General features: G+C 39.1%; 95 protein-coding genes, 3 tRNA genes and 3 rRNA genes (2 of these 101 running past the window's edge). 63 read left to right on the top strand and 38 right to left on the bottom strand.

Annotated elements, in window-relative coordinates; genetic code table 11:
- From mnmE to queF, 15 genes are all read left to right on the top strand, one after another.
- A protein-coding gene (gene mnmE / locus BS34_RS0111420) for a tRNA uridine-5-carboxymethylaminomethyl(34) synthesis GTPase MnmE (protein WP_029408637.1) crosses the window boundary here: on the top strand, window positions 1-363 show its final stretch. 999 nt of this gene lie to the left of the window's left edge; only the last 363 of its 1,362 coding nucleotides appear in the window; the start codon falls outside the window, past its left edge; it ends in the stop codon at window positions 361-363.
- A gap of 168 nt (window positions 364-531) precedes the next feature.
- Complete coding sequence (locus BS34_RS0111415; protein WP_038126723.1) at window positions 532-1,659, top strand: efflux RND transporter periplasmic adaptor subunit; 1,128 nt, start codon at window positions 532-534, stop codon at window positions 1,657-1,659.
- Window positions 1,656-4,733, top strand: coding sequence for an efflux RND transporter permease subunit (locus tag BS34_RS0111410; RefSeq protein WP_029408635.1), 3,078 nt, complete (start codon window positions 1,656-1,658; stop codon window positions 4,731-4,733). Before BS34_RS0111415 ends, BS34_RS0111410 begins: the two co-directional genes overlap by 4 nt.
- 168 nt (window positions 4,734-4,901) lie before the next feature.
- A complete protein-coding gene (locus BS34_RS0111405) occupies window positions 4,902-5,498 on the top strand; it encodes a YigZ family protein (RefSeq protein WP_029408634.1) in 597 nt (198 codons plus the stop codon).
- Window positions 5,499-5,897: 399 nt separating this feature from the next.
- On the top strand, window positions 5,898-6,203 hold the full coding sequence (locus BS34_RS13015; protein ID WP_158661016.1) for a hypothetical protein: 306 nt from the start codon (window positions 5,898-5,900) through the stop codon (window positions 6,201-6,203).
- A gap of 238 nt (window positions 6,204-6,441) precedes the next feature.
- A complete protein-coding gene (locus tag BS34_RS0111400; RefSeq protein WP_038126722.1) occupies window positions 6,442-7,725 on the top strand; it encodes an efflux RND transporter periplasmic adaptor subunit in 1,284 nt (427 codons plus the stop codon).
- A 12-nt stretch (window positions 7,726-7,737) separates the two neighbouring features.
- Window positions 7,738-10,914 carry an efflux RND transporter permease subunit gene (locus BS34_RS0111395; protein WP_051640876.1) on the top strand — a complete coding sequence of 1,059 codons (3,177 nt, stop codon included), beginning with the start codon at window positions 7,738-7,740 and terminating at the stop codon, window positions 10,912-10,914.
- The gene (locus BS34_RS0111390) at window positions 10,907-12,205 is read left to right on the top strand and encodes a TolC family protein (protein WP_029408631.1); all 1,299 of its coding nucleotides are present in this window, start codon (window positions 10,907-10,909) and stop codon (window positions 12,203-12,205) included. The genes BS34_RS0111395 and BS34_RS0111390 overlap by 8 nt, the downstream gene beginning before the upstream one ends.
- Before the next feature lie 676 nt (window positions 12,206-12,881).
- Window positions 12,882-14,425, top strand: a 16S ribosomal RNA gene (locus BS34_RS0111385).
- A 72-nt stretch (window positions 14,426-14,497) separates the two neighbouring features.
- Window positions 14,498-14,573, top strand: a tRNA-Ala gene (locus BS34_RS0111380).
- Between the two features lie 38 nt (window positions 14,574-14,611).
- Window positions 14,612-14,688, top strand: a tRNA-Ile gene (locus tag BS34_RS0111375).
- Between the two features lie 586 nt (window positions 14,689-15,274).
- Window positions 15,275-18,306, top strand: a 23S ribosomal RNA gene (locus BS34_RS0111370).
- A gap of 223 nt (window positions 18,307-18,529) precedes the next feature.
- Window positions 18,530-18,644, top strand: a 5S ribosomal RNA gene (gene rrf, locus BS34_RS0111365).
- The 16S, 23S and 5S rRNA genes sit together here with 2 tRNA genes alongside, the layout of an rRNA operon.
- A gap of 162 nt (window positions 18,645-18,806) precedes the next feature.
- Complete coding sequence (locus BS34_RS0111360; protein WP_029408630.1) at window positions 18,807-19,205, top strand: hypothetical protein; 399 nt, start codon at window positions 18,807-18,809, stop codon at window positions 19,203-19,205.
- A 3-nt stretch (window positions 19,206-19,208) separates the two neighbouring features.
- A complete protein-coding gene (gene queF, locus BS34_RS0111355) occupies window positions 19,209-20,048 on the top strand; it encodes an NADPH-dependent 7-cyano-7-deazaguanine reductase QueF (RefSeq protein WP_029408629.1) in 840 nt (279 codons plus the stop codon).
- 62 nt (window positions 20,049-20,110) lie between these two features.
- On the opposite strand, the gene proX is transcribed toward queF, so the two are convergent.
- Genes proX through BS34_RS0111335 form a run of 4 tightly spaced genes read right to left on the bottom strand, consistent with a single transcriptional unit; the run spans window position 20,111 to window position 24,430 of the window.
- The gene (gene proX / locus BS34_RS0111350; RefSeq protein WP_029408628.1) at window positions 20,111-21,091 is read right to left on the bottom strand and encodes a glycine betaine/L-proline ABC transporter substrate-binding protein ProX; all 981 of its coding nucleotides are present in this window, start codon (window positions 21,089-21,091) and stop codon (window positions 20,111-20,113) included.
- 4 nt (window positions 21,092-21,095) lie between these two features.
- Window positions 21,096-22,196, bottom strand: a complete 1,101-nt coding sequence (gene proW, locus BS34_RS0111345) for a glycine betaine/L-proline ABC transporter permease ProW (RefSeq protein ID WP_029408627.1) — start codon at window positions 22,194-22,196, stop codon at window positions 21,096-21,098.
- A gap of 8 nt (window positions 22,197-22,204) precedes the next feature.
- A complete protein-coding gene (gene proV / locus BS34_RS0111340; RefSeq protein ID WP_029408626.1) occupies window positions 22,205-23,392 on the bottom strand; it encodes a glycine betaine/L-proline ABC transporter ATP-binding protein ProV in 1,188 nt (395 codons plus the stop codon).
- Between the two features lie 12 nt (window positions 23,393-23,404).
- Window positions 23,405-24,430: a porin gene (locus BS34_RS0111335; protein WP_029408625.1), complete on the bottom strand. Its 1,026-nt coding sequence runs from the start codon at window positions 24,428-24,430 to the stop codon at window positions 23,405-23,407.
- Between the two features lie 561 nt (window positions 24,431-24,991).
- Between BS34_RS0111335 and BS34_RS0111330 the strand changes: the two genes are divergently transcribed.
- A complete protein-coding gene (locus tag BS34_RS0111330; RefSeq protein WP_029408624.1) occupies window positions 24,992-25,297 on the top strand; it encodes a hypothetical protein in 306 nt (101 codons plus the stop codon).
- A gap of 34 nt (window positions 25,298-25,331) precedes the next feature.
- On the opposite strand, the gene BS34_RS0111325 is transcribed toward BS34_RS0111330, so the two are convergent.
- Window positions 25,332-25,958 (bottom strand): hypothetical protein, encoded by a 627-nt coding sequence (locus BS34_RS0111325; protein ID WP_029408623.1) that lies wholly within the window; start codon window positions 25,956-25,958, stop codon window positions 25,332-25,334.
- Between the two features lie 202 nt (window positions 25,959-26,160).
- Between BS34_RS0111325 and mnmG the strand changes: the two genes are divergently transcribed.
- The 17 genes from mnmG to ubiA all read left to right on the top strand — a co-directional run bounded on the left by mnmG (window position 26,161) and on the right by ubiA (window position 40,988).
- Window positions 26,161-28,059 (top strand): tRNA uridine-5-carboxymethylaminomethyl(34) synthesis enzyme MnmG, encoded by a 1,899-nt coding sequence (gene mnmG, locus BS34_RS0111320; protein WP_029408622.1) that lies wholly within the window; start codon window positions 26,161-26,163, stop codon window positions 28,057-28,059.
- Window positions 28,060-28,067: 8 nt separating this feature from the next.
- On the top strand, window positions 28,068-28,697 hold the full coding sequence (rsmG, locus tag BS34_RS0111315; protein WP_029408621.1) for a 16S rRNA (guanine(527)-N(7))-methyltransferase RsmG: 630 nt from the start codon (window positions 28,068-28,070) through the stop codon (window positions 28,695-28,697).
- Window positions 28,698-28,737: 40 nt separating this feature from the next.
- Entirely contained in the window at window positions 28,738-29,505 is a 768-nt protein-coding gene (locus tag BS34_RS0111310) for a ParA family protein (protein WP_029408620.1), read from the top strand.
- Window positions 29,506-29,752: 247 nt separating this feature from the next.
- The gene (locus tag BS34_RS0111305) at window positions 29,753-30,622 is read left to right on the top strand and encodes a ParB/RepB/Spo0J family partition protein (protein WP_029408619.1); all 870 of its coding nucleotides are present in this window, start codon (window positions 29,753-29,755) and stop codon (window positions 30,620-30,622) included.
- A 251-nt stretch (window positions 30,623-30,873) separates the two neighbouring features.
- A complete protein-coding gene (locus BS34_RS0111300; RefSeq protein WP_029408618.1) occupies window positions 30,874-31,161 on the top strand; it encodes an AtpZ/AtpI family protein in 288 nt (95 codons plus the stop codon).
- On the top strand, window positions 31,154-31,519 hold the full coding sequence (locus BS34_RS0111295; RefSeq protein WP_029408617.1) for an ATP synthase subunit I: 366 nt from the start codon (window positions 31,154-31,156) through the stop codon (window positions 31,517-31,519). The genes BS34_RS0111300 and BS34_RS0111295 overlap by 8 nt, the downstream gene beginning before the upstream one ends.
- Before the next feature lie 11 nt (window positions 31,520-31,530).
- Window positions 31,531-32,397 (top strand): F0F1 ATP synthase subunit A, encoded by an 867-nt coding sequence (gene atpB / locus BS34_RS0111290; RefSeq protein ID WP_029408616.1) that lies wholly within the window; start codon window positions 31,531-31,533, stop codon window positions 32,395-32,397.
- 151 nt (window positions 32,398-32,548) lie between these two features.
- A complete protein-coding gene (atpE, locus tag BS34_RS0111285) occupies window positions 32,549-32,839 on the top strand; it encodes a F0F1 ATP synthase subunit C (RefSeq protein ID WP_029408615.1) in 291 nt (96 codons plus the stop codon).
- 60 nt (window positions 32,840-32,899) lie between these two features.
- A complete protein-coding gene (locus BS34_RS0111280; protein WP_029408614.1) occupies window positions 32,900-33,370 on the top strand; it encodes a F0F1 ATP synthase subunit B in 471 nt (156 codons plus the stop codon).
- 9 nt (window positions 33,371-33,379) lie between these two features.
- Window positions 33,380-33,916: a F0F1 ATP synthase subunit delta gene (locus BS34_RS0111275; RefSeq protein ID WP_029408613.1), complete on the top strand. Its 537-nt coding sequence runs from the start codon at window positions 33,380-33,382 to the stop codon at window positions 33,914-33,916.
- Window positions 33,917-33,931: 15 nt separating this feature from the next.
- The gene (gene atpA, locus BS34_RS0111270) at window positions 33,932-35,473 is read left to right on the top strand and encodes a F0F1 ATP synthase subunit alpha (RefSeq protein ID WP_029408612.1); all 1,542 of its coding nucleotides are present in this window, start codon (window positions 33,932-33,934) and stop codon (window positions 35,471-35,473) included.
- A 14-nt stretch (window positions 35,474-35,487) separates the two neighbouring features.
- Window positions 35,488-36,351 carry a F0F1 ATP synthase subunit gamma gene (atpG, locus tag BS34_RS0111265; protein ID WP_029408611.1) on the top strand — a complete coding sequence of 288 codons (864 nt, stop codon included), beginning with the start codon at window positions 35,488-35,490 and terminating at the stop codon, window positions 36,349-36,351.
- 29 nt (window positions 36,352-36,380) lie between these two features.
- Window positions 36,381-37,763: a F0F1 ATP synthase subunit beta gene (gene atpD, locus BS34_RS0111260; protein ID WP_029408610.1), complete on the top strand. Its 1,383-nt coding sequence runs from the start codon at window positions 36,381-36,383 to the stop codon at window positions 37,761-37,763.
- 6 nt (window positions 37,764-37,769) lie between these two features.
- Window positions 37,770-38,204, top strand: coding sequence for a F0F1 ATP synthase subunit epsilon (locus BS34_RS0111255; protein ID WP_029408609.1), 435 nt, complete (start codon window positions 37,770-37,772; stop codon window positions 38,202-38,204).
- Window positions 38,205-38,445: 241 nt separating this feature from the next.
- The gene (gene glmU / locus BS34_RS0111250; RefSeq protein WP_029408608.1) at window positions 38,446-39,810 is read left to right on the top strand and encodes a bifunctional UDP-N-acetylglucosamine diphosphorylase/glucosamine-1-phosphate N-acetyltransferase GlmU; all 1,365 of its coding nucleotides are present in this window, start codon (window positions 38,446-38,448) and stop codon (window positions 39,808-39,810) included.
- A 40-nt stretch (window positions 39,811-39,850) separates the two neighbouring features.
- Window positions 39,851-40,105 (top strand): hypothetical protein, encoded by a 255-nt coding sequence (locus tag BS34_RS0111245; RefSeq protein WP_029408607.1) that lies wholly within the window; start codon window positions 39,851-39,853, stop codon window positions 40,103-40,105.
- A gap of 31 nt (window positions 40,106-40,136) precedes the next feature.
- Window positions 40,137-40,988 (top strand): 4-hydroxybenzoate octaprenyltransferase, encoded by an 852-nt coding sequence (gene ubiA, locus BS34_RS0111240; protein ID WP_029408606.1) that lies wholly within the window; start codon window positions 40,137-40,139, stop codon window positions 40,986-40,988.
- A gap of 449 nt (window positions 40,989-41,437) precedes the next feature.
- Here ubiA and BS34_RS0111230 read toward each other — a convergent pair whose 3' ends face one another.
- Window positions 41,438-41,953: a GNAT family N-acetyltransferase gene (locus BS34_RS0111230; RefSeq protein WP_029408605.1), complete on the bottom strand. Its 516-nt coding sequence runs from the start codon at window positions 41,951-41,953 to the stop codon at window positions 41,438-41,440.
- Window positions 41,941-42,207: a type II toxin-antitoxin system TacA family antitoxin gene (locus tag BS34_RS0111225; RefSeq protein ID WP_029408604.1), complete on the bottom strand. Its 267-nt coding sequence runs from the start codon at window positions 42,205-42,207 to the stop codon at window positions 41,941-41,943. The genes BS34_RS0111230 and BS34_RS0111225 overlap by 13 nt, the downstream gene beginning before the upstream one ends.
- A gap of 221 nt (window positions 42,208-42,428) precedes the next feature.
- Here BS34_RS0111225 and BS34_RS0111220 point away from each other — a divergent pair, with 221 nt between their 5' ends.
- The 13 genes from BS34_RS0111220 (at window position 42,429) to BS34_RS0111160 (ending at window position 55,302) form a co-directional block, all read left to right on the top strand.
- Window positions 42,429-42,803, top strand: coding sequence for an IS30 family transposase (locus BS34_RS0111220; protein ID WP_038126719.1), 375 nt, complete (start codon window positions 42,429-42,431; stop codon window positions 42,801-42,803).
- 560 nt (window positions 42,804-43,363) lie between these two features.
- Window positions 43,364-44,182, top strand: a complete 819-nt coding sequence (gspC, locus tag BS34_RS0111215) for a type II secretion system protein GspC (protein ID WP_029408602.1) — start codon at window positions 43,364-43,366, stop codon at window positions 44,180-44,182.
- On the top strand, window positions 44,183-46,333 hold the full coding sequence (gene gspD / locus BS34_RS0111210; RefSeq protein WP_233993210.1) for a type II secretion system secretin GspD: 2,151 nt from the start codon (window positions 44,183-44,185) through the stop codon (window positions 46,331-46,333). It begins immediately after the preceding gene.
- A gap of 33 nt (window positions 46,334-46,366) precedes the next feature.
- Window positions 46,367-47,818, top strand: a complete 1,452-nt coding sequence (gene gspE / locus BS34_RS0111205) for a type II secretion system ATPase GspE (RefSeq protein ID WP_029408600.1) — start codon at window positions 46,367-46,369, stop codon at window positions 47,816-47,818.
- A gap of 85 nt (window positions 47,819-47,903) precedes the next feature.
- On the top strand, window positions 47,904-49,127 hold the full coding sequence (gspF, locus tag BS34_RS0111200; RefSeq protein ID WP_029408599.1) for a type II secretion system inner membrane protein GspF: 1,224 nt from the start codon (window positions 47,904-47,906) through the stop codon (window positions 49,125-49,127).
- Window positions 49,128-49,214: 87 nt separating this feature from the next.
- Window positions 49,215-49,685, top strand: a complete 471-nt coding sequence (gene gspG, locus BS34_RS0111195; RefSeq protein ID WP_051640875.1) for a type II secretion system major pseudopilin GspG — start codon at window positions 49,215-49,217, stop codon at window positions 49,683-49,685.
- Window positions 49,686-49,987: 302 nt separating this feature from the next.
- Window positions 49,988-50,494, top strand: a complete 507-nt coding sequence (locus BS34_RS12390; RefSeq protein WP_038126718.1) for a prepilin-type N-terminal cleavage/methylation domain-containing protein — start codon at window positions 49,988-49,990, stop codon at window positions 50,492-50,494.
- 19 nt (window positions 50,495-50,513) lie between these two features.
- Window positions 50,514-50,960 carry a type II secretion system minor pseudopilin GspI gene (gene gspI / locus BS34_RS12760; RefSeq protein WP_051640874.1) on the top strand — a complete coding sequence of 149 codons (447 nt, stop codon included), beginning with the start codon at window positions 50,514-50,516 and terminating at the stop codon, window positions 50,958-50,960.
- Window positions 50,957-51,562, top strand: coding sequence for a type II secretion system minor pseudopilin GspJ (gene gspJ, locus BS34_RS0111180; protein WP_029408596.1), 606 nt, complete (start codon window positions 50,957-50,959; stop codon window positions 51,560-51,562). The genes gspI and gspJ overlap by 4 nt, the downstream gene beginning before the upstream one ends.
- On the top strand, window positions 51,562-52,572 hold the full coding sequence (gspK, locus tag BS34_RS0111175; RefSeq protein WP_029408595.1) for a type II secretion system minor pseudopilin GspK: 1,011 nt from the start codon (window positions 51,562-51,564) through the stop codon (window positions 52,570-52,572). The genes gspJ and gspK overlap by 1 nt, the downstream gene beginning before the upstream one ends.
- Window positions 52,562-53,860, top strand: a complete 1,299-nt coding sequence (gene gspL / locus BS34_RS0111170) for a type II secretion system protein GspL (protein WP_029408594.1) — start codon at window positions 52,562-52,564, stop codon at window positions 53,858-53,860. Before gspK ends, gspL begins: the two co-directional genes overlap by 11 nt.
- On the top strand, window positions 53,844-54,338 hold the full coding sequence (gspM, locus tag BS34_RS0111165) for a type II secretion system protein GspM (RefSeq protein WP_029408593.1): 495 nt from the start codon (window positions 53,844-53,846) through the stop codon (window positions 54,336-54,338). Before gspL ends, gspM begins: the two co-directional genes overlap by 17 nt.
- 61 nt (window positions 54,339-54,399) lie before the next feature.
- Complete coding sequence (locus BS34_RS0111160) at window positions 54,400-55,302, top strand: type II secretion system protein N (RefSeq protein ID WP_029408592.1); 903 nt, start codon at window positions 54,400-54,402, stop codon at window positions 55,300-55,302.
- A gap of 84 nt (window positions 55,303-55,386) precedes the next feature.
- On the opposite strand, the gene BS34_RS0111155 is transcribed toward BS34_RS0111160, so the two are convergent.
- The 3 genes from BS34_RS0111155 to BS34_RS12755 are packed head-to-tail and all read right to left on the bottom strand — an operon-like array spanning window position 55,387 to window position 65,670.
- Window positions 55,387-58,851: a hypothetical protein gene (locus tag BS34_RS0111155; protein ID WP_029408591.1), complete on the bottom strand. Its 3,465-nt coding sequence runs from the start codon at window positions 58,849-58,851 to the stop codon at window positions 55,387-55,389.
- Between the two features lie 54 nt (window positions 58,852-58,905).
- Window positions 58,906-61,950, bottom strand: a complete 3,045-nt coding sequence (locus BS34_RS0111150; protein ID WP_158661015.1) for a glycoside hydrolase family 2 TIM barrel-domain containing protein — start codon at window positions 61,948-61,950, stop codon at window positions 58,906-58,908.
- Window positions 61,951-62,001: 51 nt separating this feature from the next.
- Window positions 62,002-65,670 carry a family 16 glycosylhydrolase gene (locus tag BS34_RS12755; RefSeq protein ID WP_051640873.1) on the bottom strand — a complete coding sequence of 1,223 codons (3,669 nt, stop codon included), beginning with the start codon at window positions 65,668-65,670 and terminating at the stop codon, window positions 62,002-62,004.
- A gap of 450 nt (window positions 65,671-66,120) precedes the next feature.
- Between BS34_RS12755 and BS34_RS0111140 the strand changes: the two genes are divergently transcribed.
- A complete protein-coding gene (locus BS34_RS0111140) occupies window positions 66,121-67,173 on the top strand; it encodes a substrate-binding domain-containing protein (protein WP_029408588.1) in 1,053 nt (350 codons plus the stop codon).
- A gap of 301 nt (window positions 67,174-67,474) precedes the next feature.
- On the top strand, window positions 67,475-68,470 hold the full coding sequence (locus BS34_RS0111135) for a glycosyl hydrolase family 17 protein (RefSeq protein WP_051640872.1): 996 nt from the start codon (window positions 67,475-67,477) through the stop codon (window positions 68,468-68,470).
- Between the two features lie 203 nt (window positions 68,471-68,673).
- Here the strand turns inward: BS34_RS0111135 and BS34_RS0111130 are convergent, their stop codons facing one another.
- Together BS34_RS0111130 and BS34_RS0111125 are read right to left on the bottom strand one after the other, a co-directional pair.
- Window positions 68,674-70,089 carry an MFS transporter gene (locus BS34_RS0111130; RefSeq protein ID WP_029408586.1) on the bottom strand — a complete coding sequence of 472 codons (1,416 nt, stop codon included), beginning with the start codon at window positions 70,087-70,089 and terminating at the stop codon, window positions 68,674-68,676.
- 543 nt (window positions 70,090-70,632) lie between these two features.
- Window positions 70,633-71,142: a hypothetical protein gene (locus tag BS34_RS0111125; RefSeq protein WP_029408585.1), complete on the bottom strand. Its 510-nt coding sequence runs from the start codon at window positions 71,140-71,142 to the stop codon at window positions 70,633-70,635.
- Between the two features lie 43 nt (window positions 71,143-71,185).
- Here BS34_RS0111125 and BS34_RS0111120 point away from each other — a divergent pair, with 43 nt between their 5' ends.
- Window positions 71,186-72,265, top strand: a complete 1,080-nt coding sequence (locus BS34_RS0111120; protein ID WP_029408584.1) for a hypothetical protein — start codon at window positions 71,186-71,188, stop codon at window positions 72,263-72,265.
- Between the two features lie 275 nt (window positions 72,266-72,540).
- Here BS34_RS0111120 and BS34_RS0111115 read toward each other — a convergent pair whose 3' ends face one another.
- From BS34_RS0111115 to BS34_RS12750, 5 genes are all read right to left on the bottom strand, one after another.
- Entirely contained in the window at window positions 72,541-73,584 is a 1,044-nt protein-coding gene (locus tag BS34_RS0111115) for a COX15/CtaA family protein (protein ID WP_051640871.1), read from the bottom strand.
- On the bottom strand, window positions 73,559-74,665 hold the full coding sequence (locus tag BS34_RS0111110) for a PepSY-associated TM helix domain-containing protein (protein ID WP_029408582.1): 1,107 nt from the start codon (window positions 74,663-74,665) through the stop codon (window positions 73,559-73,561). Before BS34_RS0111110 ends, BS34_RS0111115 begins: the two co-directional genes overlap by 26 nt.
- A gap of 10 nt (window positions 74,666-74,675) precedes the next feature.
- On the bottom strand, window positions 74,676-75,776 hold the full coding sequence (gene cyoE, locus BS34_RS0111105) for a heme o synthase (protein ID WP_233993209.1): 1,101 nt from the start codon (window positions 75,774-75,776) through the stop codon (window positions 74,676-74,678).
- 284 nt (window positions 75,777-76,060) lie between these two features.
- Window positions 76,061-77,407 (bottom strand): NAD(P)/FAD-dependent oxidoreductase, encoded by a 1,347-nt coding sequence (locus tag BS34_RS0111100; RefSeq protein ID WP_029408580.1) that lies wholly within the window; start codon window positions 77,405-77,407, stop codon window positions 76,061-76,063.
- 5 nt (window positions 77,408-77,412) lie between these two features.
- Window positions 77,413-77,865 carry a c-type cytochrome gene (locus tag BS34_RS12750; RefSeq protein WP_051640870.1) on the bottom strand — a complete coding sequence of 151 codons (453 nt, stop codon included), beginning with the start codon at window positions 77,863-77,865 and terminating at the stop codon, window positions 77,413-77,415.
- A 678-nt stretch (window positions 77,866-78,543) separates the two neighbouring features.
- Between BS34_RS12750 and BS34_RS13060 the strand changes: the two genes are divergently transcribed.
- From BS34_RS13060 to BS34_RS0111055, 8 genes are all read left to right on the top strand, one after another.
- Window positions 78,544-78,696, top strand: coding sequence for a hypothetical protein (locus BS34_RS13060; protein ID WP_029408578.1), 153 nt, complete (start codon window positions 78,544-78,546; stop codon window positions 78,694-78,696).
- Window positions 78,697-78,720: 24 nt separating this feature from the next.
- Window positions 78,721-79,251, top strand: coding sequence for a cupredoxin domain-containing protein (locus BS34_RS0111085; protein ID WP_051640869.1), 531 nt, complete (start codon window positions 78,721-78,723; stop codon window positions 79,249-79,251).
- 2 nt (window positions 79,252-79,253) lie between these two features.
- Entirely contained in the window at window positions 79,254-80,930 is a 1,677-nt protein-coding gene (locus BS34_RS0111080; RefSeq protein WP_051640868.1) for a cbb3-type cytochrome c oxidase subunit I, read from the top strand.
- A gap of 4 nt (window positions 80,931-80,934) precedes the next feature.
- Window positions 80,935-81,666: a c-type cytochrome gene (locus BS34_RS0111075; protein ID WP_038126717.1), complete on the top strand. Its 732-nt coding sequence runs from the start codon at window positions 80,935-80,937 to the stop codon at window positions 81,664-81,666.
- A 136-nt stretch (window positions 81,667-81,802) separates the two neighbouring features.
- Window positions 81,803-84,469 (top strand): heavy metal translocating P-type ATPase, encoded by a 2,667-nt coding sequence (locus BS34_RS0111070; RefSeq protein WP_051640867.1) that lies wholly within the window; start codon window positions 81,803-81,805, stop codon window positions 84,467-84,469.
- The gene (locus BS34_RS0111065; RefSeq protein ID WP_029408573.1) at window positions 84,459-85,151 is read left to right on the top strand and encodes an SCO family protein; all 693 of its coding nucleotides are present in this window, start codon (window positions 84,459-84,461) and stop codon (window positions 85,149-85,151) included. Before BS34_RS0111070 ends, BS34_RS0111065 begins: the two co-directional genes overlap by 11 nt.
- A gap of 53 nt (window positions 85,152-85,204) precedes the next feature.
- The gene (locus BS34_RS0111060) at window positions 85,205-85,660 is read left to right on the top strand and encodes a copper chaperone PCu(A)C (RefSeq protein ID WP_051640866.1); all 456 of its coding nucleotides are present in this window, start codon (window positions 85,205-85,207) and stop codon (window positions 85,658-85,660) included.
- A gap of 41 nt (window positions 85,661-85,701) precedes the next feature.
- Window positions 85,702-86,211, top strand: a complete 510-nt coding sequence (locus BS34_RS0111055; RefSeq protein WP_158661014.1) for a hypothetical protein — start codon at window positions 85,702-85,704, stop codon at window positions 86,209-86,211.
- A 73-nt stretch (window positions 86,212-86,284) separates the two neighbouring features.
- On the opposite strand, the gene BS34_RS0111050 is transcribed toward BS34_RS0111055, so the two are convergent.
- The 14 genes from BS34_RS0111050 to gmk form a co-directional block, all read right to left on the bottom strand.
- Window positions 86,285-86,923 (bottom strand): chorismate--pyruvate lyase family protein, encoded by a 639-nt coding sequence (locus tag BS34_RS0111050; protein WP_029408570.1) that lies wholly within the window; start codon window positions 86,921-86,923, stop codon window positions 86,285-86,287.
- Window positions 86,924-86,952: 29 nt separating this feature from the next.
- Window positions 86,953-89,025, bottom strand: coding sequence for an ATP-dependent DNA helicase RecG (recG, locus tag BS34_RS0111045; RefSeq protein ID WP_029408569.1), 2,073 nt, complete (start codon window positions 89,023-89,025; stop codon window positions 86,953-86,955).
- Window positions 89,026-89,167: 142 nt separating this feature from the next.
- Entirely contained in the window at window positions 89,168-90,193 is a 1,026-nt protein-coding gene (locus BS34_RS12745; RefSeq protein WP_051640865.1) for an HD-GYP domain-containing protein, read from the bottom strand.
- Window positions 90,193-90,690, bottom strand: a complete 498-nt coding sequence (locus BS34_RS0111035) for a Rab family GTPase (RefSeq protein ID WP_029408567.1) — start codon at window positions 90,688-90,690, stop codon at window positions 90,193-90,195. Before BS34_RS0111035 ends, BS34_RS12745 begins: the two co-directional genes overlap by 1 nt.
- Entirely contained in the window at window positions 90,687-92,630 is a 1,944-nt protein-coding gene (locus BS34_RS0111030) for an OmpA family protein (protein ID WP_038126715.1), read from the bottom strand. The genes BS34_RS0111035 and BS34_RS0111030 overlap by 4 nt, the downstream gene beginning before the upstream one ends.
- Before the next feature lies 1 nt (window position 92,631).
- Window positions 92,632-93,153, bottom strand: coding sequence for a hypothetical protein (locus BS34_RS0111025; protein WP_158661013.1), 522 nt, complete (start codon window positions 93,151-93,153; stop codon window positions 92,632-92,634).
- Window positions 93,154-93,359: 206 nt separating this feature from the next.
- Window positions 93,360-93,746, bottom strand: a complete 387-nt coding sequence (locus tag BS34_RS0111020; RefSeq protein ID WP_029408564.1) for a RidA family protein — start codon at window positions 93,744-93,746, stop codon at window positions 93,360-93,362.
- Between the two features lie 67 nt (window positions 93,747-93,813).
- A complete protein-coding gene (locus BS34_RS0111015; protein ID WP_029408563.1) occupies window positions 93,814-95,955 on the bottom strand; it encodes a RelA/SpoT family protein in 2,142 nt (713 codons plus the stop codon).
- Window positions 95,956-96,126: 171 nt separating this feature from the next.
- Entirely contained in the window at window positions 96,127-96,351 is a 225-nt protein-coding gene (gene rpoZ, locus BS34_RS0111010) for a DNA-directed RNA polymerase subunit omega (protein WP_029408562.1), read from the bottom strand.
- A gap of 106 nt (window positions 96,352-96,457) precedes the next feature.
- Window positions 96,458-97,678 carry a 3-deoxy-D-manno-octulosonic acid transferase gene (locus BS34_RS0111005; protein ID WP_029408561.1) on the bottom strand — a complete coding sequence of 407 codons (1,221 nt, stop codon included), beginning with the start codon at window positions 97,676-97,678 and terminating at the stop codon, window positions 96,458-96,460.
- Window positions 97,679-97,738: 60 nt separating this feature from the next.
- The gene (gene kdsB, locus BS34_RS0111000) at window positions 97,739-98,485 is read right to left on the bottom strand and encodes a 3-deoxy-manno-octulosonate cytidylyltransferase (protein WP_029408560.1); all 747 of its coding nucleotides are present in this window, start codon (window positions 98,483-98,485) and stop codon (window positions 97,739-97,741) included.
- 145 nt (window positions 98,486-98,630) lie between these two features.
- Window positions 98,631-99,716, bottom strand: a complete 1,086-nt coding sequence (locus tag BS34_RS0110995) for an iron-containing alcohol dehydrogenase family protein (RefSeq protein WP_029408559.1) — start codon at window positions 99,714-99,716, stop codon at window positions 98,631-98,633.
- A gap of 61 nt (window positions 99,717-99,777) precedes the next feature.
- Window positions 99,778-100,965 carry a DegT/DnrJ/EryC1/StrS family aminotransferase gene (locus tag BS34_RS0110990; RefSeq protein WP_029408558.1) on the bottom strand — a complete coding sequence of 396 codons (1,188 nt, stop codon included), beginning with the start codon at window positions 100,963-100,965 and terminating at the stop codon, window positions 99,778-99,780.
- A 140-nt stretch (window positions 100,966-101,105) separates the two neighbouring features.
- Window positions 101,106-101,720: a guanylate kinase gene (gene gmk / locus BS34_RS0110985; protein ID WP_029408557.1), complete on the bottom strand. Its 615-nt coding sequence runs from the start codon at window positions 101,718-101,720 to the stop codon at window positions 101,106-101,108.
- A gap of 196 nt (window positions 101,721-101,916) precedes the next feature.
- On the opposite strand from gmk, the gene aroK reads away from it, so the two are divergent.
- The 5 genes from aroK to BS34_RS0110960 all read left to right on the top strand — a co-directional run bounded on the left by aroK (window position 101,917) and on the right by BS34_RS0110960 (window position 105,538).
- A complete protein-coding gene (gene aroK / locus BS34_RS0110980) occupies window positions 101,917-102,441 on the top strand; it encodes a shikimate kinase AroK (protein WP_029408556.1) in 525 nt (174 codons plus the stop codon).
- A gap of 83 nt (window positions 102,442-102,524) precedes the next feature.
- Window positions 102,525-103,607 carry a 3-dehydroquinate synthase gene (aroB, locus tag BS34_RS0110975; RefSeq protein ID WP_029408555.1) on the top strand — a complete coding sequence of 361 codons (1,083 nt, stop codon included), beginning with the start codon at window positions 102,525-102,527 and terminating at the stop codon, window positions 103,605-103,607.
- 106 nt (window positions 103,608-103,713) lie between these two features.
- Window positions 103,714-104,604: a D-hexose-6-phosphate mutarotase gene (locus BS34_RS0110970; RefSeq protein WP_029408554.1), complete on the top strand. Its 891-nt coding sequence runs from the start codon at window positions 103,714-103,716 to the stop codon at window positions 104,602-104,604.
- A gap of 215 nt (window positions 104,605-104,819) precedes the next feature.
- On the top strand, window positions 104,820-105,359 hold the full coding sequence (locus BS34_RS0110965) for a hypothetical protein (RefSeq protein ID WP_029408553.1): 540 nt from the start codon (window positions 104,820-104,822) through the stop codon (window positions 105,357-105,359).
- Between the two features lie 103 nt (window positions 105,360-105,462).
- Window positions 105,463-105,538, top strand: a tRNA-Arg gene (locus tag BS34_RS0110960).
- A gap of 3 nt (window positions 105,539-105,541) precedes the next feature.
- Here the strand turns inward: BS34_RS0110960 and BS34_RS0110955 are convergent.
- The 7 genes from BS34_RS0110955 to purT form a co-directional block, all read right to left on the bottom strand.
- Window positions 105,542-106,816 carry a PatB family C-S lyase gene (locus BS34_RS0110955; protein WP_233993208.1) on the bottom strand — a complete coding sequence of 425 codons (1,275 nt, stop codon included), beginning with the start codon at window positions 106,814-106,816 and terminating at the stop codon, window positions 105,542-105,544.
- Between the two features lie 5 nt (window positions 106,817-106,821).
- Entirely contained in the window at window positions 106,822-107,763 is a 942-nt protein-coding gene (locus tag BS34_RS0110950) for an amidoligase family protein (protein WP_029408551.1), read from the bottom strand.
- 70 nt (window positions 107,764-107,833) lie between these two features.
- Window positions 107,834-109,984, bottom strand: a complete 2,151-nt coding sequence (gene ovoA, locus BS34_RS0110945; RefSeq protein WP_029408550.1) for a 5-histidylcysteine sulfoxide synthase — start codon at window positions 109,982-109,984, stop codon at window positions 107,834-107,836.
- A 100-nt stretch (window positions 109,985-110,084) separates the two neighbouring features.
- The gene (locus BS34_RS0110940; RefSeq protein WP_029408549.1) at window positions 110,085-110,768 is read right to left on the bottom strand and encodes a YoaK family protein; all 684 of its coding nucleotides are present in this window, start codon (window positions 110,766-110,768) and stop codon (window positions 110,085-110,087) included.
- 111 nt (window positions 110,769-110,879) lie between these two features.
- Window positions 110,880-111,764: an RNA polymerase sigma factor RpoH gene (rpoH, locus tag BS34_RS0110935; RefSeq protein WP_038126713.1), complete on the bottom strand. Its 885-nt coding sequence runs from the start codon at window positions 111,762-111,764 to the stop codon at window positions 110,880-110,882.
- Between the two features lie 182 nt (window positions 111,765-111,946).
- Window positions 111,947-112,387 (bottom strand): flagellar export chaperone FliS, encoded by a 441-nt coding sequence (gene fliS, locus BS34_RS0110930; RefSeq protein WP_029408547.1) that lies wholly within the window; start codon window positions 112,385-112,387, stop codon window positions 111,947-111,949.
- Window positions 112,388-112,839: 452 nt separating this feature from the next.
- Window positions 112,840-114,030, bottom strand: a complete 1,191-nt coding sequence (gene purT / locus BS34_RS0110925) for a formate-dependent phosphoribosylglycinamide formyltransferase (protein WP_029408546.1) — start codon at window positions 114,028-114,030, stop codon at window positions 112,840-112,842.
- 175 nt (window positions 114,031-114,205) lie between these two features.
- On the opposite strand from purT, the gene BS34_RS0110920 reads away from it, so the two are divergent.
- Window positions 114,206-115,343, top strand: partial view of a putative bifunctional diguanylate cyclase/phosphodiesterase gene (locus tag BS34_RS0110920; RefSeq protein ID WP_029408545.1) — the 5' portion only. Its footprint extends 401 nt past the window's final position; only the first 1,138 of its 1,539 coding nucleotides appear in the window; the start codon lies at window positions 114,206-114,208; the stop codon falls past the right edge of the window.

The following is a 115,343-nucleotide window of genomic DNA, read 5'->3' as shown; positions in this document are numbered from 1 at the left end:
ATTGACTTAATCAACCATGAGCCAATGGTAGAAGTAGAAGCCGAAACAGGTAGAATGGTAATCTGGCTTTCAGCTAAACATAAGTTAGGGTTAGATTCTTTGCAAGAGCATCTCAAAACTGAGATGGGTTATGCACAAACTGAAGAAGGGGTATTTATGGCAAGAAAACGCCATTTAGATGCCTTACAAACCGCCCTTGATTGGACCTTAAATGGCCAAAATCAATTAGAACAGTTTGCAGCAGGTGAGCTATTAGCAGAAGACTTACGTCTTGCTCAAGAAGCTTTGTCTGAAATTACTGGGCGATTCACCTCAGACGATTTATTGGGTAGGATTTTTACCTCATTTTGTATTGGTAAATAGTCACCCGAACAGACTTTTTAGAATAACCAGGCCTGGTAGCTATGTATAATATGAGCTAAAGTAACCTTAACAATGTAAACCAAACAATTCATTTTCTCTGAGAGCATCGCATAAGTGATGGCTCTCATTACCTATTTACACAATGAGTATTCAATGTGGGAGAGCATAGTGTCATTAAATTCAATCACGTCAGCAAAGTTAGCAACCAATACCATAACCAGTAAATTAACCTTAGGGTTAGTAGTCACGGGTTTGGTAACAGGTTTATTAAGCGGCTGTAATAATGAAGCTGAACAGCCTGAAAAAGTTGTTCCAGTTGTTAAAACCATTACCATTGATTCGGCTTCCACCCAACCAACTTGGTCATTAGTAGGAACGGTCTCTGCGCGTTATCAATCTAACTTAGCTTTTAGAGTCAGTGGCAAAATAGAAAAACGCCTTGTGAATGTGGGGGATACGGTAAAACCTGGCCAAGTGCTTTATAAATTAGACTCAACAGACTATCAATTAGCGGTGAATATTGCTTTGGCCAATGTAAACGCAACGCAATCAGAAATTAACAATGCTAAAACCGAATTAGCACGCTATGAAAGTCTGTTTAAACGTAAACTGAGTTCGCAGCAAGTGATTGACCAGGCACAAACCCAATTGACCGTTTTACAAGAGCAATTAAAAGCACAAAAATTACAAGAAAAACAAGCCCGAAATCAATTGCAATACACCACATTAAAATCACCAGGCCTGGGTAAAATTTTGGCGGTGATGGCTGAAGAAGATGAGGTAGTTAGTGCTGGCAAGCCTGTAGCCTCTTTAGCTTTAAATGGTTCAAGAGAAGTCAGCGTTTCTATTCCTGAAACTCGTTTACCAGGCCTGCCTAAAATCGCTCAAGCTCAAATTTATGGTGACAAGCATCTTTATCCTGTTAAGTTGCGTCAAATTTCGGGTCAATCTGATCCTGCGAGCCGAACTTGGAAAGCCAACTATGCCTTTGAATTAGGCGATAAGAGCTCACAAAAAGAGTTGGATGCCCTTAACTTAGGGCAAACAGCAAAATTGATTTTTGCCATGGATCACTCTTTAATCAAAGTACCTAATACCGCACTCTATGAACAAGCTGATTTTTCTTCAGTTTGGCAAGTTAAAGAGGGCAAAGTTCATCGTATTAAAGTTAAAGTTAAAAGTTTATCTGACCGTTGGGCTTGGGTTGAAGGAGATTTCTCTGAGGTTAAAACGATTGTTGCCTTAGGGGCTCACCTTCTTAATGAAGGTGAAGCTGTCAGGGAGTCTGCTGAATGAACCGTTTTAATGTTTCCGCTTACGGGATTAAACAGCAATCCTTAACGCTCTACTTTATTTTGATGGTTGCCATTGCGGGTATCTATGCATTTTTACACATGGGTCGTGCTGAAGATCCAAATTTTAGTGTAAATACTATGGTTGTGTCTGCCATTTGGCCTGGAGCAACCGCTAAAGAAATACAAAATCAAGTCGCTGATCCGTTAGAAAAACAGATTGAACAAATTAAGTATTTTTACAAAGTAGAAACCAAGTCTCGTGCAGGACGAGTAGATATGTTAGTAACCTTTGCGGATAATACTCCGCATGGGATTTCTGAAGAACTTTATTATCAAGTCCGTAAACGTTTGGGGGATCAATCCATTCATTTACCTGCTGGTGTACAAGGCCCATTTTTTAATGATGATTTTGGTGATGTTTATTTCACTTTATACAGCTTTACAGGAAAAGACTGGCCTCAAGAAAAGTTAGTTCAAGAAGCCGATAAAATGCAAGTTGCATTAGGTAGGGTTGAAGGTGTTAAAAAAGTTAATATCATCGGTGAGCGTAATCAACGTATATTTATTGATATTAATGAAGAGCGTGTCGCTCAGCTTGGTTTAAGTTTGGCCTCATTAAAAGGGGCGATTAATGGCCAATTATCGGTTACTGATTCTGGTTTTATAGAAACTAACGGGCCAAGACTATACATAAGAACGGGTCAGGGTTTAAGTTCAAAAAAAGATGCAGTTGAACAAATCAAACACTTGCCTTTAGTTATTGGTGGTAAACAGGTTTTAGTACAAGACGTGGCAAAAGTCAGCCGTGGTTATGAATCACCGCCAACGTATTTAGTAAGAGCTAAAGGTCAAGATGCCGTTTTGCTTGGTGTGGTGATGTCAGCTTCAACAGACGGTTTAGTATTAGAAAAAAACCTTAAAAACTTTGAAGCACAATATAATAAAAATTTACCACTTGGTATAAAGGTTGATAAATTAACTAACCAAGCTGATGCTATTCATCAAGCTGTTAGCACCTTTCAGATAAAGTTTGTTACTGCTCTGTTAGTAGTATTAATTGTTAGTCTGATTGCACTAGGTTTTAGAGCTGGATTAATTGTTGCTTTGGCTGTGCCCTTAACCTTAACCATGACCTTTTTATTTATGTTTATTGATGGTCTTAATTTTGACAGAATAACCTTAGGTGCATTGATTCTTTCACTGGGATTACTGGTAGACGATGCCATTATTTCGATTGAAATGATGTTGGTTAAAATGGAAGAAGGCATGGATAAAGCCAAAGCCGCCGCCCATTCTTGGACTGTAACTGCTGCACCTATGATTGTAGGTACTTTGGTCACTGTAGCAGGGTTCTTGCCCGTTGGTTTAGCTCAGTCTCGTGTTGGTGAATATGCTGGTAATATCTTTACGGTTCTTGGAATCTCTCTTATTGCTTCTTGGATTGTTGCGGTTTACTTTACGCCATACCTTGGCTATAAACTATTGCCAGAAAAAATTAAGCATGAATCGCTTAAAAAAGATCCTTACGATACACGTTTTTATCGTGCTTTAAGAGGGCTAATTACCTTTTGTGTTCGCAGAAAGTTTTTAATAATTATACTTACCGTTTTGTTGTTTATCTTGTCTGTAATAGGCATGAACAAACTGGTTCTAAAACAGTTCTTTCCCAGTTCAGATAGGCCTGAATTGATGGTCGACATTTCTCTGCCAGAAGGCACGGGAATTAATGTCACCAATGAAGTGACTAAAAAAGTAGAAGAAGTCATTAATCAGTATGATGAAGTGAAGTCCTTATCGTCTTATATTGGTCGTGGTGCTCCACGTTTCTTTTTAGCATTAAACCCAGAACTTACAAACCCTGCATTTGCAAAAATTGTAGTAGTTACACGTGGTAAAGAAGAGCGTGAAGCATTACAAGCTAAGTTACGTAAACTGGTTAATGAAGGTAAATTTCCAGAAGCTAGAGTACGAGTACACCCTCTTTTATTTGGACCTCCTGTTACCTGGCCGGTTAGTTTTAGAGTGGTTGGACCAGACCCAATAGAATTAAGAAAAATTGCCAATGAGCTAAGAGACCTTATTGAAAAGCAAAGCTTTGCGGTTGATCCACATCTTGAATGGGGTGCACGAGTTCCTACTCTTCATCTTGATATGAATAAGATACGTTTAGCCCAGCTAGGCTTAACCAGTCAAGATGTTGCCGAACAGCTTAAAGCTCAGTTACAAGGTATTACGGTTGCTCAGGTTAGAGAAGATTTTAGAACCATTAATGTACTTATCCGAGCGAAGAAAACCGAAAAAATTGATGTGTCTGAACTCGGCAGTTTAATGATTAAAACGGCTAAAGGCACAACCTTACCCGTTGATCAATTGGGTAATATTGATATTCAGTATGAAGATCCGTTGCTAGAACGAAGAAATAGAGAATTGTATTTATCGGTTAATAGCGAACTGAATCCAGGTATTCAGCCACCTGTTGCTACAGGTATTATTCAAAAACAGATGCAGCCAATCATTGATAAGTTACCTTTTGGTTATCGAATTGATGTTGGGGGTTCTGTTGAAGAATCTGCTAAAGCTCAAGCTTCTATTAAAGTATTAGTGCCATTAATGTTATTAGCAATGACATTGTTAATTATGTTATTAGTTAAATCATTTGGTACCTTGTTTATGGTTTTGATAACCGCTCCTTTAGGATTAATTGGGGCAGTAGTTGCTTTAGTATTGTTTAATCAACCGTTTGGTTTTGTGGCGAATTTAGGGTTATTAGGTTTAGCGGGTATTTTAATGCGTAACACACTTATTTTGACTGGGCAGATTGAAGAGCATCTTCAAGAAGGATATTCAAAACAAGAGGCTGTTATTGAAGCGACTGTTCGCCGTTCAAGACCTGTGCTGTTAACAGCTATTGCCGCAATGTTGGCATTTATTCCCCTGACCCATTCCACTTTCTGGGGGCCAATGGCGTTTGTATTGATTGGTGGTATTGGCTTTGGAACCTTATTAACCATTCTGTTTTTGCCAGCACTATATTCTGTAATGAACAAAATTAAACTTCAAGAGACCTTTGCATGAGTCGGGGATGTAGGAAAAAAGTGAAATAATTCTTTAGATTTAGTCTAAAAAAACCGCATAATATGAGCTTTTGGGCGGATTTTTTAAGCTGAAGATAGAGAATTATAGCCTTTTTTAACCATTCATCGACTCGTGTTTATGCCCATGGGTGCAAAGGTCTCTCCAATAATGTCCTATTCTATTCCTACTCAAGAAGCTACCGCAGAGATAGAAATTAAAAAAAGCCGCTTTATTGCCTACGCCAAAGGTATTCAAGATAGAGCAGAGGGAATGATTTGGCTTGAACAGATAAAAGCACAGTACCCAGATGCTAGGCATCACTGCTGGGCGTACTTAATTGGTAATCCAAACTGTGCCGCTAATGCTGGGATGGGAGATGATGGAGAACCTTCGGGTACTGCAGGTAAACCCATCTTAAATGTCCTTAACCATAAAGGCGTTGGTGATGTAATGATAATTGTTGTTCGTTACTTCGGTGGAGTTAAACTCGGTGCTGGAGGCTTAACCCGTGCTTATGGTCAAGCGGCACAAGCGGTTATGGAAGTGCTATCAACTGAACAGCAAGTTGATATGCTTACCTATATGGTCAAATGTGATTTTGCTTTGGAAAAACAAATACGTCATTGGGTAGAGGCTTTGCAAGGCTTGATTGTAGAGGTTGAGTATGTTGAGCAGGTACATATCACATTAAAAATCCCGTTAGTATCTAGCGATACTTTACAGCAAAAGTTAGATGCCTATGGCTGCCAATACAAAAATGATTAAAGTCAAATAGAATCAATTCAACACCTTGATTTTGCTAAAAATCTAATAAAGAGACCTTGGCACGAGAGTATGCACGAGTAAAAATGGTTCTAGGTGCCCCTTGAGGGTAAAAATTCACCTGATTTTTGTTGTACCCCAAGGGCACTTCCGTTGGGCGACACCTTGCGAATAGCTAGCTATTCCCTGCGTTTTCCGCCGCAATCAGGCAAATTTTTTACCCTCAAGAGGTACTCACGCCTATTTTTCTTTCGCACCTATCTCGTGCAAAGGTCTCATAATGTTAAATTTAAGAATTTAATTGCAATCCATTATTAAACTTATATAATCGAATTTATGAAACATTATTTAATGATATTCGTAGTTCTTTTTTCTACCCTCTCTCCGCAGTGGGCAGGTGCGATGTCGTTTGAAAATAATGTTTCTAGCGAACCGCACCATCACTCCGCCACAATGGCAGAGCACGATTGTTGTGATTCAATGAAGATGGCCTCTAATTCCGATCAAGATCATTCTTATTGTCCATATTGTGCAGGTGACTGTCATTGTGACAGTGGGCAGTTTTGTCATCACGTTTCTCCTGTAACCAGTGTTATTGAAAATGATTTTCAGCATTTACTTTTGACGCAAGCGTTTACCCCATCGACATCTTCTCCTTTCCCTGTTTTATTCATATCACAAGAACTTAGACCCCCACAGTTTTCATAAAGAGAGCTTTGCTCGAGTTGATGAATATAAAAAGGCTGTGATTGGTAATTTTAGCCTAAATTTAAAGCATTCCATCTCGTCATTGTTGCATTGATGATTCGTGCAAAGCCCTCATAAAGCAATTCTCAATTATTTAATTTTGTTATTCGGCCCTAGCTTGTTAACTTTACTTGTTAACTTTATTTGTCAACTTTACATGTTTATGGCCGCGTAAATCTGCTTTAAAAAAGGGTTTAACATGAAACACTTGGTTTCGATATTGTTCTTATTTTTATCTACTACTTTCTTCTTAAACAACGCTGATGCTGAAGACGGTTCTACTCATAGTGCAGCATCTCATTCTGATAGTGCTTCTAGTCTGCCAACTTTGGATGATGATCCAACTGCTTTGTTTAAGTATGTGTGTCCTATGCATCCGCAAATTGTTAGAGATCACGAGGGTTCGTGTCCTATTTGTGGAATGGATTTGGTCAAACAGGCATTTGAACAGACGCAATCTGCACCAAAAATTTCTGCTGGAGCATCGTCTGATGATGGTGTAAAGCAAGGTTTCGCCATCAGAACAAATGAGGTAAAAGAAACCACTCTTTGGAAGTACATACCCACTTTTGGAAAAGTGGTTGCGGATGAAACTAAAGTGGTGCATATCCATCCAAGAGCATCTGGATGGATTAGTGATTTAAGTGTTAGAAGTAATGGTGAATCGGTTAAAAAAGGCAGTTTGCTTTACCGTTTGTATTCACCAGAGATAGTTTCTGCACAGCAAGATTTGTTGCTTGCTCGTCAAAACCAAAAAAGAATGGGTAAAGCGGCTAATTCCTTGTTGGCTTCTGCCAAGATTCGCCTGAAGTTGTTAGGGGTGAGAAATGATGTCATCAAGATCATTTTGAGGAAAAATAAAACCATTAATGAAATTCCCATTTATGCTCCTCAAGATGGGATTGCAACCAACCTGGTTGTTCAAGATGGCATGTTTGTACAACCTAAAACACGTTTAATGAGTGTCTCTGACCTAACTTCTGTGTGGGTTGAAGCGGAAATATTACCTTTACAGCAAGCTTGGATTAAAAGTAGATTAACCGCAAATATCACCTCTGATGCCTTCCCTGAAAAGCGTTGGGAAAGTGATATTGAGTACATCTACCCGGTTGCAGATGCTAAAACGCAAGCGTTAAAAGTACGTTTACCAGTAATAAATACGGGGTTGTTTTTAAAGCCCAATATGTTTATGAATGTTGAAATTTACGGTGGTCCTAAACATGATGTATTAGCGATTCCATTGGGGGCAGTGATTGATGATGGTTTAACAAAACGAGTGGTTTTACAGTTGGACGATGGTCGATTTGAAGTGGTTAAAGTGCAAACGGGTATGGAAAGCTTGGGTGTGGTTGAAATTGTAAGTGGATTAAAAAAAGGCGACAAGATTGTCACTTCTGGGCAGTTTTTGATTGATTCAGAAAGTCAGATTCAGACCAATTTAAGGCGCTTAATCTCATCTGATAATACATCGTCGTCTAAATAATGGAGGGTTAAGATGATTAATCACATAATTTCATACTCCATTCGCAACCGAGTCTTAGTGTTGTTAGTCAGTATCGCCATCGCCGTTTGGGGTTGGATGGCGTTGCAAAAAACGCCTTTGGATGCCATTCCAGATTTATCTGATGTGCAGGTAATTATTAAAACGCCTTTTGCAGGCCAAACTCCGCAAGTCATTGAAGATCAGGTGACCTATCCTATTTCTAATTTAATGATGTCAGTACCAAAAGCAAAAGCGGTAAGGGGTTATTCGTTTTTTGGTGATTCTTATGTGTATGTACTTTTTGAAGATGGAACTGATCCCTATTGGGCCAGGTCTCGTGTTTTAGAGTATTTAAACCAAGTTAAAGGCAATTTGCCTTCAAATGTACAGCCTGCTTTAGGGCCTGATGCTTCTGGAGTCGGTTGGGTATATGAATATGCGTTGGTTGATAAAAGTCACAGACATGATTTAGCAGAGCTGAGAAGTTTACAGGATTGGTTTTTAAAGTTTGAATTGCAATCTGTTCCAGGTGTATCAGAAGTCGCCTCGGTTGGCGGTATGGTGAAACAATATCAAGTTGTTGTTAATCCCAATAAGTTACGAGCTTACAAACTGACGTTAAAGAAAGTTCAAGAGAGTATTAAAAACAGTACGGTTGAAATGGGGGCGTCGGTTATAGAGCAAGCCGAAGCGGAATATATGGTGGCTGTAAAGGGATATGTTTCAAAAATATCGGATTTAGAGCAAATTCCCATAGGATTAACCTCTAAAAACAATACTCCAGTTTTACTTAAAGATATTGCCAGTATTAAGCTCGGTACAGAACCTCGCCGTGGAATTGCAGAATTGAACGGTAAAGGCGAAGTGGTAGGAGGCATTATCGTGATGCGTTCTGGTGAAAATGCGTCTAAAGTCATTGAGCGGGTTAAAAATAAAATAGAACAACTCAAACCAGGGTTACCAAAAGGGGTTGAACTCGTTGAAGTTTATAACCGCGGTAGCTTAATTCAGCGTGCGATAGACACCTTAAGCAATAAATTATTAGAAGAGATGTTGGTGGTTGCTCTAATTTCTTTGTTGTTTCTCATGCATTTACGCTCTGCTTTGGTCGCCATTATCTCTTTACCGTTAGGGATTTTAGGGGCATTTATTATTATGGAGCGTTTAGGGGTTTCTGCCAATATTATGAGCTTGGGCGGCATTGCCATTGCTATTGGAGCGATGGTGGATGCTACCATCGTTATGATTGAAAATGCACATAAACATTTAGAAGCACATTTTGTTAAAACGGGTCAACATCCTAAAGGCGAGGCACATTGGGCGATTGTATTGACTTCGGCAAAAGAAGTGGGTGTGCCGCTGTTTTTATCATTGTTAATTATTGCACTAAGTTTTATTCCCATTTTTGCCTTACAAGAGCAAGCTGGACGGTTGTTCACTCCACTGGCTTTAACAAAAACCTTGGCAATGGCGGTTGCGGCTGGAATAGCAATTAGCTTAGTTCCTGTTCTTATAGGTTATTTTGTACGTGGTAAATTACCTAAAGAAGCTAAAAACCCAATTAATCGTGTATTAGTGGCATTGTATCGACCTATATTAAGTCGGTTACTCGATTGGCCAAAAATGGTCATTGTCGTCGCGATTATTTTATTAACTTCTATTCTCTATCCTTGGCAGCTGTTAGGCTCTGAGTTTATGCCTGAGTTAGAAGAGGGCGATTTACTTTATATGCCTACCACATTGCCTGGTCTTTCTATTGGTCAAGCGCAATCGTTATTGCAACAAACAGACAGCATGATTAAGTCTTTTCCTGAAGTTAAAAGTGTTTTTGGAAAAATAGGTCGGGCAGATACCGCAACTGATCCAGCACCTTTAACCATGATAGAAACCACAATTCAATTGCATGATAAAAACAAATGGCGAGCAGGGATGACTTTAGATAAGTTAATTTCTGAGTTAAATGAAAAGGTTAAGTTTCCTGGCGTCACTAATTCCTGGGTTCAGCCAATTAAAACGCGTATTGATATGCTTTCTACAGGTATTAAAACCCCAATCGGTATTAAAGTTTCGGGGGACGACTTAGCGGTTATTGAAAAAATTGGTGAGAATATAGAAGGTGTATTGAAAGGATTTCCAGGGACGTTATCAGTCTATTCAGATAGAGCTCAAGGTGGTCGTTACATTGATATTTTACCCAACCGAACACAGATGGCATTGTATGGTTTAAATATGGCAGAGCTGTCGGACATTATTTCAACAGCGGTGGGTGGTAAAAAACTGCAAACGACTTTGGAAGGTCGTGAGCGCTATTCAATGAATTTGCGTTATCCTCAAGTTTGGCGTGATTCTGTGCAGAAATTGCAACAATTACCTATTGTCACCTCCTCTGGTCAGCAGTTACAACTAGGACAAGTTGCCGATGTGAGTATTCGATTAGGCCCTCCCATGATTAAATCTGAAAATGCACGGTTAAACGGTTTGACCTTTGTAGATTTAGCTAAAGGGACAGATTTAGCTGATTATGTGCAAAAAGCACAAAAATTAGTGGCCGATAAAGTGAATTTACCCGCGGGTTACAGTATTAGTTGGACTGGACAATATGAATACTTAATAAAGGCACAAAAAACCTTGCAAACCATTGTGCCGTTTACTTTGTTGATTATCTTTGTTTTGCTGTACTTAATCTTTAAAAATGTAACCGAAGCGTTAATGATTTTATTGGTTGTGCCTTTTGCTTTATTAGGTTCTGTTTGGACCATTTGGTGGCTAGGGTATGATTATTCGATTGCCATAGCGGTAGGTATGATTGCTTTGGCAGGAGTCGCCGCAGAGTTTGGCGTCATTATGCTGTTATACCTTAAGCAAGCTATTAAAGAAGCCGAAGACAAAAATCTTCTTAATAATCAATCTGAATTGATTCAAGCCATTATGCGTGGAGCAGTTCAACGAGTACGCCCTAAAGCAATGACCGTTATTGTGGTAGTTGTAGGCTTACTACCGATTATGTACGGAAGTGGAACAGGCTCTGAAGTGATGCAACGCATAGCAGCTCCCATGATTGGCGGCATGATTTCTGCACCAATGGTTTCTATGTTTCTTATTCCAATATTGACCTTTTTGCTGTACCGAAATCGACTGTTTTCAAACAAAAGACAGGAATTAAATATGAAAGGAGAATTAAATGATTAATCGTCTTTTATTAGTCTGTATAGGTTGGATATTTACTCAATCGGTATGGGCATTACCTGCTACACCTGAGCCTGGTTTTACACAAAATGCACAATTAAAAGCCCTGTTTAGCAAAGCGTTACAAAATAATCCGTCACTTGCTTTGGTAAGAGCTCAGGAAAGAGTGGCTTATCGTAACCAACAAAAAATGGACAGTTTGGCTAAACCACAAGTTGATTTCAAATCCGAGCTCAGTTATGCATGGATGAAGAAAAATGACTTTGCTCGAACTGCGAGCCAAATAAGTGCTAAATATCCTTTATATCAACCAGATGACACGAATTTAATTAATATCGCAGACAATCAGCATGATGCCGCTCTTTATCAAGAAAAGGCTCAAGAGCAACAGCTCTTACTCAAAATAGCCCAGCAATATTTTAATTATTGGGCACTAAAAGTTGAGTTTGAATTTTTGGAAAAGGAGCAGAATTCGATTACAGAAATTCTTCGCCAGGTGAATCAGCGATTTCAAATTGGTTACCAAGACTTAAACGATATTACTGAGGTACAAGCTAGGTTAGACACTAATCGTGCTGATTTGTTTAAAGCCCAGCAAAGAATGCAAATTACCCAAGCCGAATTAGAAGAGTTAGTGGGTGGTACCGTTGATTTAAGCAGTTTTCAACCGCCTAAAAATTTGCCTCCCCTAATTGCTCTTAAACAATCTAGTGCAATTGAAAGCATTTGGTCAAAATGGGTGGAATCGAACCCTGAGTTACAAGCCATGATGTTAGAGCAGTCTGCTGCAACAGAACAGGTGGAATATGAAAAAAATAGAGATGGTATCCAGGTTGAAGCCTTCAGTGCTTTAGTCTATAACGACAGTGACGGAAATTTCTATGATGACATGCAAGGCTTAAAAGCAGGCGTCCAAGTGAATATTCCTCTATATACTGGCGGTAAGACGGATGCTTTAATTGCAAAGGCAAGGGCAGCAAAAACAGCGGTGGGTGCAAAAATTAAGCAAAAAAGACTCGCTCTTGAAGGGCAAGCTAAAAGAGCTTATATAAGTTATAACGCTCAACTTACCACTTTAACAGCTCTAAAAGCTGCGCTTAGCTCAAATCAACAAGCAAAAAAAGCAACTGAAAATGGATTGAGTACTGGAACACGAAACATTCTAGATTTATTAACCGCTCAAAGGAATTTACACAGAGCTGAAAGGGATGTTCCTAAAACTGTCTCACAAATATGGACTAACTGGTATCTATATTATTGGAGTGCAGGTTTATTAAAGCATTCTGAAAATTAAGATGGATAGAGTTCAACTCATGCAAAACTCTTTATATATACAAGAAGTAATAAGAATTGCCAGGCCTGGTAAATTTAAAATGATTATTAGGTTGTCAGATTAGGTAAAAACAAACTTCAATTTCTTAAAATGTGAATAACCCTGTGGATAAGTAGTGAGTAAAGTGGGGTTAACTCTCAAAATGTCATAAAAGCGTAAAAAAGTATAAAAAAGGTGAATAAAGGGGTTGCGTTGTTGGTGGAAATGACTAGAATACGCACCTGTTCCAACGCAGACACCCAAAACAAGCAACTTAGTTGCGAGTAAGCGTGGTTGAGAACACCGCTTAAAGCCTACGGGTTTTACAGGTTGATTAAAAAATGAGTTGAAAATAATTTAAAATAAATTGTTGACAACGAATTCTAAATCAGCTTACAATAAGCGGCTTACCGAGAAGGAAAAGCAATCGAATTTAATTCGACTCTTCATCTTCTCGAAGAGACCTAAGTTCTTTAAAAATCAGGTAATTCAGAGATAATTTATGTGGAAACTCCTTAAGTGAGTAACCAAATAAAAAATCTCGATTTTTGACAAAAATGTATTTGGTAATAAATAATTTATTATTTTTATCATGTTTCACTTTGTCAATTCCGAGTGTTTATTTCCTGAGAAGGAATTGAAATATATCAGCAAGATTAAACTGAAGAGTTTGATCCTGGCTCAGAATGAACGCTGGCGGTAGGCTTAACACATGCAAGTCGGACGGAAACGATGAAAAGCTTGCTTTTCAGGCGTCGAGTGGCGGACGGGTGAGTAACGCGTGGGAATCTACCCTATAGTTGGGGACAACATATGGAAACGTATGCTAATACCGAATATGCTCTACGGAGTAAAGGTGCCCTCTCCTTGGAAGGTATCGCTATAGGATGAGCCCGCGTGAGATTAGTTAGTTGGTAAGGTAATGGCTTACCAAGGCAACGATCTCTAGCTGGTTTGAGAGGATGATCAGCCACACTGGGACTGAGACACGGCCCAGACTCCTACGGGAGGCAGCAGTGGGGAATATTGCACAATGAGCGAAAGCTTGATGCAGCCATACCGCGTGTGTGAAGAAGGCCCGAGGGTTGTAAAGCACTTTCAATTGTGAGGAAGATAGTGTCGTTAATATCGGCATTGTTTGACGTTAACTTTAGAAGAAGCACCGGCTAACTCTGTGCCAGCAGCCGCGGTAATACAGAGGGTGCAAGCGTTATTCGGAATTACTGGGCGTAAAGCGCGCGTAGGCGGATTATTAAGTCAGTTGTGAAAGCCCTGGGCTCAACCTGGGAACTGCATCTGATACTGGTAGTCTAGAGTTTAAGAGAGGGAAGTGGAATTCCAGGTGTAGCAGTGAAATGCGTAGATATCTGGAGGAACATCAGTGGCGAAGGCGACTTCCTGGCTTAAAACTGACGCTGAGGTGCGAAAGCGTGGGTAGCGAACGGGATTAGATACCCCGGTAGTCCACGCCGTAAACGATGTCAACTAGTTGTTGGTCTTATTAAAAAGATTAGTAACGCAGCTAACGCGATAAGTTGACCGCCTGGGGAGTACGGTCGCAAGATTAAAACTCAAAGGAATTGACGGGGGCCCGCACAAGCGGTGGAGCATGTGGTTTAATTCGATGCAACGCGAAGAACCTTACCATCCCTTGACATGTAGAGAACTTTCTAGAGATAGATTGGTGCCTTCGGGAACTCTAACACAGGTGCTGCATGGCTGTCGTCAGCTCGTGTCGTGAGATGTTGGGTTAAGTCCCGCAACGAGCGCAACCCTTATCATTAGTTGCTACCATTTAGTTGAGAACTCTAATGAGACTGCCGGTGATAAACCGGAGGAAGGCGGGGACGACGTCAAGTCATCATGGCCCTTATGGGATGGGCTACACACGTGCTACAATGGGGGGTACAAAGAGCAGCCAACTGGCAACAGTGCGCGAATCTCAAAAAACCCTTCGTAGTCCGGATTGGAGTCTGCAACTCGACTCCATGAAGTCGGAATCGCTAGTAATCGCGGATCAGAATGCCGCGGTGAATACGTTCCCGGGCCTTGTACACACCGCCCGTCACACCATGGGAGTGGATTGCAAAAGAAGTAGGTAGCTTAACCTTCGGGAGAGCGCTTACCACTTTGTGGTTCATGACTGGGGTGAAGTCGTAACAAGGTAGCCCTAGCGGAAGCTGGGGCTGGATCACCTCCTTTAAGATAAAAATGGTTGCGAGCTTAAGTGAGTTTTCACATAAATTGTCTCTGAATTACATGAAAGTACAAACTGGGGCTATAGCTCAGCTGGGAGAGCGCCTGCCTTGCACGCAGGAGGTCTGCGGTTCGATCCCGCATAGCTCCACCAAATTCAATTTGGGGAGCCTGCTCCCCAAATAAATATTTGGGTCTGTAGCTCAGTTGGTTAGAGCGCACCCCTGATAAGGGTGAGGTCGGTGGTTCAAATCCACCCAGACCCACCAATTTTTAGTTGATCTTGAATCTTTTTACTTGCTCATTTGCTTATCGCAAACTTCGCAAATAAAAATATCCAACCTCAAGCAAAAATGGTACGTTTTAACAAAGATGCATTTCACTATCAATACGTTTTAAAGTAAAAAAGCTTTAGAATTTATTTACAGTGGAAAACACTGAAAGTTCTTTAAAAATTTGGAATAGATCTCTCGATTGAGGTTTTAAATGCAAACTTTACTTATTGATTTATCAATAGGCACTGTAGTTGGTTTAAGACTCAATCAATGAGAAGCCCAACGCTCAGCCGACATTTGAGCGTTGGGTGTGGTAAGTCTCCCTTCCAGGGGCTTACCACGCAAAACTGGATAGTTTTTAAGCATTGCTTAGAAATTATCAAGTATAGGTAAAATATATAATTGAGAATACTCAAGCGTATATCATGACAGCGAAAACAGACAATTCATGTTGTTTGTTTTAAAACTTTTAGTTGCATACTCTCATCAGACCTTATAAACAGAAGCTTAATGATTAAATGGTATAGCTACCAAATTAAGTGGAGTTAACAAAAGGCATAAGGTTATTTTTGAGTTGTATAGTTAAGTGACTAAGCGTATACGGTGGATGCCTAGGCAGAAGAAGGCGATGAAGGACGTAGTAACTTGCGATAAGCCACGGGGAGCCAGTAAACATGCTTTGATCCGTGGATTTCCGAATGGGAAAACCCATCCAATATGGATATCCTGCTTGCAGGAGGCTAACCCGGGGAACTGAAACATCTAAGTACCCGGAGGAAAAGAAATCAACCGAGATTCCCTAAGTAGCGGCGAGCGAACGGGGACCAGCCCTTAAGCATTTATAAGATTAGTAAAATAGTCTGGAAAGTCTAACGATACAAGGTGATAGTCCTGTATACGAAAATCTTTTAAGTGTGAAATCGAGTAAGACGGGACACGAGAAATCCTGTTTGAAGATGGGGGGACCACCCTCCAAGGCTAAATACTCTCTTCTGACCGATAGTGAACCAGTACCGTGAGGGAAAGGCGAAAAGAACCCCTGAAGGGGAGTGAAATAGAACCTGAAACCGTGTACGTACAAGCAGTAGGAGCCCCTCATTAAAGGGTCTTTATCCGAGCGATAAAATGCTCAAAAGCGAAGCAGTGTTTGAACAAGGTCGTTATTTTAGATGAGAACCGTAGCGCAGTGTAGCCAAAGCTACATGAGCAACGGAAGTGAATCAAAATGGCGAGATTGTCAAACAATGCAAGCGGAAGATTTTTTAATGAGGGGTGACTGCGTACCTTTTGTATAATGGGTCAGCGACTTACATTATGTAGCGAGATTAACCGAATAGGGGAGTCGTAGGGAAACCGAGTCTTAAATGGGCGACTAGTTGCATGGTGTAGACCCGAAACCGGGCGATCTATCCATGGCCAGGTTGAAGGTGCCGTAACAGGTACTGGAGGACCGAACCCACGTATGTTGAAAAATGCGGGGATGAGCTGTGGATCGGAGTGAAAGGCTAATCAAGCCCGGAGATAGCTGGTTCTCCTCGAAAACTATTTAGGTAGTGCCTCATGTATCACTGTTGGGGGTAGAGCACTGTTATGGTCTAGCGGTCCGTCAAGGATTAGCAGCCCATTGCAAACTCCGAATACCAACAAGTGCAATCATGGGAGACAGACTGCGGGTGCTAACGTCCGTAGTCAAGAGGGAAACAACCCAGACCGCCATCTAAGGTCCCTAAATATTACTAAGTGGGAAAGGATGTGGGAAGGCTCAGACAGTCAGGAGGTTGGCTTAGAAGCAGCCACCCTTTAAAGAAAGCGTAATAGCTCACTGATCGAGTCGGCCTGCGCCGAAGATTTAACGGGGCTAAGTAATATACCGAAGATGCGGATGCCGTAAGGCATGGTAGAGGAGCGTTCTGTAAGCCTGCGAAGGGGCATTGTAAAGTGTCCTGGAGGTATCAGAAGTGCGAATGCTGACATGAGTAGCGATAAAGGGAGTGAAAAGCTCCCTCGCCGAAAGACCAAGGTTTCCTACGCAACGTTAATCGACGTAGGGTTAGTCGACCCCTAAGACGAGGCCGAGAGGCGTAGTCGATGGGAAGCAGGTTAATATTCCTGCACTAGTTATTACTGCGATGGAGGGACGGAGTAGGCTAAATCAGCCTGGCGATGGTTGTCCAGGTTTAAGGATGTAGGCAGATATCTTAGGTAAATCCGGGATATTAATGCTGAGATCTGATGACGAGTCCTCTTTTGGACGAAGTGATTGATGCCATGCTTCCAAGAAAAGCTTCTAAGCTTCAGGTAATAACTAATCGTACCCCAAACCAACACAGGTGGTCAGGATGAGAATTCTAAGGCGCTTGAGAGAACTCGGGTGAAGGAACTAGGCAAAATGGTACCGTAACTTCGGGAGAAGGTACGCCCTCTTAAGTGAAAGACTTGCTCTGTAAGCTCTAGAGGGTTGCAATAAAATGGTGGCTGCAACTGTTTACTAAAAACATAGCACTGTGCAAAATCGAAAGATGACGTATACGGTGTGACGCCTGCCCGGTGCCGGAAGGTTAATTGATGGGGTTAGCTTAGGCGAAGCTCTTGATCGAAGCCCCGGTAAACGGCGGCCGTAACTATAACGGTCCTAAGGTAGCGAAATTCCTTGTCGGGTAAGTTCCGACCTGCACGAATGGCGTAATGATGGCCACACTGTCTCCACCCGAGACTCAGCGAAATTGAAATCGCAGTTAAGATGCTGCGTACCCGCGGCTAGACGGAAAGACCCCGTGAACCTTTACTACAGCTTTGCACTGGACTTTGATACTATCTGTGTAGGATAGGTGGGAGGCTTTGAAACCGAGACGCTAGTCCCGGTGGAGCCAATCTTGAAATACCACCCTGATATTATTGAGGTTCTAACCTCGACCAGTGAATCCTGGTCAGGGACAGTGTATGGTGGGTAGTTTGACTGGGGCGGTCTCCTCCTAAAGAGTAACGGAGGAGCGCGAAGGTACCCTCAGCACGGTCGGACATCGTGCAATGAGCGCAAGAGTAAAAGGGTGCTTGACTGCGAGACTGACACGTCGAGCAGGTGCGAAAGCAGGTTCTAGTGATCCGGTGGTTCTGTGTGGAAGGGCCATCGCTCAACGGATAAAAGGTACTCCGGGGATAACAGGCTGATACCGCCCAAGAGTTCATATCGACGGCGGTGTTTGGCACCTCGATGTCGGCTCATCACATCCTGGGGCTGAAGTCGGTCCCAAGGGTATGGCTGTTCGCCATTTAAAGTGGTACGCGAGCTGGGTTTAGAACGTCGTGAGACAGTTCGGTCCCTATCTGCCGTGGGCGTTGGAAATTTGAGGGAGGCTGCTCCTAGTACGAGAGGACCGGAGTGGACGAACCGCTGGTGTTCGGGTTGTTATGCCAATAGCATTGCCCGGTAGCTACGTTCGGAAAGGATAACCGCTGAAAGCATCTAAGCGGGAAACCTGTCCCAAGATAAGATTTCCCTAGACTTTAAGTCTTCTGAAGGGCCGTTAGAGACTATGACGTTGATAGGCAAGGTGTGGAAGAGCAGTAATGTTTGAAGCTAACTTGTACTAATTACCCGTGAGGCTTAACTATACAACTCAAAAGTGACTTGTGATGATGAGACATTATCAAATTGACATTATCAAATGATAAGACATCAATGCCAAGCGATGTTGTGATATACCTTGACTATTATCGATTATATATGACATAAAAACCTAATTAATGTTGCATTGAGTGATCAGTGTGATGAATAGACGATCTATTCCAAAGAATTTTACGTGGTTGACTAATCTCAGCCCGTAACACCAAATTGCTTGGTGACAATAGCAAGATGGAACCACCTGATCCCATTCCGAACTCAGAAGTGAAACGTCTTAGCGCCGATGGTAGTGTGGGAGGTCCCATGTGAGAGTAGGTCATTGCCAAGCTTATATTCTAAAAACCCGTTATATCTCTGATATAGCGGGTTTTTTTTTGCCTTAATTTTTTCTAAATGTTGTTATCATATTCTTTATTATTTCAAGGTACCTTATTAATGATTTTAGTTTTAGTTGTTATTAAGTACAGGCTATTAAATTCAAGGAGCAGTTATGTCTCAGGTTACAGTCAAATCAAATACAGTAATGACACTAGTCAATAAGGTGCCATGGATGCTCTTTATTATTGGCTTTTTAATCGTAGCTGAATATATGCACATCAGCTTACAGGGTTCAGTTGGTTATGCATTTATTACTATTGCTGTGATTGTTTTATTTATTGAAATGTTTAAATCTGGTGATGTTAGTGCCTTTGCCTTTTTATTAGATCAATTTTGGGCTGTCATTACATTGATATTAGCCTCTGGCTTATTGACTTATTTGTGGTTTGTAGAGGGTACGGAACCTTCTTTTTTTCATTGGATAGGTTTTGCTATCATTGTTGCTGATTCCCTCTTAAATCCGTTCAATTCTTATAGAACTGCACTTCGTAATTTTGATGTGGCTGGTTAATTGATGATTATTAAAACTAACGGTACTGCTGACCAAAGTCTATTAGGAAAATCTTCGCCTTATTGTGGAATCTATAACCCTGATCTATTGTTTCCAATTCCTCGTCAGGAGAAGCGTGATGAATTGGGTATGGCATTAAACAACCTACCCTTTGTGGGTTTAGATATATGGACGGCCTTTGAGGTATCCTGGTTGAATCTTAAAGGGAAACCTGTAGTGGCAATTGCTGAATTTGCTTTTCCTGCTGACAGTGAGTATTTGATTGAATCAAAATCTTTTAAACTCTACTTAAATTCATTTAATGGAACACGTTTTAATAGCACCGAAGATGTTATTAGTACATGGATTAAAGATTTATCGAATGCATGTGGTGAAGCCGTTTCGATTGATTTAAGGAGTTTAGATTATGATGAGAGTCTGATTGCTAATTTACCAGGTATGAATTTGGACAACCTTGATATAGAGATAACTGATTATCAGCTAAATAAACAGTTACTTAAAATTGATAAAAGCAAAGAGATTGTTTCTGAAACCCTTAATAGTCATCTTTTAAAATCTAACTGCTTAGTCACTGGGCAGCCTGATTGGGGTTCTGTTGTGATTCGTTATGAGGGGCCTCTAATCAATCATGAGGCACTTTTACGTTATTTAATCTCTTTTAGAGAGCATAATGAATTTCATGAACAGTGTGTAGAGCGTATTTTTACTGATATTATGAATATCTGCTCACCAGAAAAGTTAACGGTATATGCTAGATATGTCAGACGAGGAGGGTTGGATATAAATCCTTACCGCTCAAATTTTGAAGAAGAATTTGATATATCTAGAACAATAAGACAGTAATAAGGAATTTTGAACAAAAAAAAGCGCAACCAAGTTGCGCTTTAAATAGGCATTGCAGTGATTTATTTAGCGGCTTTCGCTACTTTAATCCATTCATCGAATGTTGCCTGATGAGCATGAATCCATGCATCAACATGACGACTAATATCAGCTGGCTTATTCTGGCCATCTTTAATTAACTGGTTTTCTGCAGAAACATCATTGACTGAAACATTCATAATAGAGAATAGTTTAGCGGCATCAGGATGATTTTTTACTACCGATTTGTTGGCAACGATACGCATCGAGTTGACATTAAAACCATAGTTAGCACCGTTACTCAATGCGGTATCTTTAGTAACAGGATGTGCTGAATGAGTTACTTGTAACCAAACACTATCTTTACCAGGCTTCATGATTCCTGAGACCCAATATGGCGTCCATGTATAGTAAAGAACTGGCTTACCTTGTTTAAAGTTTGCAATCGTCTCTGCAATAATTGCAGAATACTGCCCTTGATTATGTTCAACGGTATCACGTAAACCGTAGGCATCCAGTTGATATTCGATTACTTTTTCACAACCCCAACCAGGGTTACAACCTGCTAAATCCGCTTTTCCATCACCATTGTTATCGAATAACTTAGCAAGTTTAGGGTCTTTTAGGTCGTTAATATATTTAATGTGATATTTATCAGCCGTTTTCTTGTCTATGAGATAACCTTGTGCACAACCTTCGATGTAGTCTCCTTTTCGGTAAAACTTATCATCTCCACCCGCTTTTTTGAACATGTTGTCATGAAGAGGGGCCCAGTTTACAGCCATAAAACTAATATCATCTGACTTTGCTTCTTGGGCAATTTGTTCATAAGCAACGGCATAATCTACTTCTTTGATAGAGTCGATTTCATAACCCAGTTTAGCAAGTGCACGGTTTACAAGTTCAGTTTGAAAAGTTTCCTCAGCAATTGAACTTTGAAAGGGAGTTACTTTTGCAGCAAATACCGCACTACTTGTCATAGATGCTATTAGCGCTGTTGATAGTACTAAAGATGTTTTCTTCATTGATTTAACCTTTATTTTTTTGCGAAGGAATTAATTTAAGAACCCAGCATACCGGTTCTCGGTGATACCACTTTGAATTGGCATCTTTGGGAGAGTTTCCCATTGATTGAGTGATACGATCTAAAATAATCGCTAAAAGTACAATAGAGATACCCCCTATGGCTGCTAAACCCATGTCTAGTCGTCCAATACCACGTAATACCATTTGACCTAAGCCTCCTACGGCAATCATAGAAGCGATAACGACCATTGAAAGTGATAGCATTAGGTTTTGGTTAATGCCGGCCATAATCGTTGGCTTAGCAACGGGTAGTTCAATTTTGAAAAGCATTTGCATTGAGCTTGCACCGTAAGCATGACCAGCTTCAATTAAATCAGCCGGGACTTGTCTTATTCCAAGGCTGGTTAAGCGAACTAATGGTGGCAAGGCAAAAATAATAGTGACTACCACACCCGGTACGTTCCCAATACCAAACAGCATCACTATAGGGATTAGATAGACAAAAGCCGGGGTTGTTTGCATCGCATCAAGAACCGGCATAAAGACGGCTCTCATGCGATCGGATTTAGCCATCCATATACCAAGAGGTATGCCTATTAGCATACTGAACAGAACCGCAGTAAAGACCAGGGACAATGTCACCATTGTCTCTGTCCAAGCGCCTAGGAAACCAATAAAAATTAAGGAAATTAAACTTAAAACGCCCAGCCTTCTTCCTCCTACTTGCCAGGCAAATAGAGTGAAAAAAACCACGACTACCCATGGATTTAAGCTTTGTAAAAAAGCTTCAAGAGAGGTTAAAGTTAAATCAACAGGAATTCTGATTGCCTGAAATACCTCTCTAAAATTATTGACTAAAGAATCTAGGCCTTTCTCAACCCAGGTATCAAACGGAATCAATTTTTGAGCAAAAGGATCTGCCCAAGAGAAATCTGTTTGAGTGGTATCAACTTGGCTCGCTTGGTTTAACCAATCACTTTGTGAATCTTGAGGTTGTGGCTGACTTGTCCCCCATGCATTAGCAGGGTCAGCCGTTTCAGTCGCAGTATTACTTGTTGTGGTTTTACTTGGCTCAGCAGCAGCCCAAGGATTTGTATCAGACATTCAAGTTCCTAGTTTGGGTCAAGAGCTTTAAGAAGTTTAGATCGAGTTATAATGCCAATGATTTGATTAGCATCATTGACGACCGGAAGAGGGCAAGGCGCTTCTGCCATCATGCCGATGATGTCATTCAATGGCGTTTCTCCTGCAATAGTCGTTACACCCTTAATATAAGCATCTTCAACTTGGTCGGTGGTTTTTCTAGCGTCTTGCATGGTTTCTATCGTAGCGACGCCTATAAACTCTTTATTGCTATTTGTGATATAGGCGTAATCATAATCAGAATCTTCTAGAAGTCGGCTAAGCGTTTTTAAGCCCTGGCTCTCTTTTTTAGAAATCGTGAAGTATTTACGATTAATAATATTTTGAGCAGTGAGAACCCCACTCATTGAAACGCCCTTAAAGAAAGATTCCACATATTCCGTTTCTGGATTACGAAGAATTTCTTCAGGAGTGCCAATTTGCACAATATTACCTTGTTCCATGATGGCAATTCGATCACCAATTCGCATGGCTTCATCTAAATCATGCGAGATAAAAATAATCGTACGCTGATTTTTCTCTTGAAGCTTAATGAGTTCATCTTGCATTTCGGTACGAATCAATGGATCAAGCGCTGAGAAGGCTTCATCCATTAACATGATTTCAGAACCAGTCGCCAGTGCACGGGCAATACCCACACGCTGTTGCATACCACCAGAGAGTTCAGACGGATATACATGAGAATAGGTTTCAAGGCCGACTTGCTCTAAGGCAAGCATGGCTTTAGCTTGTGCTTTCGCTTTGCTACAACCGTCTAAGGTTAACCCAAAGGCGGTATTATCAACTACCGACATATGTGGTAGAAGAGCGAAAGATTGGAAGACCATCGAAATTTTTTCACGTCGAGTCTGGCGTAATGCTTTATCAGACATCTTGGTAATATTGATACCATCTACAAAAATTTCACCTGCAGAAGGTTCAATTAAACGGTTAAGAAGACGGACTAGTGTGGATTTACCAGAACCGGATAAACCCATAATGACAAAAATTTCACCCTCATAGACCTCAAAAGAGGCGTTATTTACGCCAAGGGTGTAGCCGGTCTTAGCAAAAATTTGATCTTTGTTAAGACCTTCATCAACTAGACGAAGAGCGTGCTTAGGATTGTCGCCGAAAACCTTAAAAACGTTTTCGACTTTTAATTTAGTAGGTTTCATATATTTTCGATTCTAGAAGTCGTAACGTGCACCGACTGCAATTGCTTGAGAGTTTTCGCCATAAGAGTAATATCCTGCATTTAGGTAGTCTGCGATATCTAAATCAGGTAGTACAGCGTAGCTGTTCTCTTCTGCAATATATTCTACAAATACTTTAAGGTTTTTAGTGTATTGATAATCTGTACCTAAGTGAATCGTCGTACCAGCAGCATATCCATCTTCATCACCTTCAGAAACGTGTGCTTTAAATGTGTACTTGCCTAGGTTGTATGAACCATATAGATTGTAAATGCTAATGTCAGAATTAGCCTGTTCAAACTTAGTTGCAAAGCGCCATGGTCCTGTTGTATATGAAGCTGAAAGACCTAATGTTTCAGTTCCACCAATGTTTTCATCTTGGTCCTCATAAGCAGCAGAGAGTGTTAGGCCTTCATTGGTATAGGAAAGAGCATATTGCATAGTATCTAGGTAGTTAGAGTCTTTAGAGTCACTAACGTCTACTGCAGAAGCTGCAAAACTTAACCCAGAGAAAGAAGGAGATGTATATGTAACAGCTTCTCTTCTAAAATATGCATATGTTGACCATCCAGAATAGAAAGAGCTGAAATAATCTACAGGGTAAGATACATAATTGTAGTAAGTTAACCATTGTTTACCAATAGCAAGAGAACCCCAGTCGCCAGAAGCTGTTAATTTATAAATTCTAGGGTAATTGTTATCTAAAGAATTAGGATCTTTGTAGTAGGCTGCAAAACCAGTTGGATCGTTCATTTTCATTTCGGCGGTATTGAATGGAATTTCTAATTTTGCACCAAGGGTTGTACCGTTGCTTAACGGGTAGCTAGCTTTTACACCAAAACGAGAATATGCGTCTCTAAAACCAGTGTAGCTTTTGTCGTCTCCTGCATTGGTTACTTTATCAACGCTAACGGATTCAGCTTGAACTCGAATTGAGCCATAGGCGTCAACCGTTAATTCTGCCATTGCAGTCGCTGGAAGAAGGGTGGCGGTAGAGGCTATTAATACTAGTTTTTTCAAAACGTTTTTTCTCCGGTATTCTGTGCTAAAAAGCTTGTAATGCACAATTAAATTTTATGTAAACCTTTTAAAAGGTAACATGTTAGTAGCTTTGGTTACAAGGGGGGGGCTTTGTCAAAGGCTTAAAACCGGCTTTTCAATCACCCTCTAGATACTATTAGAGTAGTAGCTAGAGGGTGATTAGAAAAAAGTTGATTTTTTTTTAAAAAAAGAGTAGAAATCGAACATATTTGCTAGAGAGTGTTAAAAAAAAGCTATAAAACTTGAGTAAAAACTTTAGAGACCTTTGCACGAGATAGGTGCGAAAGAAAAATGAGGAAAAATTTGCCTGATTCTCGACTTACCCCTTCGGGCGTCGAGTTCTTCGTTTGCGGCGGAAAACGCAGGGAATAGCTAGCTATTCGCAAGGTTTCCAACAAAAATCAGGTGAATTTTTACCCTCAAGGGGCACCTAGAACCATTTTTACTCGTTCATACTCTCGTGCAAAGGTCTCTATTAGTATAAAAAATTGTCAGGGTTACCAGGCCTGGTCTTTTATTTTCAGTTTTGTAAGGATAAAAATGTCAGAACATGATGTAGTTGATATTAAAAACGCCCTTAAGGCTAAGCAATTAATTGAAAGCTTTGACCAAAATTTAGAACGTTTAATTTCTAAGGGTGCGGATGAGAATGAGGTGGAGGCTTATACCATTGATTTATTGTCAGAATGGCTTGAAGAAGCGATTGAAAATGGTATGAACCCAGAGGAACTATCTAGTAGAGCTAATCAGCTTGCGCAATTTGCTTTTAGTCGAGGTTATTCGCAGCACGAAGTTGAAGAGCTTTTAACTATGCGCCCAAATCCTAATGGTAAACGCCCTAATTAAGAATGTTTTGGACGGCTAGAGTTGATTTGGATAATTAACGATAAATTCTAATTTCGCCAACTGAGCCTAAAATGTGATTTATTGCTTTTAAATCCGGTCGATAACTTCGAGGCGCGTCCATTGGGTTTCCATTGCTTAAAGCCCCTGCACAGGTTAATCGGTAAACATTAGGTTGTTTTGTTGACTTAAGGTAAATATGAATTAAATCCATAGTTTCTGGGAGTTCTTGATTGCCTAATCCTAAATATCCGATAAAAACCGGAAAGTCCGTTTGTGTATTGTTTGCTAAATTAAAAGCCAGTTGAGTTGCTTTGCGGTGGATTTTAGCAATAGCTTCTTCATCCACTGAGACCGATTCGATAATGAAGTGTTCGGGTTTAATAATTTGTTTATGTTCACTTAAGTTGCTAATTTCTACTCGGCAGTGTTGCGCGGAATGATCAAAACCACTGGTGTTTGATTCACCCTGCTGAATATAAACACGCGCGCTATTGGGTGCTATTTCAAGTGCTTGTTTTAGAAAAAAGGTATCTTTGGGTTGGATTTCTAAGTTTTGCGCAGAATAGGGTAAAGAAGCACAACCTGTCATAACTAATACAGGCAATACATACGCGATGAATTTGGTGAAATTATAAAGCCGTTTTAAGTCAGTTTTTATCATGATTTATGCTCTCTACAACTCTTCAGAATATATATCTTATTCAATCTTACCAGGCCTGGTAGCTTTCTACTAGTGAGAGAATATGAGTTTAAATTAGGTTGTGTTTCTGCATTACGCAAATAAATGATTGTTATGGTAAAATACTTTGCTATTTGGTAGAAAAAAAGCATTACGGCTAAGCGGCTTTAATTAAAGGTGAAATATGCATTCCGACACTTCAAAATATGACGTCATAGTAGTTGGCGGTGGTCATGCTGGAACAGAGGCTGCACTGGCTTCTGCTCGCATGGGTTTGCAAACCTTATTATTAACACACAATATTGATACACTTGGACAAATGTCCTGCAATCCAGCGATTGGTGGGATTGGAAAAGGTCACCTTGTTAAAGAGATTGACGCTATGGGTGGCGTAATGGGGTTGGCAATTGATGAAGCCGGTATTCAGTTTAGAATATTAAATGCTTCTAAGGGCCCCGCCGTAAGAGCAACACGTGCACAAGCAGATAGAGTGCTTTATCGTCAAGCAATTCGTACTCGATTAGAAAGCCAAGAAAACTTATCTATTTTTCAGCAGCCAGTTGAAGACATTATTTTAGATGGTGACACTATTAGTGGCGTTGTTACCAAAATGGGTTTGCGTTTTTATGCCAATCAAGTGGTATTAACGGTGGGCACATTTTTAGCGGGTCGTATTCATATTGGCTTGCAAAATTACGAAGGTGGGCGCGCCGGTGACGAGCCAGCGAATCGATTAGCTGACCGTCTAAGAGAAATGAACTTGCCGGTAGGTCGTTTAAAAACTGGAACACCTCCACGTATTGATGCCCGTACAGTTAATTTCGATGCTATGCAGGTTCAGCTTGGTGATGACCCTGTCCCCGTCTTTTCTTATATGGGCAAGACGAGTATGCATCCTAAGCAAATTCCTTGTCATATTACTTATACCAATTCTAAAACGCATGATGTCATTATGGCATCACTTGATCAATCCCCTATGTATTCTGACCAAGGTGAAATAGACAGCGTTGGGCCAAGATATTGCCCGTCTATTGAAGATAAGGTCATGCGATTTGCTGATAAAGATAAGCATCAGGTTTTCATTGAGCCAGAAGGCTTAACCACTTCGGAACTCTATCCTAATGGGATTTCAACTAGCTTACCGTTTGCTACACAATTGCAAATAGTGCATTCCATGCAAGGTTTGGAAAATGCTAAAATCATGCGCCCCGGTTATGCCATTGAATATGATTATTTTGATCCTCGTGGTTTAAAGGTCACATTAGAAACTCAAGCCATAAAAGGCTTGTATTTTGCAGGCCAAATTAATGGAACTACGGGATATGAAGAAGCGGCTGCTCAAGGCCTGTTGGCTGGAATTAATGCTGCACGCAGAGGTCAACAAAAAGAGCAGTGGTATCCACGACGTGATGAAGCTTATTTAGGTGTTTTGGTTGATGATCTAATTACGATGGGAACCAATGAACCTTATAGAATGTTTACTTCTAGGGCAGAATACCGCTTAATGTTGCGAGAAGATAACGCTGATCAACGTTTGACACCGGTTGCTCGAGAAATGGGCTTGGTTGATGATGCACGTTGGGCAGCTTACCAAAATAAGTTAGAAACATTAGAGAAAGAAGTAGAACGTTTAAAAGATACTTGGATTTATCCATCTCATGCCGAGGCTAAAAAGGCTGAAGCGTTAATGGATTTGCCATTAAGTAAAGAGCAAACCTTATTTGATTTACTTAAACGCCCTAATGTTCAATACAATGCACTAGCTTCTCTTGATACTTTTGGTAAAGGTGTTGAAGACTCTGCGGTGGTAGATCAAATTGAGATAGAAGCCAAATATTCAGGTTATATTGATCGTCAGATTCAGCAAATTGACAAGATGAAACGTTCCGAGTCAGTTAAAATCCCTGAAGATTTAGATTTAGACACAATTTCAGGTTTATCTAATGAAGTTAAACAGAAGTTACGAGATCATAAGCCAGATAACCTTGGCATGGCAGGAAGAATTCAGGGTATTACGCCCGCCGCGGTGTCTATCTTACTGATAGAAATTAAAAAGTTTCGTTCACAAAAAAATTCGGCTTGATAGATTAAATGGATAACTTAAGAGCAATATTGATTGAAGGCATAGATGAACTTCAAATAGACTTATCTGCTGAACAAATCGATAAGTTAATGGCCTATTTAGCCTTATTGCAGAAATGGAATAAAGTATACAATCTAACCGCCATTCGTGATCCCCAAGAGATGTTAATTAAGCATTTGTTAGACAGTCTGGCTGTCGTTCCTTATATTAAACAGGATCGAATTATTGATGTGGGAACGGGGGGCGGTTTACCCGGTATTCCTTTGGCGATTTGCTTTCCTGAAAAACAGATAGATTTACTGGATAGCAATAGCAAAAAAACTCGATTTTTAATACAAGCAAAAGCAGAATTAGGGTTGATCAATACGCAGGTCATTCATAACCGTGTAGAAGAGTATCAACCAGAACCGCTTTATGACGCAGTTATTTCGCGAGCGTTTGCATCTATTCAAGATATGCTTGATTGGACACACCACTTAATACCTAACGGAGGTGTTTGGTGGGCAATGAAAGCACAGAAAGATTTTGAAGATTTAACTAAGTTACCAGGCCTGGTAAAAATAGAAGAAGTTAATGAACTTCATGTCCCTAAGCTAAATGCAGAACGCATGTTGGTTAAGGGTTCAAAGGTCTCATAAAAAACTAACATTTTAAAACCACATTAGAGGCAAAATCGGCGTGGGAAGAGTCATTGCAGTTGCAAACCAAAAAGGTGGCGTGGGTAAAACCACAACCAGTGTTAATTTAGCCGCAGCACTTGGGCGTTTAAACAAAAAAGTATTGTTGATTGATTTAGACCCTCAAGGTAACGCAACTGTTGCTATTGGTGTAGATAAAGAGCAATTGAATGCATCGGTGTTTGAAGTGCTCATTGGTGAGTTAAAAGCTAAGGCAGCCATTGTGCATGTAGAACAGGCCAATATAGACTTAATGCCTGCTAACGGAGACTTGACCGCGGCTGAAGTGACTTTACTAGAAGAAAACATGGGGCCTAAAAGACTGCGCAAAGGGCTTAAAAAGATTCGCGATAACTATGAAGTTATTATCATTGACTGTCCACCCACGTTAAACATGTTAACGCTAAATGCTTTGGCCTGCTCAGATGGGATTTTGGTACCAGTACAGTGCGAGTTTTTTGCGCTAGAGGGGTTATCAGCTTTAATGGACACTATTGATACAGTGCAAAGCCAATTAAATGCCACTCTTCATATAGATGGCTTATTGAGAACCATGCACGATAGACGTAATAATTTGGCTAACGATGTCTCTAATGAATTAGTCGCCCATTTTGGAATGAAGGTTTTACAGACAATTATTCCACGTAATGTACGACTAGCAGAGGCGCCTAGCTATGGTGAATCTATATTAGATTATGACGCAACTTCTAATGGAGCAATCGCTTATTTGGCATTAGCAAATGAGTTGATTCGTAAAACACAAATTTAAAAAATATAGAGAGACCTTTGCACGAGAGTATGCACGAGTAAAAATGGTTAAAATTCACTTGATTTTTGTTGAAAAACTTGCGAATAGCTAGCTATTCCCTGCGTTTTCCGCCGCAATCAGGCAAATTTTACCTCATTTTTCTTTCGCACCTATCTCGTGCAAAGGTCTCATAGAGATCTTTACCTCTTTATTGATGTAAAACTCTCAAAGAATTAGAAAAACTCTTCGCTAAAAGGTAGGAACTTTCGTGGCTAAAAAACGTTCAGGTATGGGAAATCGTGGCATTCATGCAATGCTTGGAGCTAAGCAGAAATCAGATAATAGTAGTGCTGACTTACGTATTGAAAAATTGCTTATTGAACAGCTTCAGCCAGGACAATATCAACCAAGACAACAGTTTGAAGATGCCGCTTTACAAGAATTAGCCGATTCCATTAAAGTTCAAGGGGTTGTTCAGCCTATTATTGTGCGCCCAGTTGGTACCGATAAATATGAAATTATTGCCGGAGAACGACGCTGGAGAGCATCTAAATTAGCTGGCTTAGATAAAGTTCCCGTAGTTATTCGACAAGCAGATAGTCAAGCAACCTTAGCAATGGCCTTGATTGAGAATATTCAACGTGAAGATTTGAACCCAATTGAAACTGCAATAGGTTTAAAACGTTTGCTAAAAGAATTCGATTTAACTCAGCAGGCCGTTGCTGATGCAGTAGGTCGCTCTAGAGCCGCGGTTTCTAATTTACTTCGTTTACTGAAACTTCCAAAAGGCATTCAAGACTCTTTACACAAAGGCGACTTAAGCATGGGACATGCAAGGGCTATTATCAGTCTGCCCGAACCGGTTCAAAAGGAGTTAGCTAGTAAAGCCATTGATAAAGGCTGGTCAGTACGTGAAATTGAAGAAGCCGCACAGCAGGTTTTAATACCTAAAAAACTGGTTAAAAAAGCTAAGAAAAACGCGATTCCAGGGATTGAGAAGGTTATGGAGCATGAAACCGCATTAGGTGAAAAGTTAGCGGCAAAGGTTAAAATTAACCATTTAGAAACAGGCAAAGGTAAGATTGAAATTAGTTATGCAAATATAGAAGAGTTAGAGCGTTTATTAGCTTTAATGTAGAAATAGGCATTAATAATTTTGAAAAGATCCGTTTGAAATAAAAAATTCAAATACAGAGTTATAAGGTAGATGGTGTGTTTTTTTATTTCCCAATCACATTATGTTGTAGGTGTTTATAAATAAGCGTCAAAAAACCAAATAAAAACTATATCAACAGTAGATTTTAACCCTATAAAACATTATCATTAGCGGCCGTTTAGTTTGAATTTAGTTAAACTAATCAGTATTATTATTAGAGTTTGCCTTAAATTATGAATAACGATTATGAACATAAGAAGGTTGTTAAGAATACAACGCAAGAGGTACCAAGCCCGGCAGCAAACTTTTTATTGATAAGTGCAGGCTCGATTTTTACATCGATGTTAATAGCCGGCTTTATTGTCGGCTATATGCTAGACCATATTTTTGATACAACACCTATCTTCTTTTTAAGTTGTGCTGTATTAGGTTTTATTGGTGGAATACAGAAGGTTCATGCGTTAACAAAACGATTAGATCACATACCATCAAAAAACGAGCAAGAGACAAAAAATGATTAAAGGACTGGATAAGTCTTTTAAAATCCAGGGAATTATTGGATTGATAGCGGTAGCCATATTTGCTACACAAGGCCAGATTATAGCCGCCGCATACGGTTTTTTTGTAGGTATTATGAACGTGCTAATGTTAAGTTTTACTTTTAGTAAAGCGAATAAAAGAGCCGAAGATGATGCTAAAGCCGGAATACTAATTTTATATATGAGTGCAGTGATTAGATTTGTTCTATTAGCTGTGTTATTTATTTTGGGTCTGTCTTTCCTAGATGAGAGTCAAGCTTTTCCAGTAGTGTTAACCTTTGTGTTAATGCAGTTAGGACAGCTTTTCAATCTAAAAGGTAAAAGACGTTTGACTGATTAAGGAGTAGACCATTGAGTGCTGAAAAGATGGGAACTGTCGAGTATATTCAACATCACTTGACAAACAATACACTCGCTTTGAACGCCGAAGCGCAAGAAGCAATAGACAAGGGACAAATGACATTTTGGGCATTAAACCTTGATACTATCGCAATTAGTTTTTTGATTGGTGCCTTGATTGTTTTTGTAGCTGCACGTTTAGGTAAGCAGTTAGAAACGGGTAAACCTGGCGGTTTTCAAAACTTTGTAGAATCTATTCTAGACTTTGTTTCAACTAACGTTAGAGATGCATTCCCTGGGCATAATGCCTTAATTGCTCCGTTAGCATTAACAATCTTCTTATGGGTATGGTTAATGAACTTCATGGATTTAATTCCTGTAGATTTATTACCGATGTTATTCCAAGTGATTACAGGAAATGAACATGCCCACCTTAAGGTCGTTCCAACGACTGACTTAAATACAACATTGGCTATGTCATTCACTGTATTTGCATTAATTCTGTTTTACAACGTAAAAATTAAAGGGGTATGGGGATTCACTAAAATGTTCCTTTTCCACCCTTTTGGAAAATTCTTGATTCCTGTCAATATTGTAATGACATTGATTGAAGAAGTTTCAAAACCACTTTCTCTTGCTTTGCGACTATTCGGTAATATGTTCGCAGGGGAACTAGTATTCCTATTGATCGCATTGATCGGTGGAACATTAGCAGTGGGTGCCGCTGCTCTATTCTGGGCGCCATTACAAGTGCTACTTGATTTAGGTTGGTTAATTTTCCACTTGTTGGTAATTACACTTCAGGCCTTTATCTTTATGGTGCTCACGATTGTTTATTTAGGTATGGCTCACGAAGATGATGCTGAAATGGGTCACTAAACCACCTAAGTAACAATTAACAGAATAGGCGATTCGGTTCTGAATCGAATTGCCAAAAGGGTTTAAGCGCACCTACTTATGTTTCATTACTTAGGTAAAAAGCTTTTTTATTAACTTTAATTTTTTTAACTTTAAACTTTGGAGAAAATCGATGGAAGTAACTGCTACTATGATTGCTGATATCTATGCTGCAACTGCTATTGGTGTAGGTGTAATTTTGGCTGCTGCTGGTCTGGGTTCAGCTATTGGTTGGGGTCTTATCTGTTCTAAAACTCTTGAAGGTATTGCACGTCAGCCAGAAATGCGTCCAGCATTAATGACTAACATGTTCATCTTCGCTGGTCTGATGGAATCTTTCCCATTCATCATCCTAGCTTTCGCAATGTGGTTCTTATTTGCTAACCCATTCGTTGGTGCATTGACTGCAGCGCTTGGTGCTTAATCGCACTAAACTGTATCTAGTACTAGTATTTATTAAATAACGAATGGCGAGGTAACCACTGTGAGTATTAACGCAACGCTTCTCATCCAGATGATAGCATTTGTGCTACTAATCTGGTTTGTGAACAAAGTGCTGTGGGCACCACTGTCTAAGCTAATGGAAGATCGTCAGAAGAAAATTGCTGACGGACTTTCTGCTGCGGAGAAAGGTAAGCATGAACTTGAATTAGCGGAACAAAAAGCAAAAGAAGTGCTTAAAGACGCTAAAACACAAGCTCAAAATATACTAGGTCAAGCTGAAAAGCGTGGTTCTGAAATCGTAGAAGATGCGAAAGTAAAAGCCGCGGAAGAAGCAGACCGTATTAAAGCTTCAGCCCAAGCAGAAATAGAGCAAGAAGTTAGTCGTGCGCGTGAAGGTCTTCGTAAAGAAGTTGCTTCAATCGCTATATCTGGTGCAGAAAAAATTCTTGCAAAAGAAGTTGACGCTGCAACACATAACGACATGCTTGAAACCTTGGTTAAATCAATCTAAGGAAACTCTATGGCACAATTAATGACAATTGCAAGACCTTACGCGGAAGCGGTATTCGCACTTGCACAAGATGCGAATAGCTTAGCAGGTTGGTCAGAAGAACTAGCAAACCTAGCAACGATCTCAAATGATCCAGCGATGGCGGCTATGATTAAAAACCCAGCATACGGTGCAGACCAGATTGTTTCTGTGTTTACAGATGTAATGGGTGAAAATCTGACGGATGAAGGCAAAGGCCTTTTAACTGCTATGGCTGACAACAAACGCCTTAGCGCACTATCTGATGTTGTTGAAGTTTTTGAAACTTTAAAAGCACAGGCAGAAAAGCGAGTAAGAGCGACTGTGATTTCAGCTCGTAAAACTACGGTTGAGCAGAAGAAAAAATTAAGTGCTGCATTAAATGCTAAGTTTGATGCCGAAGTAGAAATCAACTATGAAGAAGATTCTTCATTGATCGGCGGAATTAAGATTAAAGTCGGTGACTGGGCAATAGATGGTTCAGCACTTTCACAACTTAACAAACTTGGCGCAGCAATCGCCCAATAATGGAGAGGAACAAACATGCAATTGAATGCCTCTGAAATCAGCAACCTTATTCAAGACCGTATCAAGAGTTTTGATGGTTTAGCTGAGTCTGGCAGCGAAGGAACAGTCGTTAGCATCGCTGATGGTATCGCACTTGTTCACGGTGTCTCAGACGTAATGTATGGTGAGATGGTTCAGTTCGACGAGAACACTTTTGGTATGGCTCTTAACTTAGAGTCAGATTCAGTAGGTGTTGTTGTTTTAGGTGAATATGAGCACATTTCTGAAGGTGACAAAGTAACTTGTACTGGTCGCATTTTAGAAGTACCAGTAGGTCCAGAAATGAACGGTCGCGTTGTCGATGGTTTAGGTCGTCCAGTAGACGGTAAAGGTCCTATTGAAACTAAAGTAACTTCACCTATCGAGCGTATCGCTCCTGGTGTAATTGATCGTCAATCAGTTGATCAGCCAATGATGACTGGTATTAAATCTATCGATTCAATGATTCCAGTAGGTCGTGGTCAACGTGAGTTAATCATTGGTGACCGTCAAACTGGTAAGACTGCAATCGCTATCGATGCAATCATTTCTCAGAAAGACACTGGTGTTAAATGTATTTACGTAGCAATGGGGCAAAAAGCTTCAACTGTAGCTAACGTAGCACGTAAATTAGAAGAGTACGGTGCAATGGATAACACTGTTATTGTTGCAGCTAACGCTTCTGATCCTGCAGCTCTACAGTACTTAGCGGCTTTCGCTGGTTGTGCTATGGGTGAATATTACCGTGACCGTGGTGAAGATGCGTTAATCATCTATGATGATTTAACTAAACAAGCTCAGTCATACCGTCAGATTTCATTACTACTTCGTCGTCCACCAGGTCGTGAAGCATTCCCTGGTGATATCTTCTATCTTCATTCTCGTTTACTTGAGCGTGCAGCTCGTGTATCTGCTGACTATGTTGAGAAGTTCACAAACGGTGAAGTAAAAGGTAAGACTGGTTCTTTAACGGCTCTTCCAATTATTGAAACTCAAGCGGGTGATGTATCTGCTTTCGTACCAACTAACGTAATCTCTATTACAGATGGTCAGATTTTCCTTGAAACTGGTTTATTCTCTCAAGGTATCCGTCCTGCTGTAAATGCTGGTTTATCTGTATCACGTGTTGGTGGTGCTGCTCAAACTAAAGCGATCAAGAAATTAGGTGGTGGTATCCGTTTAGACTTAGCACAATACCGTGAATTAGCGGCATTTGCTCAGTTTGCATCTGACTTAGATGCAGCAACTAAAGCACAGTTAGAGCGTGGTAAGCGTGTAACTGAGCTGATGAAGCAAAAGCAATACTCACCGTTATCTATCGCTGAGATGGCTATCTCTTTGTATGCTGCGAATGAAGGCTACTTAGATGATGTAGAAGTTGATAAAGTCTTAGACTTTGAAGCTGCTCTACACGCTCACTTAAATTCTGCAAATGCTGACCTAGCTGCCCAAATCAATGAGAAGGGTGACTGGAATGGTGACATCGTTGATGCTGTTAAAGCATGCGTTGAATCATTCAAGGCTAACGGCGTTTACTAATTAAGGAGTAGGCCATGGCAGGCGGTAGTAAAGAAATACGAGCCAAAATTGGTTCAGTAACAAATACCAAAAAAATCACTAAAGCCATGGAAATGGTTGCGGCGTCTAAAATGCGTAAGGCTCAAGCCCGCATGGAAGCGACAAAACCATACGTCGAAAAAGTGAAGAGAGTTATTACTCACGTAGCTGGTGCACACCCTGAGTATAAGCATCCTTATACTCAAACACGTGACACTGTTAAACGTGTTGGTTTAATGGTTATCTCTTCTGATCGAGGACTTTGTGGTGGTTTAAACTCAAACTTATTCCGTGCAATTCTTCCTAAGCTAAAGGCTTGGCAAGAGCAAGGTGTAGAGGTTGAACTTGCCTTAGTTGGTAACAAAGCACAAACTTTCTTCCGTAGTTACGGTGGAAATGTTGTTGCAACCGTTTCTGACCTAGGTGACACTCCGCACATTGAGGACTTAGTTGGTACAATTAAAGTTGTTTTAGACAAGTTTGACGCAGGTGAAGTTGATGAAGTTTATTTAGCTTCTAATGCCTTCGTTAATACGATGACTCAACAACCTACTGTACAACAACTTGTTCCTTTGCAAGCTGAAGAAAAAACAGACGATTCTCGTTGGGATTATTTATATGAGCCTGACGCGACTACAGCATTGAATTTATTAATGCGTCGTTATATTGAAGCAACTGTATTTGGTTCTGTTGTAGAAAATGCATCTTGTGAGCAAAGTGCTCGTATGATTGCAATGAAGAATGCAACTGACAATGCAGGTGAAATGATCAATGAATTGAAGCTGTCTTACAACAAGGCACGTCAAGCGGCGATCACTGCTGAAATTTCAGAAATTGTTGCTGGTTCAGCAGCTGTATAAAGTTTGAAAGTTTCAATAAAAGGTTAAAGATTATGAGTGGACAAATAGTACAAATTATCGGCGCCGTTGTAGACGTCGAGTTTAAAGGTGCTGATTTACCTAATATCTATGACGCGTTAACTGTTGATGGAGTTGGTTTAACTCTTGAAGTTCAACAGCAAATCGGTGATAACAAAGTGCGTGCAATCGCAATGGGTTCATCAGACGGTTTAAAGCGTAACATGGCTGTTAGCAATACTGGAGCGCCTATTTCAGTTCCAGTTGGTAAAGCAACATTAGGTCGTATTTTCGACGTTCTTGGTAACCCAATTGATAATGCGGGCCCAGTAGAAACTGAAAGTACAAGCCAAATTCACCGCCCAGCTCCTGCATTTGATGAGCTAGCGGCTTCTGAAGAATTACTAGAAACTGGTGTTAAAGTTATCGACTTAATTTGCCCATTCGCTAAGGGTGGTAAAGTAGGTTTATTCGGTGGTGCTGGTGTTGGTAAAACTGTAAACATGATGGAACTTATTCGTAACATCGCGATGGAACACTCTGGTTACTCAGTATTTGCTGGTGTAGGTGAGCGTACTCGTGAAGGTAACGATTTCTATTATGAAATGGAAGAGTCTGGAGTACTTGATAAAGTTGCTCTAGTTTATGGTCAGATGAATGAGCCTCCAGGAAACCGTTTACGTGTTGCCTTGACTGGTTTAACTATGGCTGAGTACTTCCGTGATGAAGGTCGTGATATCTTATTCTTCGTAGATAACATTTACCGTTATACACTTGCTGGTACTGAAGTATCTGCACTTTTAGGTCGTCTACCATCAGCGGTAGGTTACCAGCCAACTCTTACACAAGAGATGGGTCAGGTGCAAGAACGTATTACCTCAACTAAGACAGGTTCTATCACATCTATCCAGGCCGTTTACGTTCCTGCAGATGATTTAACGGACCCTGCTCCTGCTACTACATTTGCTCACTTAGACGCGACTGTTGTATTGAACCGTGCTATCGCTGAAACAGGTATTTACCCTGCAATCGATCCACTAGATTCAACTTCACGTCAGCTTGATCCACTAGTTGTTGGTCAAGAGCATTATGATGTAGCTCGTAACGTTCAGCAGACTCTGCAGCGTTATAAAGAGTTGAAAGATATCATTGCTATCTTAGGTATGGATGAACTTTCTGAAGAAGATCGCTCTCTTGTAGCACGTGCACGTAAGATGCAGCGTTATTTCTCTCAGCCATATTTCGTAGCTAAAGTGTTCACTGGTGAAGATGGTCGTTATGTACCATTAAAAGAAACTATCCGTGGTTTCAAAATGATCGCTAGTGGTGAATTAGATGATGTTCCTGAGCAAGCATTTATGTATGCTGGAGACATTGACGAAGTTCTAGAAAACGCTAAGAAGTATAAAGGGTAATTCGTTATGGCAGTCTCAATGCAAGTAGATATTGTAAGTGCAGAAGGTGAGATTTTCTCAGGTAAAGCTGAAATGCTTTTTGCACAGGCTGCCGACGGTGAGGTTGGTATTATGCCTCACCACACCCAGTTTCTAAGCTCATTGAAGCCTGGAACAGTACGTGTTGTTAGTGGTGATGAAGAAGATCATTTCTACATTAGCGGCGGCATCATCGAAATTCAGCCAAGTGTGGTCACTGTGTTAGCAGATACAGCCATTCGTGCTAATGATTTAGATGAAGCTGAAGCAATAGCTGCAAAACAGCGTGCTGAAGAAGCTATGGATAATGCAAAAACTGAAACTGATATCGCAAGAGCTCAGGTTGAGTTAGCAGAAGCCGTAGCTCAAATACAAGCAATCAGTAAATTACGTGATAGTTTGCATAAAACTGGGTTGGCTTAATTGTTACCCTTGTAAAAGAGCGCCTAAGGGCGCTTTTTTTTTCTTTGTTGATTAGTTGTACCGCTTGCGGGCAATCTCTTTGTCAACGACGAGTCGTGTAGTTAACTACACTCACTTACGTTTCCTTGACCTTGCTCCACAATCGAAACCACTAATCTAACAAAGTATTTCCATTTTCATTGAAGAATAATTATGTAAACTTTAATTTTATCTAATTGTTTTTATTTAAAGGAATAAAGCTATGGCTTTAAAAGTTGTTATTCTGGCAGCGGGTAAAGGTACTCGTATGCGTTCTAAGCTGCCTAAGGTTTTGCAACCTTTAGCTCATAAGTCACTTTTACAGCATGTGATTGATACCGCTGAATCTCTTAATTCAGACTCTGTTATTACAGTGATAGGTCATGGTGCTGAATTAGTAGAGCAGAGAGTTGCAGGTGATAATCTAAGCTTTGTTATGCAAGAACAACAATTGGGTACAGGGCACGCTGTGCAAATGGCGACACCGTTAGTCAATGCTGATGATACGGTGTTGATTTTGTATGGCGATGTCCCACTAACCTCTTTAGAAACTTTACAAGATTTATTATCTTTAGTATCAAATGAATATCCTTTAGGCTTGTTAACTATTAATCTCGATAATCCCACAGGATATGGCCGTATTGTTCGTGACCAGCATCTTGTTGTTCAGGCTATCGTCGAGCAGAAAGATGCCTCTGATGAACAACTACTGATTTCAGAAGTTAATACCGGCATTATGGCAGTTAAAGGCCAACAACTAAATTATTGGTTATCGAATTTAAGCAGCGATAATGCGCAAGGTGAATATTATTTAACGGATATTATCGCTATGGCTGTTGCAGATGGATTTACTGTGCAGACTACTCAACCACATTCAGAAATTGAAGTGTTAGGGGTAAATGATAAGGTTCAATTACAAGATTTAGAACGTCGCTTTCAAAAACAACAGGCAGTACAGTTGATGCAAGCGGGTGTTACTTTACTGGATGCGAATCGAATTGATATTCGTGGCCAAGTAAATGCTAAGGCAGATGTTCAAATTGACGTTAATTGCATTCTAGCAGGCCTGGTAACCCTAGGTGAGAACGTTTCAATTGGTGCTAACTGTATTTTAAAGAATGTGACAGTTGCAGATGGTTCGGTCATTCACCCGTTTAGTCATCTTGAAGATTGTGTAGTTGGTCAAAATTGTATTATTGGCCCTTATGCCCGTTTACGCCCCGGTACAGAACTGGGCAATGAAGCTAAAATTGGTAACTTTGTAGAAACCAAAAAGGCCATTATTGGCGAAGGCTCTAAGGTCAATCATTTAAGCTATATTGGTGATACTGATATGGGTAAAGACGTTAATATTGGAGCGGGTACCATTACTTGCAACTATGATGGTGTAAATAAACACAAAACCATTATTGGTGATAGAGTATTTGTGGGTTCTGATAGTCAATTAGTTGCACCAGTACAAGTTGGTGATGACGCGACCATCGGTGCAGGTTCGACTATTACCAAAGATACCCCTGAAGCAAAATTAACTTTGTCTCGCGCCAAGCAGATAACGATTTCAAATTGGCAAAAACCAACTAAAAGTTAGAGTTAAAAATAAGATTTATAAAAAAGAGTGATAATGATTTATGAAGCATTATGAAATCGCTGATAAAGATTGCGAACCGTTTAAAAAAGCAATGGCAGACCAGGCCTGGCAAATTACTCATCAAGATGTAGGACAAACCGAATTATTGGCTTATGGCTATGTCATCGCATGGGAAAAAGAGGGTCATAAAGTATTAATGCAATATGCAGACCGACAAGGTCAGGTACAGGCTAATTTAGAAATCTCCCCTGCTGTCTATGATGAGATTATAACCACTGTTAATGAATTATCTTAATTCATTTATTTTCCCAGCATCATAGCTTTTTATGAATAAACTCCGCTCCTACATTTCCCTAACCAGACTAAATCGGCCAGTAGGCATCTATTTAGTTTTGTGGCCAGCTTTATGGGCACTCTGGTTAGCCTCTGGCGGAATGCCTTCTATCTATTTACTAGTGGTGTTTGTATTTGGTGCGATTTTAATGCGTTCGGCTGGTTGTGTTATTAATGACTTTGCCGATCGAAATATTGATGGCCACGTGGAACGTACCTGTAATCGTCCGCTAGCCTCGGGTGAGATCTCAGCCAAAGGCGCATTGCTGTTTTTTGGTGTGCTTTGTGTAATTGCCTTTGGTTTAGTGTTAACGCTTAACAGTCTTACCGTCTACCTTTCTTTTGGAGCACTCTTTTTAGCCGCTTTATACCCCTTTATGAAACGCCATACCTATTGGCCGCAAGCCTTTTTAGGTGCAGCGTTTGCCTGGGCAATCCCAATGGCATTTGCAGCGGTTCAAAATGAAGTGCCTTGGCAAGTTTGGCCAATCTTTGCGGCCACTATGGTTTGGTCCCTTATTTACGATACCGCCTATGCAGTGGGTGATATGAAAGACGATTTAAAAATTGGCGTAAAATCCACCGCCATTTTATTTGCAGACAAGCTTGTTCCAGCTATTGGATTATTTCAGGGGATTATGCTTGCGCTGTTGATTTGGGTTGGCCTGATATTTGATCTTGGGTTTATCTTTTTTACAGGCCTGGTAACTGTCGCAGTTTGGTTTATTTATGATTTAAAACGACTATCACAGCATGATGACAAATTAGCCTTTAAAGTGTTTATTCAAAACCATTGGATTGGATTCATTGTTTTAGTTAGTATTGCCTTAGACCTAGCAATATAGACTTAATTCACATAATCTTCATAAATAACCAGCCCTGGTAGCTTATTGAAATTTACAGTAAACGAGTCGTTTCTTTTGGAACTTCAAGAATCTGGGTAAATACAAAACAGAACGATGCTCACATTCTGATTAAGTGTGTTGCACTTAGAACTTGAATTCACCAATTGATAAAGTTCAAAAATAACGAAATAATTTGGAGGGCTGGGAGTGCTTTAATAATGAGTAAAAGAGGACGTTATGAAGTTCCCCCAATAAACTGGACGGTTAGACTTTATCATAAAAAGCCATTTCGTAACTTAAAGGCGATTAATAATCGAGATAAGAATGTCTTCTTATTTTATTGTAAAAGACTTCCATGTATTGGAAGATGCTACTAATGCAAGGCTTTTTATTACCAGTTGGTTAGTCTTGAAGGGGGGAATAGGTTCAAAACGAATAGATCAAAGGGTCTAATCCTCTTTAAAAGAATCTTCGTAATCATTACGAATCTGCTTCATTGGCAAAAACACGGTGAGATCGTTTGTTGGTGATTCAGCAAACCCCAAATTCAGGTAGTATTCTTTAGCCTTTTCATCTATCGCATGTATCATTAATGCTTTGAATGCAACGTGTTCAGAAACGGCGATTGAACGCAAAAGGCAATCTTTCAACAGGTGTTTACCAAAAGACTGTCCTTGGTAATTTTTATCAATCGCTAATCGCCCCATGACTAATACAGGGATAGGGTTGGGCATATTTCTTTTTAACGCACCAGGCGTTTCGTTGTGTTCAACAGAACCATTAGAAAATGCGTAATAACCAACGACTTTATTGTTATCGCAAATAACAAAACATCTACTGGCATCACCACGGTGATTTTTTAATGCTTTCTCTTGTAGCCATTCCTTTAAAGCCTCATAGCCACAGTCAAAGGAAGAAATATCATGTTCCGCATTTAAGCCAGTTGGTTCTGTTATTTTTCCCAAGGCGATTTTTCCTTAAACAATTCTTTTAAGCGATTATTTTTACGCACAGGCATGTTTAAAGCTTGATTAAAATCAGTAAACTCTTTCTCATCTAATTGAAAAAAAGTTTGATCTAACAAGACGTTCTTGGCTTTTTCATAAGCGGCATTAACGATAAAAGTCGTTCTATCCATGTGTTGTAATTGAGCAGCTCGACTAATAATCGCTTGCTGTTCTGGTTCAACACGCATATTAATTTGTGCTGTCCTAGCCATTTTCCTTACTCCTAATTATTGTCATTACACTACTAACAAAATATTGTATATGCAATGTATATACACATTAATTCCTTGCTGACCATTTAGTCAATAAAAATTTTTAATCATGATAAAGGTTTTGTGCTCGGGGTCGAAATCGATAGGTAAGACTACAAATAGTAATATTTAGTGTCCAGTTTTTTGGGGGAACCTCATAACGTCCCCTTTGTTTCATTATTGTGCCATTACAGGGTAAGTTCGCAGACAAGCTCAAAGAAGCCGTTATTGCTGTATTAGAACCACTCAAAGAGCGTGTACATACGATAACTTATGATAATGGCAAAGAGTTTGCAGAACATAAGGCCATGGCAGAGGCATTGGACGCACAAGTGTTTTTTGCCCACCCTTATGCCTCATGGGAAAGAGGCATAAACGAAAATACGAATGGATTGATACGGCAGTATTTTCCTAAAGGCACGGATCTGAGAGGCATCACTCAAGAGCAAGTTCAATTTGTGATGGACAGATTAAATAATCGTCCTCGAAAAACACGAGGTGGTAAAGCACCCAATGAATTATTTATGGGGCTGCAGGTAGATTTACTTGCAGCATAATTTAAAAATTGCGGTTATTACTTGAATCCGCGTTATTCAAAACCATTGGATTGGATTCATTATTTTAGTTTTTATTGCCCTAGACTTAGCAATAAAAATTAATTCACATAACCTTAATAACTTACCAGGCCTGGTATATTAATTTAATTTGTTTAAATGAGTTGTTTGTTGGGTACATAAAGAATAGGGTCAAGATTTACTGACAAATCAGAGCAGTTTATCGCTTGTGAGAAAATTTTAATTAAAGCCACTAGTAAGTCAGCGTAATAAGGCAAAAAGATAAATAAATCATGTTGTCGCTGTCGTTGGAAATCGTTCAAACGGAACGGGTTCCTCTTATGCACGATTAACTTTCTGCTTTATATTGCACTTATACGAAAAATTTCCTAAATATTTTATAAAATTGATAGCGTTTTTTATTTATGAACGGTATTCTTAGGTATGCCAAATTTGGGGGTTAATCAATGACTTCGGCATTAATAAATATCGTTCTCTATTAAAGACTTTTATAGACATGGAGAACCTTAGGAATATTTCAGGATACAAAATGAGAGAGTTTTTTGAATCGTTTAAATCAAAATAAAATTATCACATCTGTTTTTATATTGTTATTTATATTGCTAGCTTGGATGTTGGGTAAAATGTTTTTGGCATTTTATGTTAACCCGCAGCCAGATTTGATTTTACCGTCAATGAATATCCAATCAGAAAAACAATCAATGAATTCTGCTTCTATGTCTAGTCCAATTTATTTGTTTGGGAGAGCACCGGCCACTCAATCTAAACCTTTGATTGTCGCTAAGGATGTTCAGAAAACTCGCTTGAGTCTCAAATTACTTGGTGTCTTGATTGCCCCTAATGGAAGTCTGGCGATTATTGAAAAAGGGGGCAAGGATTATAGCTTTAGTTTAGGTGAAAAGATTCAAAGAGGTGTTGTCCTTAAAGATGTTCATTCTGATTATGTGGTCATTACTCATAATGGATTGTTAGAGAAGCTTGAAATGGTTCAAGATCAAGATATTTTTACGAATCACGATTCTGGTTCAGAATTAACTGAACAGCAGTTTAAAACCTTAAAAACTGTTAAAGATAACGCTTTAAAAAATCCTGTTTCGATTATGCGATATTTGCGTTTTCAGATGATACAAAAAGATGGCAAAATTTCTGCGGTTAAGGTTTGGCCAAGAACTGAAAAATCAATTTTTGAATCCCTAGGTTTTAAGCCTGGTGATTTACTTAAAAACGTAAGTGGCTATTCAGTTGAGGATTTGGCTAAATCGCCAACGCTTTGGCAAACGTTACTTAAGAAAACCAATTTAGACTTAATCATTGAACGAAATGGTCAAACGCAGAATATTTTGGTTCAACTGGATAATTAGATGATGCAATTGTTTGTTAGTAATAAGAGTGAGAGTAAAGTGCGAGAAAATCGTAGTGTGTTAAGTTGGATATTGAGTTCATTTGGCGTTTTATTTTTGGCAAGCACTCTTTTTTTAGTTGGCTTGCAACAGGCTAAAGCAGAAGGAACCTTAAAACAGAATTTTAAACAGGCCGATATTAAAACCGTGATTGAGGCTGTGGCTAAAATTTCAGGTAAGAATTTTATTATTGACCCTCGTGTTAAAGGTAACGTGACATTCATTGCTCCAGAAGGTATGAACCCCAACGAACTGTATGAGTCATTATTAGCAATATTAAATGTTTATGGGTATGTCGCCGTGCCAACAGATGGAGCGATTAAAGTCGTACCAGCGAACATTGCTAGAGACCAAATTCCATACCGTTCTTGGAATGAGGATGATGAGGATTGGGTAACTGAAGTGATTTCGATACGGAATGTAAAAGCAACAAAGTTAGTTGCTGTTTTACGTCCTTTAGTCGCCAAAGAGGGGCATTTAGTAGCATTATCTGAGAGTAATAAACTGATTGTGTCAGATACGGTTTCTAACATTAAGCGTTTAAAAAGCATTTTAAAGCGCGTTGATGTTGATGTTAAAGGCGCATATGAAGTCATTCCAATTAAGTTTACCTCTGCAGTAGATTTGGCCAAAACGCTTAAGAGTGTGATGCCAAAAGGACAAGGTGGCGTAGATGTTACGATTGGTTTTGATGCTCGTTCTAACCGAATTATTTTGAGTGGGGATGAATTTAAACGCATGATGCTCAGAGCGTTAATAGCCGATTTGGATGTAAAAGTTGATGCTGAAGGCGGTGTGCAAGTGATTTATTTACGCTACGCCAAAGCAGCGGATATTGCCCCTATTTTACAAAAGATTGCGGGCAATGAAACTATTCAAATTCAGGATGAGTTACCACAGGATAAGCCTGTTTTAGAAAAGGTAAAAAACTCTAAAAATGAGTTGCCTCCAAAAAACACAGGTCTAAATACGGCTGCATTAAACAAAGTAGAACTAAAAGAAAAGATTAGCATTGAAGCAGATGAAAGGATGAATGCTTTGATTATCAGCGCACCAACGGCGGTGGTAAAAGGGCTTAAAAGTGTCATAAAGCAGTTAGATATTCGTCGTGCTCAAGTATTAATTGAAGCCATTTTTGTTGAGATTTCAGAGGATAAGGCCGCAGAGTTGGGTGTGGAATGGGGTTTAGCAGGATCAAGCGGAGCAGGCCTGGTGAATTTCTCAGGGGCAATCCCTTCAATTATTGGTAATTCAGGTGATCTTCTAGCGCAATCGCAAGCGATTGGGCGAGGTATCACTTTGGGGGGTGGTGAACTTAATTCAGATAGCACTGGTTGGGGTGCTTTAATACGTGCTTTAAATACCAATTCGGCCTCTAATATTTTAGCCACTCCGTCTATTTTGACATTAGATAATGAAGAAGCTGAAATTTTAGTAGGTAGAGAAGTGCCTTTCCAAACCGGTTCTTACGCCAGTACCTCTTCATCAGTATCTAATCCTTTTACTACCATTGAGCGTAAAAATGTAGGTTTAAAGCTTAAAGTTAAACCTCAGATTAATGAAGGTAATGAAGTTTATCTGGATATTGACCAAGAAGTTTCGGATGTTATTGATAAAGGGCAAGCGGTAGATCTTCAAACGTCTAAACGTCAGATTAAAACTCGTGTGATTGTGGGTGACGGACAAATGGTGGTATTAGGAGGTTTAATCAATGAGAAACAAACCAATTCTAAGTCAAAAGTACCAGGCCTGGGGGATTTACCTTTATTTGGTAATTTATTTAGTTCAGAACAAGATTCTCGTGAAAGAGTTAATTTAATGGTTTTTTTGCGTCCGGTGATTATCCGAAATAATTCAATGAGTAGTTATTACAGTAATAAAAAATACCGCTCTGTATATCAAGAACAAGATGCCATGCTACGTGCCAATGATGTCTCTCTGCTAAATGGATTGCGCCCGCGCTTACCGACTGTCGATGAATGGACAAAAGGCCAGTCAGCAAAGCCTATTGAAGAAACGCTTAAAAAAGAGGCAAAAGAGCAAACTAAAAAGCAGAATGATGATGATAAATTGATTTATGAATCAACCACTGATGAGTTGCTAGATTTTTAAGTTTTACATGAGCAGCCTTAAGGATTTATATTTATGAATATTGCGCTTTCGTTTAGCTTTGCCAATAAGAATAAGGTGTTATTAAGTGACACGGACAACGGTTTACTTTTACGCTTTACTGAGGAAACGCCAGCAAGTGCCTTATTGGAGTTGCAGCGACAATATGTAAGCTCTCATATTGTGCTTCAAAGACTCGATAAAACTGCATTTGATGTGCAGATTCAGTCTAGCTATTCAAGCCACGGAACCGAGTCAATGGAAGCGATTGGTTCGATTGAAACGGAGGATCTTGCTTCGGTCTTTGCAGAAGTCGGTGAGCCTGAGGATTTGTTGGATAGTGAAGATGAAGCCCCCATTATTAAGTTATTAAATGCGATTTTAAGCGAAGCCATTCGCTCGCGTGCTTCGGATATTCATATAGAGCCCTTTGAAAATGAATTACGTATTCGCTTTAGAGTTGATGGAATTTTAAAAACCGTATTAACGCCAAAAGTGGCTCTAGCCAATATGTTAGTGTCTCGTATTAAGGTTATGGCACGATTAGATATTGCAGAGAAACGTTTACCACAAGATGGACGAATTTCTTTGAAATTAGGCGGGCGAGCGGTTGATTTAAGGGTGTCCACCATTCCTTCTAGTTTTGGAGAGCGTGTTGTTTTGCGTTTGTTGGATAAGAGTGCAGGGCGTTTAAATCTAAAAGAACTAAAATTGCCAGAAAAGGTCGAGAATGGAATCCAAAGTGCGTTGTCTAAATCGCATGGAATTTTTTTGGTCACGGGGCCAACGGGTTCAGGTAAAACCACTACGCTTTATGCGGGGTTGGCTCAGTTAAATAATGCGCAACGCAATATTATGACTGTTGAAGACCCTATTGAGTATAACATTGATGGAATTAATCAAACTCAAGTTAACTCTAAAGCCGATATGACTTTTGCGAAAGGTTTACGTGCTATCTTGCGCCAGGATCCAGATGTGGTGATGGTGGGGGAGATTCGAGATTCTGAAACCGCCAATATTGCTGTCCAAGCTTCCTTAACAGGACATTTAGTTTTGTCTACTTTGCATACCAATTCAGCCATCGGCGCCGTAACTCGATTACGCGATATGAAGGTCGAACCCTTTTTATTATCGTCAAGTATTGTTGGGGTCTTAGCTCAGCGTTTAGTTCGTGAGTTGTGTGATTGCAAAACCCCTCACCAAGCAGATGCTGCCGAATGTAAAGTATTAGGTGTTAAAGAAGCAACGATTTACCGCTCTAATGGTTGTGAAAAATGTCAATTTACCGGCTATAAAGGTCGAATGGGCTTGTATGAACTGTTTTTGATGGATGATGAATTACGTTCCATGATTTATTCTAATGTGCCTGAAGAAGAGATTGAAAAGGTGGTACGAAAGCAGTCAAATTCGCTTTCAGATAATGGTTATCATGCGGTATTAAAAGGCCAAACTGATTTATCTGAAGTTCAGCGAGTGACTCAGCGTTAGTAAAATGATGACGAATTTATAATGAATATCCAAATGAATCTTTTTATGAAGAACCGATTAATCGCGTTGTTTATGGAGAACCTTTATGCCCGCTTTTGAATACAAAGCGTTAAGTGCATCCGGCAAACTAAAAAAAGGTTTGCTTGAGGGCGATTCTGAAAAACAAATAAGGCAACAGTTACGTGATAAAGGATTGATCCCAACCTCAATTGAGCCAATCAATAAAAGAGTAAAAAATACTCCCGGTGTTAATACGGTACTATTTATTCCTCAAGTTAACACGGCAGAACTCTCACTGTTTACTCGCGAACTTTATACTTTACTAGATGCAGGAACAACGCTTAATGAAGCATTAAAGGCGATGTCGCAACAAGCTGAAAGTAAGCAGATGAAACGTTTTGTTACCAGCTTGCATACCAAGGTTGCAGAAGGATATAGCTTAGCAAGTGCAATGAATCAAGCGCCCTATAAAGTACCAACTGATGTGGTTGCCACCATTCAAGCAGGCGAAGAAAGTGGTTACTTAGATAAGGTATTGTCGCGTTTGGCCGAATCGATTGAACAGCGGGATCAGTTAAATAAAAAAATGAAAACCGCCTTGATTTATCCAATCTTAATGGTCGTTGTTGCCATTTTTATTGTGTTCTTTTTAATGGTTTATGTGGTGCCTAAAGTAGTAAAAGTCTTTGACAATATGAAACAAGACCTACCGCCCTTAACTGAAGGACTAGTGAGCTTTAGTGATTTTATTCAAAACCAGTGGGGTTGGTTGTTAGGTTGTTTTATTGTCATTTGGTTGGGTTTTATTTGGCTGTTACGCCAACCAAAAGGGCGTTATAAAGTGGATGCTTTTTTATTGAAAATACCTGGTTTAAAACGGTTTTTAATTTATTCTTCTGCCGCACGCTGGGCCCGAACATTGGGCGTGTTGATTTCAAGTGGGGTGGCAATACAAGATGCACTTAAAATCTCTGCCGAAGTCGTAACATCAGCCCCGTTGAAAAAAGCAGTATTAATTATGGTCAATGATGTACGAGAAGGTGAAACGGTTGGCCAAGCAATGGTTAAAGCGGGGTTTTTCCCTCCATTGTTATTAAACCTAGTTAGAACGGGGGAAGGTAAAGGTCAATTAGATGCTATGTTGCTTAAGGGTGCAGAACACTATGAGTTCTCGGTAGAGACTTCTGCGAATACCTTAGTGAGTGTCTTAGAACCGATTTTAATTATTATTATGGGAGGGGTAGTCTTAACCGTGGTTTTAGCGATTATGATGCCTATCTTTGAAATGAATCAGATGGTGGGAACTTAGTTTAAGCAACTTCAAATTAGTTGAAATTAATGCAATTCAAGGTTTTATGCAAAATATTAAAACGTACAAAAAGGCAGAGTGTACAACATGAAAAATCTAAACTTACAAAAACAGTCAAATATCGTAAGCAGAAGCAGTAGTAAGGATCAACAAGGATTTACCTTAATTGAATTAATGGTGGTGGTTGTTATTTTAGCGGTATTAGCAGGCCTGGTGGTTCCTAATTTAATGGATAAACCCGATGAAGCCCGCATTGTAAAAGCTAAACAGGATATTTCTGCGGTTTCATCAGCATTAAAGCTTTATAAGTTAGACAACTTTAGTTACCCAACCACAGACCAAGGATTAGAAGCATTAGTCACTCAGCCAACCGATGAACCTGTGCCTAAAAATTGGAAGAGTTTATTAGATACTGTGCCGGTTGATCCATGGGGTAATCCTTATTTATACCTTTCTCCTGGTGAACATGGTGCTTTTGATTTGTTTACCTATGGAGCTGATGGAGTAGACGGTGGAGAAGGCGTTAATGCTACCATTGGCCAATGGAATATAAAGTAGGTAGAGACCTTTGCAAGAGTCGATGAATACTTAAAAAAGGCCATAATCCTCTATCTTCAACCTAGAAAAATCGCTCAATAGCTAGCTATTATTTGTATTTTTTAGGCTGAATCTAAAGGGTTCTTTTACTTTTTTCTGACATCCCAGACTCGTGCAAAGGTTTCAAGTAATCTAAGAAATATGATGTTCATCTTATGATTTTTAGTGCTCTGTTAGGCCTTGGTTATTAGTACAGGAAACTGGCAGGTTAATACTTGAAAGCGCGACAGGATAATAATTGGATAATAACAGGTTACTAAATTATGACTAACCGTTCTCAGCGCTTACATAGACAATCAGGTTTTACCATGATTGAGCTTATGGTGGTTGTGGTCATTATGAGTATTGTGGTTTTGGTTGGGGTAATGTCATTAGGCAGTTATAGCCAAGATATTCTAAGTAATCAACGAGCTAAAATACAAAGCTACATAAAGCAGGTTGCAGATCAGGCGGTATTTACACAAAAGATGTATTTAATTGCTCCTGATCAAGATGGGTTAACGGTCTTTAACTATGTCAATAGTCAATGGTTACAAGCTAAACAAGTGCCTATTTATGGTTGGCTTGATGGTTTTAACGTAAGTTGGCAATTAAATGAGACCTTTGCCAAACAACAGCAACTACCCAGGCCTGGTTGGGTGTTTTGGCCAAGTGGAGAAGCGCTAAAAGGCCAAATAACCTTAAAGAGTATAGATACGAGTGCAGGTGATTTGGAAAAAAAGACTGAGGTGACCTTAAAGTGGAATGAGGTTTTAGAATTTAACGAGTAATACAAAGCGAATCTTTATTATGCAACTCAATGAGTCCTTTGCTCAGCTAAATACAACATGGTTTGATAAGTTACTGACTAAGCCTTTACTTAAAACGCATATTTCGCGACTTATTCGCATGCAAGGTTTTACCTTAATTGAGGTTATGGTGGCCTTGGCAATTATTGCGATTGCTTTGTCAGCCGTAAGCCGAAGTTTAGGGGTAACCGTTTCTAATCAATCTCATTTAGAGTCTAGAGTGGTGGCAACTTGGTTAGCGGAGAATGCCATTGTTGAACGGCAGGTGCTGGGTAATACTTCCTCAGAAAGCCAACAGTCGGCAAGAATGCTTAACCGTGATTGGACTATTGAGTATGCAGTAGAGCCCACGTTTATTCCAGAGATATACAAATTGTCCGTAAAGGTTTCTGAAAAAGGTTCGGACTCTGTTTCCGCCAATTTATATAGTGTTGTTGGCTCAGAATGAGTAATCCCATTCATCAGTATCAGGCTCAAAGGGGATTTACCTTAATTGAGTTATTAATTGCTTTAGGAGTGTCAGCGGTTATTGCTGTGCTGGCTTATCAATCGATTAATAGTATGGTTAATGTAAAATCATCCGTTGAGCAACACGGTGCTGAAAATGAAAAAATTCAACATGCTATGTGGTGGATGGAACAAGATTTTATTCAACTCGCACCACGCCCAATTCAAGATAAATTAGGTTCAGCACAAGCCACCTTTCAATATCGGCAGGATACGGGCGTAGAGTTTACTAGAATTGCGCAATATGTCACACCAAATGCAAGTGGTGGTTTGTTAAGAGTGGGTTATCAATTGGATAACGGCAATTTATATCGTTTAACCTGGCCTGTTTTAGATAGAGCACAAGATACTAAACCTACAAAGGTCAAGTTACTTAGTAATATTGTACGGTTTGATATTGAGTTGTTAACGGCGAAGAAGGCATGGGTAAAAGAGTGGCCAGCAGAGAACGAGCCATTAACAACTTTGCCCGCAATTAGCCGCGTTACTATTGAGCATAAAACATTTGGCACCATTACCCGTTTATTTATGGGGGTGGAATAATGGTAAAAGGTTATTCTGCTAATAAACCGAATAAGCCTAATAAACTTAATAAACCGCAACAAGGTTTTGCTTTGTTAACGGTATTGTTGGTCGTTGCTTTAATCAGCATGGTTTCTAGCCAGTTGATATATGACCAGCAATTAAATATTCAGCGCAGTAGTTATATGATTCATCAGGCACATTCAGTATCAGTTGCATTTGGTTTTGAAGACTGGGTTAAAAAAGGCTTAAAAGCGGATTTAGAAGATAATAAAATCGATCACCTAGCTGAACAGTGGGCACAACCTTTAATACCGGTTGCATTTGCAGACGGTATGGTGAGTGGAGAAATGACAGATTTACAGGCTAAGATTAATGTCAATAATGTTTTGTCGACAGACAAAGCTCAACGTTTGTTCTGGAAAAAAATGATAGTACGTTCTCTTCAGCAAAGTTTGCCTGAATCCTCATTTATTGGGTTTGGAGATGTTCTTGAAGACTGGATTGATGCCGATGACGAGACTTTAGAAAAGGGGGCGGAAAGTGATCATTATTTGTTGAATCAGCCCGCGTATCGAACCGCCAATCAACCAATGGTGATGGTTTCTGAACTAAAGAACTTACAAGGTATGCAGGTTTTAAACCCTGGGCAGTTTAATCTGTTAGCCAATTCTTTTAGCGCTCTTCCTACCGAAACGACAATTAATGTTAATACCGCTGATGTGCCAGTCATCATGGCATTAAGTGATTGGTTAAGTGAAGATATTGCCAAACAGTGGCTCCAAGTGCGTAAGCAAGAACCCGCTAAAGAGGTTAAGACCTTTTTAGATTTTTTAGAGGAACAAACTGGTTTTAGTGCTCAAGAAATCGCAAATGATATTCCTGCAGGCGTTCTTTCGGTCAATACCCAATTTTTTTTATTAAAAGCACAAGTGGATTATGGTGAGGTTAAACAGGTGGTTTTCTCTATCTTTAATCGAAAAAGTAAAAGTGAAGTGACGTTAGTTCAAAGGTGGTTAAGTGTTGCTTAGTAAACGCAAACAACATACCAAGAATTTAGACTTGGGTTCGTTGGTAGCAAGCATAGATTTAAAGGGTGAGTTACATATAACTCGCTTAGACGGCACCGTGCTCAATAATGAAGAAGTGATAGCAAAGTTAAAGATTGAACGAAAATTAAATCGTGATATTGCCATTGTTTGGGTACCCACAGAAAAGGTAGTCATAACTGATGTAATTGTTCCTGGTAAACGTAAAGCATTGTGGATGGCTGCATTACCTTTTGCGCTTGAAGAAGGTTTGAGTGAAGCAGTAGAACATTATCATTTTGTGCCATATCAGCGTACCGAAGAGGGTATGGTTTCAGTGGCTATAACCCGTCATGATGATATGAAAAACTGGAAAAGGATTGTTGAATCTTATGGCTTGGGGCATGTGCAGTTAGTCGCAGACTGTTTTAGAATCGATGAAACCAGAAGTCAGCATAATAGCTCGGATAGCATTAACAATGATAATGTTGATAAGGAACTCGTCTGGAATAGAGTTTTAGAGAATGAGCGTTGTTTGGTAAGGGTGGATAAGTTCCACGGTTTTGCTTGTAACCAGGCCTGGTATGAAACCCTAAAAAGCAAAATGTTGAATCGTTCGCATGATGATATTAATTTAATCTTAAGTGAAAAGGATGTAAATTCATCTGCTTTATTGACTAGCCATAGCCAAGTTTTACCCAAAGTGCTAAAGCTGAGTTTGAGTCAGTTTGACTACAAATCTAACGCCAGTAGTCTTAGTAGCAGTTGGAAACAATTCACTTGGGTTGGAGCCGTTAGTATAGCCATACTATTCGTATTTTTGGCGACCACCATGCTACAAACACAACAACTTAAGCAACAAACGGCGTACACCAAAAAGAAAACAACCGAATTGTTTAAAACCTTATTTCCTAAAACTAAACGTATTGTCAATATTAAATCGCAAACCTTAACTTACCTAAAACAGAATCATCTAGCCTCAGGTGATAATGCTAAATTAGTTTCCATCATTAAGCAGGTTGAACCTTGGTTTAATCAAGTAAAAAATGTCAAGGTTGAGCAAATGCTTTGGCAGCGAAGCGCAAAGTCAAATCTCTTATCTTTTAAGGTAAGCGCACCCAGTTCAGCGGATTTACAAAAGGTGATTGCGTTATCTAAAAAAGAACCCGCTTTGGCAAATAATAAGCCAGGCCTGGTAGACTCTGAACTTACCAAGGTTTCTATGCGATTAACCCTAAAAAATGTCAGTTCAAATCAGGCACAAGGAGTCATTTATGTTGATGCAAATTAACCAGGCCTGGTCAACTTTAGATAGCCGTGAACAGGTTCTGTTAAAAGTGCTGTTAGCTTTTTTGATTGTGGTGATTATGTATTTGCTGATTTGGGCTCCAATAACCTCAAATAAACAAAATGCTCAGAAGCAATTATATCTGGCTCAACAAGAGTGGCAGTGGTTGAATGAACAAGTTAATGCCATAAATCATTTGCCTAAAAATCGTCAAAATTCAAACGGTATTTTAAAGAGTAAAGAACAATTAATAACGTTGTTACAACGTAGCCTTAAACGCCAAAATCTGTTTAAAGATATCAAAACCATACAAGGCATTAATCAAGGTGGCAAAGTTGCCTTTGAGTCGGTTAATGGAGCTCGCTTATTTAAGTGGTTAGAACAGCTTGAATTGCAGGGTTTAGTGCCTGATAAGGTGTCAATTACAGCATTAACACCAGGCCTGGTAAAAGCGGATATTCAATTTAAGTTAACCAGATAAGAAATAACAAGACGCAAGGGTTTAAATTAATGGCAATTTTAAAAATCGGAATTTATTTGGCATGAATAACAAACGTATTATTGGATTGACCATTTTATTTGTGGTGACTTTTCTAGTTTCTATTCTAATCAATCTTCCTTTAAATTGGCTAGTCTCTAAACCGCAAATTAAACAGATGCTTGAATCTAAAATTAATGCATCCCAACATCTTAAAATAAATTCTTCACGTGGAACAATTTGGCAAGGTGAGCTTGATGTCAGTTTGGTGACAAATCCTCATTTCAATCAAATTTCTGCAAATACTTCAAAACCGAATCCAAAAAACATGCCGTTAGGTATTATTCAATTTCATTTGAATTTATTACCTCTTTTATGGGCTAATTTATCAGCTGATATTGATTGGCAATTAAATAACGCATCTAGTTCTTCTGAACGATCTAGCAAATCCTTCTCAGATAAGACTTTACTAAGAGGTCATTTATCAACAAGCTTGTTATCAAGTGCTCAAAACCAAACCCTTGTTTGGCAAACCTCACAAGGGCAACTGCAATTGGACTCGTTAGATTCCAAGTTGATTGCATTAGAACCAGAACAAGCAGCTGTGTTTCAAAACATAGCAGGCCTGGTCAATATCAAACAATTAACCTTTGAATATAAGCCACAGCTAAATTGGTTTAGTGCATTTGATGCTAATATTCAGTTTAAGGATGTTAAGGCCATGAACAATGTATTTCCACCCATTAGTTTAACGAGTCATTTAAAAGATTCGCAAATTTTAAGTAGTCTTGATGGACAAACAAAAGATTGGAAATTAACAGGAGAGGCCAGTTTGACCAAACAATTGCGCTATCAGGTAGATTTGTCGGTAAACGCAAAGGATGCTAAGGATTTGCCAGACTGGGCGTACTTGATGAATAAAAAATCAAAATCAAACTACAACGCTAAATTTGTGGGGAGATTTTAATTGAGACCTTTGCAAGAGTTAGGGATGAAAAGGTCTCGTAGCGTAACTTAGATATTGCTAACATTATCTGAAAGCGTGAGTGGATTAAAAATTGAATTTAGATTCATCAAGACCCACTTCAAGACTAATAATCTTATTTGTTCTTTTAAAGATTTCTTCGCTTTCTTGAACTGATAGATTTAACTCATCACGTGTTTCTAATCGACCATCACTCCATTTGATCACTAAATAACTGTCCTTATTTACTAATTTATAAATTATGGGTGTCTGACAAACTGTAAAAGCAATTGAATTTTCTGGCAGCATTAGATTCTGGCGTTTACCAGATACAGCCAAATATTCAAAGTTGTTCTGGGCGGAATTAAATTCTGTTTTTCTTAAAAGGTCAGTAGCAAAATGAACAATACCATTCTTAATTTGAATGCCAAGTTCTCCAAAACGAGTTAATACTTCCTCTTTAACCTGGCCGGTCATGCCTGGTTGTTGGGCGCCAGAATGTTTGGGCGTGTGTGAGTAAGGATCATATGGGAAAGCACCATACTCAGCCGGTGTTTTATTAAAGCCGATACCCTCTCTAATTCTATAGTAGAGTTGTCCTAATTCGGTAATTTCATTTGTGGATGCATGGGTTGCAATAGCGTGAAAAAAACTTTCTTGTGTGGCTAAAAGTAACTTAGATACCATGTGCCAATAAATACAACCAAGACCCTCAAAACCAAACATTCCATGAGACCGTCCGGTGAACTCTTTGTGATTAAAAATGTCTTTATAGAGATTGACTACGGCTAGTTTAACTATTTCAAATTGAGTTCCTAATTGAGTTTTTAAACTATCTAATTTGTTATTTAATATTTCTAAATTTATGATTTCATGATGAAAACGATATATTTGGAGGATGTCATCTTTAACGATAATGATTTGATCATTAACTTTGACTAATTGACTTAAATTTTTATCCTCATCTATTTGAGCAAGAGAGATAGAATTTTTTTGCAAGAAAGGTTTTTGCGGTTCATCTGGATATAGCATAAAGGTCTTTTGATCTTCACGGAACAGGTCAGACTTAAATAGGCTTTTTAACAATGTAATGACATCATTTTTTTCAAGTGTGCCAGAGCTTAGCACCGATACCTGGCCTTCTAACATAGCATATAAATAATCTACTGAGAGCGATTGCTTTTCAATACTTAATATATTGTATGCATGATAAAGATTATCGGTTCTTTGGTTGTATTTAATACTGTCGTCTAACAATGTAGTTACGTTGCTAAGCATTGATTTTAAGTGATTGATGTCTAATTCTGTTTTACCTGAAAAACATTTAGATTTATATATTTTTTGACGATAAGCACTAGCTGATTGCCCTAGAGAACTGAGCATTTCAAAACGATAAGCATCACTAAATTCACCATGCTCATTAAGATGTTTACAGGCCTGCTCTATGCTATTGGCGGTTTCTAAAAACCACGTAACGACTTCGGTGGAGCACGCCGCTTGGTTCTGTTGAGTTTGCAATATTTGTTGTAAAAAATCTACATAGCGTCTCATATAATAAAGAGTCACCATCGAGAGTCCTTGCCCAACTAATGCATTGTTAGCATCATTCCATTCTGGTCTCTGGGTGTTTAACCAAATCCCACCTCTAAGCACAAAATTACTTAATTTAGATAATAGAGGCACCAGTAATTTTTCTAGTAAGTTAACTTGATAGACATCTCCATTAGAATTCAAAACTAACTTTCCGTCAGCCCCCATGGATTTTATTCTTTTCTGAATCAGTTGCTCTTCATCTTCGTCGTATTTAACCGTGTTTTTGGGATCGAGCAATAGTTTGTCAAAAGACGCAATTCTATAAGGTACATTTGCATAAGAATAGATAGACTTGCTAAGCATCTCAGCTAATTTTTTTGGATGATATTTGTTGGATAATTCCAGAAGCTTAAGCAAATAGATAATTTGATGATCACCCCAATAGCCTATGTAACTCCAAGGATCTTTTGGGTCTTCTATTTCCCAATCAATACCCTTGTTAGTAATGCGATAGGGGTTGTAACCATCTATTGTGCTAGAGTTTACAAATTTGGAGATTACGTTTTCAATAAACTCTGGATAGCTTAATAAAAGAGCTTCCCAATTTTGAAAAATATCACGCCAATTACCTTCATAGGCCAGAATTCTATTGCCTGAATTATCTTTTATATTAATAGAGAATCGGTTCCAAGGTCGGCTTGGGTCGCCATGTCTTCTACCAAAGGTAATAGGTAAATAATCAGAACATAATCGCTCTAATTGGCTGTTATTTTCTAGAGCAATTTTTTCACGTAGTTCAAGCAACGATATTTGCTTTGGCAGGCCTGTAAAAAAATTAGCATGTTCTTCAAAAATAACTTTATTGAAATGTTCAATATTTTTAGCAAATTCACTAGAGTTAATCCAATATTGATCATCAAATACTCCGCCACGCATAGAATTGAATAGCACATTAGAATAATGATGAACATCATCCATTTCGCTGCCAGTAAGTTGATGGCCATCAGCCTGAGAAATTAAATCTTTTAATTTCTCAGAACCGCTTTTAATGGTTTTCTCTAGTTCCTGATTGAGTAAGGTAGGGTTTTGTTTTAATCTTGAAATAAGTTGAACAATTTCTGTTTGATTTTGTTCGACGTTAGCAATGATTTTCCATTCTTTGTTACAGCCGGGCTGTAATTGTAAGCTTGAAATTACAAAATATGCCCCCCGAATGCCGCGAATGGTTTCTTCAGGCTGTAGGTCTTTGCCTGATGTAAATGCATTAATTTGCCTGGAGCTAAGAAGTATTTGAGGGTTATCTAAACCTATTTGAAAAGCAGTATTGGCTTTTAGAACTTCCACAGGTTCTGGCTTATCAGTAATGCCAGAGTAGAGTGAAAATATGGCTACACCGGTTTCATGCTCCTGTTCGTTGAAACGATATGCATCAACCAGATTACTTGCGTTGGTCTGTACTTCTGTTGGTACTGAAGCAGGTAGAATATTTTGCAACCCATCCATCACTTCTAATTCTAATGTTTGCGTGGAATGATTAATAATTTCAGATTCAACCACAAAACCAAATTCGTCACTAACATTCCAAGTAAAACGAAAAGTCATATTTAGAGTCTCATTAAACTCCTCAAAGCATATTTTGTTTCCAAGTACATGCTTATAAAGGTTTCGCTTTAAGTCTTTTTGTTGAGTCGTTAAAGGTTTAAAAGGTTCCCAAATGACCCAGCTATCTTTGCTATCTGTGCTGTCTTTTGATTTAACTCTTAATATCGTTTTATTACCACTATGTTCTGCGCTGTCTTGTATTTTGTCTACGGCGGCATAGGGAAATAAGGCAGAATCAGAAGATACACGACCCGCAGTTAACCCTGTATTTGATGAGATAAACAACCAATGATCACTGTGCGATACTATGCTCATAAAAAAGTTAGGCATCGAGTCGATGTTTTCAATTAGGTAATATCGTTCATTTTTAAGTTCAACAAACTTACCGGTTGTTTTTTCACTTATCAGGTTATCCAATTTATGCTCCTTTAACTATAATTGGTTCTTAACTTATCGGGCGTGCAAGCTTCTCTAAAAGTGATATTCAATAAAGGTCTGCACTTCATACATATCAGAGTTGATGTAATAATCGCCATTTGCTAGATTCAAACGATACTCTGGACTATCTTTATCAAGAGTTCGATAGAACAATTTAATGCCAACTTTGCTTGAATTTGCTTCTCTAACGCCTTTATCAAGTAAGTAGCTATAGGAAAGCTTATATTGTTCTGGATAAACGATGCCAAATTGACGTTGGAAGTCATATGGACCCCATTTATCTTGAGCAAAAGATGCCGTTATTATATGACGATTTTTATAAACCAGTTTCGCATCTATGCTTCTAAAATTAGTTGCAGGAACTGGAGAGCCGGTTGTCTGCTCTTTACCCATACTTGTGCGAATGATTGCACGGTATTGATTACTTGGGTTAAGTACAATTTTTGATGATAGCAGCCAAAGTTGATCTGAATCTAAACCACTTGCAAATGCCGCTTCTCCTTGAAAATTAGTATCTGAGAAATAAGCTCTGTAAGCATCTGTTTTGGTGCCATAGTCCATATAGGTTAACCCAACGTTGAAGGCTAATTTAGCATCTTCACGCATATCATTGTCCCAGTTATAAAAAGGCGTTGCCGGTGTTGGGTCATAAGTTAGCATAAACTCAGCAGCTCGCACTTTTCGGTTACCCAAAACAGCAAATGGGTCACTGTCTGTATCACGTGGTGTTGATCCAGGATATGTCATAGAATCTATGAGGTTATCTCGAGCAAACAGACGAGGGTATAGCATAAAATTACCATAATTTAATTGCATTCCCACTTCTGCAACCGCTTTGTTTCCTAATCCGGAGTAGGGAAGATTGGTTCCAAATTCCGTTAAAGGGTCTCCGGCATCTGCTACAAGCCCAGCATACTGCCCAGCTACGATGAGTTTTGCGTTATTGGCTAGTGTGTGTTGGATTTTAGCCTTAATGCCCAGAGTGTCTTTAAATTCAATTTCCTTTTCGGTTAGGCTGCCGTTATTAACTTTTTTGTATTTTTCACCAATTTTGTCTCGCCCAGAAACGATGGCACCCATTTGTAATTTAGTGTCAGGACTTAAATTAAATTCACCTTGTACGGTTGTTTGAGCTTGTTTTCTTTGAGTCGCTTGACCACCATCCGCACTACCCGCTCTATCAAAATCTTGTGAATGCATAATAGAATACTGCTGCTGGTCACCAAAACGATATTTTGCAATAAATTTAGGGTTGGCTCCCCAGTAGACTTCAGGCCCAGCAAGTAATGTAAAACCTTTTAAAGCCTTTTTACCATCAAATTGAAATCCGTAAGGGGCTTTTGCATTCCAAATATCTTGGCCATTTGGTCCTGTCATATCAGTGGTTTCTCTGACCAAACCAAAAAAGTCTCCTTCATAACCCCAGTGATAACGCGGCACATGGTAGAAAAGATCTAAATCATAATTCTCAGCATTGTAGTTAGCATCAAAACTGTAAACTTCTAATTGATTGTCTTTATCATCATTAACTCGATCACCATATCTAAATTCAAAGATACTATCTGCAGCATTAGGCGTGTAGTTGAGGGTAAAAGCGCTTCTAAACTTTGAATTAGGCTCAAACTCAAAATCAGTAAAGCCCATGACTCCACCGTCTGTTTTAGAGCCACTACTAATGCCTTTATCTTCTATAGGGCCACCCAATCCGTTATTAATACCTTCTACTTTAATACGAGCACCGGTCAATCTAAAAGTGTCATTACCCATTAAGGCATCGCTTCTTTGAGCATTTTTTGAACGATAATCTGCTAAAGCATCCATATCGATTGAAGCGTTCTTTTTGCTGGTCTTGCTTTTTTGGTAAGGATTTACTTTCCAAACTTGAGTTAATACGTCGAGTGCTAAACGGGTTTCAGCCTCATAAACGCCATCAGAATTGGCTTTACCTAAACGGTTAATTCCCCACCATTCTTCGTTCATGTTATTAGCATTTTCTTGAAAGTCGTACTTATAACCTCCATTAGACCAAGACGCGTGTTTATCGTGTTTATCTAGGTTTTCGGTCTGTTTATATTTCCACCATTCGTCACGCCACTCAAATATAAAGCCACCTAAAGAATTGCCTTCTGCGCCATTACCGTAAGCTTGACTATACATTTCTTCCCATTGGGCTTTTAAGTATTCAGCTTGAGAGCGTTCGTCTTCTTTAAATGCTTTTTCATTAAAGGCATCTGCACCAAATTCAAACAGTAAAACAGGTTTATTGTATTTAGTCTTTACATCACTCCAAAGCTTAGTAAAGCTTTTACCTCGGTAGGCGTTAACCCCTAATAAGTCCCAGTCATCACCCTCTTTGGCGATGATATCTAAATATTGAATATCGCCATTGACAATGGTAAAAGGATGATTAGGGGAGATTTTTTTACCTTCATCGATGACTTCATCAAATAAAGAGTAAAGGAATTCAGCTTTAGCATGGTTTTGCTCACCAACTGGTAGGTTTTCAATCTCAAAGCTTTTCCAGCTTAATCCGTAGTTACTTTCGTTACCGAAGGCAAACATTAAAACACCCGGTGTATCTTTGTATCGTCTTACTACGTCGAGTGCTTGCTGTTTTAATGCTTTACGGGTAGCAGGGTCAGAATAGTCTGTGTTTTCAACCCATGTACCATTAATGGTTGCACCGTAACGACCCATGAGCGGGTTAACGGCTGTCATAATGCCATATCTTTTATAGACATATTCCACCCACTTAGGCGGAATCATCATAAAAGTACGAATGGCATTAATCCCTGCTTTTTTCATTAATCCAAAGTCATAATCAAGCACTGCTCGGATATCTTCCTCAGGTTGCCCCCAAAGATTATAAGTAAAGTTTTCATCTCTAGGACTGTAGCCCCAAACAACTCCTTTAACAAAGAAGTCCTTACCGTCTACTTGAAGTTTTGAGCCTTTCTCATCGCTATTGAGTTTTACATCGTGCATTGCAATGGCTTGACTTGTAAATAATAAACCAGCAGAAAGAAAAATTGAGCAGACGGTTAGTTTGCTTTTATTCATTGATTTGTTGGATGTCATTTTTATCCCCTAATCCTGTTACGATATTGAATTGCTGCTAAATTTCCTGCATTAAGGTTGACAGGAGTCATACACATCTCCGGTTATATTTGGTGAATCAAGCAGCCACTGACGGTTCGCATAATTAGCGTTATCGGTAACAGGCGTACATGATAAATCTTGAGGGCTGTTATCGAGTAAGTTCTCCTGTGTACCATCAACAACCCATAAATATTCCATGTCAGCAGTTGGAGCAGGATCTAAAGTCACTGTCCAAGTACCATCACCATTGTCAGTCGCTTCAGGTCCACCTGCTGGATCCCATCCCCAGAAAGGTCCGGTCATCCTAACAGCAGAGGCATTGTTCGCAGACACGGTTAAGGTTAAAGGTATTGCGCAACTGTCAAAAATATCATCAGTGACATTAGCTGATCCCACGGTCCACTGACGGTTTGCATAAGTGGCGTTGTCAGTTATTGGAGTACAGGAATAATCTGGGTTAGCGTTGTCAGTAAGATTTTCCTGAACACCATCAACAACCCATAAATATTCCATGTCAGCAGTTGGAGCAGGATCTAAAGTCACTGTCCAAGTACCATCACCATTGTCAGTCGCTTCAGGTCCACCTGCTGGATCCCATCCCCAGAAAGGTCCGGTCATCCTAACAGCAGAGGCATTGTTCGCAGACACGGTTAAGGTTAAAGGTATTGCGCAACTGTCAAAAATATCATCAGTGACATTAGCTGATCCCACGGTCCACTGACGGTTTGCATAAGTGGCGTTGTCAGTTATTGGAGTACAGGAATAATCTGGGTTAGCGTTGTCAGTAAGATTTTCCTGAACACCATCAACAACCCATAAATATTCCATGTCAGCAGTTGGAGCAGGATCTAAAGTCACTGTCCAAGTACCATCACCATTGTCAGTCGCTTCAGGTCCACCTGCTGGATCCCATCCCCAGAAAGGTCCGGTCATCCTAACAGCAGAGGCATTATCCGCTTTTACTGTTAAGGTTAATGCTTGTGGGGTTGCATTGGCTTCTGTAAACAAATTATTTGTGTTACTTGCGTCTTGATAGAGCTTGACGTAATCCACTAACATTTTCTGGGGCGTATTAATAATCGCATCTGGTGCGCCACCTAGAGTCCCATCAATGGCAATATTCAACAACAAGAAGAAAGGTTGTTTGAAAGCTGCGTACTTAGCATCTGAAATATCAATGGTTTTATAGGCTTGGCCATCAATAGAAAAGGCAAGTGATGTTTCTGTCCATTCTAAAGCCCAGATATGATAATCATCCGCAAGAGAATCTGTTAATACAAGGTCTCCTGAATCTATAACATGTCCGGCATTTTCAGAGTAATGAATGGTTGAGTTGGACTGGTTTAAACTTGCACCTCCAGTTTGCCAGACTTCCATAATATCCATTTCTCCAACATCTGGCCATTGGGTATCAGGAAAAGCTGCACCAAGCATCCAAAAAGCTGGCCAGGTAGACATGCCTGCTGGCACTTTAATTCGTGCTTCGATTTTTCCATAACGGAATTCAACCTTATCTTTAGTGTTTAAGCGTGCAGAGGTAATTGCATCATTTCTTATGCCACAAGTTCCATCTACATTTAAATCACATTTTGCTGTAATCACTAAATCACCATTTGCAACACTAACATTTGCAGCATCGTTAGTATAAAGCTGGCTCTCATCATTTCCCCAACCATCAGAGTTTGGTCCATAACCCGTTTCAATGTTCCAGTTTGCAAGAGAGTCAGTGTCAAACTCGTTTGACCAGACAAGTTGGTAAGTAGAAGATGGTTGTGCAACGTCTTTAACCAAAGTAACATCATCAATGAATACTTCACCGGTATCCGCACCTAAGTCAAATAAAACACGACTGTTGGCGCCGCCAAAGGCGATATTTGAAAAAGTATAAGTAAAGGTTTGATAATCACTGGTCAAGGTTGTGGTTTCAGTCGCACTGGTATAAGGATTTTCATTTAAACCAACCCCAGCAATCATGGTTCTGCCAGCAGTCCCTTTCGCTTTGAATGAAAGGGTATAAGTTTGACCTTGTTCTAAAGTTGTGACATTACTTAAATTAACATCATAAGGATTGCCTGCAGAAGTCACATTAGCGAAGTTAGCGCCATCAACGACATTAAATGCATTGCCAGACCAACCCGCGGTGGTATTTGAGAAATCTCCGTTAGAAATTAAAAGGGTTGACGGAGGAGTTACTGGCTCTACTTGGCCTTCAAACGCCAATTCAACGTCCGTAAAATAGAAGGTGAAAGGGGTATCCAATTCATCTGTTGGTCTAATGTACCAAGAGGTTTGTAAGTCTAAGTTCGCTTGAGAATTATTGCTGAATTTGTAAAAAGGAATGCTAACTTCATACCAGCCATTACCAATGTCGTTGGCATTTTCATATGTACTTAGGTCAACAGTTACAGCGCTTTCTTGGCTTTTGGTTACGCCTTCTCTTGTGAAAAATGCGATTTTAACTTTATTGCTTGGTGACCCTTTTACTTTAATTTTGAAAGTGTCATAAGCTGACAAAAAACCAGGCGAGTAATTTACAAAGGCTGCAAGGGCAATATTTTTGCCATAACCCGTGCCACTTGCTACAGAAAAAACACGATCAAACGAATTGTCAGTTGTTACGCTAGCGTCAAATGAAGCCCCGCTATCAAATGCTGAAAGAGGGAATTCACCAGCAAAGGTTTCGGGATCATTATAACCATTGCTTGAATAAAGAGCTTTTGTAGGGCTTCCTATGGTTGCATCAGATTCATCAATATTAAGGTCACCATTTAATTGAAGCGAGTTACTCGTTAGGTTGACCCCATTATTTGTAAAGGCAGTCTCTAATTGACTATTTGATGAGCTATTAGATTGTGCATTATTAAGGGCATTTTCTAGTTCGTCATCAGATAAAGTTCCTGCTTGTACTTGAGTAATAACAGAATCATATTCGCTATCGATATTGTTCATAATATCAACCAAGGCATTGCCTAGATTGTTAGACTCATCATTGCTTGTAGATCCTGTAGTAGCCGCGGTGGTATCATTGATTATATTGTTTAAAAATACGGTATCTGATAAAGGTGTTGATTGCCCCGTTACATTTTTGGCTATAGCTTTAAATGCTTCTGCCGCAATCGCATTTTTTTGACTCGGTTGAGTAGCTCCGGTCTGTTGACTAATTGCGTTGGTTACCGCTGCAACAATTGCCTGAATTTTAGCGGCAGCTTTTGCAAGCGCAGGGTTGCTAAGAGGGTCGGCTTTAAGGTCTATCGCATTATCTAAACCTAAAAGAGATCTAACTGAGGCTTCAGCAGTACTATCTCCACCAAGCGCCATGATTAAAGTAGTGACTGGAGTGACGTGTTTAGATCCTGGAGGTGCACTTAATTGACCACTAAAAGTTTCCCCAGTACTTTGATCTCTTGAATTGGCTTCAGCTCGGCAAATTGTAGACGTGTTTTCAATACCAACGCCAGTAATGGTGAAATTACCTTTTGCATCTGTCAAACTTGTTGCTGCAATATCTATGCTTTGGTCATAAACTTTATTGCTATTCATATCGGCATAACAGAACATCCCTGAAAGATATCCATCAATAGCTGAAAAACCTAGAGAAGTAGGAGCTGTAATTTTTTCACCGCTACCACAACCAGCTAGTCCAGTAGCAATGGCTAAAGCTAATGTGGCTAGAAGCCGTCTTTGGCTAGATTTTTTCATCATCTCACTCCTCTGTGTCATGACTTATTTATACAATTTTTGACAATATTTTAATTTTTATTTATCTATGCTATATAGCATGATAAACAAGCTTAAATACTCTAGTCAAGCATTAAAAACAATAAGTTATGGTCATTAGTAAATGCTATATTGAATAAAAAACACTTATAATTAATTGCTGCTAATTGTTTTATAGTTACTGCTATGTAGCAGTTTTAAAGAAATACAGAAATTTAAGTTCACTCTTTAGTAGAATCATTAAGATTAGTAATTAGTGACTCTGGCAAAGGTATCTACTAATTATGGGCTGAATTTTTCGCCTAAATCAGATAAACAAAAAACTCGATGACCGAGAGGTTAAGTCGAGAAATTTTTGCACATTTTTTGCGATCCCCATTTGCGCAATGTTCGAAATTAACTTTTTTTGAGGACTTTATTATTGGTTTGACTATGAGTAAAAAAACCACTCCAAAATATAAAATAGTAGAAGAATCTATTATTAAAGCCATTCAGGATAAGCAAATTCAGCATAAGTTACCTGGTGAACGCACGCTTGCTAAAGAGTTTGGTTTTTCTTACATGACGGTAAGAAAAGCAATCACTAATCTTGTTCATAAAAATGTACTTTTTAAAGTGCCTAAGAAGGGTACGTTCGTTAATAAAGAAAAAAATGTAAAGCATTCAACAATTGGCTATTTTATTGATCAGCGTATTAAGTTGGGTATATCTAGCCCTTATTACTCGATGATTTACAACGCCATTGAAAAAGAGGCGGCAAAATATGATTTTACGGTTATTTATTTTTCAGATGCTGATGCAGAGCGCCTAAGTAAGGTGTTAAAAAAAGTTGATGGCGTGATTGCGACTTGTTTTCCACACAATGAAGCGATTATTGCGCAAATGAAAAAGCAGCTGCCTGTTTTGGCTATAGATAATGCATCAAAAGATCAAACAATTCCTTCTGTAGTCATTGATAACTTTACCGCTGATTATTCAACAGTTGAATATCTCAATAAATTAGGTCATAAAAAAGTGGCATTTATGACAGGTTTAAATAATTCAGATGTAGGACGTAATCGTTTAAATGGTTATAGACAGGGAGTTATTGATTTTGGTTTGGTAAATAGTGAAGACCTGGTTTTTTACGGAAACTATTCGTTTGAATCAGGGGTTGATGGAGCCAATTATTTTTTACAGCAAGATGAATTACCACAAGCAATTATTTGTTCTAATGACTCTATGGCTTTGGGTGCTATACAGCGTTTAAAAGCCGCTAATGTTCGAATACCAGGCGATATTAGTGTCATTGGCTTTGATGATATTCAAGTCGCTAGTCAAGTTACTCCAGCGTTAACGACTATTGCTGTACCAACACAAGAAATTGCACACCATGCATTTAGTATGCTTAAGCAAATTCTTGATAACAAACCTTTAACTTTTCAACATGTCTCTTTGTCAGCTAACCTTATTGTTAGAGGTAGCTGTGCGAGGAGAGACTCATAACCAAACTGAAAAGTTCTCATATTATTTAAGCCCATAGCCTAAATGAGATCTTGGCACGAGAGTATGCACGAGTAAAAATGGTTAAAATTCACCTGATTTTTGTTGTGCCCCAAGGACACTTCCGATGGGCGACAACTTGCGAATAGCTAGCTATTCCCTGCGTTTTCCGCCGCAATCAGGCAATTTTCCCCTCATTTTTCTTTCGCACCTATCTCATGCAAAGGTCTCTAAATGAATTGTTTTAACAAGGCTCTTGTTGATTTTACTGTTATCAGAGACCTTTATTTAGGGAGAGATTATTATGAATCTGCGCAAAATCATCTTAGTTAGTTTAGCTGTATTTTTGGTATTAATTCAGGGTAGCTTAGTTTATGCCAGTTCTAATACCGTATTTGCCCCCAGTATAGGTGGTAATTGGGTTGGGAATGGCATTTCTTATTCCTCATACCGCGATGGTGAGTCTCCAGATAAAAAGAGTCTAACACCTAAAGAGAATATATTAGAAGACCTTAAAATATTGTCTAAACATTGGAATTTGATTCGTTTGTATGACACTAGTCAGAACTCTAGAAGAGTTCTGGAGGTCATTCATGAAAATGATCTAAAAATAAAAGTGATGCAAGGTGCTTGGATTTCAGGTAAGCAGACTCAGCAGCAAAATGATGCTGAAGTCTCTAGAGTGATTAAGCTTGCAAATACCTATCCAGATATAATTGTAGCGGTTAATCTTGGAAATGAGATTTTTGTTGATTGGTCCGCTCATAAGGTTAATGATTTCAAGCCAATAGTGAATTATATCCGTCAAACAAAAAGGTCGATTCAACAGCCTGTTACCGTGAATGATGACTACAATTTTTGGAATAAACCTGCGGCCAAAAAAATTGCAAAAGAAATCGATTTTATTGGCTTGCATGCCTATGCTTTTTGGAACAACAAAACATTAAAAGGCAGTTTGAAGTGGACGCAGGGTATTTATAAAGATATTCAAAGCCGTTACCCAAATAAGCAAATAGTTTTAGGCGAAACGGGTTGGCCAACCAGCCGAATTTATAACGATGGCACTTATGAAGGTGGATTAATTGGCAAGGCAAATGTTGCCAATTTAGAAAAGTTTTTTACGCAATATAATGAATGGATCAATAAAGAAAAGATTGTTTCATTTTATTTTGAGGCTTTTGATGAAAACTGGAAAGGTGGCCATGATGGAGTGAATGCTGAGGCCAAAGCTGAAAAGCATTGGGGTGTTTATTATTCAAATAGAAAACCTAAAATTACTTTGCCTTTAAAAAGCCAGTAAAACTCCAGTTAATTTGTAAGATGAACAATCGCTTCTTTATGAAGAGAACTTGGTAGAAGGTTATAGGCAATCAAGTAAGGTCAAAAGTTGACTGTTTTCTCTCTTACCCTGCATGGGGTGGTTAATTTTTTGTCTAAATCAAATAATCTTAACGCACTTTGCGTTCGCACGATGATTCGTGCAAAACGCTCAATAGTTTGTTTTTATGCCAGTTTATGGCGTAGATCAAGTTCAGCACGTATTTGATGAACTTTAGTTTCACTTAAGCCGTAGTTTTTCATTACCCACATGGCGAGAATCGTTCCAATACTCGGTACTAAAACGTAAGCTAATAATAAGCCTTCAAGTGTTTCTGGCGTTTGTTGAGCTATTGTTTGGTCAAATCCGATTAACCATAAGATAAACCCACTTAACATTCCTGCAATAGCGAATCCAACTTTAACCATCCACCAATATACAGCACCAAAAGTTGCCTCTCTACGTACACCATATTTTTGTTCATCCAAATCACAAATATCTGCAGTCATCGACATCATTAAGGTGAATAGTCCTCCAATACCAAAAGCAAATAAGGGTAACGGTAAGAACATTAAGTAAGGATTTTCTGGTTGAAAAGCCCATAAAAACATAGCATAACCAATTAGAGATATTCCCTGAGTAATAAGAAAGGTTTTACGCTTTCCAACACGTTGTGATAAAAAAGTCACAATAGGTATAACTAAAAAACAGGTAGCAAGTGCACTTAATGATCCAAACCATGCCGGCCAATTACCAGCAGCAGGCACATCACCGCCATTCATATAGTAGACAATAATAAAAAAAGAGAACCCAGCAACGGTATTAAATGCATTAAATATTAGAAAGGTCGCAATACAAATTCGGCGAAAATCTTTATGTTTAAGAACTTCTTTAAGTCCATCAAGTAGATGAGTGGTGCTTTGTTTTATATTCTTTAAAGAAATATCTTCAACTTTTTCAGGAGAAGGCTGGGTTTTACCAAAAACAGCAGGTACAAGACATAATAATAAACAGCCTATACCAACCCAAAAAGCTAATTCACGAGCACCTTCTGCAGCACCGGTAAACCAGTCCGGGTTGTATATTATCATCCAAAACCAAGGAACGATTACCCAAGACCATTGACCAAGCCATTGAGCAACCGCCATTAAACGAGTTCTTTCATGATAATCTGAACTCATCTCGTAACCCATAGCAACATAAGGTGTCGAAAAGAGAGTCATTCCAAAATAGAAAAATAGCGATAGGATTAAAAAGTACCAAAAATTATAAATCTGACCATTTTCGGGGTAGATTTGCCACATCGCTATAAAACTGAAGCCAGCTAATAAAGCGCCAACAAAAACGTAAGGTCGGCGGCGGCCCCAACGAGATTTTGTGTTATCTGATATAAAGCCCATAATAGGGTCAGTAATGGCATCGACTAAGCGAGGAATAAAAAAAAGTAAACCCCAAAGAACGGGGTGAATTCCTAAACTTTGAACGAGTACCACCATAAACACACCGAGTGCCGCTGGGAACATTTGATTACCGAGCATTCCAAGCCCAAAAACGATTTTTTGACTCATTGGTATTAAGTCAGGTTGATGAGATTTCTGCATAAGCTTCTCCACATGATAGCTAAAGATTGAGAGCTTATTACTAATACTATTTCTTTGAATAGCTTCGCGTAAAAGTCTCAAAGTATTACTTCTTCGTAACACAAGTTTAAAAAAACTCTTTTTAATCATATGCTATATAGCACTAAAAAGTGAAGTTAATTTATATCAATCTATTGAAAAATATAAATTAAAACGAAGTAGTCTTTAAAAAAGAGTTTTAAAAAAACTAAATAAAGAGGGGGAATAAAACGGGTAATAAAGCGGGTAAGAAAGCTTTCACAAGTTTCAGTATTAATTAAGTAAATTTTCAGATTCAAGGTCTACTAACGTGTATTTTGCTTTCGTGCGTATTTCGTGAAAAGGTTTCTATTAAAGAGTGAATTATCGGATTTTTGAAAACAAGACATTTCATTTTTTGAAAAGATATTTTTTGGAGTTTTACCAGGCCTGGTAACTTATTTGAAGTTTTTATGCTCAAATTAGAAATTTTTTATCAAATTTTTCTTTCGCATAGCTATCTTTGCAAGGCTCCTTTATTAAAACCTATTGCAAACGAGTTGTTTCTTTAGGGACTTCAAGAATTGGGTCAATATCTAATGACCAATCTGAGCTATTTAACGCTTGGGAGAAAATTTTTATTAAAGGCCCTAGTAAATCAGAGTGATAAGGCAAAACAATGCCTTGTCCTGATTCGGGTTCTAGTACTAATTGGGCATTTTCGCTGTAGATTTCTTTAAAGGTTATTTTTGCTAAAAGAATCGGTGATTCACCAAGAGGATAATTTGGGTTTTCAGGTTTTTTATATTCACTCTCATAATCACCTAATAACTGAGTTTTCTGTTTTTCAATCTCAGAAATTTGTGATTTTTTTTCATCAAATAAAGCCTGCCCATTTGTTGGATGTTGACCATGTAGAACAGGAATAAAGATTTTCATAAAACGACGAGTAATCCAAGCTAGATAGACTTGTTCATTGAGTGTTTTTATATTTAAGAGTATTCTGTCTTCAGCAGGGTTATAAGATGCTTGAATTTGGTTTATTTTATCGCTCATATAGGCTTCAATTTTAGTCTTTAAAGACGTTGGGTTTCTTAATATGCAAGATGCTATTATAAAAGTTTTACTCGTTAGCAGTGTATTATTCTCATCACAAACTATTGCTAATGAAAAAAAGGTTCTACCTGGCTCAGTAACCAATAATGAGCTTCAAAATCAACAGAAAGTTGCCACTAAAGAATTTAGTACGCCTATTTTAGAGCGTGTAGAAAATCCAACCATTAAAAGTTATCTTGCAGGGCTGTCTTCGGCTCAAGCCTATGTTGGGAGTTATGTGCAAAGTACGGGCGAAACAATAGACCGATTTTTTGGAACTGATATATCCGAAGTTTCTGAAAAAGGTAGTCGACTAATTGTCTATGCACCTTTCACTTATTATGATAATGGCGATAGTGTTAGTAGTTTAAATTTTAAAGCACAAATTGATTTACCTAGAACAAATCACCGTTGGAAAGTCTTGGTTTCCTCTTTTGAAGGAGATGAAGAACAAAACTCAAACAGCTTAAATCAATCAGGCATTAAGCCATCAAATACTCAAAATACCGTTGACAACGATACACAAAATACCTTGGCGGGTAGGTACCTTTTTGAATCTACAAAAGGCATTATTGCTCAAATGGATATGGGGTTGAAATTTATTAATTATATTGAGCCTAATCCGTTTGTTAAATATAAGGTGCGTTATAAAAATAATTTTGAAAATAAAGTAGAGTCTCGTACAACTCAAAATCTATATTTAGAAAGAGAGCGTGGTTTTGCTTGGGAAGGGCAGCAGGTTTTTGACTATAAGTTGAATCCTAAATGGTTAGCAAGAGGCCAAACTTCTGCCACTTGGTGGCGAGAAGATTCTGAGATTTTGTTGAATCAAAAGGCTATTTTATTTGAGTCCGTCTCACCGATTAGAGCCCGTGCTTATTTTTTAGATGGTAACTGGAATATTAATAATGAAGATGCCATGTTTAAGTCTGTTGCTTTTGGGATGAATTGGCGGGAAAGGCTTTACCATAATTGGCTTTATAGTGAATTTGAACCTAGAGCAACATGGAGTGAAACGGATAGTTTTAAAGAGCCAGAGTATAGCGTTAGATTGATGCTAGAAATGCATTTTTACACTTATTGAGACTTTTGCAAGATTAGATGCGTGTATAAATAAGGCTCTAATTCTCTATCTCTAGCCTAAAATATCCGCCCAATACGAAGCGCTAGCTATTACTAGCTAATACCCGTATTTTTTAGACTAAATCTAAATAATCTTTTTACTTTTTTCTTACATCCCGGACTCGTGCAAAGGTCTCAAATCGTTTTTGTATTTTACCTATCAACTTTCCTACTTTCGTGTTTTCGTGATTAATTTTTTAAAAATAAAGAATCAATCACAAAATAAAGATATCAAAATTATTGAGCCACTATGTAAGGTGAGGGTTTATTGGAATAATAAAGTGAAGATAATACAAATATCTGAAAACTAAAGGTTATTGATGCCATTAATAAGTGCATAGGTTGAAGAAGATGCGGCAAATTAAATTTGTATAAAATCAAACCAATCATAAATGTGATTATCACACTCGCCATTAAGCCATAAGCAATCAATTTAACCCTAGGTTTTTGACAAGCTTTTAATGTTTTTAGCGCTAAAAATAGATTAGTCCCTAATACCAAGATAGCATTAGTGATATGAATATTTATAATTGAACCTAATTGATCTATCCATCCTTCTCTTTGGTAATACTGCGTTGAGAGTGCGGCAATTTGATCCACTTGCTCTCGGACTTGCGTGCCTAACACGACCTGAATCAATGTGATAAAAATAGCGATATAAAGTAACGGTTTAATCTGTGTAATGGTTTCAGAATCTATTGTGATGAGATGCCGTTGCGAGCTTGTTAATGCCAGAACTAAGACGCCCACTAGAAATAAAGACATCAACATGTGTGTCGTAATGATTGCGGGGTGTAAATTAGAGCTAACCACAACCGCACCTAACCATCCATTAAAGCCCACCAACAAAAAGGCTGCGATGGATAGCTTCCACACAATTTTATCTTTTTTACGATAGGGCCAAGCGAAGAGTAAGGTTAGAAAAATTAAGAAGCCTATTGTTGTCCCAGTTAAACGGTTTAGATATTCTACCCAGGTTTTAAATGGGTCAAAATCGACTTCGGCATAACCCCTGTTGGCATATATTTCTTTATAGTCTGCAGGCAGTTCACTTACACTGGTTGGCGGCACCATTTGGCCAAAACACGTTGGCCAATCGGGACAGCCCATGCCCGCATCTAAAGCTCTAACCATTGAACCAACCCAGATTAAAAACAACACGGCCAGTATTGTAATAAGAGCCATTCTTCGGTAGCGACGAGATTGCTTTTTTTCTTTATGAAGTAACGCGTCTAATTCAGTGTTACTTAAATGATTAGGGTCTGTTGGGTTTTCTAACATGACTCGTTTTCCTTATTAAAAATAGATTAAAACCTGACCAAAGCATCCAGATTAACAGAAGGGATGCCCACATCCAAAGCATACGACCGATTAATCCAAAAACCTCTCCTGAATGCAATCCCCATAACCATCCATGTGTGTTCGTAGATAAGTTGTTTATTGTAGTGATAGGGCTTTTTTGATTCATTTGAACTTGGTTATTTAAAATAGGTAAAGCCCATCGGGTTTGAAAGACGACACCATAATCTTCATTGGATTGACATACGGCCTCTATTGCAGATTGACCTTGCCAAATGCTATTCAATTTTAACTTAGCAATTCCTTGTTCTTTAGGGCAAAGCGAGACATTATTTTTGGTTTCTAACGGGCGTAAAGGCAAAGGAAGTGTCAAGTTGCTAATGGCTGAGAGGGTATTTTTAGTAATGGGTGAATGTGATTTTAAAAGAGTCGGTTTTAAATCATTCGCGTTTAAGGCAATCCGGGCAGAAAAACCATTAGACCAAACACTGATTAGAAGGGCGCTTATTGTGATAATGCCCCAAATACCAAAAAAAATAATGCCCACTTTCGCGTGCAGGAGTTTCGGTTTTTTTAAAAAGTTGGGTAAACCTGACAAAATTAAAACCATTAAACCCACAGAGGAGATAACAAAAAGCCAATGCATCCAAACGGGCGACCAAAGGTCATAATGCCATTGAGTGAGAAAAGACGTTAATGTTTCATTAGCGGGTCTTTTTCCCAATAGTTTGCCAGAGTATGGATTGAAAAAGGCTTGAATCAGCTGGTTTTCTGCATTGATATAATCAACTCGTGTTGTATCAAACGGGGTTCTTGCAGGAAACAAGGTTTCTAATCTGGTCTGATTATCAGCAGGTAATGCTTGCCAAATATGCGTCATCAATTGATCTAAAGAAAGCGCATTTTTCCCTGGGCTAGGTGCGCAGTTACGCAAGTCTGGGTTGAATGCACGATCAATTTCATTGGAAAAAGAAAGGCCAGCTCCACTGATAGCCAATGAGAGCAAGGGGATAGCAAAACAAAAGGCGAATGCCAAATGTAGTTGGCGCCATTTCAATTTCATTAGCCGCTCTTTACCCTAAATGTTTGACTAAAACAAAAGGAGGTTGAACATCATTACTCGCTACAGATTGGCTAATGGGTAATAGATTTGGAAGCTTAGGTTGATGATCTATAAAATGATCGCCTAAGAGAGAGGCAAAAATCAGCATTAAATAGATAATGGAATAAGCGAATAATTTAATATCCGCTTTGGCATCTTGATTAAAATAAAGACGATAAACATAAAAAGCAAAGAGTACATTTAAACCAAGTGCCGATAAAAAATAAGCTAGACCACTCATACCAATAAAAGCAGGCAACAACGTAATCAAGAACATTAAGACCGTATAAAAAACAATTCTATTTTTTGTATATGGAATCCCATGTGTCACCGGTAGCATTGGGTAGGGGGTTTTTCGATATTCTTCTACGCGGTAAATTGCCAAGGGCCAAAAATGTGGTGGGGTCCACAAGAAAATGATTAAAAATAAGACGATGGCTTCAATAGAAACTTGCCCCGTCATCGCAACCCAGCCCAAAAGAGGCGGCATTGCACCCGCCGCCCCGCCCCAAACAATATTCATAGGGGTTGTGTGTTTTAAAAAAACGGTATAGACAAATGCATAGCCAAACATAGATATTAATGTCAGCAGGGCGGTTAGAAAATTGGTTTGCCAAAGTAAAATAGCTTCCCCTGAGACTAACCATGTTATCGCCACAAAAATCGCAAATAAAATACTGACTCGCCCCGTTGGGAGAGGACGACCTTCGGTACGAGCCATTTTTTCGTCTACTTTATGGTCAATAATGTGGTTAACTGCCGCCCCAGAGGCAGAAACTAAACCGATACCTAGAGTCGCCCAAGCCATCTGAACCACATTTTGAAGTGTCAAGGGTTCTGATAAAGCTAAAATCATGCCTACCACGGCGGTAAACATGATGAGGTAGACTACTTTTGGTTTACCTAGTTCATATACTGCGCGTATTCTAGAAATAACTTCTTGATTTTTAGAAAGGTTTTGTTCTTCCATTTCTAAAGAATTTTCTATCGTTTCATTATTAGATTCAAGTTTCTCTGTATCTAAAGGGTGAGCATTGGATGGTGAGTCGTGACTATGTATGCGAGATGCCATGGAATGCCTCAAACCTATATTGTATTAAAATGCGTTTAAGTATTTGGATGTTTTCAGCTAAGCTTGCTAGACGCGGTCAATTAAAATTAGTGAAATTTTAGTCGTTGAACGACAAGTGGATAACGATGACTAACCTCTTTAAAAACGTTTAGCATATAGTTAGTATATAGCTATTCAAAGCAACATGATAAGCGTTTTAGATGAGTCCCTTGGTCTTTTAAAGGCTTTATTTGGTTAGTCACCTATTAATTTTCAGAATTCTTCTAGGCATTCTTTTAGTTTGGTTAACTAAAGATGTCTTTACGGAATGAACGCTGCCAATTTTCAGCTACTTTTTGAAGAATGACCTGGCGAGCAGGGTCATTTGTGGCGCCAGGAATATTGTAACGTTCTTCTAAACGTTTACCGTCACCGGCAAAACGGAAGGTTTCTGTTAGAACCATTCCAAAGTCTTTGCTTGCCATGGCAACACAGTCATTAATGATAAACGGATTCGCAATTTCGCGACCATGTAATTCATCATTAATCGCTTGTACTACCACTTTAGCTTGGTTGCTTGCAATATATCCTGTTTTAGGCATTGGATCACCATCAATAGAGTCACCAATGACATGCACATCCGTGAATTTTGTTGATGTGAAATCACGGAAATTAACAGGACACCAGTCTCCCTCAGCTAAGTCATTTTGTAATGCAAATTGACCAGCTTTTTCAGGAGGGATGATGTTAATAACATCTCCTTTATGAACGGTACCATTTGCTGTGATGACAGAATGATTTGTGGCGTCTAATTTAATAACGTCACCGCCGTCAGATTTTGATACCCATTCAATCATGCTATTGTTTGTGCCGTAACCAAAATGCTCTTTCCAATAATAAGGATAAACATTTTCAAAAATAAAGCTGTCTTTAGAATCCAAGATAACAACTTTACCTGTGGGATTGTGCTCTTTAAGCATGGTTAAAATAAACGATGCACGCTCATAAGGTGCAGGAGGACAGCGGTAAGGATCTTTTGGTGAAGAAATGAGAACAGTTCCACCTTGCTTCATTGACAGTACCTGCTCACGAAGTTTTAGGGTTTGAGCACCTGCGTGCCAAGCCGATGGAAATTCTCCTTCCGCCAAGGATTTATTGAATCCATCAATCGCTTCATAGTCTAATGTTGGGCCTGGTGAAACTATCAATTTGTCATAGGAGATGACCTCTCCTTTCGCGGTTTTAACGCGCTTATTGGTATAATCGATGTCCGTTGCTTTGTCTTGCACGACATTAACGCTATAGCGTGTTTTCAGAGTGGTATATGTTACCGTTAATTCTTCTAACGTTTCCCATCCTGGTAACACTTCATTACTGCCAGGGCAGAAAATATATTGGGTATTTGGCTCAATAACGGTGATCTTGACGTCTGCATTTAGCAGTCTCATATATTTTGCAGCCGCCGCACCACCGATACCACCACCTATTATTACGATGTGTGCGGCATTTTTTGAAAAAGCCCTACTTGATGCGCCCCAAAAACCTAATCCAGCAAGTCCAGCAGTAGTGTTTTTTAAAAAATGACGACGTGATAATCCAGATTTTTTTTGAGAAGAATTTAAAACCTGTTGAGTGAATTTAGTATTTGACATCTTGTTTACTCCTTCCCTTTTTCAGCAACTGGATTAACAACGTCATCACGCCAGTTTTCTTTGGTCCATTGAACGGGTTTTTGTGCGGCAAAATAATCCGCCATTAATTCGATTTCTTTATCCGTTAAGGGTTTAGTGACAATTCCCATCACAACAAAGTTATTGTTATCTTCTTTTTTATATTTTTGCATTATAGAGATGAATTTTTCACGATTGATGCCCGCTATAGGAGGAATGATTTCATTAAACTCGGCGCCATATGTGCCATGGCACCCAGAACAAGTGTTGGCTAAATTCCAAGCTGTTGCCGGGTATTTTTCTGCCAAAGCATGACTTTCGTCTAGCGAAATACCTCCAGTCATGGATGCGTAAGGACTTGAATCTGCTAAAGTTAGACCACTGTGAAGTCCGGAGATAATAAATACAGCCAATGCAAATGGGAAAATATATCTTTTCATCTTTATTCCTCATAAATTAGATGTACCTTTAAAAAGGCACGTAATTTGACCATATTTGTATAAACTAAATCTCTAGAAATTAATTGATTTAACAAAACAACAAATCATGGTACTGAATTTTATACTACAAATATCGTTTGGGTAGACATAAAATTCTCAGTAAATAATATATTAATGTAATTATTAAAACATTTTTTTGTTAATTAATAATGAATTAATAATGAATTAATTGTCGAATCTGTAGTTTTTTAAAAACAAAATTATAAAATTAATTTTTTTAAAAATAAAATGCGTTGGTTTGCCAGGTATTTGTTAGAATTAAGGAATGATTACTAAAGCATTGCTTAATAATTACTAGAATTTTATAAGACTATCCTATGTCTGCTCAATGGAGAAAAATTCATTGTTGAAAGTTTGAGATGGTTTATCAAGACTTTTAATTTAGGCTTTTAATTATTTTAAAGTAAGTGTGTTTTTATATAAAAAGGAAGTGATAAACATAAGTGAGTTAAAAAAATCTTTTTGAGCGTTCTGTATGTACATTAATCTTGTGCAACGTTTTGTTTCAGTTCCTAGGCTCCTTGATATCATTTTTATGAATAAGGGGATTAGAGAGTTAAAAGAGTCGTTTAACTTGTTTTGGTTTTCTTCCTTTGTGGAAATTAGGAGATTTGTAATATGGATCAATTAACCGATGAAGAGAAAAAGAAGATTTTAGAATCTTCACCCCGTGGTACCTGGGCTATTCTTGCGATTTATGCCGTGCTGTTTGTCGCTGGTTGGCTTTATTTTTGGTTTGGTCTTTATATTCCACGTGGCTTAACCCATTAAAGAAGATTGTTAGGAGTCAGTAAAATGTCTATACATATTGACCCTCTTGAGAAACGTTGGATTAGCGTTATTGGGGGGATTTTAATTATTACCTGGGCAGTTATTGTCTATTATGCGGCTGTCGATGATGTGAGCCCGCCTAGTAACGTTGAGGTGATTGATTCTTCTAAACTTCATCTGGCTAGTGGTGTTGGCGGTGGCGAGTTTATGGAAAAAAACTTGGGTGTTAAACAAGATGCTCAAGGAAATATAACGGTAACAATGGTTGCGGCACGTTATGGCTTTTATCCATTGCATGTAGACGTACCTGTTAATACTCCCATTAAATTCCGTATGGCCAGTTTTGATGTGTTGCATGGTGTGCTTGCGCCATTCAGTAACTTAAACGTGATGATCGTTCCTGGCTATGTTTCAGAAATTACCACAAATTTTACCAAGGAAGGGGATTTTCCTCTTATTTGTCATGAATATTGTGGACAAGGACATGCTTACATGTACGGTATGATTCATATTGTTCCTAAGGATCAATTTAAACCAAAAATGGGAGTTAAATAACCATGGCAATCTCTCAAAATACGGCAAATGAAATTTCAACGGATACGGTTAATACCGGTAATAAATTAGCGTTTTGGAACTTTTTCGTCGCCTTTGCGGCATTTGCTTTAGCGCTTCCTATGGGGGCTTATCAAGTACTAGAGCGTAGTGGGCTTTTTCCAGCGATTGATAACGCAGCCGTCTATTATGCTTCAACCTCCTCGCACGGGGTGTTGATGGCTTATGTACTTAGTACCTTTTTTATTATGGGCTTTGGTTATCATACGGCAATTCACTCTTTAAAAATGAAACTATGGTCTCCAAAATTTGCGTGGACAGGCTTTGGTGTTGCGACATTTGGTGTTGCTTTAGCCGCGGTTCCGCTTTTGACTGGTAACGCCTCAGTTTTATATACGTTTTATCCACCTGAAATGGCGCATGCTACATTCTATATTGGGGCGGCATTGTTAGTTGTTGGCTCATGGTTCTGGGCGGTCGATATGATTGTCCAAATGGTGCTTTGGAAAAAACAAAACCCAGGTAAGCCTGTTCCCGTCATTATGTTTGGTACCGTAATGAACGCATTACTTTGGTTATGGACCTCTGCATGGGTGGCTTCAGAAGTTGTTTTTCAATTAATCCCTGCTGCGCTTGGATTTAATGACACTTTAGACCCTGGTTTAGCGCGAACCCTTTTCTCTGGAACTTTGCACGCGATTGTTTATTTTTGGTTATTCCCTGCTTATTTAGTCATGTATTCAATCCTGCCCAAAGAAGCGGGTGGAAAATTATTTTCTGATGAGATGGCGCGTGTTGCTTTTGTCATGTTGTTTATCTTCTCAGTGCCGATTGGTTTTCACCATTTGTATATGGATCCAATGCAAGCAGATGGCTGGAAATTATTGCACATGTTCGGGACTTTCTTGGTTGCAGCCCCGACACTATTGACAGGTTTTACAGTGATTGCCTCAATGGAAATTGCAGGCAGATTACGCGGCGGTAAAGGTTTATTTGGTTGGATTAAAGCAATGGATTGCAAAAATCCAGTTGTTTTAGCGGGTTGTTTATCATTACTTATGCTGACTGTTGGTGGTTGGGGTGGTGTGATCAACGCTTCATATGCTTTAGATAGCTTAATCCACAATACACAATGGATTCCAGGTCATTTTCACCTGATTTATGGTGGAACAACGGTCATTATGTATTTTGCAGCCGCCTATTGGTTATGGCCTAAAATTACAGGTCGTCACCTTTTCTCACCTAGAATGGCTCGAGTTCAGTTATGGGCATGGTTTATCGGCATGTGGGTGACAACCATACCTTGGCATTATTTAGGTATTATTGGACAACCTCGCCGAGTTGATACTTTGCAGGCTTATCAACAAGCGCCAGAGTTAGTGGCTTCTTGGGACTTTTCAATGTTGATTATGAATGCAGGGGCCCTAACATTGCTGTTTTCTGGCTTACTGTTTGTGTATTTATTGATTCGCTCAACCATGTCAGGGCGTGTTGCAGATGGCGCTGAGCGTGAGGTTGAATACGCTGAAGCGATTCATCAGCCTTTCAAAGTGCCAAACTTACTCAATAGCCTGACTTTTTGGAACTGGGCAATGTTCTTTTATCTTATCGCTAGTTATGGTTATCCCGTGTTGCAGTTTTTCTTAATCGGCACGCCTGAATCTATTTTGTGGGGAGAGTAATTTGATGTTTACACTAACAAAAAAGCCCCAACTGTTTTTGACGACAGCCCTTTTATTCAGTGCTACGTTTGCTTATGGATCGGAAAAGACAGCGGATTCTTCTCAAGGACCCTCTTCAAATGTCGCTTGGGATATCGAACAAATTAGATTTGTACGAAACGGCGACCCTAAAAAGGGTGCAGAGCTTAATAAAACCATGTTATGTATGACATGTCATGGTGAAAAAGGGTTTTCGACAGGACGAAACTGGCCTCATTTAGCTGGGCAGCAAGCAAATTACACCTTTAAAATGTTGAAAGACTATAAAGATGAAAAACGCGTTGAAACCACTTCTTCAAGTGTGATGGTTTCTTTGTCCAAAAAACTGAGTGATCAGGATATGGCGGATTTATCACAGTATTACGCTTCTTTTCCTCTTCCAAGTAGTCCAAAAGTCGAAAATTTTGCCTCTGCAGAGATGCAAAAAAATATTAAAAATCTGTTGGAAAGAGGGGATGGTAAGCGCATGATTGCACCCTGCTTATCTTGCCATGGCTGGAAAGCAGAAGGTGGTAAAACGGATATGCCGGCTCTAGCAGGCCAACATCCTTCTTATTTCCGCAAAACGATGGAAGATTATAGATCAGGTAAACGTCATAACGATATTTATGGTCGTATGCGCTATATTTCTGAAGCCTTAACAAATGAAGAAATTAACGCCATGGCACAATACTTTGCCAATATGAATGGTGAATAACCTGATTTCTGTTTTTCTTTTCAATGTCTAATCATATAAGAGTAGCTTTTTAGCTACTCTTTTACTTTCAATAGATTGTAATATTTATTGTTGTCACTTTATTTAACCTTTTAATTGAATTATTGAGTATCTGAATATGGTGATGACGACCTCTCAAGATGATGACCTTTCTAAAAGTGACACAACCTCATCTACGGTTATTGCCTCTCAGGCTGATGACCTTTCTGACTCTACTGACGCTTCTATTTGTTATCAATGTGGCTTGCCCAATAATCCCAATTTAGACATAAGTTACCCTGTTTTAGGGAAAGAACGTTATTTCTGTTGTTATGGTTGCCATGCGGTCGCTAAAACAATTGTAGAAAGTGGGATGGAAAGCTATTACCAACACCGAGAAACCGTTGATGGCAGCCAAGGACCCACAGAGGGCTTACCTGAGTTTTTAAAGAACCTAACGGTATACGATAATCTTGAAGTTCAGCAGAGTTTTGTTCGCGCTAAAAAAGATGGCTTGCAAGAAGCTTATCTCATATTAGAAGACATTCGATGTGCTGCCTGTGTTTGGTTGAATGAACAGCAGTTACGCGCCCTTGAAGGGGTTGTGGATGTCAATATGGATTACACCTCCCATCAAGCAAGAGTGGTTTGGGATCCTGATGTTATTGCGCTTTCAGAGATATTAAAAACAATCGCTTCAATCGGCTATAAAGCCCATCCCTTTGACCCTACACAGCGTGAAAAATTGATTGAGGAACAAAAAAGAAAAAGTGTTTCTAAAATATTATTTTCTGTTTTATTAGGGATGGAAGTCATGGCACATGCCATCGCAACCTATTGGATGGGGGGGATTAAAGAGGATGGTAATTTAGCCTTATGGGAAATTATAGGGCGCTATACCGATTTAATTGTTGTGACCGTCATGTTGGGCTATTCTGGTGCTGACTTTTATCAGTCGGCATGGAGAGATCTGAAAAATAAGCAGTTGGGTATGGATATCCCCATCGTGTTAGGTTTAACAACGGCTTACGTCGGCAGTGTTATCGCCACATTTACCCAACAGCATGACGTTTATTTCGATTCTATCGCCATGTTTATTGTCCTGATTTTAATTGCACGTTATTTTGAGCTAAATGGACGCATTATTGCCGGGAATTCTTTAGATAGGTTGCTAAAGATTATTCCAAAAAAAGTGACGCGAGAGGGCGTAGATGGTGTTGAAACGGTTTTAGTGACCGAGCTGAATGTAGGCGATTGTATTCTGATTAATCCAGGAGAAACGGTGCCAGTCGATGGTATATTGTATGAAGGATATAGTAGTTTTGATGAATCACTTCTCACGGGTGAAGTAATGCCTGTCCTTCGTCGTGTTGGCGATCAAATTATCAGTGGCAGCTGCAATGTGGATCAACCTGTTAAGATTAAGGTTGAGCGTAACAGTAATAAATCCACTCTAAATGACATTAAAACCCTGCTTGATAAGGGGATAGAGTCAAAACCTATTTATGCTATTTTGGCGCAGCAAGCGGCTAAATGGTTTGTATTAGCGGTGTTAATAATTGCATCCACAACAATGATAGTTTGGTGGCAAATAGACCCTGAACGCGTTCTACCCGTTGTGGTGTCTGTTCTCATTATTACCTGTCCCTGTGCCTTGGCTTTAGCGACGCCCGTAGCACTTTCATTAAGTTCAGGGTACTTTGCGCGTTTAGGCATTTTGCCTATGAGGATGGCAGCGATTGAAGAGCTAACCAGTGCAGATACCATTGTCTTTGATAAAACAGGCACTTTAACCTTAGGTAAACCTGTCTTAAAAGAAGCATGGCAACCCTCAAGTGATGGCGGTTTTTTAGAGGCCAAAACACAGAATGATTTTGGTTATCTTTGTGCGATTGCTGCCAGTTTAGAATGGCATTCTGAGCATCCCATCGCGCAAGCAGTTAAAAATATAGATATCGATTTACATACTAAATCACAAACCAATTCACAAACCAATTTACATAGAGGGAATACACATCAAAATACAGATCATAATACAGCGCCTTTTAAAGTTGAAAAGCGGGTGAATCTGCCCGGAGAGGGAATTAAAGGTGAAATTGATGGTAACACCTGGCGTATTGGTAAGTTAGATTTTTGCGGAGAATCGATTGACAGTTTAGGTTCTCAGCAGCAAGAAATCATTAACGCTGCACGCAATCAAGGCCATATTGTGATTGGGCTCGCTAAAGAAAATAGCCTAAAATTATTGTTTGTTTTAGAAGATGCGCTAAGGCCAAAAGTCACGGAAACGCTAGCCGCACTAAAAAAACAAGGCATGGATAAAATAATCATTCTAAGTGGTGATCATCCTGATTCCGTAAAGCAAATTGCAAGCAAACTCGGGATTAAAGAGTATCATGGACACCAAACGCCAGAAGGCAAATTAAACTGGATTCAAGCGCATCAAAAGAAAGGGCATAAAATTATTATGGTTGGAGATGGGATTAATGATGCCCCCACATTAGCCGCCGCAAATGTCTCAATTTCCTTTGCGGAAGCCACTGAACTCGCCCAAATAAACAGTGATTTTGTTTTGTTGTCGCAACAACTGGATCGTTTACCTGAAATGCGCAATATTGCCATACGAACGCGTCGAATTATATTACAGAATTTAACCTGGGCAATTGGCTATAATTTTACAGCGGTCCCATTTGCTGCATTGGGGTTAATTCCGCCATGGGGCGCCGCTCTAGGGATGTCTTTAAGCTCTTTTATTGTTATATCTAATTCATTACGGTTAAAAGTGGGAGAAAAAAATGTCAAGTAACAAGAATGATTTGGAAAACATTGAAAATTCAAATGAGGCGCCTCGTTTTACAAAAGCGCTGTTTACCATTTTATTTCTTGCAACCAGTCTAACGATCGGTATTCAAGTTTTTCAATTTTTAACCAAAACAGATAAGCCGATTGATCCGCATTTGTATTTTGCTATGCCGGACCAGAAACCCTTGCCAGGCGTCACATTAGAAATGGCGGGAAAAGGAAATATCTCTACTCAAGATTTTAAAGGCAAGTGGCATTTACTTTATTTCGGCTATACATTTTGCCCTGATGTCTGTCCGGTAGAGTTAACCGCACTCCATGATATGTATGCGCAATTAGAGACTAAAATAGTCAAAGAAAAACTGCCCCAAGTGGTGTTTATTTCCATTGATCCAAAGCGTGACAGCCCTAAAAGAGCGATGGAATATGCCCATTATTTTGATCCCAATTTTATTGGTATAACCGGTAAGCCAGATCAGTTGACTGAGCTTGGCGATCCTTTAGGAATAGCTTGGTTTAAAGAAAAAAATACAAATATACTAGCAGAAGCATCTGATAAGAATTATCTTATCTCTCACTCTACAACCATTTTAATGGTCAACCCAGAAGGAAAAGTGGTAGGTTTTTTCCCAGCCCCGCATGATTCTTCTAAAATGGCAGAAGCCTATAGTCAATTAATTAATTAATCAGTAATAGCTCTTTAGACCAACAATCAAAAGATGCAAAAGAAGGAAATCTTATGAAAAAAATAGTTACTTTATCAACGCTGTTCTTAGGGCTTTCTCTGGTGATGTTTTCGCCATTAAGCATGGCCGATCAATCAGATGATATTGTTGTTGAAATGCCGTGGGTCGGCGCACCACCGCCAGGCGCACTTGCCTTAGGGGCCTTTGCGGTTTTAAAAAACCCAACGGATGAAGCGATTGTCATACAACAAGCAAAAGCCAGTGGGTTTGACAGTGTTCAGCTGCATGAAAGCATTAACAAAAATAATATGCATCGCATGGTTGAGATAAAGGAATTACGCGTTCCTGCCAAAGGCCAAGTGGCATTGAAACATGGTAGTTATCATATTATGTTAATGGGCGTTCATCACCAACCCAAACCAGGCGATAGCTTGCCAATCACATTAGTGTTTAGTGACCATTCGCACAAAACCATCGAGTTTAAAGTGAGTAAAGGCATGCACCACTGATGTTATTTTTTTTAAAAGAATTAAGGATGAACCTTAAGGAAATGAAAAACAAACGGCTCTCGTTGCTTTGGCAGTTAGCTTTAGTTTTTTCATTTATATGGTTAACCGGTTGCGGCAAGCCTGCCGTTGAACCGACGCCGGCATCACCTACGATAAATCAATATTTTAGTGCTTTACATAGTGGAGATGAATCACAGCTAAAACAAACCTACTTCGAACCCTTAAGCTGGCGTAAAAGCGGAAAATTGATTAAATCATTTCGTCAAGTTCATAAGGATATTGAAGCGGGAAATTTAAAGCTGACGGTAGAACAAATAAAACAAAATGGGCGATGGGCATTGGCCGTTGTTAATGTCCAAAAACCTTCAGAAGATTCAGACACCGCTTTTGAGAGTCAATATGAGCCCTATTGGTTTTTTTATTATGATGAACATTGGCAGTATATTTCACCATCCTTAGCGCATACCGGGCCTGTAAGAGCAATGATGGATTTGTATCGAGAACAGACAAAATTAGAGTTATGGTTTGCTCAAACTTATTTAAATAAATAAAACTAAAACAGACCTTTGCATAAGTCGATGAATGTATATTAAAGGCTATAGTTCTTGGATCTAATTAAGTAGCTTAAATTGCATGATCTGCCAAAGGATCTACCAGGCCTGGTAGAAAGACTTCGGTCAGTAATAATGGGGCGTTTTGTTGCTTAAAAATAGATCTTCTGGCAAAGCCGGGAAGTTTTTCCGCATTTTTTTCACTTAAGTGTTCAGTTAAGTAGGGCCAAAAAGCTAAGGTATCTTTAGAAAATTCAAACCCTGAACGCTGAATGCTTGGCAGTTCAAATAAAATTTCACCCAAAGGTTTATTACCTAAATTTTGTAGGTTGTGCCATGGATTTTGAGCGGTTAGATTGGGGATAATGGTGCGCGCATATACCCAATTTTTTTGGTCACATTTTAGTAGTACACAGCGTACCCAAACTTCTTCATCTCTATCAATTCCCAATTTTTGAGCTTCATAAAGTAGCGGGAGTTCAAATTTTTCTGATAATACAACTACATATAGATTAGGGCATAAAACTCGCAATTTTGCGGTTAGTGAAGTTGGCGTTGTAAGCCAGGATTGAATTTTTTTAGACGGGGATATTCGGCATAATAACCCAGAAGGCTTCCAAAATTGTGGCTTTATGGAGGAATTGGCTTTTTGCTTTTCTTGCATTAGTGCTTTAATTTTTGCAAGCCTATTTAAAGGGGGGGTAGATGCCATAAGAAACCTAGAAATTCACTTTTATTGTTTTATGCATGTTGATACTCTATCTTTTCTCCAACCCAGCGAGCTTGAAGTTTTTCTACGATTTTAGCATCTTCTTTTACCAAGATTTGCGCCCAATGCTGCGCGGTTGGAATCCATTGACTGTCACGTTTGAGGTCTGCAATACGAAATTGTAAACCTCCGGTTTGTTTAGTTCCAAGGATTTCTCCAGGGCCTCGAATTTTTAAATCTTCCTCGGCAATTCTAAACCCATCCGTGGTATCACGCATAATATTTAAACGTGCTTTTCCAGTTTCCGAAAGAGGAGCTTGATAGAGCAATACGCAATGACTTTGTAGGTCACCACGTCCCACTCGACCTCGTAATTGGTGAAGCTGAGCTAAACCTAGCCGTTCTGCATTTTCTATAATCATTAAGCTTGAATTAGGCACGTTGACACCTACTTCTATTACCGTGGTGGCGACTAATAAATCTAATTCATGATTTTTAAAGGCATTCATGACGGCGGCTTTTTGTTCACCTTTTAAGCGACCATGAACCAACCCCACTCTTAAGTCAGGCCAATAATCGGTAAACTGGGTGGCGGTAACTTCTGCAGCTTGTGCATGTAATAACTCTGATTCTTCTATTAAAGGACAGACCCAATAAGCTTGAATGCCTTGTTTACATTTTGCGTAGAGGTGTTCCATTACCGAGGCGCGTTTTTCATTACTTAAAACCGCGGTTTCAATTGGTTTTCTTCCTGGTGGAAGCTCATCAATAACGGATAAATCCAAATCGCCATAAGCCGTCATGGCTAAGGTTCGTGGAATCGGAGTGGCAGTCATAACCAGTTGATGAGGATGAATCTCTTGGTTTTGACCTTTTTCATGCAGAGCTAAGCGTTGATGAACCCCAAAACGATGTTGTTCATCAATGACAACCAGGCCGAGTTGGTTAAAGATAACGCTATCTTGAAACAGAGCGTGGGTACCAATAACAACTTTGGCTTCTCCTGATTCAATTTGTGCTAATTGAAATCGTTTCTCAGCCGTTTTCATTCGTCCGTTTAATGCAGCAACTTTAATGTTAAGCGGCTCTAACCATTCTAAGAATGCATTTAAATGCTGTTCAGCTAATATTTCTGTAGGTGCCATTACCGCTACCTGGTAGCCAGCATCAGCAGCTTGTATTGCCGCTAAGGCGGCAATAACCGTTTTACCTGAACCCACATCTCCTTGCACTAAACGTTGCATTGGGTGAGGTAGGGTTAAGTCTTTTTGTATCTCTTGTAAAACTCGTTGTTGGGCTTGAGTGAGTGTAAAAGGGAGGCTAGCTAAAAGGGCATTACAAGCTTGGCTATGAGGCAAGGCAGGTGCGGAGCGTTTTTGCTCAGTTTGTCTTAATAGCTGTAAGCCAGCTTGTTGACTGATTAATTCTTCAACAATAAGGCGTTGTTGTGCGGGGTGGGAAAATTGTTTGATTTTCTCTAAGTCATCCTCTGGCTGAGGTTGATGCAGGGTTAATATTGCACTATTAAGGTCAGGCAGTTGGAGTTCATTTAATAAGCGTTGAGGTAATAGCTCTTGCAAAGGATGTTGCTTAAATAGGGTAATAGCTTGTTGAATTAGTTTAAGTAAAGATGCTTGGCCTAAGCCTTCAGTAGTGGGATAGGTTGGTGTTAGGGTGCTCTCAAGTTCAGGAGGGTTGTTTGGAGTAATGAATTGGTAGCTTGGGTGTACCATTTCAAGACCATTAGGGCCTGAACGCAGTTCACCAAACACGCGTAAATTTTTACCTCGTGTAAACTGTTGAGCCTGACGATAATGAAAATGAAAAAAACGTAAGGTAAGAATGGTGCCTTCTTGAGACTGTATTTTAACCAGTAAACTGTTTCTTTTACCGCGCGTTAAGGCTTGAGAAAAAATTTCACCATCAATTAACACCTCACTGCCAATGCGAGCCATTTCTATTGCGGTAACTTTGGTTTTATCTTGATATCGAAGGGGTAAGTGAAACAGTAAATCTTCAACGACAAAAAGCCCCAGTTTTTGGAGCTTTTCAAGTTGCTTAGGACCAACGCCTTTTAGGTTGTTGAGCGAGTATTCAGATAGCATAATTCAATCTTAATTAGAGGAATAGAATTTTATCAAAATCCAACAGGCCTGGTACGGTACTTTAATTGAGAGGTGAATTTAAATGGGCATGGCGTGATGATAGCCCTATTTATAGAGACGGGATTTGAATGGGTATGGGTGTTTATTGGACCTCACTTCTAATCCGACGTATTTCTGGAAGAATTGAGAGGAAGGTATCAAATACATTGGGATCAAAATGAAGGCCTCTATTTTCCGTCATATGTTGCAAGACAAAATCTTCTGAGAAAGGTTTTTTATAAGGACGTGCACTTAACATCGCATCGTATACATCGACAATCGCCACAATTCTAGCCTCGATTGGAATTTGCTCACCTTTTAAGTTGTTGGGGTAGCCAGTGCCATCCCACTTTTCGTGGTGATTCATGGCGATAGAGTATCCCATGTTTAACAGTGGAATATCGGTACCTTTAAGCATTTTGGCACCGAGTTCAGCATGCGTACGCATCTGTTTGAGTTCGTCTGGTTCAAATGAACCAGGTTTAAGCAAAATATGATCTGGGATGGCAATTTTACCAATATCATGCATCGAAGCGGCAATTTGAATATTTTCTAGAATATCTTGATTGAGGTTGAGCGCGGTTGCGATGGCTTTTGAATAAAGCCCTATGCGCTGAATGTGCGCACCGGTTTCTTCATCTCGGTAATCAGCAGCCGCCAATAATCGCAAAGCAATTTGTTCTTCGCGGTGTTTTAACATTGCATTTCGTTTTATAAGTTCTTTTTCGAGCTTTTCAGCGGTCAACAGATTATCGCGTGCAATTTGTAACGTGTTGCTTAACTCAAGGTAGGTTTCACCCAAGTTCTTAATTAAAATAAAGTGTTTTCGTGAAAAGTTAAGTGCTAAGGCTTCCAATGCGAGTTCTTGACCTTGGTACATTTCCACCCACGGGCCTGAATTAATGCATCCCTCTTTACCTTGTTTCCAATGCTCTTTTGCATCAATTAAAAAATTACTCAAAAAGGGTAAATGTTTATCAATGTGGTATTTATCCATCAAGCTGGAGGCAGAGAATAGGTATTCAAACCATTCTGTTTCTGGCGTGACTCTAACTAAATTGTCATCCGGTTGACACTCAAGCAGGACCGCACTTATTTCATATAAAAGGGTTTCAGAAATACTTTGCATTACGGTTTTACCATTTGTTGTGCTAAATCTGTGAAAAGTTGGTCAACAGATTCTCCTGTTAAGGCACTGGTTTTGTGTATGCTCCAGCTTTTACAATGTAAGTGATCAATATGACTCTGCTTAACTTCCCATTCTCCGATTAGGTCATGCTTATTTATGGCAAGCACAAACGGAAGTCTTCCAAAATCCGCATCAATGTGCTCTTGAATATCAACGATTTTAGTTAAGGTCTCTGCTCGGGTTCCGTCAGCCACATAAATAAAACCCGATGCTCCGCGAAGGTAAGGTAAGCGAATTTCGGTATAGTCATCTTCACCCGCTAAATCCCAAATCATCAACTTGATGGGGCCCTCTTCGAGCTCGAGTACTTTTTTATCAATTTTGACGCCCACGGTCGTTAGATATTTTTCAGTAAAAATACTTTCTACAAATTGACGGATAAGACTGGTCTTTCCAACAGAAAAAGCACCGATAAGACAGATTTTTTTTTGAATCATGAGTTGGGAGCTACCTTAACCTTTATTGTGACATGACGTATATTACTGGAATTTAATTCTATAGATTTTACCGCAGTAGAGGTTAAGCGGGTAGAAAATTTTATATTGGCGTTTTGAATTAGCGATTTTATCTCTGTTAAAACGGCATCGGCACGCTTCTGTGCGAGTTGTTGATTTAACTTTAGAGTGCCATTACCATTGTCAATGTTAGCAATGACGACGAGCTCGGCATGCTGATTTAATTGCTTAGTCGATTGCACAATGGCGTTTAACGCCGGTTTTAAGTCAGTCAACATCTGCTTACTTTCACTGCTTAATTGAGTCTTATTAATAGAAAAATAAACTTCAAAGCTCTCCACTTTGTTAATCGCCTCTTGGAGAGCCGCTTCGGCTAGGTGTTGAGCTTGTAACTTTTGTAAACGCATTTGTTCGGCTTTTAAGTCAGTGAAGGTTAAGGCAGAGTGCTCAATCTCAAACACCCCTTGAATTGAATAAAGCTTTGCTTGGTTGCTTTGTAACCATTCGTGGGTAGTCTGGCCATGAAGAGAAAGTACGCCATTTGTATACTGATAATTAACGCCTTGTGGCAACTTAAGATGACGTTTAATTCTCTTCTCAATGACGTCAGGCTCTAGTGAAATGAAGGGCTTGAACTGCCATTGAATAGCCTCAATTTGGAGGACTTCGCTATCTATTAACTTATGCTGGCTAACGTAGTTTTTTACATCACCGATTAAAGGATCTGCCAAGCCTTGTAGGTTATTTTTTTCGGCATGGGTAATGATAATCCCGGGCTGTTGATTGAGGGACGTTATCAGGCTTGACCAGGCCTGTTGACTTTGAAAGTTAAGCCAAGTTTTGTAACTGGCATACCCCAGTAAAGACAATAAGATAAGGATTATAATTATCCAGCGTAGGATGGGTTTTTTACGCGGACGCTTCTTACAAATTAATAGGCTTTCAAGGTCTTCGATTGCCGAATCAAAGGCTTGGGTATCTCCGTTGAAACTTTCAAATTCATCATGCAAATCATAATGCAGCGACTCAAGTCGTTGTTGTAAATCAAGTCGAATAGACGCCGGTGGTTTTCCCAAAATAGCGGCAACAATCGAAGCTTTAGGCCCTTTTTCAAGAATAAGGGTAAAGTCTCCCAGTTTCAGCTCGCTTAGGTAGTTACCCTCACTAATATTAAAAGCGTCGGTCACAAAGTCTTGAACCGCACTTAGCATGCCAGAGACCATGTCGCCATCTTTGTGCAGACTTTCTGGTGAGGTCAGGTGCTTGAGTAAAATTCCAGTTTCTTGGTGAATTAAGAACACCTGGTCTACCTGAAAGTCCAGACTGCGCAAAAGAGCCACTTCAGCATAACTTTTGCCGGTTCTTTGAGCCTCTATCCGCCATCGTAGAGCTTGAATGGAAAAGCTTTGATCAACTAGTTGGTTAATGCTTTTGAGCATGTCACTCAGCGATTCAGAGATTGATTTGCGAATCATTGGTCCAATAATGGGAAACAATGAATCAATTAAGGGCTGAGGATTTTTAGTGACAGAACGGTGTAACCCTTTCTCGATTTGAGGCGCTAAAATCTCAGCTAAACGGGTGCTATTTTTATTAAGCTCCTCAAATGCCAGAGGTAAAGCCTGGGCCAGTTTTTTTGGGTCTTGCTGATGTTGTTCAAGCCACGCGAGTAGGGTTTGTAGCTTTTGATAATCCTCAATAAGAAGTAATTGACGTAACGCTTCCTTTGGAAACAGGAGCTGACGTAATTTTTCTAACTCAGGATCATCTAGTTTTTCAATTGTTGGAGCGGGGGCGTCGAGCACCGCCAACTCAGCGTCATTAAAAAGGAGTGCCTTAAGTTGTTTAACTTGCTTATCTGACAGGCTTTTTAGTTTCGGCTCAATTGAAGCGTTAGAGGATGGCGTTTGGCTCATGCTCATATTATTCAGCAGAGGACTGCTTAATGCCTTGTGCGAGAGTCATTAATAAATCAGCCATTTGCTCTTTGCTGACTTTTCGCTCGTGAAGTTGATCGATCTTTTGTTGAATAAGCGTTTCGAGCTGATCAAACTGATCATTCATCTGTTTGTTTAAGTCTGATATCTCTATGTGTAAAAGGTCTTCAAGCTGTTGGTGGTTTTTGGATTGTTGCTGGGTAAGTGCTTCAAGCTGATCTTCAACCTGTTGAAAATGTTGCTTGGTGACTTGAAGATCCTGCTGACTGTGCTTTTTTTCAGAGGTTAATTGCTGTGAAAAGTCACTGTTAAGCGCTTTAATTTGATGCTTAAAGTCTTTTTCTAATGCGGCTAACCTCTCGTTAAAAGCGTTTTCAAGCCGCTCACGTTTTTGATTAAGCTCTTGTACTTCAGCTCCAAATAGCAGGTTTTTAACCTGTGCCATATTCGAATCTGGGGTTGGCAAGGTTTCAGGGTTGACTGCCTCTGGTTTATACGTATCTGACACCATCAGACTCCTTTATCACAATTAAAAAGATTGTGTTTTAAACGTTTAGATTGAATTAGTAGTTAATATTAGCTTCTTTTAGTAAAAACTACTAATTTTATATCGACCGCTAAAGTAATTTATTGAGTCGTGAATACTTTAAAGTAGTGAAGTATTTTATTGTGTGAGTTGACCTAATAAACTAGGTCAACTCTTACAGGAGAGTCTTAATAAGACGATAACGCCATTACGCCATCCATTTCAACATCCGTATCTTTAGGTAACTGTTTTACGGCAACTGCGGCACGAGCAGGGTAAGGCTGTTGAAAATATTGCGCCATAATTTCATTTACGGTAGCAAAGTGGCTCATATCGGTTAAGAAGATATTAAGTTTTGCAATATCTTGTAAAGAACCCCCAGCGGCTTCACAAACCGCACTTAAGTTTTTAAATACCTGATTAATACGTTCAGAAATATCACCTTCTCTTAATTCCATGGTTTCAGGAATTAAGGCGATTTGTCCAGAAAGGTAAACGGTATTACCAATACGAACGGCTTGAGAGTAAGTTCCAATAGCTTGGGGAGCGTTGTCAGTAGCAATAGTTTCGCGCATGTTAATTCCTTATTGATAAATTAGGGTAGAAATCGATTAAGTAGATAATCTTCTAGGTAGAGGGTTTTTATAAACGCTGCACCTTCTCAACAATGGGGAGGCGTTTTAGACGTTTAATTACCATTGCTAATTGGTTACGATCTCTAACATTAATCACAAACTGCATTAAACTGTAGGATTCGTCTTTATCTTCAGAACGAACCCGTTCAATGTCTGTGTTGGTTGTAGCAATGGCATTCGCAATGGTGGCGAGCGTTCCTCGTTCATTTTTAGCTTCAACTTGGAGCTCAGCTAAGAAGGTGGCATCAGAGGCTTCTTCCCACTGAACGTCTAAACATTTATCAGGCTGATTACGAATGTTTTTAATGTTATGACAGGTCTCACGGTGGATTACTAAGCCTTTTTCTGTGCTGACAAAACCGATAATCTCATCTCCAGGAATCGGGTGACAGCAGTTGGCAAAATGTACCACCATGCCTTCTGTTCCAGAAATAGGTAATGCTATATCAAGATTAGCATTTTTAGGGGCTACGGTATCTTCTGAACCTAAAACAATGTCATGAACCTGTTTAGCAACAAGCGGTGACATTCTGTTACCTATACCAAGTTCACATAAAAGCTGATCCCAGTCAGTCAGTTTTAATTCCTGAATTAGATGGTTTCTAATTTCATCAGTTAGACCATCATAAGCCATGTTAAATTTACGCAGAGATTTGCTTAGCATGCGTTTACCTAATGCAATAGCTTCTCCAGACTGTTGGTTTTTCATGTAATGACGTATTTGCGAGCGAGCCTTAGCCGTTTTAACAAAGTTTAACCAAGCAGGATTGGGTTGAGCTTCAGAGCCTTTGATAATATTGATGGTTTTACCACTTTCTAACGGTGTACGCAGCGGTACTAATTTTTTGTCAATACGACAACCGACCGTACTATGCCCAATATTCGTATGAACCGCATAGGCAAAATCAACCGGAGTTGAACCGGTTGGCAGAGTGATAATGTCGCCTTTGGGGGTGAATACGTAGATAACATCTGGAAAAAGGTCAATTTTAACGTTTTCTAAAAAGTCTAGTGAGTTCCCTGCACTTTGCTGAATTTCTAAGAGGTTTTTAACCCATTCTTGGGCTCTTAAATCAACGTGCGAAGTTGAGTTTTCTTCATCTGTATGTTCTTGCTTATATTGCCAATGCGCTGCAATACCATGTTCTGAGACTTCATGCATAGTTTCTGAACGAATTTGCACTTCTAAATGCACACCATAAGGACCAAATAAGGCCGTATGCAGTGACTGATAACCATTCGGTTTTGGAATCGCAATATAGTCTTTAAAGCGACCAGGAAGCGGTTTGTAAATAGAATGCACAGCGCCTAATGTGCGGTAACAATCATCAGCAGAATTAACAATAATTCTGAAGGCAAAAATATCTAAGATGTCATTAAAATTTTGACGCTTATGTTTCATTTTTTTATACAGACTGTATAAATGTTTTTCTCGACCAATTACTTTGCAGGATATTTTTTCTTGGGCTAATCGGTTGTAGAAAGTTTCTGAAATGTGTTCTATGACTTCTTTTCGGTTACCGCGTGCTTTTTTAACCGCACTTTCTAAAACCGCAAAGCGTGTAGGATGCATGGCTCTAAAGCCTAGGTCTTCAAGTTCAATACGTACCGCATTGATACCTAATCGCCCGGCAATAGGGGCAAAAATATCCAGCGTTTCACGGGCAATACGGCGTTGTTTGTCTGGACGCATAACGCCTAGAGTACGCATATTGTGAAGTCGGTCAGCAAGTTTAATAAGAATTACTCGAATGTCTCGAGCCATTGCTAAAATCATTTTGCGAAAGTTTTCTGCTTGCGCTTCCTGAGGGTTATCAAACTCTAATTTACCTAATTTGGTAACGCCATCCACAATTTCAGCAACGTTTTCGCCAAAGCGTTCAGTGATGTCTTGTTTGGTATAAGAGGTGTCTTCAACTACATCGTGCAAAATAGCGGCAATTAAGCTCTCTTTGTCGAGTTGAATTTCTGCCAATATTTCGGCTACGGCAACAGGGTGCCAGATATAGTCACCACCCGCTTTACGAGTTTGACCTTGGTGTGCAAGCGCACCAAATTCATAGGCAGATTGAACCAATTCTACTTGTTCAGGGTTTAAATAAGCAGAGGCTTTCTTGATTAAACCGTCTATTGAAGTTGGTGTTGGCATAGATGTAAAAAAACCCTTTAAATAAAGACCGTTTCAAGCGTCGATGAATGTATAAAAAAGGAGATAATTCTTTAGATTAAATCTAAAAAGTTATTTTATTTTTTATATCCCTCGATTTGTCTAAAAGTCTCAAATAAAAATAAAAATAAATTTCTAAATAAAAAGGTTTAATTAGCTAAAAAATGGAGGAGTATCTGGATCAGCCATAACGACTTCTCCATCAATGGTATTTTCAGCTAGTTCGCGTAAAGCCATCACTGTTGGCTTGTCTTTTTCCCATTCTAATGTTGCTTCAGCACCGTTAGCTAGTTGGCGTGCGCGTTTAGCACTTAAAATAACAAGCTCAAAACGGTTTTCAACCTGCGTTAAACAATCTTCTACTGTGACACGTGCCATAATTTTGTTCCTATCCCATAAAATTCAAAGGTAAGGAGTTATTTTACCTTAATTTGTACCCAAGAGGCTATGTAAATCTATAATAAATGCAAGGTTTTAAGGATGATTACTGAATATTTAAGGCCGTTAAGTAGTTTTGTAGGGTGTTTTTTTGTTTTTGTAAGGCCTGGTAGGCATTTTCACCAAGTTGCTGTGCTTGGTCTGGATGGTCAAGTAAAGTAATAAGATCGTGTTGTAATTGTCGGTAATTGTCATTTTGAATAATGCCATTTTCAGCTTTCAGTAAATTCATCTCATCTTGAAAATCAGAGCTATCGTTACCCGTAAGAATTGCTTTTTTAAAGGCTGCGGGTTCTAAGATATTATGTCCGCCTTTTGCTACATAGCTACCGCCCATAATAACAATCTTTGCATATGCGTACAGCGGTAATAAACGGCCGATCCGGTCATCTAAATAAACCTTTGTATCGTCTTCAATGGATTCATTTTTGGTTGCAACTTTTAACGTTGAGCCTAAAAATTGTAGTTGTTTTTGAATTTTAATGCTGCGTTTTGGGTGGCGAGGCACAATCACCAGTAGTTCTGGTCGATTTAATTCCAGCCAAAGCTGAGTAATATTTAATTCTTCATCATCATGTGTAGATGCGGCGAGGATAAAGTCTCTCTCTATGGGTCTAGTTTGTTTTTGTATTTCGGGCTGAGCAGAATATTTGAGGTTGCCTAAAACTTGAATTTTCTTTGGATCTGCACCTAACTTGCTAAATAGCTGAGCATCGATTTCAGAACGAGCGATGATTGTGTCAACGCGGCGTAAACTGTTGCGATAGGCAGTTTGCAACCAGTTTGGAGATTGAAAGGTTTTTTGGGTTAAGCGACCATTTAAAATGCAGATTTCAATGCCATTTTTGTTAGCTACTCTAAACAAATTAGGCCATATTTCGGTCTCAACAATCAACAGGCGACTAGGTTTGTATGTCTTAATGAATCGTTTTAAAGCAAATGGCCAATCAAACGGCAAATAACGATGGCATACCTGTTGTTCAAAGAGTTCTTTAACTAATTGTTGACTTGTTTTGGTGTTGGTAGTTAATAGAATTTTATGTTCAGACATCAAATATCTAATAAGGGGTTCTGCAGCTTTAACTTCACCTACTGATGCACAATGAATCCAGTAAGGATGCTGAAAGTTTTGAGTAGGTTTACTGTAGTGTAATCCCAGCTTTTGTGAGATAAATGCCCAGCCAGCTTGGGTTTTTAATCCTTCAATAATCACAATTAGCCAAATAAACGGGCTAAGTAAGCGAATTAATATTTGATAAATAGGCATTTATTTTTAACTCATTTTAAATTTACCAGGCCTGTATACCCCCTTGCGGGGTGTGGTAGTTTAATGTCCAGCCTGTAATAAGGCTTCCATAATGGCAATATCACCGGGTAAGTCGACTTCTGGTGAATCATATTGACTCTGAACCACTTTAATTTTATGGCCAAATTCTAATGCTCTCAGCTGTTCAAGTTTTTCAATATCTTCAAGTCGGCCCATTGGTAGCGCATTAAACGTGTCGACAAAACCTTTGGTATAAGCGTAAACGCCTAAATGTTTGAAGCTATCATGATCCCAATAATCACGCCCATAAGGGATGGTGGCTCGTGAAAAATATAGTGCAAAACCATTGATATCGGTCACCAATTTAACGTCTTTAGGATTAGTAATTTCTGCTTCATTGATGATTTTGAATGATAATGTGCTCATTTCAAAGCTTTTATCGTAATCTTCTGTTAAAAACGGAGCAATAACATCTTCTATAGATTGATGATGTACAAGAGGTTGATCGCCTTGTACATTGACGATTAAATCATCATCGTTTAATCCAATAGCTTTAGCAGCGGCTGCAATACGGTCAGTACCAGAAGCGGCTTCGATAGGCGTCATTACTATTTTTCCACCAAAAGCTTCTACTACATCTTTAATGCGATTATCATCGGTTGCAATATAAACACCTGCTAAACCCTGAGCTTTAGAAACTCGCTCATAGACATGTTGAATCATCGGTTTACCATCAATCAGTTTTAACGGCTTACCAGGTAAACGAGAAGAACCATAACGGGCAGGAATAAAGACATAAGTATTCATAAGGATGACTCTGAATGTTTTGTAATGAATAGAAGAAATGTTTGTAGGTTTTATTTGGTTTCCTAGCAAGGCGGATTATGAGGAAGTTTAGTTTACTAAACGACGATTAATCCAACAAAGCTAGGGAGCCAAAGAGAACCGAAAACTACATTTTGGAGTATAGGGAACGTAATAACTCTGGCGTGACTTTCTCTTGCCAGCTTGGGCCATAAACATTTTCCCAAAGCGGAGCTAAACCAGATGCGGTACGGATCATTTTTTCCATATCGTCTTCTGATAGGTCTTTGGTAATGCCTTTTGGTAAGGTAATATTGTGTTTTTCCATCATTTCACGGAAAACTTTAACCCCTTCTGGGTAAAAATCTTCAAGAACATCAAATGCAATACAGTTACCAATGCCATGGTGATAACCCATTACATAAGATAAACCGTAAGAAAGTGCATGACACGCACCTACTTGGCTGTATGCAATACTTTGTCCACCCATATATGAGGCCATCATCAATTTTTCATCTGAATCAGGATGGTCTTGCAAAAAGACTTGATTACATAGATCTAATGATTTTTCACCAAATGCACGAGCAAACTCATTTATGTAGGTTCCGTTTAGTGCTTCAATGTTATGAATATAGCAATCCATACCGGTATAGAACCATTGTTTTTTTGGAACACCTTGGATTAGGTCGGGATCTAAAATAATTTGATCATAAACCGTATAGTCAGAGTTCATGCCTAATTTTTTGTCGGGCCCAGTTAAAACCGTAGTACGGGAAGCTTCTGCGCCCGTTCCAGAAATAGTGGGAATTCCTACATGATGTATCGCCGGATTTTTGATTAAATCCCAACCTTGATACGAGGCTGAACCACCTTCATTGGTTAGCATTAGAGCCACTGCCTTACCTAAATCTAATGCAGAACCTCCACCAATACCCACAACGCTAACTGGGTTTTTGCCATTTAGATGTTTAGCGGCATATTCTTGAACTTCAAGTGTTAAGCCATCTACATAAATAGTTTTAGGCTCATCAGTCACATCCAACCAGATAATCATATCTTTACCGGTTGCTGGAATTCGCTGTCCTAAAGGTTTATCTTTGTGTACTTCATCCACTAAAAAGACAACAAAATCGTCTAGTTGGGCACGTTCATCCGCCAAAACATCATCTAATTGGTCAAATGAACCACGACCAAAAATCATTTTAGGGACCGTTTTAAAATTACGAAATTTCATAATATAGAATTCCTAGTAGCGAGTAGCTAACTTTATTTTATTGAGGCTTTTGAAAAGACTCTTATTTTTTAAATACGTTTTTGAATGCGTCAATTCTGAACTGAATGTCTTCTTCTGTCCAGGATAATTGAATTAACATCGAAATGGTACGACCCATAATCTCATCAGATTTTGGCGTTTTGACTTGAGTATAATCTGGGCGGTCAGCAATCAGATCAATGGGTAATTTAGCGGAACTTTTCATTTCATGAATGTGTTTCCAGTTTTTTAAGTAGTGCCAGTTATTGGCATACCAATAAAAAACCGCAGGAACCCCTTCTGCAGCTAGAGCAGCATTAACTTCTTGGGCACGAGCTTCAGTAGGAAGCATAATACTGAGAAAGCCAGCATTGTCACCACTCTCATCAGCAATGACTCTAAAAGAAACTTCTGAATAAGCTTTAAGCGCCTCTTTTAAGGCTTTTTTATTTTTACGTTGAATGGCTAATATGCGGTCAAGTTTTTTCCACTGTGCAACACCCACCGCCGCGTTCATTTCTGAAATACGGAAGTTGCTTCCCATAATTGGATGGCTTTCCGCACCTCTATCCATGCCTATATGGTCATGACCATGATCTGAAAACATGTGTGCATTATTGTAGATGGTTTCATCGTTAGTTAATACGGCACCACCTTCTCCGCATGAGATGGTTTTTACGGAGTCAAAAGAGAAGGTTCCTACTTGTCCAATAGCGCCTAAAGACTGGCCTTTGTAGGTTGCTCCAGTAGCTTGACAGGCATCTTCTAAAAGCACAAGGTTGTGTTTGTCACAGACCGCTTTGACTTCATCCATGTGGCCACCGTAACCGCACATGTGCACAAAGTTAACCGCTTTGGTTCTTGGAGTAATTGCGGCTTTAATGCCTTCGGCAGAAAGTGTTAGGGTTTCATCAATTTCTGCAAAAACTGGAATGGCGCCCGCTAAGACTATGGCCTCAACACTTGCCACAAACGTAAATGGTGGCACAATAACTTCGTCACCCGCACCTATGCCTGCTGCTGCCATGGCGACGGTTAAAGCAGCCGTACCACTCGAAACTAAATGAGCGTGTTTAATATCAAGTGTTTCACAAATCATGCCTTCTAGTTCACGAGCTTTCCAAACGTCATTACGCATCCCATCAAAGTTATAGCGAAAGGTAAATCCTTTATCCATCACTTCATTAATTTGTTGTTTCTCGGACTCATCAAAAATCTCAAAACCAGGCATTGCAGGCTCCTAGGGTAGGTAAAAGGGTTGTATTAATTAATGTGAGACTCTTTGCAAGAGTCGATAAATGTATAAAAAAGCTACAATTTGTTCACTATTTTTTAGATTCCCGACATAAGAAAAGGACTCTTAATATGGGCTTATTTTTCTAGTAAGGCATCAATCATGTTTTTATGAATGCTTGCTTGTTTCACTTTAGTTAAACGGTTTGCCGTAAAAATGCTTTGTAATTTATTTAAGGCAATCTCAAAATTATTATTTACCACAATATAGTCAAATTCATCATAGTGAGACATCTCGCTTATAGCATCACGCATACGGCGTTCAATAATTTCTTCGCTGTCCGTGCCTCGATTATTCAAACGTTTACGTAACTCTTCTCTAGAAGGCGGCAGTATAAAAATAGAAATGGCTTCAGGCATTAATTTTCTTACTTGCTGAGCACCTTGCCAGTCAATTTCTAAAATGACATCTTTACGTGCTTTTAACTGCTCTTCTACCGCACTTTTTGAAGTGCCATAAAAATTATCAAAAACCTGAGCATGCTCTAAAAAATCGCCTTCAGCAATTTTTTCATTAAAAGCTTCAACGCTTAAAAAATGGTAATTCACCCCATTTTTTTCACCAGGTCGAATGTCACGAGTTGTACTAGATACAGAGACAACAATGCGACTATCTTGTTCGATTAACTTGCTAACCAATGAGGTCTTACCAGCACCCGATGGCGCTGAAACAATATAAAGTGAACCGCTCATAAAGGCTTCCCTTTGGTTTAAATTTAAAATGACTAAATATTTTAACAAGAATTTAACCGCTTTGGTGAGTCTAGTTTTGTAAAACTCAGTATGAGAGTTTATGAATAAGGAGGAGACATTGAATTTTTGTAAAAAATTATCAATATTTCAGGGTATAAGATGAAGTAAATTAACAAAATGTATTTATAATGAACAGATGCATAAAGAAAGTATATTTTTAGTTGGCCCTATGGGGGCGGGAAAGTCGACTGTAGGTAAGTTGTTAGCTGAAAAGCTACATTATCAATTTGTTGATAGCGATCATGAAATTGAAGCGCGCACAGGTGCCACAATCCCCATGATTTTTGATATTGAAGGTGAGCAGGGTTTTCGTCATCGTGAAGCCTCAATGATTGATGAGCTTTCAGAGCGAACCGAAGTTGTATTAGCAACCGGCGGCGGTGTAGTAGAAACCGAGAGTAATCGACAGCATCTACGAACGCGAGGTTTTGTGGTGTATTTAAAATCGCCAGTTGAATCACTGATTCAGCGAACTAAGCATGACCGTAATCGTCCGCTATTACAAACGGATAACCCGGCTCAGGTGTTGAGAGATTTAATGCAAAAACGTGAACCTTGGTATATGGAAATGGCCGATTTAGTGATTGAAACACAGCAAGTACCTGTTCATAGAGTGGTAAAACAGATTGTTGATCGCCTAGAGTCTGAACACATTGTTTAGTATTGTTTATGACAAGACAAATAAGAGACCTTTTAAGAGACGGCTGCAAAGGTCTCAATATAAAAAAATTAAGAGAATTTTAAGTGAAAACATTAAAAGTTGAATTAGGGGATAGAAGTTACCCTATTTTTATTGGTCAAGGTTTAATGGGTAATGCCAATTTGGTAAAGCCTTACGTAAAGGGTCAGCAAGTCTTAATTGTTACCAATACTACGGTAGCCCCATTGTATTTAGAAAAGTGCAAGCAAACGTTTGCTGACTTTAACGTTGAATCGGTGGTGTTGCCAGACGGTGAAGAGTATAAAAATTTAGAAACCTTAAACCTCGTGTTTGATAAGTTAATTGGCGACCGTTTTGATCGTAGTTGCACTTTGGTTGCTTTGGGCGGCGGGGTTATTGGCGATATGACCGGGTTTGCGGCCGCTGCTTTTCAACGTGGTGTGAACTTTATTCAAATGCCAACCACATTGTTATCGCAGGTAGATTCTTCTGTAGGCGGTAAGACAGGGGTAAATCATCCATTAGGCAAAAACATGATTGGAGCCTTTCACCAACCAGAATGTGTGGTGATTGATACGGAATCGTTAAATACCTTAGAAGACCGTCAATTATCAGCAGGCCTGGCAGAAGTGATTAAGTATGGCTTGATTCAGGACCCTGAATTTTTTGAGTGGTTAGAGGCCAATATTGAACGTTTATTAGCGCGTGAGCCTGAAGCCTTAGCTTATGCTATTGAACGTTCTTGCCAAGATAAAGCCGACATTGTTGCTAAAGATGAAAAAGAAGCCGGGTTACGTGCACTGTTTAATTTAGGACATACTTTTGGTCATGCGATTGAAGCAGGAATGGGCTATGGAAAATGGTTGCATGGAGAAGGGGTCAGCGCGGGATCAATGCAAGCTGTGTATATGTCTAAGCTTTTAGGCGACTTAACCCAAGCCGATGAAGAACGCATTCAGGGATTATTTGATCGCGCTAACTTACCTGTTTTACCTCCAAGCGTTTCAGAAATGAACAATGATAAGTTTCTAGACTTAATGGCTGGTGATAAAAAAGTCCAAGCTGGAACGATTCGTTTAGTGCTTTTGAAATCAATCGGGCAAGCTTATGTAACGGGTGATTATCCAAAAGAACTTTTAGAAAAGACGTTAACCGATTGGCGTTAGTTCATTGGTCTTAGGTCAATAGACCTTTGCAAAGATCTTGTCTAATTATTTTGGCGTGGTTGTTTAGTTCACTGTGGAGTATTTAAACTTTAAGGAGTATAAATTTATGACAAATCATCAAGAAAAATTTTCTGTAGAAGGCATCAAGTTTAGTCACCGAGATCAAGTTGAACTGATTGAAATAGATAATCCCTTTGCTAAAGCCACCATTACAACGATGGGTGGATCCGTTCTGAGTTTTATACCTAAAGGCCAAAAAGAGGTTTTATGGGTAAGTAACAACGCTATTTATGATGGTTCTAAGCCGGTAAGAGGCGGTGTTCCTGTTTGTTGGCCATGGTTTGGCCCTGGTAAACAACCAGGCCTGCCAGCTCATGGTTTTGTACGCAGTATGGTTTGGTCTATTGAAAAGGCAGTGCATATGGATACCGGGGTTACCCGCGTATTACTTGGCTGTGAGTCAAATGAAGAAACGCTTGCACAATGGCCATATGCATTCAGTTTAAAACTTTGTATTGAAGTCGGCGAAAGCTTAACCTTAACCTTAACGAGTGCAAATTTAAGTGATGAGTCTGTAGAAATAACAGAGGCGTTACATACTTATTTTGCAGTAGCCAATCCAGTTGGAATGCAAATTACCGGGTTTGAAGGTAGCACACATTTAGATAAGCTAAATGAAAATGCCGAAGCAGAAATTGAAAAAGAGATTGTGGTATTAAATCCACCTAAAGATTCGGTATATTTGAACCAATCAGAAACGGTTACGATTGTGGATGCGGATAATAACCGCAGAATAATGATTGAAAAACGTAATTCACAATCTAGTGTTGTTTGGAATCCTGGTCCAGAAACGGTTAAAGGATTTGCGGATATAGATGACCAGGCCTGGTTAGAATTTGCTTGTGTAGAAAGTGGAAATGTTTTGGATAATAGTTTCACTTTAGCCAGTAAAGCAGAGCATATGTTAAGTGTAAAATACCAAGTTAAACCCTTGTAGATTCTCTGTTATTAGAGCTTTGTCAGAGAACCTTCTCGTGTAAAAACACTCTAAATAAAGTGTTGTGTTAACACGGATAATTTAAATTAGTTTTTAATATTAAGAGATCTTTGCAAGAGTCGAGGAATGTTTAAAAAGGGTTATAATTCTCTATGAGACCTTTGCACCTAAGGGCATAAACACGAGATAGGTGCGAAAGAAAAGTGAGGTAAAAAATGCTTTCATTAGAAGTTGGTTTTAGAAATACCTATATAGAAAACTTGTGTTTTATCATGCCGCTTAAAGCGTTAAGAAGTACGCCAAAAGTGTGCTTTTTTTCTGTGGATGGTGTTGTTGATGATTTAGCCGGTGTGGACTTAGTTACTCATGAACCTGGTGGTAAAAGTCCCTTAATTAAAGGGGATGATACTTGGTATTGGTATATGCATACTGACCAAGAAGACAAATTAGTGGTTCATCAAGGGCGTCGATTAGTACAGCTCTATTCCGTTAAGCATGGTCAGGTAGAAAACTTTGAAGTCACGCCGGATGCAATCTATCACAATAGTCAAAAAATCTTTGACGGAGCGGCTATATTAGGTTGGCCAGAGAACGTATTTCATCGTATTCATTCGCCAGAAGGTAGTATTTCATCCAACTATGCTTCACGTTCTTCTGATTTTAATATTGACACCAATTTTAATATTTATAAACTAGACACCCAAACAGGTCAGTATGAAACAGTACGTTTAGGTGCTCTTGATCAGCCTGATTAAAATTTTATACAACTTAATGAAATCTTAAGAAATCTTAAGAAATTTTATGCAATATTATAAATTGTTATAAGTTTCTATAAATTTCAATAATTTTAAATCTAATGCGGCCATAGTTAAACTGGATATAACTGCCCCCTCCTAAGGGGCTGTTCGGGGTTCGAGTCCTCGTGGCTGTACCATATTTATGCAGGTAAAAAGTGTTTTGCCTGCTTCAACTGCCTTAAGGCTTTTTCTAATTCCATTTTTGCGACAGCGAGATTAATTCTCATAAATCCGGTTCCTGCATGACATTCTCCACCAAAACTTTCGCCATCATTTAATCCTAATTTTGCCTTTTGTATTAACCAATCTTTTAACGCTTGGTGAGAACTGAATATTTCTCTAAAATCTAACCAAACTAAGTAAGAAGCCTCTGGTCGCATTATTTTTACATTAGGGAACTCTTTTGCAAAAAAGCTTTCTAGTAAGTTAATGTTATCCGTGAAATGGTTCAGTAATTCGTCACGCCATTGAAGGCCTTGGTTGGTATAAGCAGCACTTAAAGCGGTTTGTGCAAACAGGTTAAGGCTATCAATAGAATTTTGTTGGCAAATAGCCAAATACTGGGCTTTAAGTTTAGGGTTGGCAATAATGGCATAACCTATTTGTAAGCCCCCTAAATTAAACGTTTTACCAGGTGAATTTAAAGTCACCGTGATATTGGCGATCTCTTTGGACAATGAGGCCATGGGAATATGCTTATTAGGGGCATAAACCATATCAGAATGAATTTCGTCAGAAACAATAATGACATGATGTTTTAAACAGATATCTGCCAGTTCTTGAAGCTCTTCAAGCCGCCAAACACGGCCTGAAGGGTTCTGAGGGTTACAAAATAAAAAAAGTTTTACAGAGTTATCCACAACGGCTTTTTCAAAAGCTTCAAAGTCCACTTCATAACGGTGATTAATTAATTGTAACGGCGTTTCAACCAAATGCCGTTCATGAAGTTTAGGTGCTTTTAAAAAAGGTGGATAAATCGGTAGTTGCACCACAATAGAATCACCAGGCCTGGTTAATGCCGCAACCGCCATAAAGAATCCATTGGCAACATTATGAGTAAATACAATTTGAGAGGGTTCGACTTGATAATGGTGTTGCTTTTGCCAGTCTATAATTGATTGATACAACGCATCAGGAGTATGTGTATAACCTAGTAGCGAGTGATTTAAGCGTGATTTAATGGCATTTAAAATAAAGGGGGGCGTAGGTAAATCCATATCGGCTACCCACATAGGCAAAACATCTTCTGTGCCGAAAACGGCCTTACGTAACTCATACTTTTCAGCGTGAGTTCCAATTCTTGAAATCGGTTGGTTAAAGTTGAACATAATCGCTTCTTCAGTTGTCACCTGATTAAGAGGTGCTAAATTTTCATTAAGCGAAATTGTAACAGAATTAATGTAATTTTTTTCCATTTATTCTAAACAAACCATATATGGTTATCATCTGACTCTTTTAAGGCTTGGTAACTTAAGTTTTTAGTTTGTATCACCTGCTTGTCTAAGGCATATTTTTCTAAAATTCCTTGAGCAATGGTTGCGATGGGGGTATTTAAAGCTCTTTCATAGGCTAACAAGCATTGAAAACAGTTTAAGAGAATCTCTTTATTATTTTTTAGATAGCCTGCTCCGCCCATAGAGCGCAGTTCAATGTGATTATTATGGTGGTAATGTAAAAAGTTAACGTTGTAACATTTGCGAGTGACTTCTTCAAAAATCCACTGCCAATCATGAGCGGAATAGCTAAAAAACTGCTCAATAATATTTCGAGTGTATTGACGCTCTTTGGCGTTTAAAACCTCTTGCTGATCTAAAAAATATAACAATGAAATAGGGGAAATTTTTGAAGGGCTTTGAGTCGAAACGTGCAAATGAAAGCCAATGCTATCATTGTCTGTTGCGCCGTATTTATTGAGTAGAGTAAAAAAAGTATTTATAAAATAGGGTAGGCTTTTGTAATCAATGATGGGGCTAACTAATTCAAAGCTCTGCATGCCTTCTGGGGGTTGGCCTGTCTTTTCTTTAATAAGGTAAAAGTGACGATGATTCGTTTTGGGAACTTCATCTAAAAAAATTAACAGCATCTGATAATCAGGCAAGATGTCTGCAATCTCTTTTTGAAGATCGGATAACCTGCTGGGATTTAGAAAAAACTCAATTTCAAAACCACATGCATAGCCGGTTGATAAGTTTACAATGCTTTGCTCAAAGGGTTGAAGTTGAGCACATAACTGCGTTTTAAATTTATTGGGCGATAGGGTTCCCTCAACCCTTTCGATATCGATGCTTTCGGTATTTTTACTTTTCCAATTTACGCTTTGTTCAATAACGTGTTCGATTTGATTTTGCATAGATTGTTTCATGGGTTTCCAGCGTGATGTTTTTGAAAGTATTTGCAAGATTCAATCAATGTAAAAAAGCCTCTTTTAAGCGTTAAGTTCTTTTTTTCCAAATGGTGACTTCTGAATCATTAAGCGTAAAGTTTCTACTAGTGACTCTAAATACAGAGGGAATAGAGGGCATTGTGGAGATGCATTCAAAGTGTTCATCCAAAATGGCATGCAGTCCTTCAATAGAGGTTACATTCTCGCCTGATAGGCTATCTTTATAACCCCCAATCCATTTGTCTTTATCGGTGTATTCCTGCTGCCAAGAATAATCCGAGACCATAATTAACAAGCCTTTAGGGTTTATTCGCTCATTAATGTCTTTTAAAAACTTAGCCGGATCATAGAGGCGCTCAATTAAGTTTGAAGCCAGTACCATGTCAAACCCCGTTATATGAGGTTTAAGGTTAGCGGCATCTTGTTGAATAAATTGGCAACGTGAGGCGGTTTCAATTAAACCTAAGTCCGTAAGGGCTTTAGATTTAAAGTCCATTATTTCACCCTCAATAGGAATGCTATAGCGAATAGAGCCATTTTGTTGCAATTGATTAGCAATTTGAATAAACCGTGCAGAGAAATCTAGCCCCGTTACTCTGTTAAAATACTTGGCTAGTTCAAAGCTTGCGCGTCCAACTGAGCAACCTACCTCTAAAACGGATAAATCTGCCGTATTGCTAAAATCGGCATCTTGTTTGATGGCATTGATGGCAATCTCTGCATATTTTTTGGCAAAATTTTCCATGCCAAAATAGTCATCACCGTAATGAAATTCACAATACTGTGATACCGATTTATCCGTTTCATAGGTTGAAAATTTAGTTTGCACATCGGCATCGGATTCAATATAACGAAAGCCAGCATGTTGAAAAAAGTGACGACGAAATGCATAACGAGAATGACCATTAATTTCATTTCCGGTAGAAATCCAACTGCCACCAGTAAAAATATTGTGTTTATTATCAAAGGTCGGCATGGTGAAGTCGTCATACAGTGGATGCACTTTAAAGCCTTCATAAGGATAAAGAGGGGTTGCCGTCCATTGCCAGACATTTCCTAAAACGTCATAGAAATCTCCGGTTTTATTTTCATCTATAGGTGTTGATGAGGCGTATTTTTGTAAGTTCCAATTGGCTTGCTGTTTAAAATTTAAAGCTTGGCTATGCTCACGCAAACGTAAATACTCATCTTCACTCGGTAAACGTATCGGCGTCCCTGTTTTTTGAGCTTTCCAAACACAAAAAGCATGTGCTTCCAGTTGATTCACTTCTACTGGCCAGTTCCATGGCATTGGAATCTCTTCTGTCATACAGCGAAGATACCAGGCCTTTATACTCCCTTGCGGGGTGTGGTTCTTTTTTACCCAAAAAGTGGGATGTTTTAACGGTGAAAACTTACGCCAGTTGTCGCCTTCTTCATCCCAATATTCAGGTTTTTCATAACCGCCATCTTCTACAAAGGCTAAATATTCTTGGTTAGAAACTAAAAATGCAGCTGATTTAAAACCCTTAACGGTTGCTTGATGATGGCCGTATTCATTATCCCAACCATAAACTTCGGAAGGGTCAGTATGGTTTATATTGATTTCTCCAGCGGGAACTTCTGCTAAATAGTTTGCGGGTGCATTTCCATGAGAAGGGCAGGTTGGGAATAGTGGGTGCGTTTGAACCGAAGTAATTGGCAATTGACGAATTAATACCGATGAGGTTTCTAAGTGAATACGCTCATGTTCAATGCCCATTAAAATAGGCCACATTGGGCTTTGCCAGTTTATTGGAAGCGTAAATTCAATCTTATCAATTAACTCATTAACGGCCTCTCTGACTTGCTGACGATAGGTTCTTACATCATCCGCACTAGGCCAATCATAGTTAGTTTCATCTAAATCATCCCAAGACATTTCATCGACACCAATAGCACACATGGACTCAATATGCGGGTTGATGCGCCCGGGTAAAAGTTTGGCTAAAACTAATTTATTAGTAAAAAAAGTAGCCGTGTGACCAAAATAAAAAATTAAAGGATGTCTTAAAGAGCAAGGCCGTTCATAAAACGCAGAATCAGATTTTAAAGTTTCAAACAGGGTTTCATAGCTATCGTAAGTTTGGTTAAAGTAAGCTTTAATCTCATCGCGTTTGGCTTCAATATCGCCGCTGTTAATGATAAGTGTTTGAGCGATAAGTTCCTGAGGGTTTAACATACGGGCTCCAGGCTGAATTCAGGTAAATAAAATAATTGTATAATTATTGTATAATAAATTTAGATTAATTGTACGTGCTGTTAAGTTTATTTATTGTAAATTAAGGATTCTTTGGTTGATGTACCCCTACTTTTAAATAAACCATGCCAAGAATGAGCATTACCACTGCTGGCAGAGTCATTGCTCTTTTTGGAAAGTATTCATAAGTGACAATACCGATAAAACCACCTACAATAAAGCTGATAAATAAGACAACGAGTAGATAAGCTTGCCAGGTCCATGGTGAGCGAGTTTTAACAAAATCAGCAATGAAGACTCCAATATCTGTCACAATTCCTGTCATGTGGGTGGTGCGAATTTGTAAACCCCGATAACTCGCAATTAATGCATTTTGTAAGCCACAAGCTATAGCGGTGAGTAGAACCGAAAAGGTTGATCCTATATAAGATAGAATTGTAGATGCAGTAAGTAAAGTGCTGATACACAGTAACGCATAGCCATAAGCATTATCTTGACGATATTGTCTTTGACCAATCATTAAACCCGATAAAAAAGCGCCAAATAAAAATCCAAATAAAACCATAGAAGCATTGATGAGTAAATCAAATTGAATATGAATTATTCCGTCGCTTAAGCGGGATGCAATCCCTGTCATTTGGCTAACCGGCATAGCAAACTCAATCAACATAGCACTGTTGACATAGCCAGCTAAACTTGCCATTAAAGCGGCAAGTAAAAATACAGGAAATTTGTGAAAATCAGTTTCTTTTATTGGATACGGCATTTCTATCTCATAAAAACAAAAAAGCCTGTTATAAAACAGGCCTTTAAGGTTATTTTGGTTTATTAAAAAGGATTTAATTTTTAAATATTTATTAAATCTCTCCAGTTAGGCTTAGGCAACTAACTGGTTTTTTAATTTGCTTAACGCTTGCACTTCAATTTGACGAATGCGTTCCATAGAAACGCCATATTGCTCAGATAAAGCTTTTAATCCAGATTTATCTTCAGACAACCAGCGTTGCTGCAAAATATCACGACTACGATCATCTAAAGTAGCTAATGCTTGCTGCATACGAGCCATTTCATAGTCGGCATGATTTTGTTGAACTAACGCCGTTTCTGGGTCAGCCTCTTGGCTAATTAAAACCGGAAAAGTGACATTTTCTTCCTCATCAGAAGACATATCTACCGGCAAGTCTTTGCCGTAAAGACGAGTTTCCATTTCTAGAACATCTTTACGAGTGACTCCTAACTCTTCGGCTACGCTATCAGCATCTTTATCGCTAAACCACTCTAAAGACTTTTTAGAGCTACGTAGCTTAAAGAACAGTTTACGCTGCGCTTTGGTCGTGGCTGTTTTAACAATACGCCAGTTTTTAATCACATATTCATTAATTTCAGCACGAATCCAATGCACGGCAAAGGTCATTAAGCGAACTTTTTCTTCAGGATTAAAACGTTTAACGGCTTTCATCAAACCGATATTACCTTCTTGAATAATATCGCCTAGTGGCAAACCATACCCATTATAGGTTCTAGCAACAGGCACAACATAACGAAGAGAAGATAAAATCAGCTGACGCGCTGCTTCAACGTCATCTTGATAATATAGTTTTTCCGCCAATTCCATCTCTTGTTCTGCCGTGAGTTTTTGCACACTTTGAACTGTGTGCAAATAAGATTCCAGGTTTTGCCCCGGAACTAACTGGCTAGACAACGCATGTAAAGAAGGCAGGTTATTAGCCTGTGAACCTTGTGCTAAAGTTGTAGTTGTCATAAACACACTCCATTAATGATGACTAATAAAGTTAATATACACTGTTTTTAGCACTCTTTGCAAGTGAGTGCTAATTATGTCAATTGTCTCTCAATTATTAATAAGATAATGGATGCAAAAAAGAAAGGCCAAAATCAATACTATTGAATTTGGCCTATAAAATGAGGTAAAAATGATTGAATTTATGAATTAGTGCTTTCAGGAAGTTGCCCTGTTTGTTGCATCATCTCCATCCATGCATCGCGAAGTTCAGTTAAGATTTCGATAGCACTATCAAGATAGAAAGTATCTTTTTCAAAAACAGATTCTTGAATACTTTGGTCAGCATAGCGATATAACTCTTCTAAGTCATAAGCTAGTGGAGTGTCTTGAGTTAAGCTTAGGCGGTCACGTAAAGCATCAAGAATCGTTGTCATGCGACCTAGGTGAAAGCCTTTTTCTACTAGAGCCTGACTCTGGTGGCAAACTTTTGCTAAATTACCTTTATCTACCGCTCCTTGAAGAAGTAATAAAATCGTTTTTCGAGGGTTTTCTGCAAGCTGTTTTTCAGCTTCATGATTGCGGTGATACTCTTCTAAAATGGGTGCTTTAACGTCATTAGGTGTTGTGTTGTTTAAAGTCATTAGGTTTCCCCTATTAATTGTGTGTTTAGCGAACTTTAGCTTTGTGTTTTTAGCTTTATATTTTTTGCAAAACTTTAGCTCTAAATTTCGCTTAAGTTTTTGCTTTGCCTGTCGTACAGCATAAGCTGTGCCAAACTTTAATAAGAAGATAGGGGATATGGTTGTTTCAAGAGTTAAAATCTAAGTTAAGTTGCTGTAATTAATAGGATTATTGTTTTTATAGGTAGTGTGGTTTATCAAGAAGAAACTTACCAGGCCTGGTAAGTTGGAATAGGTAGGTTAACCGGGAGTCAAAATTTTGATGGCTAAGAAATGACAGTTTTTTATTTTATGGTTATGAAATGGCGTAGTTTTTTGGTGAAAAGCAAGCTGCAAACTGTGGGATAGGTTTACAGCCTAATTCAAACAAATTTTCTTTTTTATCACGAGTACCGCTCGTAAAAAAATCGCTATTAGAAGGTGACTTTTACTGCGGCGGCAGCTTTATTGGCCTTTTGGATGGCATTTTCTATCGTGTCTGCTCTGGCAATGGCCACTCCCATACGTCGACGGCCATTAATATCGGGTTTTCCAAACAAGCGGATTTGCGTGTCATTGTCGGATAAGGCTTCCTCTAAATTAGAAAAGTTGGTTTGTGTTGAGGTACCGGTAGGCAAAATAACGCTGGAAGCACATGAGCCATGTTGGGTGATATTTGGAATGGGCAAACCCAAAATTGCACGGGCATGGAGCGCAAATTCAGATAAGTCTTGCGACATAAGGGTTACCAGGCCTGTATCGTGAGGGCGGGGCGACACTTCACTAAAATAGACTTGGTCTCCTTTTATAAATAGCTCAACGCCAAATAGTCCACGTCCATTTTTACCACAAAGATTATTTGCCACTTTTTCGGCAATTTCTTTTGAAGTATTAATGGCTTGTTCGCTCATTATTGCGGGTTGCCAAGATTGACGGTAGTCTCCGTCTTCTTGGTGATGGCCAATAGGTTCACAAAAACTAATACCTTTTTCATGGCGAACGGTTAATAGAGTAATCTCATAGTCAAAATCTACAAAGCCTTCAACAATCACGCGGCCTTTACCTGCTCGCCCACCTTCTTGAGCGTAATCCCAAGCAGCTTGAATATCGGCAACAGATTTAATGACGCTTTGTCCTTTACCAGACGAACTCATAATAGGTTTTACCACACAAGGAATGCCAATGCGTTCAACGGCAGCGGCAAAATCTTCTATGCTATCGGCAAACTCATAAGGAGAGGTTGGAATAGCTAACTCTTCGGCCGCTAAACGGCGGATGCCTTCACGGTTCATTGTCAATTGTGTGGCACGCGCCGTTGGTATTATTTTGACACCTTCGTTATCCATTGCCGCTAAAGTATCGGTGGCAATCGCTTCAATTTCCGGCACCACCATGTGTGGTTTTTCGAGTTCAATAATGTTTCTTAAGGCATCGCCATCTAGCATATCAATGACATGGCTACGGTCTGCAACCTGCATAGCAGGGGCGTTCTCATAACGGTCAGCGGCAATCACTTCTACACCAAAACGTTGTAATTCAATGGCAACTTCTTTGCCTAATTCACCTGCACCACATAATAAGACTTTAACAGCGGTGGGTGAAAATGGTGTACCAATGCTAGACATGGCATCTCCTTTGCTAAGAGGTAATTAATAAAAAACAAAGAGCCAATATATCGGCAACTTTAAACAAAACTTTAGAAAAAGTTTTAATAAACCGTAGAGCGGTCAGCAAATCAACAGCCCATATTATACGGGATTTGAATGATAAAATCGCCAAACGGAACACGAGGTTTACCCCATGATAGAGTTAAACAGCCAAGTAGAAAAAGAGAGTCAAGTTTCGCCAGAAGTGACTCGTTTTTTAAAGTCTGAACGCAACCGCTCACAAGTTATGATGGACCATCAGCAAAAAGATGAAGGTTTTAGCGTTAAGAAAATGATGCGTGCGTTGCAAACTCGTTTTTCAAATACCGGCGATATTTCAAGTGAAATTGCGGAAATGGTAGAGAGCCAAGTCCAGCAACGCACTCGTGAACTATTTCGCCAAGCTAATTATGACGCCTTAACGCATTTACCCAACCGCTCTTATTTTAATAGCACCTTAGAGCAGTTAGTCATTAAAGCAGAAGATGCCAATACTCAGTTTGGTTTACTTTTTTTAGACTTAGATGGCTTTAAAGGGGTTAATGATAAATTAGGTCATCAAGCGGGCGACGAGTTATTACGTAATGTGAGCGCACGTTTAATTTCAGCCGTAAGAGAAGGTGATATTGTCAGCCGTTTAGGGGGTGATGAATTTGTTGTGTTAATTGCTGATGTTGATGATAAAGAGCTTATAGAGTGTATTAGTCAGCGTATTATCAGAGAAGTAAGTAGAGACTATTGGATTAATGGTAATGATGTTCAAATCTCAACCAGTATTGGTATTTCATGTTTTCCAGAGGATGCCAAAACGGCCTCAAATTTAACTAATCGTGCAGACCAAGCTTTATATGCCTCAAAGCATGCTGGTCGCAGTACTTATCGTTTTTATAGTGACATTAGTGAATTGCCTTTGGCATCAGAAAGCTCTCTTCTTAAACGATTGGAAACGGCCATAGATAATGGCCAGATTAAAACCGTTTTTGAACCACAAATTGATTTAACGTCCGGCTGTATTGTTGGCGCGAGCATTACGGCTAAATGGAATGAAAAAGATATTGAAGGCCCATACCTTGCCAGCTGGATTGAACTCTTAAATGAAAGTCAATCGGCCTATTCTCTTGGTGCTTGGTTAATGGATTCAGGGCTTTATTTTTTAAAAGAGTGGCAACAGTATAACGATGAAATGATGGTTTCAATTCCGGTTGTTGATGCGCTATGGCAGCAACAAGATTTTGTGACTGAATTAAATAAACGCTTTGAAAAATATGGTGTATCAGCCTCTCAAGTACAAC

This window comes from Thiomicrorhabdus sp. Milos-T2 (assembly GCF_000702325.1).
GTDB lineage: Bacteria > Pseudomonadota > Gammaproteobacteria > Thiomicrospirales > Thiomicrospiraceae > Thiomicrorhabdus.
Note: the sequence above shows the minus strand (reverse complement) of the source record. Positions and strands in the feature narration are given on the sequence as shown.

Bases quoted from the DNA above. Each gene is read 5' to 3' on its own strand.
- BS34_RS0111410 (WP_029408635.1), top strand. From the start codon at position 1,656: ATGAACCGTTTTAATGTTTCCGCTTACGGGATTAAACAGCAATCCTTA.
- BS34_RS0111405 (WP_029408634.1), top strand. From the start codon at position 4,902: ATGTCCTATTCTATTCCTACTCAAGAAGCTACCGCAGAGATAGAAATT.
- BS34_RS13015 (WP_158661016.1), top strand. From the start codon at position 5,898: ATGTCGTTTGAAAATAATGTTTCTAGCGAACCGCACCATCACTCCGCC.
- BS34_RS0111400 (WP_038126722.1), top strand. From the start codon at position 6,442: ATGAAACACTTGGTTTCGATATTGTTCTTATTTTTATCTACTACTTTC.
- BS34_RS0111395 (WP_051640876.1), top strand. From the start codon at position 7,738: ATGATTAATCACATAATTTCATACTCCATTCGCAACCGAGTCTTAGTG.
- BS34_RS0111390 (WP_029408631.1), top strand. From the start codon at position 10,907: ATGATTAATCGTCTTTTATTAGTCTGTATAGGTTGGATATTTACTCAA.
- BS34_RS0111360 (WP_029408630.1), top strand. From the start codon at position 18,807: ATGTCTCAGGTTACAGTCAAATCAAATACAGTAATGACACTAGTCAAT.
- queF (WP_029408629.1), top strand. From the start codon at position 19,209: ATGATTATTAAAACTAACGGTACTGCTGACCAAAGTCTATTAGGAAAA.
- proX (WP_029408628.1), bottom strand. From the start codon at position 21,091: ATGAAGAAAACATCTTTAGTACTATCAACAGCGCTAATAGCATCTATG.
- proW (WP_029408627.1), bottom strand. From the start codon at position 22,196: ATGTCTGATACAAATCCTTGGGCTGCTGCTGAGCCAAGTAAAACCACA.
- proV (WP_029408626.1), bottom strand. From the start codon at position 23,392: ATGAAACCTACTAAATTAAAAGTCGAAAACGTTTTTAAGGTTTTCGGC.
- BS34_RS0111330 (WP_029408624.1), top strand. From the start codon at position 24,992: ATGTCAGAACATGATGTAGTTGATATTAAAAACGCCCTTAAGGCTAAG.
- BS34_RS0111325 (WP_029408623.1), bottom strand. From the start codon at position 25,958: ATGATAAAAACTGACTTAAAACGGCTTTATAATTTCACCAAATTCATC.
- mnmG (WP_029408622.1), top strand. From the start codon at position 26,161: ATGCATTCCGACACTTCAAAATATGACGTCATAGTAGTTGGCGGTGGT.
- rsmG (WP_029408621.1), top strand. From the start codon at position 28,068: ATGGATAACTTAAGAGCAATATTGATTGAAGGCATAGATGAACTTCAA.
- BS34_RS0111300 (WP_029408618.1), top strand. From the start codon at position 30,874: ATGAATAACGATTATGAACATAAGAAGGTTGTTAAGAATACAACGCAA.
- BS34_RS0111295 (WP_029408617.1), top strand. From the start codon at position 31,154: ATGATTAAAGGACTGGATAAGTCTTTTAAAATCCAGGGAATTATTGGA.
- atpE (WP_029408615.1), top strand. From the start codon at position 32,549: ATGGAAGTAACTGCTACTATGATTGCTGATATCTATGCTGCAACTGCT.
- BS34_RS0111275 (WP_029408613.1), top strand. From the start codon at position 33,380: ATGGCACAATTAATGACAATTGCAAGACCTTACGCGGAAGCGGTATTC.
- atpA (WP_029408612.1), top strand. From the start codon at position 33,932: ATGCAATTGAATGCCTCTGAAATCAGCAACCTTATTCAAGACCGTATC.
- atpG (WP_029408611.1), top strand. From the start codon at position 35,488: ATGGCAGGCGGTAGTAAAGAAATACGAGCCAAAATTGGTTCAGTAACA.
- BS34_RS0111255 (WP_029408609.1), top strand. From the start codon at position 37,770: ATGGCAGTCTCAATGCAAGTAGATATTGTAAGTGCAGAAGGTGAGATT.
- glmU (WP_029408608.1), top strand. From the start codon at position 38,446: ATGGCTTTAAAAGTTGTTATTCTGGCAGCGGGTAAAGGTACTCGTATG.
- BS34_RS0111245 (WP_029408607.1), top strand. From the start codon at position 39,851: ATGAAGCATTATGAAATCGCTGATAAAGATTGCGAACCGTTTAAAAAA.
- ubiA (WP_029408606.1), top strand. From the start codon at position 40,137: ATGAATAAACTCCGCTCCTACATTTCCCTAACCAGACTAAATCGGCCA.
- BS34_RS0111225 (WP_029408604.1), bottom strand. From the start codon at position 42,207: ATGGCTAGGACAGCACAAATTAATATGCGTGTTGAACCAGAACAGCAA.
- gspD (WP_233993210.1), top strand. From the start codon at position 44,183: ATGATGCAATTGTTTGTTAGTAATAAGAGTGAGAGTAAAGTGCGAGAA.
- gspE (WP_029408600.1), top strand. From the start codon at position 46,367: ATGAATATTGCGCTTTCGTTTAGCTTTGCCAATAAGAATAAGGTGTTA.
- gspF (WP_029408599.1), top strand. From the start codon at position 47,904: ATGCCCGCTTTTGAATACAAAGCGTTAAGTGCATCCGGCAAACTAAAA.
- gspG (WP_051640875.1), top strand. From the start codon at position 49,215: ATGAAAAATCTAAACTTACAAAAACAGTCAAATATCGTAAGCAGAAGC.
- BS34_RS12390 (WP_038126718.1), top strand. From the start codon at position 49,988: ATGACTAACCGTTCTCAGCGCTTACATAGACAATCAGGTTTTACCATG.
- gspI (WP_051640874.1), top strand. From the start codon at position 50,514: ATGCAACTCAATGAGTCCTTTGCTCAGCTAAATACAACATGGTTTGAT.
- gspJ (WP_029408596.1), top strand. From the start codon at position 50,957: ATGAGTAATCCCATTCATCAGTATCAGGCTCAAAGGGGATTTACCTTA.
- gspK (WP_029408595.1), top strand. From the start codon at position 51,562: ATGGTAAAAGGTTATTCTGCTAATAAACCGAATAAGCCTAATAAACTT.
- gspM (WP_029408593.1), top strand. From the start codon at position 53,844: ATGTTGATGCAAATTAACCAGGCCTGGTCAACTTTAGATAGCCGTGAA.
- BS34_RS0111160 (WP_029408592.1), top strand. From the start codon at position 54,400: ATGAATAACAAACGTATTATTGGATTGACCATTTTATTTGTGGTGACT.
- BS34_RS0111150 (WP_158661015.1), bottom strand. From the start codon at position 61,950: ATGACATCCAACAAATCAATGAATAAAAGCAAACTAACCGTCTGCTCA.
- BS34_RS12755 (WP_051640873.1), bottom strand. From the start codon at position 65,670: ATGAAAAAATCTAGCCAAAGACGGCTTCTAGCCACATTAGCTTTAGCC.
- BS34_RS0111140 (WP_029408588.1), top strand. From the start codon at position 66,121: ATGAGTAAAAAAACCACTCCAAAATATAAAATAGTAGAAGAATCTATT.
- BS34_RS0111135 (WP_051640872.1), top strand. From the start codon at position 67,475: ATGAATCTGCGCAAAATCATCTTAGTTAGTTTAGCTGTATTTTTGGTA.
- BS34_RS0111130 (WP_029408586.1), bottom strand. From the start codon at position 70,089: ATGCAGAAATCTCATCAACCTGACTTAATACCAATGAGTCAAAAAATC.
- BS34_RS0111125 (WP_029408585.1), bottom strand. From the start codon at position 71,142: ATGAGCGATAAAATAAACCAAATTCAAGCATCTTATAACCCTGCTGAA.
- BS34_RS0111120 (WP_029408584.1), top strand. From the start codon at position 71,186: ATGCAAGATGCTATTATAAAAGTTTTACTCGTTAGCAGTGTATTATTC.
- BS34_RS0111115 (WP_051640871.1), bottom strand. From the start codon at position 73,584: ATGTTAGAAAACCCAACAGACCCTAATCATTTAAGTAACACTGAATTA.
- BS34_RS0111110 (WP_029408582.1), bottom strand. From the start codon at position 74,665: ATGAAATTGAAATGGCGCCAACTACATTTGGCATTCGCCTTTTGTTTT.
- cyoE (WP_233993209.1), bottom strand. From the start codon at position 75,776: ATGGCATCTCGCATACATAGTCACGACTCACCATCCAATGCTCACCCT.
- BS34_RS0111100 (WP_029408580.1), bottom strand. From the start codon at position 77,407: ATGTCAAATACTAAATTCACTCAACAGGTTTTAAATTCTTCTCAAAAA.
- BS34_RS12750 (WP_051640870.1), bottom strand. From the start codon at position 77,865: ATGAAAAGATATATTTTCCCATTTGCATTGGCTGTATTTATTATCTCC.
- BS34_RS13060 (WP_029408578.1), top strand. From the start codon at position 78,544: ATGGATCAATTAACCGATGAAGAGAAAAAGAAGATTTTAGAATCTTCA.
- BS34_RS0111085 (WP_051640869.1), top strand. From the start codon at position 78,721: ATGTCTATACATATTGACCCTCTTGAGAAACGTTGGATTAGCGTTATT.
- BS34_RS0111080 (WP_051640868.1), top strand. From the start codon at position 79,254: ATGGCAATCTCTCAAAATACGGCAAATGAAATTTCAACGGATACGGTT.
- BS34_RS0111075 (WP_038126717.1), top strand. From the start codon at position 80,935: ATGTTTACACTAACAAAAAAGCCCCAACTGTTTTTGACGACAGCCCTT.
- BS34_RS0111070 (WP_051640867.1), top strand. From the start codon at position 81,803: ATGGTGATGACGACCTCTCAAGATGATGACCTTTCTAAAAGTGACACA.
- BS34_RS0111065 (WP_029408573.1), top strand. From the start codon at position 84,459: ATGTCAAGTAACAAGAATGATTTGGAAAACATTGAAAATTCAAATGAG.
- BS34_RS0111060 (WP_051640866.1), top strand. From the start codon at position 85,205: ATGAAAAAAATAGTTACTTTATCAACGCTGTTCTTAGGGCTTTCTCTG.
- BS34_RS0111055 (WP_158661014.1), top strand. From the start codon at position 85,702: ATGAAAAACAAACGGCTCTCGTTGCTTTGGCAGTTAGCTTTAGTTTTT.
- BS34_RS0111050 (WP_029408570.1), bottom strand. From the start codon at position 86,923: ATGGCATCTACCCCCCCTTTAAATAGGCTTGCAAAAATTAAAGCACTA.
- recG (WP_029408569.1), bottom strand. From the start codon at position 89,025: ATGCTATCTGAATACTCGCTCAACAACCTAAAAGGCGTTGGTCCTAAG.
- BS34_RS12745 (WP_051640865.1), bottom strand. From the start codon at position 90,193: ATGCAAAGTATTTCTGAAACCCTTTTATATGAAATAAGTGCGGTCCTG.
- BS34_RS0111035 (WP_029408567.1), bottom strand. From the start codon at position 90,690: ATGATTCAAAAAAAAATCTGTCTTATCGGTGCTTTTTCTGTTGGAAAG.
- BS34_RS0111030 (WP_038126715.1), bottom strand. From the start codon at position 92,630: ATGAGCATGAGCCAAACGCCATCCTCTAACGCTTCAATTGAGCCGAAA.
- BS34_RS0111020 (WP_029408564.1), bottom strand. From the start codon at position 93,746: ATGCGCGAAACTATTGCTACTGACAACGCTCCCCAAGCTATTGGAACT.
- BS34_RS0111015 (WP_029408563.1), bottom strand. From the start codon at position 95,955: ATGCCAACACCAACTTCAATAGACGGTTTAATCAAGAAAGCCTCTGCT.
- rpoZ (WP_029408562.1), bottom strand. From the start codon at position 96,351: ATGGCACGTGTCACAGTAGAAGATTGTTTAACGCAGGTTGAAAACCGT.
- BS34_RS0111005 (WP_029408561.1), bottom strand. From the start codon at position 97,678: ATGCCTATTTATCAAATATTAATTCGCTTACTTAGCCCGTTTATTTGG.
- kdsB (WP_029408560.1), bottom strand. From the start codon at position 98,485: ATGAATACTTATGTCTTTATTCCTGCCCGTTATGGTTCTTCTCGTTTA.
- BS34_RS0110995 (WP_029408559.1), bottom strand. From the start codon at position 99,716: ATGAAATTTCGTAATTTTAAAACGGTCCCTAAAATGATTTTTGGTCGT.
- BS34_RS0110990 (WP_029408558.1), bottom strand. From the start codon at position 100,965: ATGCCTGGTTTTGAGATTTTTGATGAGTCCGAGAAACAACAAATTAAT.
- gmk (WP_029408557.1), bottom strand. From the start codon at position 101,720: ATGAGCGGTTCACTTTATATTGTTTCAGCGCCATCGGGTGCTGGTAAG.
- aroK (WP_029408556.1), top strand. From the start codon at position 101,917: ATGCATAAAGAAAGTATATTTTTAGTTGGCCCTATGGGGGCGGGAAAG.
- BS34_RS0110970 (WP_029408554.1), top strand. From the start codon at position 103,714: ATGACAAATCATCAAGAAAAATTTTCTGTAGAAGGCATCAAGTTTAGT.
- BS34_RS0110965 (WP_029408553.1), top strand. From the start codon at position 104,820: ATGCTTTCATTAGAAGTTGGTTTTAGAAATACCTATATAGAAAACTTG.
- BS34_RS0110955 (WP_233993208.1), bottom strand. From the start codon at position 106,816: ATGGAAAAAAATTACATTAATTCTGTTACAATTTCGCTTAATGAAAAT.
- BS34_RS0110950 (WP_029408551.1), bottom strand. From the start codon at position 107,763: ATGAAACAATCTATGCAAAATCAAATCGAACACGTTATTGAACAAAGC.
- ovoA (WP_029408550.1), bottom strand. From the start codon at position 109,984: ATGTTAAACCCTCAGGAACTTATCGCTCAAACACTTATCATTAACAGC.
- BS34_RS0110940 (WP_029408549.1), bottom strand. From the start codon at position 110,768: ATGCCGTATCCAATAAAAGAAACTGATTTTCACAAATTTCCTGTATTT.
- rpoH (WP_038126713.1), bottom strand. From the start codon at position 111,764: ATGACAACTACAACTTTAGCACAAGGTTCACAGGCTAATAACCTGCCT.
- fliS (WP_029408547.1), bottom strand. From the start codon at position 112,387: ATGACTTTAAACAACACAACACCTAATGACGTTAAAGCACCCATTTTA.
- purT (WP_029408546.1), bottom strand. From the start codon at position 114,030: ATGTCTAGCATTGGTACACCATTTTCACCCACCGCTGTTAAAGTCTTA.